Below are 115343 nucleotides of genomic sequence, written 5' to 3' on the forward strand. Positions count from 1 at the left end.
TCTTAGACTCTTATGGTCAAGAAAATTTTGTACTTTTAATAATTAAATTTAAAAAGTAACTTAGTTACTTTTTAAAAGAAAAGGATGCCATTTCTATCGCTAACGCAGGCACTTTTAGTGACAATTTGACCAAACCCAACTAATGGCACGTTTTTTAACGTATAGCTATTATAGTATAATAAGATAAAGATGAGTTTTTTTAAAAAAATATTTTCAAAAGAAAAAAAAGAAACCTTAGACAAGGGATTAGAAAAATCTAAAGAAAGTTTCTTTGGTAAATTAACAAAAGCAGTTGCTGGTAAATCTAAAGTAGATGATGCTGTTTTAGATAATTTAGAAGAAATTTTAGTTGCTTCTGATGTTGGTGTAGATACCACCCTTAAAATTATTAATAGAATAGAAGACAGAGTTGCTAAAGACAAGTATGTTGGTACAGACGAGTTAAATAGAATTCTGCGCGAAGAAATTGCAGGTTTACTTTCTGAAACCAATGTTGGTAACGAAACCGAATTTGTAATTCCGGAAATTCCTAGAGATAAAAATGGTAATAAAATGCCTTATGTCTTAATGGTTGTTGGTGTAAATGGAGTTGGTAAAACTACTACTATTGGTAAGTTAGCAGCGCAATTTAAAAAACAAGGATTAAAAGTTGTTTTAGGGGCTGCAGATACTTTTAGAGCGGCAGCTATAGATCAATTACAAGTTTGGGCAGACAGAACAGGTGTACCAATTGTTCGTCAAGAAATGGGATCAGACCCTGCTTCTGTAGCTTTTGATACTTTAAAATCGGCTGTTAATCAAGATGCAGATGTTGTAATTATTGATACTGCAGGTCGTTTACACAATAAGATAAACTTAATGAATGAGTTGACAAAGATAAAACGTGTAATGCAAAAAGTGGTAGACAATTCACCTCACGATGTGTTATTAGTTTTAGATGGTTCTACTGGTCAGAATGCTTTTGAACAAGCAAAACAATTTACGTTGGCAACAGAAGTTACTTCTTTAGCGGTTACTAAATTAGATGGTACGGCAAAAGGAGGAGTTGTTATTGGTATATCAGATCAATTTAAAATACCTGTAAAATATATTGGAGTAGGAGAGGCTATAGATGATTTACAAGTGTTTAATAAACACGAATTTGTAGATTCATTCTTCAAATAAAAAGGGTGTTGCTTAAAAGTATGTAACTTTTTCATACTGAACTTATTTTTGCTACTGAATGTCCTTAGACAAGCTCAGGAAGATATTTAGGTTTTCAATTGTTTTAACTATATAATAAAATTGGTTTAAGAATTTGAATTCAATTAAGATTGACAAAAAAGAAGCCTCACAAATTGTGAGGCTTTTTCTATGATTATACTTTTTGTAATTTATTATTCCGTTAAAAGACCTTCTACAGAAAGATAACGTTCTCCGGTATCATAATTCATGGTTAAAATCACCTCTTCACCTTTTAAGGTTGCTAACTGTTTTCTAACGGCAGCTAACGAGGCTCCTGTAGAAATACCTACTAAAATTCCTTCTGTTTTTGCAATGTTTCTAACTTCTTCAAAAGCTTCTTCATTGGTTATTTTAACAGCGCCATCAATTATGTCTTTATTGAATGTTTCAGGAAAGAATCCTGGTCCAATTCCTTGTAATTTATGAGGTCCTGGTTCTCCTCCAGAAATAATAGATGACCCACTAGGTTCTACTGCCAATACTTTTATTTTTGGAAATTTTTCTTTTAAAACTTCTGCCATACCCGTAATGTGTCCACCAGTTCCAACACCAGTAATTAAATAATCTAAACCTTCCGGAAAATCATTAACCACTTCTTGAGCAGTTGTTTCATGGTGTATTTTTGGGTTTGCTGGGTTTGTAAATTGAGAAGGCATCCATGCATTTTTATTTTCAGCAACCATTTCTTTAGCCTTAGCTATGGTACCTCCTAAACCTAATTCCTTTGGAGTAAGCACAAGGTTTGCTCCGTAAGCTTTCATTAAAGCACGTCTTTCTACAGACATAGACTCAGGCATTACCAAGGTAAGTTTTAAGTTTTTTACAGCAGCAACCATTGCCAATCCAACACCAGTGTTACCAGAGGTTGGTTCTATAATTTCTGTATCTTTTTTAATTAGGTTTTTGTTTTCAGCATCTTCAATCATTGCCAATGCAATTCTATCCTTAATACTTCCACCCGGATTTGCTTTTTCTAGTTTCATCCAAACATTTGCATTTGGGAATAATTTCGCCAATCGCACAACGGGTGTGTTACCGATACCTTCTAATATATTATTAATTTTCATAAGAACTTTATATTTAGTTTGTATTGTTATTTATAAGAGTACTAAGTTATAAAATTCAGTTAAAATAGCCTTAGAATAAATCCTAATTTAATGCTAAAAATAGCTTAACTAGCTTAAAAATTAGATGAAATAATACTTTTAAATTGTTTGAAAATTAGTTGTTTTTAAGTACCCAAAACGTGTTTAGGTGAAGCCTATTCTTAGAGGTAAAGTGTAATAATTATAAATATTTACTCTTAGATGTAGTTAAGATATTTGAGTTTAAAGAGTAACTATAATTGTATTACGATCAAAAAAAAAGCCTCACAAATGTGAGGCTTTTAGAGTAATATAAAACAATAAATTATTGATTTACTTTATTTTTAAATTTATCAAACTCATTGGTTTCTTTCTTAGGCCAGTTATTGTTAGAAGGATCTACATCTGCCGTTTCAAAATCTGGATCTATTGTTATGCTTATTATTTCTTGTGTTGATGAAAAAACTCTTTTAACACTAGTATCACTTTTCATCCAAATTTGTGCAGGGAATGTTTGTTTTTCAGTGGTGCCATCTGCATAGGTTAAGCCTACTATAATTGGCATTACTAATCCTCCTGGTTTTTCAAACTCTACAGCATACATATAAGAAGGTACTTCTTTTCCTTTTGCGTATGCATCCATCGCTTTAGCATTGGCATCTTCTTTTTTGTCTGTAATGTAGACTAAGTCTCCTAAACCGTCAAAATATTGCTTGTATTGTTCTTTTAACTTGGCAACTCTTTCGTTTGGTTTGTCTGTTAAGTATAAAGGTTTTACTTCCTTAATACCTATATCTGTTACATCTGTAGTGTAAAACCAACCTCTCCAAAACCAATCTAAATCCATTGCAGAAGCATCTTCCATTGTTCTAAAGAAATCAGAAGGTGTTGGGTGTTTAAACATCCATCTTTGCGAATAGGTTCTAAAAGCATGATCAAATAATTCTGGTCCCATTATAGTTGTACGTAATATGTATAATGCCGCTGCAGGTTTTGTATATGCGTTAGGTCCAAATTGTTTTACGTAATCTCCTTGAGACATAATAGGTGAGATGTTGCTTTGGTCTCCGCCCATATATCTTGTAATTTCTTTAGCAGGGTTTTTTGAAAATAAGTCATAATCATAAGAAAATTCTGCTAATATTTCTACAAAAGAGTTTAAACCTTCATCCATCCAAGTCCATTGTCTTTCATCCGAATTTACAATCATCGGAAAAAAGTTATGTCCTACTTCATGAATAATTACGCCTAACATACCTTTTTTAGTTCTGTCAGAATACGTTCCATCTGCCTCCGGACGACCAAAGTTGAAACAAATCATAGGGTATTCCATTCCTTGTCTTTCTGAGTGTACAGAAATTGCTTTAGAATAAGGATAATCGAATGTTAGTTTAGAGTATTCAATTAAAGTATGAGCAACTGCTCTTGTAGAATGTTCTTCCCATAAAGGGTTTCCTTCTTTAGGGTACAAAGAAACGGCCATAACTGTTTTACCATTTATGTTGGTAGCCATTGCATCCCAAATATATTTTCTAGAAGAAGCAAAAGCAAAATCTCTTACTTTTTCAGCTTTAAATGTCCAAGTTTTTGTATTGGTAGCGCGTCCTTTTTCTGCAGCTTCAGCTTCGGCTTGCGTAACAATCATTACTGGGTTATCAAAAGTTTTTCTTGCTTGTTCCCAACGATTACGTTGTGTCTTCGTTAAGACATTTTTTTCGTTTTGTAAATCTCCTGTCGCATCTACAATATGATCTGCAGGTACTGTTATGTTAACTTCATAGTCACCAAATTCTAAAGCAAATTCACTACGACCCCAGAACTGCATATTTTGCCATCCTTCTACATTATTATATACTGCTAACCTTGGAAAAAATTGTGCAATTGTATAGTTGTTGTTTCCGTCAGGAAAAGTTTCTAAACCAGAACGACCACCATCTTTATTAATGTCGTTAATTTTGTAATTCCATTTGATACTAAATTTAAAAGTATCTCCAGAAGCTAATGGTTTTGGTAAATTAATACGCATCATGGTTCTGTTGATAAAGTGAGATAAAGGTTTACCTGCACTTTCTACTTTTTCAATATTAAAACCAAAACCTTTCCCTTCTTTCATAAAGTCTTTTTGGAAATTTTCTGGAGTTATAAAAGGAGTTGCAGCGTTAGATTTAGCTAAAGGAGTTTTAGAATCATCTGCTCTCATGTTTTGATCTAATTGTACCCATAAATACTCTAATTGATCTTTAGAGTTATTATGATACGTAATTGTCTCGTCTCCATGAATTTTGTTAGCACTTTCGTCTAAACGAATGTCCATTACATAATCAACTTTTTGTTGCGTATATTGACTTCCTGGTGCTCCAGAAGCTGCATGTTGATCATTAGGTGTTGCCAAAACGTCTTTTAGTTGTCTAAATTTGTTTTGGTCTGTGTGCCCTTGTAGGGTTTTACTTTCTTCTTTTTTTTCTTGAGCAAAAGTACCTGCTGCAATAAAAAAGAAAGAAAATACGAATAAAGTAAATTTTTTCATTTGAGTTATTTGAATTTAAAGTGAGCTAAACTAAGGATATAGTTGGGAATCTGTTAAAAAAAGTTAAAACTTTAACAAATTTTTATAAAAAAAAGCGATATGTTGTTATATCGCTTTAATTATTGGGTTTTTGTTAACCTTTTATTTTACTTTTAAATTTATCGAAATTATTATTAGTTTCTTTTGGCCAGCTATTGTTGCTAGTATCTACATCTGCTGTTTCTAAATCTGGATCTATAGTAATTTTAGTAACCTCTTTAGTTGAAGAAAAAACCTTTGTAATTTCTTGATCATTAAGTCTCCAAATTTGTGCTGGATATACTTTTCTATCCGTTGTATCATCTTTATAAGTAAATTCTACAATAATAGGCATTACTAATCCGCCTGGTTTGTTGTAAGTAATTTCATAATGAAATTTAGATTTTTTGTTTTTATCAGCACCAAAACCTAGTCCTTTAGTAGTGTCTTCAATAAAATCTACATTTTCTCCATTTGCTTTTGTATAGTATTTTTTCACCTCTTTTATACCAATATCGGTAACATCTGTAGTGTAAAACCAACCTCTCCAAAACCAGTCTAAATCTACTCCAGAAGCATCTTCCATAGTTCTAAAGAAATCTGCAGGTGTTGGGTGCTTAAACATCCATCTTTGAGAATATGTTTTAAAAGCATGATCAAATAATTCATGACCCATTATGGTTTCTCTTAAAATCCATAAAGCAGTTGCAGGTTTACCGTAGGCATTGTTTCCAAATTCATAAACATTGTCTCCTTTAGACATAATTGGTGCAATTTTAGATTGATCTCCAGCCATATATTTTACTATATTTTTCGGATATCCTCTTACCACAGGGAAATCTTTGTCGTATGCTAATTCTGCTAACATTTCCATATAAGAATTTAAACCTTCATCCATCCAAGTCCATTGTCTTTCATCAGAATTTACAATCATCGGAAAAAAGTTATGTCCAACTTCATGTATGGTTACTTTTACCATTCTGTATTTTACTCTATCAGAATAACCGCCATCTGCTAAATCTGGTCTTCCTGGGTTGAAACAAATTTGTGGATATTCCATTCCCATTTGTCCGTCTACAGAAATTGCTTTGTGATACGGATAATCGAATGTGTATTCAGAATATGTTTTTAAAGTTTGTGCAACTGCTTTTGTAGAATGGTCACCATACAAAGGGTTTGCTTCTTTAGAATATAAAGAATGTGCCATTACTGTTTTGCCGTTAATATTTACTGCCATTGCATCCCAAATAAATTTTCTAGAACTAGCAAAAGCATAATCTCGTACGTTTTTGGCAACAAATTTCCAAGTCTTTGTTTCTTTAGATTTGCTTTTTTCTATTTTAGTAGCTTCTTTTTGAGTACGAATTACAACAGGCTTGTCAAAGGTTTTTTTAGCTTTAGCGTATCTTTCTAATTCTGTTTTTGTAAAAACATCATTTTCGTTTTGCAAAACACCTGTTGCACCTAACATATGATCTTTAGGCGTGGTAATGTTTACAGTAAAATCTCCAAATTCTAAAGCAAATTCACTTCTTCCCCAAAACTGACCATTTTGCCAACCTTCTACATTATCATACACGCACAATCTTGGATAAAATTGAGCAATTACATAATTGTTATTGTCGTTTTCTGTAAAATGTTCAAAACCAGATCTACCGCCTTGAGTTCTGTGATTATTGATGTTATACCACCAATCTATTTTAAATGAAAAAGTCTCTCCAGAAGCCAAAGGTTTTGCTAAATTAATACGCATCATTGTTTGGTTAATGGTATGCAATAATTTGCTGCCATCAGTATTTGTTACACTGGTAATTTTAAAACCACCATCAAAGGGAGCTGAATTATACGTACTTTCAAATGTACTTTTAGTAATGCTTTTTGAGATTTTATTAGGCTGAATATCTGGAGACTTAGAATCTTTAGCTCTTACATTTTGATCTAATTGAACCCATAAATACGCCAATTCATCTTTAGAGTTATTATGATACGTAATAGTCTCGTTACCTATTATTTTTTCATTTTTATCATCTAAAACAATATTCATTACATAATCTACCTTTTGCTGCGTGTAGTTTATGCCAGGAGCACCAGAAGCCGTTCTTTGACTATTTGGGGTGGCTAATTCATCTTTAAGTTGTTTAAACTTGTTCTGGTTGGTATGACCTTGTTTTGTGATTTTTTCTTGGGAGAATGTAGCTGTCCCAATAAAAAAAATGCTCAATAAGAGCAATGTGATTTTTTTCATTTGTACCTGAGTTTAATTAGCCTACAAATTAAGGATTAGTAGGGGGAAAAGTTAAAAAGAGTTAAAATTTTAACAAACCTTTATCATTTTTAGCATTTAACAGAATACTCTTGTGCTTTTTGCCAACTTTAGATTTAATTAAATTTTCTTGTTCTGGAAAGTGATTTGTTAATATTTTATTGATAATTTCTATAGTGTTAAGCTCTTTTATATCTTCAATTTCTAGATAAAAATAAACCAAATCACCATCATATTCTTTACCTATGTAATTAAAAGATTTAGGAGTACCATCAACTTTTAAATGTAGTTTTTTGTTTAAATATTTTATAAAATAAACATCGTTATCCTTTAATTCTTTCTTTGTTGTTAGTTGTAAATCAATGTTGTAATCTTTGTTTATGGCGAATTCAATATCATCCATAAAAACATTAATTGTTATTTGTACAGTTTGCAATTCACTTCTATATTCAATTTGAGTAAGGCTCAAATAGTACTTATGAGTAGAGAAGGAGAGAAGTGGTATTATTAGTAAAAGTAAAATAGATTTTTTAGTATTCATGCTGGTTTTAAAACAATTATTCTGCCAATTTACTCTTTTTTTATGATTTTTAAATAGGGCAGACTTTCTTTCTGAAAAATTTTGATGAGTTCTAAAACATTACCTTCTTTGTGAAGACGTTCTATACCTAAAGGATTACAGTAGTCTAGAAAATGAAAGTAATTGTCTTTTGGGATTTTTAATTCTTCAAAGAAAAATGGTTCACCAAGTTCTATGAGTATTTTATCTGGAACAGCTTTTTTACGATTCAACTCTTTACGTAATAGTAAATCTTTAAATTTAAAAGTAATTGAAGCGCTGCCGCCGGCACCACCAAATGAATTTGCAACTGTGTTAACAATTGGTGGTTTCATTCTTATGTTAGCATCAATTCTTGTGTCTACTAGTTTAAAATTGACATTAGAAAAATTTAAGGTCTTTTGTAACAAAGAATCTTTTCTATCTGTGGGTACGTCTTTTATATCGACACCTAATCGTCCTATTAAATGATGTTTTTTTAATTCAAATTCATCTAAAACAAACGTATTTGTTCCCAATATAATGGTCATAAATTTATTATTGATAACCTCTTTGCTTATTCTAAGTTTTCTGGTAATGTGCTGCACAGACGAAATTTGTAAAGAATCTCCTTCGGTAGCATAGATTCCAAACATTCCATCATCTGAAGAAAAAGTACCTTTATTTGTTTTTAGGTTGATGATATTTACATTTTTAACAAAGCCCAAAGAGTCTACAACTTTACCGGAAATTAAGGTTTGACTTTCTTGGGATAAAGAGGTGCATGTTACAAAAAATAATAAAAATTGAAGTAGATTTTTTTCCATGCACAGCTGTTTTATTCTTCTTTTATGATTTCTAAATACGGGATACTTTCTTTCTGAAATATTTCTATAAGTTTTAAAACTTTATTTTCGTTATATATTTTATCGAGATCTAAATAATCACAATAATCTAAAAAATGATAATACTTTTCCTTAGGTATTTTTAATTTTTCAAAGAAAAAATCTTCACCAAGTTCAAGTAATATTTTGTTTCCCAATGCTCTTTTACGATCTAACTTAGCATCTAATAATTGTGACTTTTCGAATTTTTTAGAAGAAAAAAGACCTCCAATAAGTCCTGCAGCATTAAGTCCTGAATAAGAATTAGCAACCGTATTTACTACTTTAGATTTTGCCCTATCATTTGCATCAATTCTATGATCTTTCAAGGAGAAGTCTACATTAGAGAAATCCATATTACTTTTTAATAAAGCATATTTTTCTTCAGTAGGTATGTTTTTAACATCTAAAGCCAATTTACCAGTTAAATTATTTCTTTTTAATTCAAACTCATCTAAAACATAGGTATTGGGTTTTAGTATAACAATTAGTGCCTTGTTTGCTGTAATGTTTTTGGTAATCTTTATTTTTTGGGTAATGTGTTGTATAGATGAAATACTTAAAGTATCTCCTGTTGAAACATAGATTTGAAAACGACCAGCATCCGAAGAAAATGTACCTTGATTGGTATTTAGATTGATAATATTTGCATTTTTTACAATGCCAAGAGAATCTAAAATTCTACTCGTTATTAACGTCCCATTATTTTGAGACAAAGAGGGGAGTGTTATAACAAATAAAAAAATAGTAAGTAGTTTTTTTTCCATTCAATAGGGTTATTGGTTTGTTAAATAAAGTTCTTCCTCAACTATTCGTTTAGGAAATAATTTGCTTTCTGTCATTAATAGTTTAATGACATCTAATTTGTTATCTCTCTTAAAAATTCGAATTATATTTTTATCAATACAGTCATTTAAAAACTGATTGATATAGATTTTTTCAATTTTTAAGTCTGTGATAAAAAAGTCATCCGTAAAATAGTCTCTTACCTTTTTAAGTTCCGTGTCTTCTAAAGCCATTTCCTTTAGTTGCTTTTCCCTTTTTGCATTTCCGTTTATAAGATTTATTAAACTTGCTAAATTTATGGCAGCACCAGAGCTAAATTTTAATAATGATTTATCTTCCTTTGTTATGATATTTGCATAGGGTAAATTTAAGGTTTTTGCATTTATAACAATACCATTATTTGGTAGTATTTCTGGATCTTGGTAAAAAATACTTTGTTGTTTTTCTAATACTATTTCTTTTAAAACAACTGTTTTTTCTTCTAACGGAATGTTTAGCTTTTTAGTCGAAATCACTTTGTCTGTAATAACAATATACTTGTCTATATATTTTAAATGAGAATAAAATAAAGTATCACCTACTTGAACAGGTATTTCAAAAAAACCATTGGTATTGGTAATCGTACCACTACTAGTATTCTGGTTAATGATATGAACATCTGGAATAGCCAAACTATCTAAGACAGTTTTACCAGTTAGGTTCGTTCTTTTTTCTTGAGCTTCTAAGGATAGAAAACTTATAAAAAAGGCAAGAAAAGTAATTGCTTTTGACATTAATACAAAGTAAAGAAGTACGTGTCTTAAAATTCTATTAAGAGAATTGTAAACTTGTGTTAAAATGAATAGTTAAATTCTTATTTTTGGATTATGAAAAAAATGATTATCGCAAGTACATCAACAGTGCATGGAAGTAGCTATTTAGAATATTTATTACCTACTTTAAAAACACATTTTAAGGGAGTAAAACAATTACTATTTATTCCGTATGCAAGACCCAGCGGAATTAGTTATGATGATTATACTACAATAGCAAAAAATGCTTTTTCTACTATTAATATTGATGTAAAAGGTATTCATGAATTTGAAAATGCTAAAGAAGCAATTCTGAATGCTGAGGCTATTTTTACAGGTGGAGGAAATACTTTTGAGTTGGTTAATCAATTATACAAAAATGATGTATTATCAACCTTAAAGCAGGTGTTAGATAATGGTACACCATATTTAGGCACAAGTGCCGGAAGTAATATTTGTGGGGTAGATATGAAAAACACCAATGATATGCCAATTGTATATCCGCCTAGTTTTACAACTTTAGGATGTATTCCATTTAATATAAATGCACATTATTTAGATCCTATAGAAGGTTCTACACACATGGGAGAAACAAGAGAAACCCGTATAAAAGAGTTTCATGTTTTTAATAAAACAGCGGTTTTAGGTTTGCGAGAAGGCAGTTGGCTTTCTGTATATGGTAATCAAATTAATTTAGAAGGTACATATACTGCCAGACTTTTTCAGCAAAATAAAGAAGCTTTAGAACTAGAAAGTGGAGTAGAGGTTAAGATTTAATTAACCGCAAAGTTTGCATAGTATTTTACAAAGAACATTGCTATAAATAAGGCTATGTTCTTTGTAAAATAAGACTTTTACTTCTGTTAAAGAAAATAAATAAAATTGGTGTACAAAAACCTTGTGTATTAATTAACGGCAAAGAAATGGTTAAGAATACAAAGAAAAACACCTATTGTAATAACTTAATAGCCTACATAATCTACAATTTCTAACCCATAACCAATAATACCAACACGTTTAGTTTGTTGTGTATTTGTAATTAGCTTTAATTGACGAATGTTTAAATCATGTAAAATCTGAGCTCCAATTCCAAAATCTTTATTATCCATTTTAATAGCAGGAGCTTTAATGTTTCCGTTCTTTTGGTTCTCTTTTAAAACAGCCAATCTACTTAATAAGTTTTGAGATTGGTTTTGTTGATTTACAAATATAATAGCCCCTTTACCTTCGTCATTTATCACCTGAAACATTTGGTCTAGTTTCTTATCGGCATTATTTGTTAAGGTTCCTAAAATATCATTATTTATTAAAGTAGAATTTACTCTAGTTAAGATTGCTTCGTCTTTAGACCAAGAACCTTTTGTTAAAGCAATATGAACTTGGTTATTAGTAGTTTGCTGATATGCTCTTAATCTAAAATCGCCAAATCTAGTTTGTAAATTAAAGTCTTCTTTTATTTCAATTAAAGAATCATGTTCCATTCTGTAAGCAACTAAATCTTCTATAGAAACAATTTTAATATCAAATTTTTTAGCCACCTCTAACAATTCAGGTAAACGTGCCATGCTACCATCTTCGTTCATTATCTCAACAATAACACCTGCTGGTTGTAAACCTGCTAAGCGAGCAAAATCTATAGCTGCTTCTGTATGTCCTGTTCTTCTTAAAACACCACCTTCTTTTGCTATTAATGGAAAAATATGACCTGGTCTTGCTAAATCAAAAGACTTTGTATCTTTATCTACTAATGCTTTTACCGTTAAAGCTCTATCTCCGGCAGAAATACCTGTTGTAACTCCTTTACCACGTAAATCTACAGAAACTGTAAAAGCGGTTTCCATTGGGTCTGTGTTGTTGTTAACCATAACGTGTAAGTCTAGTTCTTTACAACGTTTTTCTGTTAATGGAGCACAAATTAAACCTCTACCATGGGTTGCCATGAAATTAATTAATTCTGGGGTTGCTTTTTCTGCTGCTGCTAAAAAATCACCTTCGTTCTCCCTATTTTCATCATCTACAACAATAATAATTTTACCATTTCTAATATCTTCAATTGCTTCTGCAATTGAATTTAATTGTGTACTTTTTTTAGGGTTCTGGAGTGTCATATTATTTATGCTTCTTTTGTTGGAAATATTTTTTTAAAGAAATTGATAATGGGTTGCGTAATAGCATCCAGATTAAAAATTCCTTTGTCTTTTGTAGCCCTTCTTGTTAAGATAATACCTATTGGAATCATTATAAAAGCAGATGCCCAAGATCCTAAAAAGGAAGTAATAGAACTTTCTTCTGCTAAATTTTTACCAAACGTATTGCTAAAGAAGTAGGTTACGTAAATAGCAATAGCCAATATCATAGGTAAACCAAAACCACCTTTTCTAATAATTGACCCTAATGGTGCACCAATAAAGAAGAGTATTAAACAAGATAATGAAAATGAAATTCTATTATAATACTCTGTGTCGAAAAAGTTTAAGTTTTTTCTTTTAAATTTAATGGATGTTTGGTTGTTTTTTATAGAGCTTAAAGTACGTTCTATTTTTGTAGTAGCAGAGTTTAGAACATTAATTTTAGATTGTAAATCAAAATTTTCTAGAACATCAATATTAATATTTTCTGCCTTTAAAGAATCTGGATATTTGTATAAATCCCTTGCAACCGCAGTGGCATATAGGTTCTTAGATTTTAGTAATAACGCTTCATCATAACTTGCTTTTAAATCGGGTATGGTGTCACCTAATTGATTTAAACTAAGCATCATAAAGTTTTTGGTGTGGTCTGTTTTGTTTAAATCATCATCTCCGGTAACAGAAGAAATATCAATGTTAAACTCATATTCTTTAAAGGTGGCATTAGAAGCCGCCATCTTTTTTCTTTGTAAAACTGTTTTTGCAGATTTTACGTGTTCTTGGTAGTAATAACCATCGTATAAAATAAAAGTCATATATCGACTTCCTTCTTCTGAGATAATCTTACCACTTTCTGCTGTAATTACTTTTTGGTTTCCTTTTCCGGCAGTTAAATCGTAAATTAAAACTTTTTTTAATAAACTTACTTCTTTTCCATCTTTACCTTCTTCATCAAATTTTTCATCAAATTTAATTTGAAAACCAGGAAGGTCACTATTAAAACTACCAGGTACTAATGCTAAAGCAGGTTGTTTCTTTTTAATATTTAAATATAAATTCTTTTGCTTTAAAACGGCATAAGGATATACATTATTTAAAAATAAGAAGTTAATTCCACTAAGAAGCATTGTTAAGAAAACCAAAGGTCTTACCAAACGTTGTAAAGAAATACCTGCAGATTTTGCTGCTGCAAATTCGTAGTTTTCACCTAAAGTACCCAATGCCATTATAGAAGATAAAAGAACTCCAATAGGCAATGCTTGTGGTGTAATAATTAAGGTAGAGTAGTATAAAAATTTTAAGATAAAAGGCAAGCTAATTCCTTTACCTGCAATGTTTTCGAATGTTTGCCATAATACTTGCATCACCAAAACAAAAAGCACGATTAAAAACGTAGCTATAAAAGGAACTAAAAACGTTTTTAGTATGTATCTATCTAAAATTTTCATCTAGGCAAAAGTAGTTTCTTATGATGAAATAAGCTACTAAATATCTGTTAATTGGAAATTTATTAATCTATTGAGAAGTTTAGCTTTTTGTATTTTGCTTCATCAAATGAGAAATGATTACTAGGTAAGGTTTGGTTGCTTTTAAATTCATTAATAGTAAAGGTTGTTTTAGAGCTATTAGAACCTGTTTGAATTAACTTATAAATATGCTTTGTTTTTGCATCAATTGCTAATTCTACCTTTACAATATCAGAAGCGCTATCTATTGGGCTTAAGGTAACTAGTTGAATATTTCTACCGTTTAAATTTTTTAAATCTCCCATTTCAAAATTATAACCTTCTTTGTAAAAAGTTAATAATTTAGAAGGATAAATAAAGCCATCATCACCACTCATGTCTCCATCTGTAATTGTTACTTCTTTCTCGTCATTATTAATTACATACAGTTTTTTTCCGTCAAAAATAAATTGATTCCCTAAGTAGTTAAGGCTATATTTTTCTCCAGATAACGTAATTTTTCCTCTAATTGGTGGTTCGTCACCTTCCATTATACCTGCATCTTCGTTACTTAAGGTTTGACTAAAGCTAATAGACATGTTTTTATAAGCCCCCATTGTGGTAGAAACTTCATCTAAAAGAGCTTTTGCTTTTTCTGCATTTTGAGAAAAAGTGATCGTAGTTAAAAATAAACTTAAAAATAAGATGGTTACTTTTTTCATAATTTTAATTCTTATCATCTCGATAGTAATCGAGAGGCTATTGGTTCTTTTCGTTTTCTAATAATTGCTCTAGTGCTATAAAATCTGGAACTAATACTTGTCTTGCCTTACTTCCTTCAAAACCGCCTACAATACCGGCAGCTTCTAACTGATCTATTAATCTACCAGCTCTATTATAACCTAATTTTAATTTTCTTTGTAATAAAGAAGCAGATCCTTGTTGTGCCGTAACAATAATTTCTGCGGCATCTTTAAAGAGCTTATCTCTATCTGCAATATCTATATCAATACTCGTGCCACTTTCATCATCTACATATTCTGGTAATTGATAGGCTTCTGCATAGGCTTTTTGAGAACCAATAAAATCTGTAATTTTTTCTACTTCTGGCGTATCTACAAAGGCACATTGTATTCTGTTAAGATTGTTTCCTTCGGTATACAATAAATCTCCACGTCCAATTAATTGATCTGCACCACCAGCATCTAGAATGGTTCTAGAGTCAATTTTAGAAGTTACTCTAAACGCAATTCTTGCAGGGAAATTGGCTTTAATAATACCCGTAATTACGTTTACAGAAGGTCTTTGTGTTGCAACAATTAAATGAATACCAATTGCTCTTGCCAACTGTGCTAAACGTGCAATTGGTGTTTCTACTTCTTTACCGGCAGTCATAATTAAATCTGCAAATTCGTCAATAACCAAAACAATATAAGGTAAATATTGATGCCCGTCGTTAGGGTTTAATTTACGTTGTTTAAATTTAACGTTGTATTCTTTAATGTTACGCACCATTGCTGCTTTTAGCAAGTCGTAACGGTTGTCCATTTCTATACAAAGTGAGTTTAAGGTATGCACCACTTTTGTAGTATCTGTAATAATTGCATCTTCTACATCTGGCAGTTTTGCTAAATAATGACGCTCTATTTTATTAAACAACGTAAGTTCTACTTTCTTTGGATCTACCAAAATAAACTTTACTTCTGCAGGATGTTTTTTATATAAAAGAGATGTTAATACAGCATTTAATCCAACCGATTTTCCTTGACCAGTTGCACCAGCCATTAATAAGTGAGGCATTTTAGCTAAATCTACCACAAAAGTTTCGTTAGAAATGGTTTTACCTAATGCAATTGGTAGCTCCATTGTAGATTCTTGAAATTTCTTTGATGAAATTACAGAATGCATAGAAACAATGGTAGATTTTTTATTAGGTACTTCTATACCAATAGTTCCCTTACCAGGAATAGGAGCAATAATTCTAATTCCTAATGCAGATAAAGAAAGTGCAATATCGTCTTCTAAATTTTTAATTTTAGAAATTCTAATTCCTGCTTCGGGCACAATTTCATATAATGTAATTGTAGGTCCAACAGTTGCTTTAATTTCTGCAATACCAATTTTGTAGTTCTTTAAAGTTTCTACAATTCTATCTTTATTTGCTTCTAATTCTTCTGGATCTATAGAAATAGATTCATTGTATTGTTTTAAAAGGTTAAAAGTAGGAAACTTAAAATTCCCTAGTTCTAAGGTAGGATCAAACTCACCAAAGTCTTTTACCAATTGATTGGATAAATTTTCTGTAGAATGTTCTTCATCTCGACCGATGGCTACATCAATCTCAACGTCCATTTCTACTTCCATTTCAATTTCTTTTTCTTCTTCTTTAGGTATTTCTGTTGTTAATACAGGTCCCGATTTTTTATCAACATTTAAAGATATTTCTTCTTTTTTAGAAGGAACATCAGAATATTTAGTAATAGTTGGTTGTTGTTTTTCTAAAGATAATTCTACGACAGATTTTTCTTTTTGATCTGTTTTTAAAGTAACTGTTTCTGTTTCACTTAAAACTAATTCTTGTGCTTTTCTAGCCTCTCTTTCTTCTCTTTTTACTTTTAAGGTTTCTATGTGTTTATCAAAAGAAACTTTATAACGTAAAACTAAATAAGCAATAAAAAAGAAGGTTAAAAGTATTACTAAACCAGTTTTACCAATAAATGCTTGTAAAAATTCATTAATTTCAAAACCAATAACCCCAGATAGTAATGCGTATTTGTTATATGCAAAACCTAACGTTATAGAAATCCATATCATGGCCAAAAGAGACCAGTTCCATGAAATTATTAGTGCAGCGAATTTCTTTTTAAAAAGAATATACCAACCTGTTAAAAGTATCTGAAAAGCTATTATAAAGGCTGCTATTCCAACTCCCTCATAAATAAAAAAGTTACTTAAAGTTGCACCAATTTTACCCAGTAAATTTTTACTTCTAACTGTTTTATCTGCAAATTCTTTAAGTATGCTTTGATCTTCTTGCCAATTAAAGAAAAAAGAAATAAAGGCAATACAAAGAAAAACAGAGAATAAAATTAGGAAAGCCCCTAAAATAGTCTTTGCTTGTCTTGTTTTTAAATAGGCAAAAATACTCGGTTTATTTTCCGAAGAATTTAAGGGTGTTTTTGTACTTGTTCTTCTCTTGGCCATTAATAAATTTTGGTCGTTTTAGCAGTATATATAAAAATTCGCCTAAAATAATAAAGCTATTTTAGGGATGTATATAAAACCTGCAATAATTAATGAAATAAAAGCTGCAAAACTTGGTGCCCCTGCAGCTATATCTTTAATAAAACCTATTTTCTCATGATATTCTGGGTGTATAAAATCTGCCACTTTTTCTATAGCAGTGTTTAAAGCTTCTGCCACTAAAACGAGGCCAATAACTATAAACTGAAACATCCATTCTATATTAGAAAGATTAAAATAAAAACCTAAAATAGTAGCAAGTACCGCAATAAAAAGTTGTGCTTTTATGCTGTCTTCAGTAGTCATTAAAAGCCACATACCTCTTAAAGCAAACTTAAAACTACGAAGTCTTCCTCTTATAAAGCTATCATTAGGATTCTTCATAAATTAAATTGCGTTTAAAGCAGCTGTATAATTAGGTTCGTCAGCAATTTCAGAAACTTGTTCTGTGTAGATAACGTTTCCGTTTTCATCAATAATAACAATAGATCTAGAATGTAAATGTGCCAAAGGACCATCTGCAATTTCTAATTCGTAAGATTTTCCAAAGTTTCCATCAGCAAAATCAGATAACATTACTACATTATCAATCCCTTCTGCACCACAAAAACGAGCTTGTGCAAATGGTAAATCTTTAGAAACACATAAAACAACGGTGTTTTCTAAATCTGCAGCTTTTTTATTAAATTCTCTAACAGAAGTAGCACAAGTACCAGTATCTACACTAGGAAAAATATTTAAAATTACTTTTTTGCCAGAAAAATCTGATAAACTTTTTTGAGATAAATCTACTGCAGTTAGTTTAAAATCAGCTGCTTTAGTACCTGTTTTAGGTAACTTACCTATTGTGTTTATTGCATTTCCTTTTAATGTGATATTTGCCATTTTGGTATGTTTTTAGTATGTTTTTTAGAACTTCAAAAGTAATGATAATTAAATTATTTATGGAAATATTCTGGCGATTCATTTTATTTAAAATTTATTTTAAAACCGTAACTAAAAAAATCTCGTAGATATGTTGAACACAAATTATTATTAATTTTAAATATCAAATTATGAAAACCTTAAATTTTTTTAAAGTAACAGTTTTAATACTTAGTTTAGTAATTAGTCAAAATTTTAGTGCACAAGAAAAAACAAAAATGGTAGGTGGAGCAGAAATGTACCCTTCTAAAAATATTGTAGAAAATGCAGTAAACTCTAAAGACCATACTACGTTAGTTGCAGCCGTAAAAGCAGCAGATTTAGTAGATGTATTAACAAGTGATGGACCTTTTACTGTTTTTGCACCTACAAATAAAGCTTTTGAGATGTTGCCAGAAGGTACCGTAAGCACTTTATTAATGGCAGAAAATAAAACAAAATTACAAACAATTTTAAAGTACCATGTTGTTGCAGGTAAATGGAATGCAAAAGTAATTGTTGCTTTAATTAAAAAAGGAAATGGTAAAGCTGCTATTAAAACAGTAAGCGGAGGTACCATTACTGCTTGGATGAAAGGAAAAAACGTTTATATTTCTGATGAAAACGGAGGGAAAGCTAAAGTTACTATTGCAGATGTAAACCAATCTAACGGAGTTATACATGTTATTGATGCTGTTTTATTACCAAAACCAGCAATGTAATAAACTATAATTATTAGTATTAAAAATCCACTTTGAAAAAGGTGGATTTTTTGTGTTTTTATTTTATAGAATAGCTGCAAATTATTCTAATTACAAGTTGTATTTTTGCAAACCGTAAAAAGAACAATAGACGTGAATATTTCTCAATATACATCAGAATTTAAATACAATTGGAAGCTTGCAGCACCAGTAATGTTAGGTATGCTTGGGCATACATTTGTAAGTTTCGTAGATAATATTATGGTGGGCCAAATGGGAACAGCAGAATTAGCTGCGGTTTCTTTGGGAAACAGTTTTATGTTTATCGCCATGTCTATAGGTATTGGTTTTTCTACAGCGATTACACCTTTAATTGCAGAAGCAGATTCATCCGATAATCTAAAACAAGCAAAAGCAACTTATAAAAGTGGTTTGTTTTTATGTACTACCTTAGGTATTGTCTTATTTGCTGGCGTCTATTTCTCTAAGCCTTTAATGTATTTAATGAAACAACCCAAGGAAGTGGTCGAGTTGGCAATTCCGTATTTAGATTTGGTTGCTTTTTCATTAATTCCTTTGGTTATTTTTCAGGCAATTAAGCAGTTTAGTGATGGGCTGTCTATGACGAAATACCCAATGTATGCGGCGTTAATTGCAAATGTTATAAACATTGTTTTAAACTATTTATTAATTTTCGGAAAATTTGGTTTCCCAGAAATGGGAATTATTGGTGCAGCGTATGGTACGTTAATTTCTAGAGTAATCATGGTTATTTACTTATGGTTATTATTGCGTTATAAAGAAAGATCTGCACAAATAGTAAGAAATATAAAATTCTTTGTTTTAGATGTTCTAACGATAAAAAAAATTGTGAATATTGGTTCTTTAAGTGCTATGCAAATGTTTTTTGAAGTTGCTATTTTTACATCCGCAGTTTGGTTAAGTGGTTTGTTGGGGAAAAACCCACAAGCGGCAAATCAAATAGCATTAAACTTGTCTTCTATGACGTTTATGGTTGCAACGGGTTTAAGCGTTGCTGCTATGATTAGAGTAGGGAACCAAAAAGGATTACAAAATTATAAAGAATTGCGCAGAATTGCTTTTTCTATCTTTTTATTAGGAGTATTGTTAGCGATGTTTTTTGCATTACTTTTCTTTATTTTTCATAAAAGTTTACCAATGATTTATGTAGATTTAAGTGATACTGTAAATTATATAGACAATATGGAAGTGGTTTCTATTGCATCAAAATTATTATTAGCAGCAGCATTTTTTCAAATATCAGATAGTATACAAGTTGTGTTTCTAGGCGCATTGCGTGGTATACAAGATGTTAAAGTACCTACAGTTCTTACTTTTATATCTTATTGGGTTATCGGTTTTCCGGTTTCTTATTACTTAGGGAGCGAAGAAATGTATGGTAGTTTTGGTATTTGGTTAGGTTTACTTGCAGGCTTAACAACAGCTTCTATTTTATTATTTATAAGATTTAATTCGTTAACTTTAAAGTTGATAAAAGAGAAAAAATAAAGGTGTCCTCTCGAGTGCAGACGAGCGGATATTAAAATAAATAAATTAGTTCTCGACTGCGCTCGAACAGACAGCATCTATAATCAATAAAATATTATGACTTTACCTAAATTTTTATTAGCAGATAACAGTAAATTTCCTGAAGATATTTTTGTGTTACATACAGAATTCCCTCGTTTTTTAATCAACTTAAAAGATGATGAAGTAGAGTGGTTTGAAGATTTAACAGGAGAGAGTGAAGAAGATATTGCTACAGAATTAGCTGATTTAATGGATAAAGCAGGTGCTTTTTATGATTCTGAAATGAAGGAATTTGATTAAGACTCATTAACGTGTACGTAAGTTTTATTTTAATAAATACTTAAAAGCAGCAACTAGTCTTCTAAATACAATACTTATTAATAACGCTTAAAAAAAGGAAATCATATTTCTAATTTTTAAGCGTTTTTTTGTGACTAAAAGTAATTATATCTCTCTTTATTTATTCGTTTTGTATTTAAAAAATAAACTTTTTTTCTAATAAATATTAAAAATAATTTCACCAAATAAATTGATGAAAATATTTTTTAGACTTTAAAAAGAGAGAATAATAGCACGTTATCGCATTTAAAAAGATTCTAAATTTTAGTATTTTTATCTTCATATTTAAAACATGATAAAATGAAAAAAATACTGATTACATTTATTGTATTTATAATGTCGCTTCCGTCTGCAATGGCAAACGAAGGGATGTGGTTTTTAATGCATATAGAACGATTAAATCATCGTGATATGCAAAAAATGGGGTTACAGTTAACTTCCGAAGAAATTTATAGTGTTAATAATCAAAGTTTAAAAGATGCTATTGTACAGTTTAACGGAGGTTGTACTGCAAGTATCGTATCGGAAAGCGGATTGGTGTTAACAAACCATCATTGTGGGTACGATGCAATTGCAGAATTATCTACAGCAGAACAAAATCATTTAAAAAATGGTTTCTGGGCAGGTTCTAAAGAAGAAGAATTGAAACCAGAAAGTTTATATGTGCGCTTTTTTGTAAGAATGGATGATATTTCTAAACGTATTTTATCACTTGTAAATGATAAAATGAGTGAAAAAGAACGTGAAGCAATCATTAATAGAGAAATTGCTAAAATTGAAAAAGAAAATAACGAAGGTGGAAAATACACCGTTTCTGTTCGTTCTTTCTATGAAGGTAATGAGTTTTACTACTTTGTGTATGAGGATTATAATGATGTTCGTTTAGTAGGTACACCTCCAGAAAATGTTGGTAAATATGGTGGAGATACAGATAACTGGGAATGGCCAAGACATACAGGAGATTTTTCTTTATTTAGAGTCTATGCAGATGAAAATGGAGAACCAGCAGAATATTCTACGGCCAATGTGCCTTTAAAAGCAAAATATCATTTACCTGTTAATATTGATGGTGTAAAAGAAAATGATTTTGCCATGATTTTAGGATATCCAGGTAGAACAAACCGTTGGATGCCTGCACAAGGAGTAGAACAAAATGTAAAGTTTGCATATCCTGCTTGGGTAGAAGGTTCTAAATTAAGTATGGATGTTATGAAAAAATACATGGATGCAGACGAGTCTGTAAATCTAATGTACGCATCTGCTTACGCTGGTATTGCCAACTATTGGAAAAATAGAGGCGGAATGATTACCGCTTTAACAGAGCATAAAACGGTTGAAAAGAAGAGTAAAGTAGAAGCGAAGTTTGCAAGATGGGCTAAGAAAAAAGACAATAAAGAAGCTTACGGAAAAGTTATTGAGAATATCAATAATTACTATAGTTTAACCAACGAAAAAGCAAAACAAACCAACTACTTATTAGGGATGTTGCGTTCTAGTAAATTTGCTGTTTTACCATACAGAGTTGGTGGTGCTTTAAAGCAATATACAGCTGCAAATGAAGCAGAGCGTGCAAATATGTTACCAAGATTACAAGCGCTTATAGAGAGTTCTTATAAAGACTTTTACTTGCCTTTAGAGGAGGAGGTTTTTGCAAAACAATTAGGTTTGTTAGCATCTAAATCTAATTACTCATTGCCAGAATTGGTTGCAGAAGTAGGAGGAAAGAACGACAATGATTTTTCTGCGTATGTAAAAGCTATTTTTAAGTTGAGTATGTTTACTTCTAAAGAAGGAGTAGAGGCTTATTTACAATACCCAAATGAAGCCATCTTAAATAGTGATCCTTTATTGCAATTGTCTAATCAGTTATTAGATAAGTATAGAGAGAACCCAGAAAGTTTGGTACAAGCAGAAAATGATTTTAAAGCATCTTTTAGATTGTTAGTAAAAGGATTGCGTGAATCTGGATTGAGTAATATTAAATATCCTGATGCAAATTCTACATTAAGATTGTCTTACGGTAAAGTGAGAGCTTTACCAGCCGATAAGAGAAACGATGCCAATGAGAATAATTATACTACTTTTCAGGGGATGATTAAAAAGTACAAACCAAACGATCCTGAGTTTGATTTAGATCAAAGCATGTTAGATATTTACGAAAAGAAAGATTACGGGCGTTACGCAAATGAGCGTGGTCAGTTACCTGTAAACTTTTTAACAGATAACGATATTACTGGAGGTAACTCTGGTTCTCCTGTTGTAAATGGAAAAGGTGAATTAATTGGTTTGGCTTTTGACGGAAACATTGAAGCAATGGCTGGTGATGTTATTTTCGATTCAAACTTACAAAGAACTATTAATGTTGATATTAGATATGTACTTTGGTTGATAGATAAATACTCAAATGCAAAACATATTGTAGATGAGTTGACTATTATTAGTAAAAAATAGTAAAGTCTATTTGTAGATTTTATCTATAAAAAGAGGTTGTCTAAAAAGTGAATTTTTGTCAATCTGAATTTATTTCAGATTCTTTTGAACTGGAATTTCAGTAAGTAAGAAGCTGAAACAAGTTCAGCATGACAAGGTTTATTGCTTTTTAGACAGCCTTTTTTATGTTTTTGGAATTAAAGATTTTGGGGGTGCTAACGTTGTTGTGTATTGGAATTTGCGGTTTTATGAACGGCTATTTTCCGAAGGAAAACAGAAGTTTATAAAAAAGTAACTACTTTTAGTTAAGCACTAATTTAGCAATTTTTACTACACGTTGTTGGCTAAAGTACTTTTTTTGTTAAAATCGTATATAATTTTTCATTGACATAGTAATTTCCTGTTCCTAGTTTTTGTTTTTTTAGAATTCCATCTTTCGCCAGTCTATTTAAATAATTAGCAGCTGTAATTCTTGATACACCTAAATCTCTTTCTATAAACTCAATTTTTGTGTATGGATGTTGAAATAAATTATTCAATAAATCTTGACTATAAAATTTATAATTATCTCTAATTATGTGTTTATACTCAAGCATTAATTTCTGTATCTCTTTTATTAGAATTATAGTTTGTTTAGAAGTTTGCTCGACTGCTTTGATAATATAAATTAACCAATTCTCCCAATTGTCAGTAATTCTAATTTCTTGTAATAATTCATAATATTTAGCTTTATTTTCGATAATAAACCTACTCAAATATAGAATTGGTAAATCAAGTAAATCTTTCATTACTAAATAAAGCACATTAATAATTCTTCCTGTTCTACCATTACCGTCATAAAAAGGGTGGATACTTTCAAATTGATAATGTATGATAGCCATTTTTACTATTGGGTCAAAGTCAGATAAAGTATCGTCATTAATAAATTGTTCTAAATTAGACATTAAATTTTTTATAGTTTCAATGTCTTGTGGCGGAGTATAAACTGTTTCTCCAGTTTTAGCATTTTTTAATGCAGTTCCAGGAACTTTTCTAAAACCTGCATTATTTTTTTCTAATTCAGATTGTATTTGGATAATGTCATTATTTGTTAAAATGTTTCTTTTCGAAATTAAGGAATACCCAATTTTTAAAGCAGAAATATAATTTTGAACTTCTTTAGCATCTAACGATTTTACTCCATCTAAATTTAGTTCAGCTTTATAAAGATCATCGTGTGTTGTGATGATATTTTCAATTTCAGAACTATCTTTTGCTTCTTGCAATCCTAAAGTATTAATTAGGATATTTTCATTTGGAATACTAGATACTAAACCTTTTAATTCAGCTAATGCTCTATGAGCTTCATTTAATTTTTTCAGAACATTTTTTGTTTCAATGTCTTTTTTTAAAGGAAGTTTTTCAAGTTTAAAGTCATTCATAATGATAAGAAATTCTATTTTTCTTAACAAAGGTAATTTATAATGATAAGAAAATTCATTTTTCTTTACATTATAATTTTAAATGATAAGTTATTTTAGTTTTCTTTACATTATATTTTTCGAGCTCACTGAGGTATTTTTGCCAACTTCTTTATATGCTAACTTTAATTACGGATATGTATCATTTAAAAGGGGATATATCCAGCAATCAGTTTAATTTTTAGGGAAAATTCTTTCATAGGAAATGGGAAGAATTTGATGCTTTGAATTTACAATAAATATTGAGTTTATTCTATTTTTTTTGTAAAATATTGATTTTTAGTTGTCAACGGAAGCTGTATAGGGTGTCAACTATAGAAAAACAAGTTTCAGAAATTTCTCTTAAGATGCTTTATTAGTAGGTGCTATTTGTTTTAAAATTTTAGGAATCATTTTAAAAATCATTCCGTATTAGAGAAGCCTATTTTAAGTATTAAAACTTTTATACATAGAAAAAGCTCCCTGAAATCAGAGAGCTTTTTGTAATTATATAACTTGTAAAGAATATTATTCTTATTTTACAGCCATTAATTCTACATCAAAAATAAGTGTTGCATCTGGTGGAATAACTCCTCCTGCACCTGCAGAACCATATGCTAAATTAGAAGGGATTACAAAACGAGCTTTGTCTCCTACTTGTAATAATTGAATTCCTTCATCCCAACCAGAAATAACCTGACCTACACCAACATTAAAGTCGATTGGTTCTTTTCTCTTATAAGAAGAATCGAATACAGTACCGTCTAATAATTGACCTTTGTAGTGTACAGAAACTCCAGCACCTTTAGTTGCTTTTTTTCCTGTTCCTTTTTGTAAAATTTGGTAACGTAAACCACTTGCAGTTTCATCATAACCAGCAGCAACTGTATCTAACAATGCTTTTTGCTTTGCTATTTCTGCAGCTTCACGCTTTTCTCTAGATCCTTCAAAAGTTCTAAAAGCTTCAACAGCATTAAAAGCTTCTGCTTCTGCACCAACTTTAATAATTTCTACAGATGTTAATGCATCACCTTGTGCAATTGCATCAACTACATCCTGCCCTTCAATTACAGAACCAAAAACAGTATGTTTACCGTCTAACCACGGAGTAGGAACGTGGGTAATGTAAAACTGACTTCCGTTTGTTGCAGGACCAGAATTAGCCATTGCTAATTTTCCTGGAGCATCATGTTTTAAATCTGGGTGAAATTCATCATCAAATTTATAACCTGGGTTACCAGTTCCTGTTCCTTGTGGACAACCACCTTGTACCATAAATTCTGGAATTACTCTGTGGAATTTTAATCCATCGTAATAAGGAGTTCCTTGCTCTTTTACAGCATTTTCTAAATTTCCTTCTGTTAAAGCAACAAAATTACCAACAGTTCCAGGAGCTTTTTCGTGTTCTAATTTTACTAAAATCTCACCTTTTGGAGTGGTGAATTTTGCATAAATTCCGTTATTCATAATCTTTTAATTTACTTTTTTGTTCTCTCGAGCGCAGTCGAGATGTTTTATTCATTTAATAGTTCTCGACTGCGCTCGAACTGACATTAATTGTAACCTTGAAATACATCAAGATTTTATTGTTATTGTTAAGTTTCTGAATCAACTTCAGAATACATTATTTTTTAGCATTTAAAATTGATAAACCATAAGTAAAACCAATATTTAAATTTGTTGAGTTTACGTTACCATAAGGAGACCACATTTGTCCGCCCGAAGCTGTAAACGAAAAGTTATCGTTTAAATGATAATTAATACCTGCGGTTGGTCTTACTAAAACACCTTCGCCAGAATCTACACCACCACCACCTGCAACACCTGCTGCAGCTTCTGCAAATAATGAAAAGTTATCATTTAAAAATTTATTTGATTTTATTCCTAGACCAAAAATACCATGAGCATAGCCACCTGCACCACCTAAATAAGCAAAGGAAGCTTCTCCGGCTATATAAAAACGATGGTTTAGGTCGTAATTAATTTTTAATGCTATTAACTCTAAATCATGTTCTTTGTATTGTGGTTTATCAAGAATGGCAACATCAAAATAGGTTTGATTTTGCACACCAATTTGTATTCCTTGGGTATTTATATATTTAATTTTTTCTGCTGTGTAAGGATCTTTTATTCCGCCGCTTAAACCATAATATTTTAAACTAAAACCGGCTGTATATGCTTCAAAAGTACCACTAACAGATTTATGATAACCACCATGAAGACCTAATCCAAAATTTTTGGTAACTTTTACATCTGCACCAACACTTGGGTACATGGTTAAACCACCTTCAGGGAAAATTCTACCTCCTGCAGCACCAATTCCTGCCTTGGCAAAAAAGTTTACATATTCTGTTTCTACAAAGTTTTTACCAATACCGAAAAAAACATCCATAAAACCAGCTCTTAAACCACCATACATAGCGTCTACATGTGCGTAAACAAAGGTGTTTTTGTTTAAATAACGTTGGTACTCAAAACCTAAAAGGCTTAATGTTTGGGTAAGTGGAGTGGTATTATTAAAGTTTCCAATACCATCGTTTCTTGAAGATCCTATTGGAAAAAGATAATCAAAAGTAATTTGTTGTACACTTTTTACAGCAGGTTTGGTCCAAACTTTATCTTTCGTTTCATCGTTAACCGTAAAAGATTTTTGAGCATGTTTGTAAGATGCAGTTCTTAACGAGGTTGGTATTTCTACAAAAAAGGAAATATTATCTCCTTTTTGAATTCCTGTAAAAAAGTTTACATAACCATATTGCAAACCGATTGCATATCCGTTATTTTTATATTGTAAACCTACATTTGGGTAGATAATTCCACCGCCATCAACTAAGCTTCTAAAACCACCACCGCCTCCTACATGCACGTTGACATCGAAGTATAAGTTTTTATAAAGTTGAGTATTTACCCCTAAATTTACTCCTAAAGTAAATAAACCACCTTGATCTCCATATACTGCTCCGTGAAAACCAGCACCTGTATATAACCAATCATTTAAAGGAAAATTATAATTTAATCCAAATAAACCCATTCTTGGTTGAAGTGTGTAGGTACTACCATCTCCATAATCGTATGTTTTACTGGGTTGGTCTATTAAAATATAATTTAAACGAATAGAATTGTGTAATTCTTTAGGTTTAAAATCTGATAAATTATAAGTCTGTGAAACCCCGTTAAAACTGAGAGCTGCTAGCAGTATAAAAAGAAGTTTCTTCATCATAATTATTTTTTAAATTCACTTGTAAAATGCAACTTTACCGTTGGATATTTACTTTGTGTCATTTGTATGGTAAATTCAGAATCTGCTAAAAACACCAACTGACCTTGTTTGTCTTTTGCTAAATAACGTTGTTTAACACGTTTGAATTCTTTAAATTGTTCATTTTTGATGTCTTCTGGTTCTACCCAACATGCTTTGTGAACACTTAAATTTTCGTAAGAACATTTTGCTCCATATTCGTGTTCTAATCTATATTGAATAACTTCGTATTGTAGTGCACCAACTGTACCAATCACTTTACGACCGTTCATGTCTAACGTAAATAATTGCGCAACACCTTCGTCCATTAACTGGTCTAAACCTTTGTATAATTGTTTAGATTTCATTGGGTCTGCGTTATTTACATAACGGAAATGTTCTGGAGAAAAACTAGGAATTCCTTTAAAGTTCAACTCTTCTCCCTCTGTTAACGTATCTCCAATCTTAAAGTTACCGGTGTCATGAATTCCTACAATATCACCAGGAAAAGATTCTTCTACGATTTCTTTTTTCTCTGCAAAAAAAGCATTCGGACTAGAAAATTTTACTTTTTTACCATTTCTAACATGTAAATAAGGCGCATTTCTTTTAAAAGTACCCGATACAATTTTAATAAAAGCCAGTCTATCTCTGTGTTTTGGATCCATGTTTGCATGGATTTTAAACACAAAACCAGTCATTTTTTTCTCTTTAGAATCTACTAAACGCTCTTCTGCTTTTTTAGGTTGTGGAGAAGGCGCAATCTTAATAAATGCATCTAATAATTCTTTTACTCCGAAGTTGTTTAAAGCAGAACCAAAAAATACAGGTTGGAGCGAACCGCTCAGGTACTCTTCTCTGTCAAAATCGGGGTAAACCTCGCTTATCAATTCTATTTCTTCACGTAAAGTATCCGCGGCTTTTTTACCCACTATTTTGTCTAGTTCTGGGTTCGATAAATCATCAAACTCAACACCTTTAGAAATAGAGGTTTTATTATCACCAGAAAAAAGATTTAATTTCTTTTCCCAAATATTATAAATTCCTTTAAAGTCATATCCCATTCCTATTGGGAAACTCATTGGAGTAACGCGCAAACCTAATTTTTGCTCAACTTCATCCAATAAATCAAAGGCATCTTTTCCTTCTCTATCCAACTTGTTGATAAAAACCAACATTGGTATGCTTCTCATTCTACAAACTTCCACCAATTTCTCGGTTTGAGGCTCAACCCCTTTTGCAACATCAATTACCACAATAACGCTATCTACAGCAGTTAAAGTTCTAAAAGTATCCTCAGCAAAATCTTTGTGACCAGGAGTATCTAAAATGTTTATTTTTTTATCTTGATAAATGAAAGCTAAAACAGAAGTAGCAACAGAAATACCACGCTGACGTTCAATCTCCATAAAATCGGAAGTTGCTCCCTTTTTTATCTTATTATTTTTTACAGCACCAGCTTCTTGAATCGCTCCACCAAAAAGTAATAATTTTTCTGTTAATGTGGTTTTACCAGCATCCGGATGCGATATAATACCAAAAGTTCTTCTACGTGCTATTTCTTCTAAAAATGTCATCTACAAAATTTGAGGTGCAAAGATAGGGTTTATTCTATAATTTTTTTAGTGATTTTAATCGCAGATCGATAGCTAAGGATTCAATTCCCTGAGGTTTGTTTCTAAATGAAAAATATTTGTATTAGAAGCAAGTCTAGTATCTTAGATAAAAGGTTGTTGATTGGTGATAAAAAGAAAATAAAGACACCTATTTTACAGGCTTTTATTGAGTTTTTCTTTTAACGGACCAAACACTTAAAAATAGTTATTTGACAAAGTCTTGTTTCTTGTGTCTTTTAGTGCAGCGGTCTTAAGTCCTTTTTTGCTAGACACTAAATAGTATCATTTCTTAACAATTCTCTATGGAATAGCTCTTTATTCTATAATTTCTATGTGCATTTTTACATCATTAACGGGCCATTCATCTACGCCAACTTCTACTTTAGATATTTTTGTCATGGTATCAAATCCAGAAATAACTTCACCAAAAACAGTGTGTTCATTATCTAAATGATGAGCACCTCTCTTGCTCTGAACAATATAAAACTCAAAAGGGCTGGATAATTTATTAGGGTTGTGGTCCCATTGTCTTGCTGCTGCCAATGCACCATATTTATGTTTTCTGTTATTTCTAAATTCTGGTTCTAGCAGATAGTTTCCATATTTTCGGCGTTCTCTCTGGGTGTACATTTCATCAGAATTACCACCTTGTAGCACAAAGTTTTTAGCAATTCTATAAAAAACGGTGGTGTTAAAATATTTTATTTTGGTTAAGAAAATAAAATTAGCTCTATGAATTGGCACATCATCAAATAAACGCAATTTTATTTTACCAAAATCGGTTGTAATTTCTACAATGGTTTCTGGGTTTTGTTTGCCAAATTCGGTTAAAAAAGCTTCTGTGTTTTTACTATTTAAGCTATCCCATGCTTTTACAACTTTCTCTTCTAGTTTAGTTTTATTGGTTTGTTTTTCTACAGGTTTCTTTTCATCTTTACATTGATAAAATGCAATTATGGCAACTATAAAAAAGGCTTTTAAGAAAATTTTCATGAAACAAATTGGGCGTTAAGAATTACAAATATATGTTATCAAAATAAAAGAAAAGAAAACTCTGATGGCTTTTGTAATTATTTTATGATTTAATACTCATTGATTTTCTTATTTTTGCTAATATGGAAGAACAAGTAGTTTTAGTTGATGAAAAAGATACCCAGATTGGGTTAATGGCAAAAATGGAAGCGCACGAAAAAGCATTATTGCATAGAGCTTTCTCAGTTTTTGTTTTTAACGATAAAGGAGAATTAATGTTGCAACAAAGAGCAGCACATAAATACCATTCGCCTTTATTATGGACAAATACCTGTTGTTCTCATCAAAGAGATGGTGAAACAAATTTAGCTGCAGGTAAACGAAGATTAATGGAAGAAATGGGATTTGTTACGGAGATAAAGGAAGTTTTTTCGTTTATGTACAAAGCACCTTTTGATAACGGTTTAACAGAGCATGAATTCGATCATGTAATGGTTGGTTATTATAACGATGCTCCAAAAATAAATAAAGAAGAAGTAGAAGCTTATAAGTGGATGACTTTACTTGATGTTAAAAAAGACATGGAGAACAATCCAAATGAATATACAGAGTGGTTTAAAATTATTTTTGATAAATCTTTTGAAAAATTAAAAAATGCCTAAAGTAAAAGTTTATAGAAGAGCACATTTTAATGCTGCTCACAGGTTATTTCATCCGGACTGGTCTGATGAGAAAAACGCAGAAGTATTTGGTAAATGCAGCAACCCAAACTATCATGGTCATAATTATGAAATGATAGTGGCGTTGTTTGGCGAGGTAGATCCTATTACTGGTTTTGTGTATGATTTAGGCTTGTTAAGAGAATTGATTAAAGAAGAGGTAGAAGAGCCTTTTGATCATAAAAACTTAAATATTGAAGTTCCAGAATTTAAAAACTTAAATCCAACTGCAGAAAATATTTCGATAATTATTTATAATAAATTACGAGCTCACATACCAGCAAATTTAGAAATAGAAGTAACTTTATACGAAACACGAAGAAATTTTGTGCGTTATTCTGGAGAGTAATAATTTTTTACAGTACCCTTTTAAATATAATTTATGAAAATAATTGCCATGATTCCTGCACGATATAGTGCATCTCGTTTCCCTGGAAAGTTAATGAAAGATTTAGGAGGGAAACCTGTTATTTTAAGAACGTATGAAGCCGCTTTGCATACCAATTTATTTGATGATGTTTTTATTGTAACAGATTCTGATGTTATTTTTAAAACTATAGAAAACGCAGGCGGAAAAGCAATTATGAGTATCAAAGAACACGAGTGTGGTTCTGATAGAATTGCCGAAGCAGTAGAAAATATAGAAGCAGATATTGTAATTAATGTACAAGGAGATGAACCTTTTATAGATGAAGTTTCGCTTTCTAAATTAATTGATGTCTTTAAAAAAGACGATAAAAAAGAGATAGATTTAGCCTCTTTAAAAGTACAAATCACCAATAAAGAAGATATCGAAAATCCTAATAATGTGAAGGTTATTACGGATGTGGATAATTTGGCAATTTACTTCTCTAGAAGCGTAATTCCGTTTCATAGAGATAAAGATATTGCTGTTAAGTATTACAAACACAAAGGCGTATATGCTTTTAGAAAGCAAGCGCTAATAGATTTTTACAATACACCAATGACACCATTGGAAGCTGCAGAAAAAATAGAAGCCATTAGATACCAAGAAATTGGTAAAAAAATTAAAATGGTAGAAACAGATGTAGAAGCTGTAGGTATAGATACTCCGGAAGATTTAGAAAAAGCGATTCAATTTTTAAAATTATAAATCATGAAAATAAGTAACAACATAAAGGTAATTGCTTTTGACGCGGATGATACTTTGTGGGTAAACGAAACTTATTTTAGAGATGCAGAACATCAATTTGCAAAATTATTAGCAAAGTACGAGACCGAAAATAAAATAGACCAAGAACTTTTTAAGAAAGAGGTTAAAAACTTAGCCTATTATGGTTATGGTGTAAAAGGTTTTATTTTATCGATGGTAGAATGTGCTTTAGAGCTTTCTAATTATAACGTAAATCAAAAAACAATAGCCGCAATTTTAAACATCGGTAAAGAGATGTTAGATAAACCTATAGAATTGCTAGATGGAGTAGAAGAGGTGTTGCAATCGCTACAAGGAAAATATAAATTGATTGTTGCTACCAAAGGAGATTTGTTAGATCAAGAAAGAAAGCTAGAGAAATCTAATTTGCTAAAATATTTTCATCACATAGAGGTGATGAGTGATAAGAAGGCAAAAGATTACAAGAAGTTGTTAAAGCATTTAGATATTAAGCCATCAGAATTTTTAATGATTGGTAATTCGTTAAAATCAGATGTTTTACCATTAGTAGCTTTAGGTGCATCTGCCATTCATGTTCCGTTTCATACCACATGGGTTCATGAAGAGGTGAGTGATCAAGAAAAATCTGATTCAGACTATACAACAGTTGCTAACATTAAAGACATCCTTCCTTTTTTATGAAATATTTAGATATTGATATCTGGAATAGGAAACAACATTACGAACATTTTAAAAATTTAGAAGATCCTTTTTTTGGAGTGACGGTTAATGTTGATGTTAGTAAGATTTATAAAAAATCTAAAACAGCAAAAGAATCTTTCTTTGTTATGTATTTACATGCTTGTTTAGTGGCATTAAATAAAATAGAAAATTTTAAATATAGAATACAAGGAGATAAAATTTTTATCTGTGATACTATTCATGCTTCAGCAACCATTGCAAGAAAAGACCATACTTTTGGATTTTCTTTTATTCGTTTTTCTGAAGATTTTAAAATATTCAATAAGAATTTTTTAGACGAAAAAGAACGAATTTCGAATTCTACAGATTTATTTCCACCAACAGAATCGGATAGTTGTATTTATTGCTCTGCTTTACCATGGTTTACTTTTACAAGCCAAAAAGAACCCATTTCTGGACTTAAAAATGAAAGTATACCAAAGTTATCTTTTGGTAAAATTTTTGAAGAAAACGATAAAATAATGATGCCTGTAGCTATTGCTGCAAACCACGCATTAGTAGACGGATATCATATTGGTTTATTTTTTGAAGAATATAAGAAACAATTAGATAAAAACACCTAACTTTGCAAAATTAAATTTTAAATAAGTTATGGCAAGTATAAAAAACTTAAAAAAAGATATCAATTACGTTTTAGGTGATGTTATCGAATATGCATTAGATGTTTCAATCTTAAAAAATGCAACTGAAAAAGGAGAAGCAATTATTGATGAAGCTATCGAAACTTTTGACACTTTAGTATCTAAAGTAAACAACAGTAAGGTAGAAAACAAAAAAGCTCACTTTAAAGCAATCAACCTAGAATTAGAAGAAAAAGCAAAAGGTTTAGTAGAAAAGATTAACACTTTATAATCTTAACAAATTTTTAAGCAAAATTTAAGACCATCATTTCAATAATGATGGTTTTTTTTGTTAAATTTGGTAACGCTACTATAACGATTTAGTAGGTGTTTTATATTGTCTAATTTAATTAATAAAAATGGCTAGAGCAATGTTTGAGTACACTAAAACGGTACTAAAGAAGGTGAGTTTTAATTCAGATTTGTTTTGTAAAGAAGTCGAAAAGGCCTTAAGTCGATTGTTACCTTATGAAATAGATGAGCTAACAATTTGGTTAAAGCAGTTTACTTCTAATAAACCAGAATTATATTCTTGCATGGCATTAATTAAAGAATAAAAAAAAGGAAGCATTTAGCTTCCTTTTTTTTGTTTAATTTTTAGATTCTGATTTCCTATGTTTGTATTTACTCATTAATTTTCTGCCAAACTCCATTTCTGCTACCTGTAGTTGAACAATCTTTTTATAAGAAATTACTTTTTTAATGTTATTTATAAAGATTTTCTGAGATTCGTACGTTTTCTGATCTGTTGTTAATTTTAACAGGACTAATTTTTCTGCATCATTTTCGGTTAAACAGTTTGTTTCACCTTCCTTATCTTTCATTGCCGTTTTAATTTCGTGCCTAAGTGTATATCTTAAAGAATATTGTTCTTTAGAGTATGCGTTGTAAATAGGCCAAAATTTTTCAGCTTCACTTGGTGTTAAGTTTAGTTTTTCTGTTAAATAAGAAACTTTAAGTGCCTTAATTTTCTCTTTACTTCCTTTACTGTCTTGAGCAGACAGGGTAAGAGTACAAAAAAGGGTAATGCAAATAAGGGTTATAATTTTTTTCATATTCTTAATTTTTATTTTATTTCATTTAAAAATGAAGTGTTATCTATAGAATTTATATAATCTTCAATGTTTTCATCTTCTAAAGATGAAAAATAAAAATCACTTTCTTCTAATATGTCATTTTCTAATACAATAGCAATGTCATTAGTGTGTAGCGTGTTAGAGTTTATCCAAAATTCAATATCATCATCAGAAAGAGAGTCTATGGTAAGTTCTTCTGTTTTGTTAAATACATAAGAATTAAACCCGATAAATAAAATGATTGATGCTGCTGCTGCAAAAGGAATTATTTTTAAAATCTTTTCTTTTAAAGAAATAACTTTTGTTTCTTTTTTAGGTGCTGAAACTTGAGCTAAAATTTCATTTTCTAAATCTTTAAAGTAGTTATCTGGTGTTGTAAAACCATTTTCTTTTTTTAGATTTTCTTCTGCTAATTTTGTTTCAATAGCATTTTCAATGGTATCAAAATAGTTTTTAGGAAGAGAAAAACTAGTTTTCTTTCCTAATATTGAGTTTAAATACTCTTCGCTATTTTTAATATTGTTTTCCATGATATTCTTTAGACCTCTTATTTATAAAAAGGTTTAATTTGTTTCTTTTTTTATATAAAGTTCAATTTTTTTAACAGCATGATAATAAGAGGCTTTTAAAGCTCCTACAGATGTTTCTAAAACTTCAGACATTTCATCATACTTTAGTTCATCAAAATATTTCATATTAAAGACAAGTTGTTGTTTTTGCGGTAATGTTGCAATTGCTTTTTGTAAAATGAGTTGAATTTCATCACCTGTAAAAAAATCATCACTCGCTAGAGTAGAAGCTAATTCTTGTTGATAATCAGCAATATCTAAACTTCGTTTTTTTGCCCTTTTGTTTATAAAAGTAATAGCTTCATTGGTAGCAATTCTGTACATCCAAGAAAATAGCTTACTCCCTTGGTTAAACTTATCTATATTTTTAAAAACTTTAATAAAGGTGTTTTGTAAAACATCATCTGCATCATCATGAGAAATCACAATTTTACGGATATGCCAATACAAGCGTTGTTTATAGAGAGTTATAAGTTCTCTAAACGCTTTGTCTTTAGTCTGAACATTTTTTAGTTGTTCTATTAAAATAGTTTCATCAGTCAACTATAATAGTTTGTAAAGTTTAGACTCAAAAAGTAATAAAAGGTTTAATGCTTATTTTCTTACTCTTGTTCTAGAGTAACCAAAAAGTCTTTTTTGCTTTATAGTGTCAGAAATTCCTTCAGGCAACATTTCTTCCCATCCTTTTTCTCCGTTTAAAATCATTTTTAAGATAGTACGAGAAAAAATATCTAAGATGTCTTTGTCAAAATCATCTATGTTAACCAGTTTTCCGTTGTTTTTAAAGAACTTATACAGTTCTTTCATTCTTGGATGAACTTTTAAGTTTTCTATGGTAATATACTCATCAGATTTCGTGTCATGATAAGGGTAGGTGTATACCTTTAAATCTCTATAAAATAACTTACCAAAAGCCTCTAAGATTCCTCCACTTAAATTACGGTAATATTTTTCTTCAAAAAGCTCTATAAGATTTTGCCCTCCCATGGTTAAGCCCATTCTTTCTTTGGTAAATTCACTAAAATATTCTACCAATTTAAAGTATTGTTGAAAGCTTGTAATCATTACATTTTGTCCTAGAGAACAAAGTAATTCTGCTCTGTCTAAGAAATCTCTTTCATTAATTTTACCTTCTGATGTTAGGTTACTTAGGGTAATCTCGAAAATTACTTGCGTTTTACTTTCTTCTACTTTATTTTCTGCTAAAAATATTTTTTTAGATTTTTCATACATGTCCATATTTACCTTAGTAACAGGTCTAAAACTTCCACGTAAAGCTAAAATGTTTTTCTTATATAAAACTTGTGCTGGTAATAAATTGTTTCCGTCTGGGCCAAACATAACGGCATTTGTCATACCATTTTTTAGTAATTGTAAACTCATTAAACGGTTGTCTACATACATAAAACGAGGTCCCGCAAAATTAATCATATCAATTTCTAACTGGTCATTGCTTAAGTTATCATAAAAAGATTTTACTAAATCTTTAGGATTATCATTTAAATAAAAAGCGCCATAAATTAGATTTACACCCAAAATACCTAAGGTTTCTTGTTGTAAACGAGCATCCGTTTCTTTAAAACGCAAGTGTAAAACAATTTCATTATATCCTTCTAAAGGATCTAGTTGAAAACGAATACCTACCCAACCATGTCCTTTAAACTGTTTTGCAAAATCTATGGTAGTTACAGTGTTGGCGTAACTAAAAAATAATTTATCTGGATGTTTTTGTCTGCTTAATCGATCTTCCATTAAATCGATTTCGTGACCTAGCATCTTTTTTAAACGAGGCTGTGTTACATAACGATTGTCTTGTTCCATGCCATAAATAGCATCAGAGAAATCTTTATCATAAGCACTCATCGCTTTTGCTATTGTTCCTGAAGCAGCTCCAGATCTAAAAAAGTTACGAGCAGTTTCTTGTCCTGCACCAATCTCAGCAAAAGTTCCGTAAATATCTCTATTTAAATTAATTCTTAGCGCTTTGCTTTTAATTGTAGGAACACTACTAATCTCTTGATCTCCTTTTAAAGATATTGCCATATATAATGCTATTTATTAAGGTTGAAACAAATGTACTAAAATAGACGGCTATCAGTCAATTTTTATGTTATTTTTGTTGGAATGAACTTAACTAAGAAACAACTGAATATTACTTTTTTAGGAACAGGTACTTCACAAGGAATTCCGATGATTGCAAGTAACGACCCTGTTTGTTTGTCTAAAAGCTTAAAAGATAAGCGTTTAAGGTCTTCCGTTTTGGTGTCTTGGGACAATGTTTCTTATACCATAGATTGCGGTTTAGATTTTAGGCAGCAAATGCTAAGAGAGCATGTACAATCTTTAAATGGTGTTTTTTTTACACATGAACACGCAGATCATATAGGAGGTTTAGATGACTTAAGAGCTTTTTGTTACCAAATAGGAGAAATGCCTATTTATTTAAACGAGAGAACTTTAAGGAGTTTAGAGAAAAGGTTTGAGTATATTTTTAGTACAGAAAACAGGTATCCGGGTGCGCCAAGTGTGTTGCCAATAATTGTAGAGGGCACGAGCTTACTTATAGATGAATTAAAAGTAACTCCCATAAAAGTTTTACACGGAAGTTTACCAATAACTGCATATCGATTTGGAGATTTTGGTTATTTAACAGACGTAAAATCTATTTCTGATGAAGAAAAATTAAAATTGAAGGACTTAGATGTCTTAGTTGTTAACGCTTTAAGAATAGAAGAACATCCAACTCATTTTAATTTAAAAGAAGCCCTCGATTTTATTGCAGAAATGAAACCTAAAAAAGCGTACTTAACTCATATTAGCCATAAACTAGGTTTTCATGATGAAGTTTCTAAAATATTACCTAAAAACGTGTTTTTGGCCTATGATGGTTTAAAAATAACAGTTTAAGATTATATAAACTCTTTTTTGATGTATATTTGTTAGAAGTGCCTTTTTTTAACACTTATTAAGAATATAATAATTACTTATTGTAACCAACTTTTAGTATAAATGGAAAAAAATTCAGAAAATAAACAACCTGTTGTTGAAAATCATAAAATAGATGATAGAATTGCAGCGGTTAGAGATTTAATCTTTGGTGAAAACATGCAGCAATACAGCACAGAATTTGCTGATGTTTACGACCAGATTAAAACACTTAAAGACCAAACAAACAAAAATCTATCTGAGTCTGTTACTAACCTAGAGAATAAATTAGCAGATCTAGAAAGTTTAATGGAGCACAAGTTTCAAGACTTAAATGACGATTTAGATAAAAGATTGGCCGATTTAGATGATGAAAAAGCAGATAGAAAAAAACTAGGTAAAGCTTTAGAGAAAATTGCATTGATGTTGCAAGAATAGATGAAAAAAAAGCCTGCAGATAACAATAAAGACAATCGTTTTGAGTTGCTCAGAGACCTTTTATTAGCTGATGATAGAGAAAAATTTGATTCTCTTAGTGAAGAAATTATTCTTAGAGAAAAACTGTCTAAAAGAGTTGCGCCTCTAGTAGATGAAAAAATTGCGGACTTACGTAATAATTTTTCAAGAGATTTTGGAGACACCATTACAGAAACTATAAAAGTTCAAATTAGAGACTCTCAAGATGAAGTTGTAGAAGCCTTGTACCCAATTATGGGTAAAATGGTTAAGAAATTTATTGTTGCAGAAATTACTAAATTATCCGATAGTATTAATAAAACTATAAAAGAAAAATTTTCTATTCAACAAATACTTAAAAGATTTTTTAAAGGAAAAAGAAATGATTCCGGTATTGTTTTAGAAGGAGTTTTTGAGTTTGTAATTGAAGAAGTTTTTATCATAGAAAAAGAATCTGGTTTGCTTTCTGGAAACTATTCTAGAGGAAGTATAGCCGATAAAGATATGATTTCTGGCATGTTAACGGCTATTAAATCTTTTGCTGAAGACGCCTTTTCTAAGGAAGGACAGGATTTAGAAAATATAAAGTTCGAAACTTTTCAGCTTTCTATAAAAAACTTTAAAACTATTTATATTGCCATTGCAACTTCTGGGGTTATCACAGAAGAGCATGCAGAAGAATTGTCTGACAACATAAATAATTTATCAGAAATTATTTTAAGAGACCGTTCTTACTTATCAGATGAAGAACGTTTAAATGATTTAATTTTAAACGAATTGATTAAAGAGTAAATAATTATTTATAATTTATGATTGCAAAAAAGGTACTGCTTGTTGGTAATTTTGGTGTTGGTAAAACCTCCTTAATTAGACGATTTGTTTTAAATGAATTTTCTGAAGATTACATTAGTACTATTGGTGTTCGAGTAAGTAAAAAAATAGTGGAATACAAAAATGAAACTATTAAATTAATGATCTGGGATGTTGCTGGTACAAATGGCAATGAAAAAATACCTAAAGCTTATTTTCTAGGTTCTAATGCGGCAATGTTTGTTTTTGATGTAAGTAGAGAAGAAACGTATTTAACTATAAATGAAAATCTAAATATGGTTAAAGAACTATCTGGTTTACAGAACATAACAGTTATTGGTAATAAAAAAGATTTGCTTACTGCAGAAGAATTAGAAAGTGTAATACAGAAAATTTCTGTAAATATAGATTTAATTACCAGTGCTAAAGAAGATGAAAATGTTGAAGATGCCTTTATGAAATTAACCTCACTAGCTTTAAAATAAAAGTATTGATACCTGCAAAAATAGAGGATGTTTTTATACAATTAACTACTGATTATTCGGGGGTTATTACAAGTGTTATTGCTGGTAAATTTATCAAAACTACCTTTACACTTCAAGAATCTATCTATGATGCTTGTCCTTTTTTAGAAGGAACTTTAGAAGCGTTGCCTTTAAATGACCCATTTCTGTTAGAAGGTATGGTTATTGTTTCTGAAGGTATAGAATACAATATAGATTTAGAACTTTTTAAAAAAGAAGCTTCTGTTGTTATTTTAATACATAATAGAAGTAATGTTTACAAGTATGTAAGTCAACTAAATCAAAATAGAAATGATATCTTTTTTATAAAAAGAGAACTTGCAGAGAAAAATATAGAATTAGATAAACTACGTAAAATTGCTGACAAAGCAAACGAAGAAAAATCCCGTTTTTTAGCAATGATGAGTCATGAAATTAGAAATCCATTGAATTCTATTCTTGGGTATTCTGAAATGATTTCATCAGAAAAATTGAATAACAAAGCTACGGAATACATTAAAAACTTATCATCTGCAGGGAATAATTTAAAGGTTATAGTAGATGATATTTTAGATTTATCTCGTATTGAAGCGGGTAAATTAGTTTTAGTTAATGAAGAGATTTCTATTCTAGAAACTATTAAGAATTGTAAAAATGATTTTCAGCATATTCATACCAATAAAAATGTAGATCTCGTTTTTTTAACTTCAGAAAAACTACCAAAAATTGTTTTAGGAGATGCTGTAAGAATTCAACAAATACTATCAAATTTAATTAGTAACGCTATTAAATTTACCAGTAAAGGAGAAGTTGTTATAAGTGCAAAAGTAATTTTTGAGGTAGAAAATAAGGTTACCGTAATCTTTGAAGTTACAGATTCTGGTAGAGGAATGAGTGCGTCTCAATGTTTAAAAATATTTGAAGAATACCAACAAAACGAATTGAATGACCATCGTGTTTATGGAGGTGCAGGTTTAGGTTTGGCTATTGTAAAACGTTTGGTAGGAGCCATGAATGGTAGTATTTCTGTGAAAAGTGAATTGAATAAAGGAACTTCCTTTTTTGTTGAAATTCCTTTTGAAAAAAACTCAAAATTAAAGAAGCAGAGAATAATACCTAAAGAGGTTAAGACTAAAAAGATTGATTTAAAAGGAAAAAATATTTTAGTGGCAGATGATGATCTAATGAATCAAAGAATAGTGGCTTATATTTTAAAAAAAGAAAAAGTGAATTTAACCATTGTAAAAGATGGTTTAGAAGCACTTTCTAAGATTAAAGAAGAAGTTTTTGATGTTGTTTTATTAGATATCAATATGCCAAATATGACTGGTGAAGAATTGATAAAAAAGAGAGCTACTATTACAAACGTAAATTCTAAAACGCCTTTCTTGGCATTAACAGGAAATACTTCTACCCAAGATATTGAGCGGTATTTAACACTAGGTTTTTCTGGTTTTATATCTAAACCTTTTACGATTGCTAATTTTGTTGATAAAATTAAAAATGCTTTGATAAATTAATAATTGATCAAACAAAAAGATTTTTCACTAAATTTTATTAAACTTAATCACGATCTAGAAAATCTTGAAAAGCTTCTTGAGAAATAGATTTACCTAATGAGTCTAATTTTGCAGCTTCTGTACCTTCTTCTAAAATTGCTTTTTTACTTACATGATCAAATAAATAAAGTCCGTTTTTAGAGAGTGTACCAAAACCTTTGTTAAAGATATAATGTGCATATTGTTTCTCGGAAGTATTAAAGATATTTTTACTGAATTTAAAATCAGAATTATCTCCTTTTAATAAGTCAAGAAGCGTATAAGACAAATCTACCTGACTAGCAATATTGTCAATTTCAATTCCCTTTTTGTTTAAAGCACCACCTAACCATAACATAGGTATTTGAAACTTTATAGGTGCATTAAAAGCTCCTTTGTGCTCAGGAGAACGATGTCCATGATCTGCAATAATAACTATTAAGGTGTTTTTGTACCAAGGTTGCTGTTTTGCAAATTGAATAAATGTACCAATAGTTTTATCTGTGTAGGCATGTGCACTTCTAAATTTATTTTCTTCAGTATCTTTTCCAAATTTATAGGTATCTGGGAATTCGTATGGCTCGTGGCTTGTAAGTGTTAACGCTATTTTAAAAAATGGTTCGTCTTGTTTTTTAGACAAGTCATCTGCCAAACGTTTCATAAATACATGGTCGTGCGCTCCCCACTTAGAATTCCAATCTTTTACATCAAAATCATTTCCGTCTACAAAATCGGTAATTCCAGAATTTCGTAAATAAGTATTCATGTTTCCAAAGTTTAAATCACCACCATAATAAAAAGAAGTATGGTACCCTAAATCCATCATTTTTTTAGGTAACATTGGTAGGCTTCTAGCTTTGTTGGGCATTTTCATAATGCTTTGTGTTGGTTGTGGATAATAACCACTTAAAATAGCAGGAATCCCTTTGTCTGTTCTATCTCCGTTTGCATAGTAGTTAGTAAATAAAATACCTTCTTTAGACAGTTTGTTTAGATTTTCTGTTACATTAGATTCTCCACCTAAAGGGCCCACAACTTTTGCGGTTAAACTTTCCCATATAATAAATATTACGTTGGGTTTTGTTGTATTTAAAATACTATCTGTGTCTGCTTTTAAAAGTAGAGATCTTCTTTTGTTAATAGTATTTTTTGCTATTTCACTATCAAAAAAATTATAAGGATTTTTACCATCTGGTTTATGAGTAAGTGCGTTAAAAAAGTTCCAAGCATAATTTATAGATGCATGGTTTGCAAACATGTTATTAGAAAAATAGACATTACTTTGGTTAACAGGTATGGTTTGTATACCACCTCTTACTGGTATAATTAATGCCGCTGTTATTAAGAAAAATAGTACTGCTTGTAGCCAAAAACCTTCTTCTACCTTTGCTATTTTCTTTGAAATAATGTTGTTGAACCATTTTATAAAGACGAAAGAAGTTGCAATCCAAAATAGAGTTCCGGTTATCTTTTGAAAAGTAGAAACAGAAGCAATCATAATTTCTGGAGTATTTAAATACTTTAACAAAGCGGTATCTAAACGCGTTCCCCAAGATTGGTATAAGCTTGCGTCAATAATTAGTAATAAACTTAAAATAACAATCATAATACCCGAATACCATTTTATAATTGTTCCAATTATTTTAGAATTGATAAAAACAGAAAAAATGATAATTAAAAACGGAATAAAACATAAATATGCGGCAAAAGAACTGTCTAATCGCACACCATAAAGAAATGTTTTTAGTGTCGTTAAAAAGTCTAACTCTTTTGTTTTATCAACATAAAAAAGAAGGAAAAATAATCGTGCAAATGCAAAATATCCTATCCATAATAAAAAATAATAAATATTGAATAGAAATCTGTTTTTTAATGTTTTCAAGGAGTAGGAATTCAGTTTGTTAATTATATTTGTTTTTTCTGAAAATTTTCTAAGAATTCTCTGTAACTTTTAAACGTGCTTTTGCAGTTACAGAAACATCAGAATAATCGTTGTTTAAGTATTTTAAATAACCAGTAATAGCAATCATTGCAGCATTATCGGTTGTGTATTCAAATTTAGGTACGTAGGTAGTCCACCCAAAATGTTTTTCGGCTAATTGTAAACGGTGTCTAATTTCTGAATTAGCAGAAACTCCACCAGCAATAGCAATATGTTTAATGCCTGTTTGTTTTACTGCATTTTTTAATTTATCCATTAAAATTTCTACAATTGTATATTGTATGGAAGCACAAATGTCATCTAAATTTTCTTCAATAAAATTAGGATTTATTCTTACTTGTTTCTGAATAAAATATAAAATACCCGTTTTTAAACCGCTAAAACTAAAATCTAAATCGCCTACTTTAGGTTTTGTAAACTGATAAGCTTTTGGGTTTCCTAGTTTTGCATGTTTGTCTATTAAAGGGCCTCCAGGATAAGGAAGACCTAAAATTTTGGCAGATTTATCAAAAGCTTCACCAACAGCATCATCAATAGTTTCGCCTAAAACTTCCATTTCAAAATAATTGGTAACCTTTACAATTTGTGTATGTCCGCCACTAATAGTTAGGCAAATAAAAGGAAAAGGAGGCATTTTACTATTTTCTTCTTCAATAAAATGAGATAGAATATGAGCCTGCATATGGTTTACATCTATTAAAGGTACTTGTAACCCTAAGGCCAAAGATTTGGCAAAAGAAGTACCTACTAGTAAAGAACCCATTAAACCAGGGCCTCTTGTAAATGCAATTGCAGATACGTCTTCTTTAGTTATATTTGCTTGTTCTATAGCTTGTTGTACTACTGGAACAATGTTTTGTTGATGCGCCCTAGATGCTAATTCTGGAACAACACCACCATATTTAGAATGTATTTCTTGATTGGCAACAACATTACTCAGCACTTTTGCATTGCAAATTACGGAGGCACTTGTGTCATCACAAGAAGATTCTATCCCTAATATATAAACCTGTTTTTTCATTAAAAATGATAATTTAAAGCAAAATTAAGGATTATTTTATCTTGTCTTCCTTTTTTAAGAATAGAAATTTAATTCTTTGTTAAATTTGCACGTTCTTTGTAGTAATTGGCAACGTTTTTGATTCGTATTTATCATCTTTGTTACAATCATTTTAAATAGAAAAGATTATCAAAAAAGTAGGAAAAATAATACTGAAATGCCTTGGGTACTTTGTGCTCTTCTTGCTGTTCATTTTTATTTTTATTTCTATACCTGCGGTACAAACAAAGTTAGGTAGTTATGCCACTCAAAGACTTAATGAAGATTTTAATACACATATCTCTATAGAAAAAATAGATTTATCATTTTTAGGTAATATTCAATTAAAAGGAGTGGATATTAAAGACCATCATCAAGATACTTTAATATATGTAAAAAAATTATCGAGCTCCATTTTAAATGCCAAAAATTTTTTAGATAATAAAGTAAATCTTGGTAGTATTTCTCTAGATGGAGCTTACGTTTATATGAAAACCTATAAAGGAGAAAAAGACGATTCTATGTCTATTTTTATAGATAATTTTAATGATGGTTCTCCAAAAGATTCTCTCTCCAAACCTTTTATATTAAAATCTGATAACGTTTATGTAAGCGATTTAAATTATAAATTGATTAACGAAAATAGTAACAGTCCTGTTTTATTTTCTGCAAGTAATGGAGGCGGAAATTTACAGGATTTATTAGTGTATGGACCCGATTTTTCATCGAATATAAGAGGACTTTTTTTTGTAGATAATAGAGGTTTAGAAGTTACCAACTTAACCACCGATTTTTCGTATTCTAAAACGGAAATGCATTTTGTAAAAACAACATTACAAACTAGAAAATCTAAAATTAAGGCTACAATAGCTTTTAAGTATAAAAGAAAAGATTTAATTGACTTTAATAATAAGGTAGATATTACTGCGGCTTTTACTAAAAGTACTATTTCTATTCCAGATTTAAAGAAATATTATACGGAGTTATATGGAAACGACATTATTACTTTTACTGGAGATTTTAAAGGAAAGTTAAATAACTTTTCCTTAAATAATCTTTGGTTAACCTCTAATAAAGGAATTAAGGTAGTTGGTGATTTAGATTTTGTAAATGCGGTAGATTTTAAAAAAGGTTTTATTTTTAAAGGTAATTTAAGAGATGTAACAGCTACTTATAATGACTTAAAAAGTATTTTACCTAATGTTTTGGGTAAAACACTACCATCGGAATTTGTAAAATTTGGACAATTTACTTTAAAAGGAAAAGTACATGTTACATCAAAAGAAATTAAAGCCAATTTAGATTTAAAATCTGAAATAGGTAATGTTATATCAGATTTACAAATTTCTAATATAGACGATATTGATTATGCCGCCTACAGCGGAAAAATAGCCTTAAATAAGTTTGATATTGGTGCGTTATTCAATGATCCTTTATTTGGTAAAGTTTCTCTAAAAGGAGATGTAAAAGGGAGTGGTTTTAAGCTAGAAAATATTAATACTTCTTTTATAGGTACGGTTGCAGAGCTCAATTTTAAAAATTATACGTATAAAAATATTGAAGCAAATGGTCAATATCAAAATAATAAATTTGATGGAGATTTAAAGATAGATGACGTTAACTTTAAAATGAAGTTTAATGGGTTGGCAGATTTGTCTACAGATATAAATAAGTTCGATTTTAAATCTAATATAGAATACCTAAACTTAAAAGAAACAAAACTTTTTACAAGAGATAGTATAGCTGTTTTAAAAGGTAATATTGAATTAGATGTAGAAGGAAACACGTTTGATGATATTACCGGTAAAGCCACTTTTACAAACATTTTATACACAAACCAAAAAGAAGAATTTAATTTTAAAGAATTTAATGTTATATCTTCTTTAAAAGATAGTATTAAAACAATAGAGGTAGTGTCTAAAGATATTGCAGAAGGGTATTTGTCTGGTAAATTTTCATTTTCAGAATTGTTACCCGTTGCGCAAAATGCTTTAGGTAGTGTTTATACAAACTATAAACCTTTTACTGTAGCACCAAATCAGTTTTTAGATTTTAATTTTACAATCTATAATCAAATTGTTACGGTGTTTTTTCCTGAGATTTCTATTGATAATAATACAAAGATAAAAGGTAAAATAAAGGCAGATAAGAACCAATTAAGGTTAACGTTTTCTTCTCCAAAAATAGAAGCTTATGGCAATGAGGTAAAAGATATTTTGTTAAGAACAGACAATCAAAACCCACTTTATAACTCTCATTTAACGGCATCTGAAGTAAATACAAAATATTATAATATTTCTAAACTAAACTTATTAAGTTTAAACCAGAATGATACGTTATATTTTAAATCAGAATTTAAAGGAGGTATTAAAAAGAACGAAGATTTTAACCTCGATTTTTTCTACACCTATAATCCGGAAGGGAAATCTGTAGTTGGTTTCGAAAAATCATCTTTTATATTTAAAGAAAATACATGGGAGATTAATCCAGATTCATTAAATAAAAATAAAGTTACTTTCAATATCAAAGAAAATGACTTTGATTTTAGTCAGTTTAAATTTACCTCTGGCGAGCAAAAAATAGCGTTTTCAGGTAGTTTAAAAGGAGATTCAGAGAAAGTGCTTGTAGCAGATTTTACAAAGGTAGAATTAGAGAGTTTTTTACCTAAAATAGATAGCCTTGCATTAAAAGGAGTTTTATCTGGTCATGTAGATTTTGTACAAAGTAAAGGAGTTTACAACCCGGAAGCATTACTTTCTATAGCTAATTTTCAAGTTAATAATTTTAAGCAAGGAGATTTATCTTTAAATGTAAAAGGAGATAATTCTTACGAAAAATATCAAGTAGATTTAGCTATAAATAATGAAAAAGTAAAAAGTATTGCAGCTACTGGTTCTTTAGATTTTTCAGAAAAAAGGCCCTTAATAGATTTAGATGTTTATTTAGAAGAATTTGGATTAGATGCATTTAGTCCGCTAGGTCAAGACGTTTTATCCTCTATAAGAGGCACTGCCAATGGAGATTTTTCTTTAAGAGGTTTCTTAGGTAACCCCGAAATGGAAGGAACTCTAACGCTTAAAAATGCAGGTTTAAAGTTTCCGTATCTTAATGTAGATTATGATTTTGAAGGAGAGTCTATAATTAGTTTACAAGAACAGTCGTTTATTTTTGAAGAAGTAAGACTGGTAGACACCAAGCATAAAAGTCGTGGAAGACTTATTGGAGATATTACCCATTTAAATTTTAAAAAGTGGTTTTTAAATATCGAAATAGAGAGTAATAATTTATTAGTTTTAGACACCAAAAACACAGATGAATCACTCTATTATGGTTCTGCTTTTATTGATGGATCTGCTAGTATTACTGGTTTAACAGATCAATTAACCATAGATATTAATGCCAAAACAATGCCTGGAACCGCATTTGTTGTTCCTTTAAAAGATATAGAAACCGTAGATAGTTATAATTTAATCCATTTTAAAACGAAGGAAACCGGAATTCAGGAAAAACAAAAAGAGGTTGCCTTAGAAGCAATAAAAGGACTGTCTTTAAATATAGATTTAGACGTAACAAGTGATGCAACCGCACAAGTAGTTATAGATGAGGTAAATGGAAGTCAGTTAACCGGTAGTGGTAAAGGAAATTTAAGAATAGAGATAAATACACGCGGTAAATTTAACATGTTTGGCGATTATATGATAGATACTGGTGTTTACGATTTTAAATATGGAGGTATTGTAAGCAAACCATTCTTAATACAAAAAGGAGGTACGGTTTCTTGGAATGGAAACCCGTATGAAGCCAATTTAGATGTCACCGCAATTTATAAAGCAAAAGCGAATCCTGGGGTTTTATTGCAAAATTTTAATTCTAATAGAAAAATTGAAGTAGATTTAGTAACAAAAATTACAGGAGGTTTATTTAGTTCTAAACAAGATTTAGACATTCAATTAACAAATGTAGATCCATCGATTGCGAGTGAGTTAGAGTTTATTTTAAATGATAATAATGTAAACGAGAAAACAACCCAATTTATATCATTACTTGCTTTTGGTAGTTTTGCAAACCCAGATAGAGCAGATTTTAATGCAGGAGAAACTTTTTCTAATACAGCTTCTAGTGCAGTATCTGCTGCTTTTTCTAGCTTATTAAATAATCCTGATGGTAAATTTCAATTAGGAGTAGATTATCAACAAGGAAATAGTGGTACAGATATAGGAAGTTTATATACCGATAATCAGGTTGATGTTTCTGTAAGCACACAGTTAGGAGATAAAGTGGTTATTAACGGAAAAGTGGGAGTGCCTGTTGGTACACAAACGCAATCTAGTGTTGTTGGTGAGGTAAAAGTTGAAATTCTATTAAATAAAGAAGGTAATTTTAGAGGTGTTATTTTTAATAGACAAAACGAAATACAATATTCTACTGAAGAAGAAGGCTATACGCAAGGTGTAGGACTTTCTTATCAGGTTAATTTTAATACACTTTCTGGCTTGTTAAGAAAAATTAAAGGAAAGAAAAGAGTTGTTAGAGAAAACGAAACTTTCATAAAAAGAGATTCTACCTTAAGATTAAAGGATAAATTAATAAATTTTGAAGGAAACTAATAAACTTACAATTTATTAAAACAAAAGTGATTTTTATCATTTAATTTTTTTGAGTTCATGGTTATTTTTGCGTCTTAAAAAATAATAACAAAACAATAATGTAAACCATTAAAATATTTAGAAAAAATTAGCTACTTTTCACTTATAATAACGAAAATTAGCCTAAAACGATTTCGTAATTTTATTATTTTAAATGGTTATAAAGCAGTAAATTTACATCAGGATATGAAGAAAATTAAAAAAATAGCAGTTATGACTTCTGGAGGAGATGCTCCAGGAATGAACGCCGCAATTAGAGCAGTAGTAAGGTCTTGTGCCTATTATAGTTTAGGTTGTGTAGGTATATATAGAGGATATGAAGGCTTAATTGAAAATGATCTTGTAGATTTAAATGCAAGAAGCGTTCATAATATTATTAACAAAGGAGGAACAATCTTAAAATCTGCTAGATCTAAAGGATTTAGAACCAAAGAAGGTAGACAGAAAGCTTACGATAACTTAATAGAGCGTGAGGTAGATGCATTGGTTGTTATTGGTGGAGACGGTTCTTTTACAGGAGCAGTTTTGTTTAACGAAGAGTTTGATTTCCCTGTAATAGGTATTCCAGGTACTATCGATAATGATATCTTTGGAACATCCCATACTTTAGGATATGATACCGCTTTAAATACGGCAGTAGAAGCAATTGATAAAATTAGAGATACAGCATCTTCACATAATAGACTTTTCTTTGTTGAGGTTATGGGGCGTGATGCCGGTTTTATCGCTTTAAACGCAGGTGTTGGAGCAGGAGCAGAAGAAATCTTAATTCCTGAAGAAGATTTAGGATTAGATAGATTATTAGAATCTTTAGAAAGAAGTAGAAGAGCAGGTAAATCATCTAGTATTGTAGTCGTTGCAGAGGGAGATAAATCTGGTAGAAACGTATATGATCTTGCAAAATATGTAGAAGAAAACTTGCCAGAATATGACGTTAGAGTTAGTGTTCTTGGGCATATGCAAAGAGGTGGTTCACCTTCTTGTTTCGATAGAGTTTTAGCAAGTAGACTAGGCGTAAAATCAGTAGAGTTATTATTAGATGGCAAAACCAATTTAATGGTAGGTTTACAAGATAATAAAGTAATTTGTACAGATATAAAAATAGCAATTGCTGGTGGGCATTCTATAAACCACGAGTTGCTTAGAATTTCTGATATTATAACAACATAAAAAATAATTAATTAAAAACTAGTAAAATGATTAAAATAGGAATTAACGGATTTGGTAGAATTGGAAGATTAGCATTCAGATCTGCAGTAAATAGAAAAGACATACAGGTAGTAGGAATTAATGATTTACTAGATGTAGATTATTTAGCTTACATGTTAAAATACGATTCTGTTCACGGTGCATTTGATGGAACTGTTGATGTAAAAGACGGTAAATTAGTTGTAAACGGAAACGAAATTAGAATTACAGCAGAAAGAAACCCAGCAGATTTAAAATGGGGAGAAATTGGAGCTGAATATATTATTGAATCTACAGGGTTTTTCTTAACAGCAGAAACTGCAGGAAAACACTTAGAAGCTGGAGCTAAAAAAGTAGTTTTATCTGCACCATCTAAAGATGATACACCAATGTTTGTAATGGGTGTAAATAACAAAGAATTAAAAGCAGATACTAAGATTTTTTCTAACGCATCTTGTACTACAAACTGTTTATCTCCTATTGCTAAGGTATTAAATGACAACTGGGGAATCTCAGAAGGTTTAATGACAACTGTACACGCTGCAACTGCAACTCAAAAAACTGTTGATGGTCCTTCTATGAAAGACTGGAGAGGTGGACGTTCTGCTATTGGTAACGTAATTCCTTCTTCAACTGGAGCTGCAAAAGCTGTTGGAAAAGTAATTCCTGCTTTAAACGGAAAATTAACTGGTATGGCTTTTAGAGTTCCTACTATGGATGTTTCTGTTGTAGATTTAACTGTAAAGTTAGAAAAACCAGCAACGTATGCTGAGATTTGTGCTGCAATGAAAGCTGCTTCAGAAAGTGATGCAATGAAAGGTGTTTTAGGATACACTGAAGATATGGTAGTTTCTCAAGACTTTGTTGGAGATACTCGTACTTCTATCTTTGATGCTAAAGCTGGTATCGCTTTAAACGATAACTTTGTAAAAGTTGTTTCTTGGTATGATAACGAAATGGGTTACTCAACTAAGATTGTAGACTTAATAGAATATGCTGCTTCTTTGTAAGATAAAGTAGTTTATACATAAATAAAAAGCCTGATAGAATTAATTTTCTATCAGGCTTTTTTTTTATCTTTATAGTAAATAAATTTAATACTATTTTATGGAAATAGCAATTATAGCACATGATGGTAAAAAAGCAGAAATGGTTCAGTTTTTAAACGAACATAAAGAAGTTTTGCTTAAAAAAAATATAAAATTAGTTTCTACAGGAACTACAGGTTCCAAAGCAGAAAAAGCGGGTTTTGTAGTTACAAAATTCTTATCAGGTCCTATTGGAGGAGATGCACAAATTGCAGCAAGAGTTGCAGAAGGAAAATGTAATATGGTCTTGTTTTTTAGAGATCCTCATGCAAAACACCCTCATGAGCCAGATATTATAATGTTGTTAAGAATTTGTGATGTACACAATGTTCCGTTAGCAACAAACCCTGCATCTGCAGATTTATTAATGAAGGCAATTGCTATTTAATAGCAATTGCACTAATTTCTACATTTACAAACTTTGGTAAGTTTGCTACTTCTACAGTTTCTCTTGCAGGAGCTGTCTCTTCATTAAAATAGTTTCCGTAAATAGCATTTATTTCTCCAAAATTATTCATATCAGAAATAAAAATAGACGTTTTAATGACGTTTTCGAAAGTCATATCAGCAGCAGCTAAAACTTCTTTTAGGTTTTCCATAACTTGAGTTGTTTCTTCTTTTATGGAAGATAAAACCAATTCTCCTGTTTCTGGATTAATTGCAATTTGACCAGAAGTGTACAACGTATTTCCACTTAATACTGCCTGATTATATGGTCCTATTGGAGCTGGTGCTTTACTTGTTGTTATTATTTTTTTCATTGGGTTGTATGTTTCTAAATTATTGCATTCTAAAGCTACAAAGTTAATACGTTTTAACGATTGTTACTATAAGGTAGTCTAAGTTTTTTAGATTAGAACACTGAACACTAAGTAGTATTAAAACAGTCTTCTATCTGCAGGTTTGCTTTTATCCCATTTAAGATCTGATAATACAGAAGATTTTACACCAATAAAAAACGTGTAAGAAGAATTTGTACCAAAAGGAACCCAGTTAAAATTAAATTGCCAGCTATCTAAATCTCTAGTGAAATTAAATCTAGAAAATGTAAAAGCACCTCCTTTAACATCGTAACCAGAAGAATAGCCCATTTTCCATTTTGGAGAGAGTTCTAAGTTACCACTAAACATAATACTATGCACACCAATAGTACCACCGTCTATACCATTATTCGTATAATTAGTAGAGTAGGCTAAATTTATAGACCAAGGGATATCTGCTCTATATAACTTTGTCTCTTTCTTTGTGTTTTTTTCTTCTGTATTATTAGCGTTATTTCTATTATCTCTACCAGTAGGATTAATATCTGCTCCAATAATATCTACATTATTGTCACCTCCGTTACCGCTTTCTTTAGATTTGTCTTTTTTATCCTTGTCAAAATCGGTACTAGATATAGAATAATTTGCAGTTAAATTAGCATTTGTTAATCTTAAAATATTTGCATTATACTCATTAATTCTTACACCATCGCTATTTACTTTATAAGGATCCATAGAACCACTTAAATTAATAGATAACTTATCTTTAAATAAACGTGTTCCTGCAGAAAAACTAACAGGAGACCATCGTAAACTATCGGCAGCAATATTATAAGAACTGCTAAAGTTTAAATTATTTAAAAGAGTTATTTTTTCATCTTCCTCGTCACTATCTGGGTCTTTGGGAGCAACCTTTGCTTCTAAAACGTTGTTTAAAGTAATACCTATAGAATTACTTAAGCCAGAAGACGGAGCACCATAAATACCTTGGTCATAAGCAGTGTAATCTAATAAATCGGTGGCATCTGCACTTTGCTGTACTTGTTTTATGTATTTATCCTTAAAATCGGGTCTGTAAGAATAAGAAATAGATGGTCTAAAGGTATGTCTAATAGTTTTTAATCTTCCTTTCTTAAAATTAAAAGTACCATAGATGTTTGTAGATAAACTAACACCAGCATTGTATTCTCTATAGCTTTTAAAGCCCCTAAGAGTGTCTGTAACAACAACATTTTCTGTTACATCATAATCTTTCTGAATATAATCAAACTGCCAAGTTTCTTCATAATTAGCACTTGGTGATAATGTAAAGTATTTAAATGCTTTTATATTTGTACTAGTTCCTGTTTTATGCTGCATTCCAGATCTTGCTGTTTCAAACATTTTTGGTGTAAAAAACTCATCATCTGTAGTGTTAATTAAATACTGGCCTTGCATTGTGTAGTTAAAACCCATTTTTTGAATGGGTGTTTTCTGAATGCCATTTTTTCCCGCAAACGGATATATTCTACTCATATTTACAGTTAAGGATGGCAATGTCATTGTAATCGCTTCTGTATTTGTATTTTGTTGATGACTAGCAGTAAGGTTCATGTTAAATGGCGTACCAACAAAAGTTTTGCTATAATTTATTGAAGAGTTAAATGTGTTTGTTAACGTCTGTGCTATGTTATACTGGTTTTGAGATTCTCTAAAAAACTTACTACTACCTAAGTTTACAGAAGCAGAGAATCTAGAGTTAGGACTCGCCTTAGCATCTTGACTGTGAGACCATCTAATATTAAAGTTGTTAGATTTACTATAAGTATCGAAGCCTCTAATTCCGCTGATATTATTTTCGAAGTTTAAACTAAAAGAACCGTTAAAGCGATACCGCTGCCTGTAGTTAGAAGATATTCTAGAACCCCAACTTCCGTTTGAATAGACATCAGACAAAACTGTTAAATCCATATAATCACTAATCGCAAAATAATAACCACCATTCTGAAAACCAATACCTCTATTACTACTTCCAGTATCAAAAGACGGAATTAAAAATCCAGAAACACTTGTTTCTGTTATAGGAAAATAAGCAAAGGGTAAATAGATTGGGGTAGGTATGTCTGCTAAAACTAAATTACTAGTACCCACAATTATCTTTTTTCCAGGTACTAATTTAGCTTTGTCAGTTGCAATGTAATAATCTGGATTTTTCTTTTCTGAAGTAGTAAAACGTATATTTCTTACATATATAGTAGAATCATTTACACGCTTGGTTTTTTCTCCATACGTAAACATTTCTCCTTGTTTTGTTTTTAATCCATAAATTAAAGCTCTTTTACTCTTAAAATTATAGATAATAGAATCTTGTTCAGATTCTTGACTGCCTTGTTTAAAAATAGGACGTTGAACGTAACCAGTACTATCTATGATTCCTTTTGCAAAAAGAGTGTTTTTCTTATAATCAACAACAATTATACCTGCTTTTAAATCGATATCTGTATAGGTGATATTTGCTTCGTTATAAAGTGTAACCGTTTGGTCTTTTGCATTTTGTATGGTGTAGTCTGTAGCAACATGCACAATAATGTCTTCTATAGTTTCCTTAAGTTTTATAGAGTCTAAAGAAATTGAATCTGTTTTTTTTAATGCTAAAGAATCTCTCTTATTTTTAAAAAGAGAATCTTTCTGAACATTAGTAATTGCTGTTTTATCTTCAGATTCTAGTGCTTGTGAAAAGCCTATTTCTATAAAAAAGATACCGCAAAATAAAAGAATGTATGATAGGTTTGTTTGCAATGCTTTAAATGCTATTTTTGTATAAAGGTTAAAAGTATGGCTCAATATTTGAAACACCAAATTTACGATGCCAAAATTAGTTAAATTTTATTGATGCAAATTAAAGAAAATCACAAAATTAATATCAAAGTAAGAAATCTTTTATTTTTTCTCTTTGCGTTCTCATTTTTAATGAATCCATCATTACTATTTGGGCAAAAAGAATACGTAGTTGTTATTGATGCTGGTCATGGTGGTAAAGATCCTGGAAACCTAGGTAACGGTTACAAAGAGAAGAATATAGCGTTAAAAGTTGCGCTACTTGTAGGAGGAAAATTATCTAAGACTAAAGATATAAAAGTTGTTTACACTAGAAGTGACGATGTTTTTATCGATTTATGGAAAAGAGGAGAAATTGCAAATCATGCAAAGGCAGACTTGTTTCTATCTATTCATTGCGACTCTCATACGTCTAATGCATATGGTGCGGGTACTTTTGTTTTAGGTTTAAGAGGTAATAAAAAGAACTTAGAAATTGCTAAAAGAGAAAATGCTTCCATTTTTTATGAAGATAATTATGAAGAGAAGTATAAAGGATTCGATTCTAATTCTGCAGAATCTGTAATTGGCTTATCTCTATTACAAGAAGAAAACTTAGATAGAAGTTTAACTATTGCCAGTTTAATTCAACATAGTTTTACCTCTAAATTAAAAAGACATGATAGAAAAGTAAAGCAAGATAACTTTCAGGTTTTAAGAGAAACTATTATGCCAAGTGTTTTGGTAGAATTAGGTTTTTTAACCAATAAAACAGAAGGTAGATATCTAAATTCTAAAAAAGGTCAAGAACAAATGGGAACTGCCATTACAGCAGCTGTTTTAAAATATTTAGGTAATTTAAAACTAAATACAGTAAACAACAATGTGTCAGAAAGCAAAGTAGTAGGTAATGTTGAATACAAAGTGCAAGTTGCCTCTGGAAGAAATAAAATAGAAACAAAAGCATACAATTTTAAAGGTTTAAGAGAAGTAGAGCGAGTTGCTGTAGGTAGTTATTATAAATATTATTTTGGAAACACTTCTAACTATTCTAATGTAAAACAATCTTTAAAGGTTGCAAAAGGTAAAGGGTATACTTCTGCTTTTATTGTTGCTTTTAAGAATGGTGAAAAAATTTCTGTACAAGAAGCGCTTAAAATACAATAGATTTGATGGTCTCAACCAAAAATTATTAGTAGTTTTGTTATTAAACTTTTATGGATGTCTAAAGAATTAAAAACAGGAATTGTTGCTATTGTTATTATATTCATATTTATATGGGGATATAACTTTTTAAAAGGTCAAAACTTGTTTGATGGAAATACCCGTTATTTTAAAGTAGAATACACCAATATTGGTGGTTTAACGAAGTCTAGCTCAGTAACTATTAATGGGTTAAAAGTAGGTAAAGTTATAGATATTGCTTTTAATCAATCAGATGATAAAAAAGGGCAATTAGTCGTTAATTTTGCTATTGAAAAAGATTTTGAATTCTCTAAAACTAGTGTTGTAAAAATATATTCTCCTAGTCCTTTAGGTGGCTCTAATTTAGCTATAATACCAAATTATGATGGTGAAATGGCTATTTCGGGAGACTATCTTAAAGGTCAAATAGAATCTAGTTTATTTACTTCTATTGGAGAGCGTTTAGATCCTATACAAGCTAAGTTAGAAATGGTAATGGTAAGCGCAGATTCATTATTTAAAAATGTAAATAATGTGTTAGATACAAACACACAAAAGAGTTTAAAAAACTCTGTTACAAGTTTAGAAACGACTTTAGGTGAAGTTCAAAAAATGATGTTATCTGTAAATGGAATGATAGATGCTACTTCTTCAGACCTAAAAGAAAGTGTACAAAACACCAAGAAAATTACAGAAAATTTCGCAAAAGTGTCTGATACTTTAGCAAATGCAAATATTGGAGCTGTTATTAATAAAGCAGAAATAACATTAAATTCTGTTAATTTAATGTTAGCTGGTATTCATGCTGGTAAAGGTACCGTTGGTAAATTAATTACTGATGATGCGATGTATAATAACTTAACTTCTATGTCTAAAGAGTTAGAAAACTTATTAAGAGAAATGAAAATGAATCCTAAGAGGTTTGTACATTTTTCTTTATTCGGAAAAAAAGCAAAACCTTATACGCCTAAGAAAGAGACCGAATTACAAGAAGAAAACAACTAATTTTATATAAACTACTAACTAATATGCAATACCTACCCAACATAATTTTTGCTTTAGCCTTAGCTTTAGGACTTAGTTTTTTTGCGATGAACATTCGTAAACTATTAAGAAATATAAAATTAGGAAAAGAGGTTAATCGTACAGATAAAAAGCCTGAACGTTTAAAAAATATGTTGATGATTGCTCTTGGGCAATCTAAAATGGTAAAAAGACCTTTTTCAGGATTTCTTCATATTGTTGTGTACGTTGGTTTTATTATTATAAATATAGAAGTTTTAGAAATTATTATTGATGGGCTATTTGGAACTCATAGAGTTTTTAAAGGACTTATAGGTAATGGTTTATACGGTTTTTTAATTGGTGTTTTCGAGGTATTAGCAGTCTTAGTTTTTGTAGCTGTTATTGTTTTTTGGTTGCGTAGAAATATATCTAATATTAAACGTTTCTTAAGTAAGGAAATGAAAGGTTGGCCTAAAAACGATGGAAATTATATCCTTTATTTCGAAATGGTGTTAATGACCTTGTTTTTAGTGATGAATGCTACAGACGCTAGTTTTCAACAAGCAGGAATTGGAAATACAATCAGTCAGTTTATAGCGCCTTTATTTGATGGGTTTTCTCCAGAAGGGTTACACGCAATAGAAAGAACTTGTTGGTGGATTCATATTTTAGGGATTTTAGTTTTCTTAAACTATTTATATTACTCAAAACATTTACACATCTTATTAGCGTTTCCAAACACCTATTTTGCAAACTTAAATCCTAAAGGTCAGTTTACAAATTTAGAATCTGTTACTACAGAAGTAAAGTTAATGATGGATCCAGATGCAGATCCTTATGCTGCACCAGCTGAAGGAGCAGAAGATACAGTTCCAGAAAAGTTTGGCGCATCTGATGTTGCAGATTTAAATTGGGTACAATTATTAAATGCCTACACCTGTACAGAGTGCGGTAGATGTACATCATCTTGTCCTGCAAACCTTACCGGAAAAGAATTATCACCAAGAAAAATCATGATGGATACTCGTGATCGTTTAGAAGAGGTTGGTAGAAATATTGATGCTAATAAAGGCGTTTTTGTTGATGATGGTAAGCAATTATTAAACGATTATATTTCTCCAGAAGAACTTTGGGCTTGTACAAGTTGTAATGCTTGTGTAGAAGAATGTCCTGTAAATATAGATCCTCTTTCTATTATTATGGATATGAGAAGGTATTTGGTAATGGAAGAAAGTGCAGCGCCACAAGAGTTAAATATGATGATGACAAACATCGAAAATAATGGAGCGCCTTGGCAATACAATCAGCAAGACAGATTAAACTGGGCTAACGAAGAGTAAAAAATAGTTGGCAATTTACAGTTGTAGTTTTCAGCGAAAAGCTGTGGTTTTCAAAATTAGTATTCAGTAAACAGTCTCAGTTTTCAGTTCCTGTCAGTTCGAGTGAATTTAAGAGGAACGAATAAATTTGTATCGAGAACATACGATTAATCATTTAAACGAATAAACATCAAAGTTATGAACGTACCAACAATGGCAGATATGATGGCTCAAGGTAAGCAACCAGAAGTGTTGTTTTGGGTTGGCGCAGCAGGAAGTTATGATGATAGAGCTAAAAAAATATCGAGAGCATTTGTAAAAATATTACATCAAGCTAAAGTAGATTTTGCTGTTTTAGGAACGGAAGAATCTTCTACTGGAGATGCCGCAAAAAGAGCAGGAAATGAATTTTTGTTTCAGATGCAGGCAATGATGAATATTGAAGTGCTAAATGGTTACGAAGTAAAAAAAATAGTTACTTGCGATCCGCATTCATTTAATACTTTAAAAAATGAATATCCTTCTTTAGGAGGAAAATATGAAGTTTTCCATCACACACAATTCATACAAAATTTAATTGCAGAAGGGCGTTTAAAAATTGATGATACTACTTTAAAAGGGAAAAGAGTAACGTTTCACGATCCTTGTTATTTAGGTAGAGCTAATGAAGTGTATGAGTCTCCTAGAGAACTTATAAAAAGATTAGGCGTTAATTTAACAGAAATGAAACGCAATAAATCTACAGCATTGTGTTGTGGAGCTGGTGGAGCACAAATGTTTAAAGATGCAGAAAAAGGGGATAAGGAAATTAATGTTTTAAGAACAGAGGACGCTTTAGAAACCAAACCAAATATTATTGCTACAGGTTGCCCTTATTGTAATACCATGATGACAGACGGAATTAAATTTAAAGAAAAAGAAGCAGAAGTTGTTGTTAAAGATATTGCTGAGTTAATTGCAGAAGCTAATAATTTGTAGATAAAAACATTAAAATAATTTAAATGTTTGAAAACGAATTGGTTTCTAATTTACCAAATATTACCGAGATAGCCTTTAAACAGATTCATAAGAATTATTTAAAAGTTATTTTATTTAATGTATTATTAATTTTTACTGCTGCCTTATTAGGGATTTACTTAGCAAGTTATTATAATTTTCTTGAAGGAATTAGTCCTTATGTTTACCTTATCTATATCGCCTTTATAATTGTTTTTATTTTCACAGTACTTTTACTTTACTACGGATTTAAAAAAAGAAAATACGCGGTTAGACAAAAAGATATTTCTTATAAAAGTGGTCTGTTCTACAAAAAAATAACAACAGTACCGTTTTCTAGAATTCAGCATATAGAAGTAGATGAAAGTCCTTTTTCTAGGTTTTTTAAATTGGCTTCCTTAAGTGTTTTTACGGCAGGAGATAGTAGTGATGATTTAGAAATAAAAGGAATTACCAAAAAAGAAGCTATAGAAATAAAAGAATTTATCAGCCAAAAAATCAATGAATAACACGTTTGATTTTAGCCAATTCTCTAAGCAATCTAAAAAAGGAATACTTGTAATTTATCTTAAATTACTGTATAAAGTATTAAAAGCTTTTTGGGTTTTGCTATTCCTATTTATTCAGAAGTTTTCTGAGCTTAACGAGAGTACATTTTTCTATATCTATTTGGGACTCGGGTTTTTGTTCTTATTTTTTCTGATTAGAGCTTTTTTGATTTATGAAAACTTTCAGTTTAAGGTTCAAGATAATCACTTTATCTTAAAACAAGGAATTTTAAACAAGACAAATACTTCCATTTCTTTTGATCGAATTCAGAATATTAATTTTAAGCAAAATATTATTCAGCAAATTATTAATGTTCATGAAGTTAATATAGAAACTGCTGGGTCTAATAAAACAGAAATTTCTATAAAAGCATTGTCTTTTCAAAAAGCAAAAGCACTTAAAAGTGAACTTTCAAGTTACAATTCTACAGTAATAAATGAGGAAGAGGTTAAAGAGAAACCTTTTTTAAAAATAAGTTTATTAGAATTGTTAAAGGTTAGTTTAACAGAAAATCACCTGCAAAGTTTACTTATTTTTCTAGCATTATTATTAGGTCTTTATCAGCAGTTAGAGCAATTATTTAGCGGTATTGGAAAAGATTATTTGCTAAATGAATATATAGAGAAGAGTGGTAGTTCGTTTCATAAAAGCGTATTTGTATTTATTGTGCTCTTTATTTTACTCGTTTTTATAGCCATTTTAAGTTCTTTTGTAAGAGTGTTTTTATTTCATTTTAATTTAACTGTTTTTATAAAAGACCAGAATTTTGAAATCTATCAAGGATTGCTTACCAAGAAATCTATTATTTTAAAAAAGGATAAAATTCAAAGTATTACTGTTTCTACAAATCCAATAAAAAAGATTCTAGGCATTTCCTTTATCACATTTAAACAAGCTGTTAGTGGTGAAATTGGTAAAAAAAACAAAGATAAATTAATACGAATTGTTGGTTGTAAGAGAACTCAAGTTAATAAGATTAAAGAACTGCTTTTCAATTTTTCTGAAGTAGATCATTTAGAAAAAAAGCAGGTGCATGTTTATTTAAAAAAGAGAATGTATTTTTTGTCTTTTATACTTTTGTTGATATTAAACGGAGCTCTTTATCTTACTTTTTTAGACAAATTGGTTTTCTTAGGGAATGTTTTATTGGTTCCTTTGTTTATCCTTTTTGTCAATTTAATTTTCAATAAAAGATTCTATAAAATAAGCGATGATGTTTTGTTAGTTGGTTCTGGAAGTTTTGACACTCATTTAACATATTTACCGTTTTTTAAGGTTCAAAATATTAAAATGATGCAAACTTTTTTTCAAGAAAGAAATAAGGTTGTAGATTTGGTCTTTCAAACCGCTTCTGGAGAAATTAAACTTCCTTGTATAGAAAAAAGCGAGGCGATAAAAATTTACAATTATACTTTATTTAAAGTGGAAAGTAGTACAAATTTATGGATGTAAAAAGTTACGTAAAAGCAGCACGATTAAGAACCTTACCTTTATCGGTTTCAGGAATTATTGTTGGATGTTTTTTAGGGAGTGATCAATTAAATAATCAAGTTTCAATTTTAGAATCTCCTATTTTTTGGTTAGCAATTTTAACCACTATTGGTTTTCAAGTATTGTCTAATTTTGCAAACGATTATGGAGACGGAATTAAAGGATCCGATAAAAATAGAACAGGAGAAGCACGTATGGTTTCATCAGGAGCAATTACTCCGAAACAAATGAAATTAGCCATGATAATTACAACAATTATCACCTTAATAATTGCTTTAGTGCTTATTTACGTTTCTTTTGGTAAAGAAAATTTTGGGTATTCTATACTGTTTTTAGGTTTAGGAATTGCCTCAATAGCAGCAGCTATAAAATATACAGTTGGTAATTCAGCCTATGGATATAGTGGTTTTGGAGATATTTTTGTTTTTCTATTCTTTGGATTACTAAGTGTTGTAGGTAGTTATTTCTTATTTACAAAACAGATAGATTTTACTGTTTTTCTACCCGCAATATCTGTTGGGTTGCTAAGTACGGCGGTTCTAAATCTAAATAATTTACGAGATAGGGAAGAGGATCAAAAAAATAATAAAAATACGCTAGTGGTAAAATTAGGAATATTAAAAGCAAAAAAATACCATTATGGATTGATTTTTGGTGCTTTAATTACTGCTTGTGTGTATACTTTTTTAGATTTTAAAACTGTTTATCAACTTATTTTCTTAATGGCTTTTGTGCCGTTACTTAAAAACGTAAAAACTGTTGCAAACAACACGGTACCTTCGGAATTAGATAGTGAATTAAAGAAAGTAGCATTGAGTACTTTTTTGTTTGCAATTCTTTTTGGAATTGGACAAATATTGTAAATTAGAATTCAATTATAATTGTAAGATATGAAGATTAAATATTTAGGGCATTCTTGTTTTTCTATAGAAATTAATAAAGTAACTATTTTAATAGATCCGTTTATTTCGGGTAATGCATTGGCTTCTCATATAGATATTTCTAATTTGAAAGCAGATTTTATCTTATTAACCCATGCGCATCAAGACCATGTTTTAGATGTAGAAGTAATCGCAGAAAGAACAAAGGCGGTGATCGTTTCTAACTATGAAATAGCCATGTATTATGGCGCAAAAGATTTAAAGATACATCCATTAAATCATGGTGGAACTTTTAAAACGGAGCAATTTTCTGCCAAATACGTAAATGCAATTCATACTTCTTCTTTTGTAGACGGCACGTATGGCGGTGAGCCAGGTGGTTTTGTTATTTCATCTAAAGATAAAAACTTATATGTTGCAGGAGATACTGCTGTTACCATGGATATGAAATTAATCCCTTTAACAACAAAACTTGATGCGGCTATTTTTCCTATTGGAGATACGTTTACAATGGGAGTTGAAGATGCAATTATTGCAAGTGATTTAGTGGAGTGTACCAAAGTAATAGGCTGTCATTTTAATACTTTTCCACCAATAGAAATAGATGTTAATGAAGCAAAATCTAAATTTACAGCAAAGAATAAAGAGTTGGTTATATTAGAAATAGGAGGAAATATAAATTTATAAAATGAAAACAATAAAAGTAATATTAATAATTATCTCTACCTTCATAGTGATTTTTTTACTAACAGGTTTAATTGTAAAAGAAACAACGTATACCGCAGAAGTGTCTATAAATAAGTCTGTAGACGAGGTTTTTACAGCTTTTAATAATTCTGAGGATGTAAATAACTGGATTCCAGAAGTACAGTCTTTTGAGGTTGTTAATGAAAATCCTGGAAAAATAGGAAGTATCTATAAGCTAGTAGTTCTAAATCAAGGTCAAGAGATTACAATGACTGAAAAAGTATTGGCGTATGTACCCAATGAAAAAGTAACCTTGTTTTTTAATGCACAGGGTATGCTTAAAAAAGACGATTATATTTTTACAGAAAAAGACGGGGTTACAACCGTTACTTTAAATGCCAGTTGCCAAAGTGATACTTTTTTAATGGCTTGTATTTTTCCATATTTTAAAGGAACATTCATGGAGCAAGATCAATCTTATTTAGATAATTTTAAAGCTTTTGTAGAAGATAAAAAAGAAGATTAATTCTTCTTCTTTCGTTGAAAAGACCATTAATAGTATTTTATTGGCTGTTGTAAGGCACAAAAAAGTCGGTATTCATATAAATATTTTTATAAAAAATAAATTCTTTTGATACACGCTACTCACAAAAAATATACGCTCAATTTTAAAAATCCAAGTGGTACTTCTCGAGGAATTTTAAGAACCAAAGAAACGTGGTTTATTATTTTAGAACAAAATGGTAAAACAGGTATTGGAGAAACTGGTTTGTTTAGAGGTTTAAGTATAGATGATGTAGTTAATTATGAAGAAAAACTAATTTGGGCTTGTAGGAACATTAACAAAGGTTTGTCTTGTTTACTTAATGAGCTACGTGAGTTTCCGTCTATACAATTTGGATTAGAACAGGCTTTTTTATCACTTAAAAGTGACGATCAATTTAATTTATTTCCATCAGAATTTATAAAAGGAAATGAATCTATTGCTATAAACGGCCTTATCTGGATGGGAGAAAAAGCATTTATGAAAAAGCAAATCAAAGAAAAATTAGAAACTGGTTTTTCTTGCATCAAAATGAAAATTGGTGCTATTGATTTTGAAGCTGAAATTGCGTTATTAAAATCAATTAGAAAAGAATTTTCTTCCAAAGAAATAGAATTAAGAGTAGATGCAAATGGTGCTTTTAATCCTAAAAATGCATTAGAAAAATTAAAACGGTTATCCGAATTAGAAATTCATTCTATAGAACAACCCATTAAACAAGGGCAAGTGCAAGAAATGGCTGCATTGTGTGCTAAAACACCTTTGCCAATTGCATTGGATGAAGAGTTGATTGGTATATTTTCATCCGAAGAAAAAAAGCAGTTATTACAAACAATTCAACCTCAATTTATCATTTTAAAACCGAGTTTGATTGGTGGTTTTGCGGGGAGTTTAGAATGGATTAAATGTGCAGAAGCAATAAATGCTGATTGGTGGATTACCTCTGCGTTAGAAAGTAATATTGGATTGAATGCTATTGCGCAGTTTACACATACATTAAAAAGTAATTTACCACAAGGCTTAGGTACTGGCGGTTTATTTACAAATAATTTTACAAGTCCGTTAGTTGTTAAAAACGGAACGTTACAGTATAATCCAGCACAAAAGTGGAATTTTAATTTATAAACATGAATTACATACAACAAGCATATAAAGGAAAAAGTGAATGGTTTCATTGGGTGTTAACCATTATAGTTGTTTTTGTTGGCTGGCAAATTATTGGTGTATTGCCTTTAACAGCCATAGCTATTATGCATTCTGCAAATTTTTCTGAATTTATTGCCGCTGGAGAAAATAATTTTATGACATTAGATATCGATAAAAATCTCTTCCTTTTTTTTATGATTTTGATGTTCATATTTGGTCTTATTAGCCTTATTATTGGAGTCAAATATATACATAAAAGAACGGTTACATCTCTAGTAACGAGTAGGAAGAGAATAGATTGGAAACGTTTTTGGTTTGGTTTTATTCTTTGGGGAATTATCTCTTCTGTAGTAATTATGTTGGGTATTTATTTATCTCCGGATAATTATGTGTGGAATTTTAAAGCGATTCCTTTCTTTACCTTATTAGCTGTTTCTTTTTTGTTTTTACCTTTTCAAACTTCGTTTGAGGAATTACTTTTTAGAGGGTATTTTATGCAAGGTTTGGGTATTTTAACTAAAAATAGATGGTTCCCATTAATTTTTACTTCGGTTTGTTTTGGCTTGTTGCATGGAGCAAATCCGGAGGTGGAGAAACTAGGATACATTTCTATGGTTTTTTACATTGGTACGGGTTTCTTTTACGGAATAACTACTTTAATGGATGAAGGTACTGAGTTGTCGCTAGGTTTACATGCTATTAATAATATTGTAGCGGCATTTTTTGTAACGACCGATTGGACGGTTTTTCAAACAGATGCTTTGTACGTAGATACTTCAGAACCTTCTGTAGGATGGGAAATGTTTTTTCCTGTCTTGGTTTTATATCCAATACTATTATTCATTTTTTCAAAAAAATATGGATGGAAAAATTGGAAAGAAAAATTAACGGGTAAGATTACTAAACCGGTTAATTTAAAAGAAAATTATAGAATTTTAGAAGATTGAAAATAGATAAGTTTCATACCAGCTTTCAATTAAATGAGGTTTCATTTGCTTCTGTAAACGAAATTCTTTCGTATGCATCTCGTTTTTCAGTTGAAATTCACCATTTTTTAAAAACTTGGTTTTCTGAAGAAGCATATATTACGGTTAAAACTTCTGGCTCTACAGGTATTCCAAAAGATATAAAATTGGAAAAAAGTAAGATGATGAATTCTGCTTTAGCAACTGGTGCTTTTTTTGAGTTAAAAGAAAATACAACAGCATTATTATGCTTACCTACAGAGTATATTGCCGGTAAGATGATGTTGATACGTGCTTTAACTTTAGGCTGGCAATTAGATATTATATCTCCAACATCTTTTCCACTACGTGGGATGAAAAAACTGTATGATTTCTCTGCAATGGTTCCGTTACAGTTAGAGAATTCTATCAATTCATTACATCAAATTAAGAAATTAATTGTTGGTGGAGGCGTAGTTTCTAATCAATTACAAGATAAAATTCAGAGCTCTAGTTGTAGTGTTTTTGCTACTTACGGGATGACGGAAACCATTACTCATATTGCCGTTAAAAGGTTGAATAACTTTTCTTCATTACAAAACAATGGTCATAAAAAATCTTCACATAAGGACTTTTATCAAACACTACCAAATGTAGAAATTTATAAAGATGTTAGAAACTGTCTGGTAATTAAAGCACCAAAGGTTTCTAATGAAGTAATTTTTACAAATGATATTATTCAATTAGTTTCAGAGAATCAATTTGAATGGTTGGGGCGTTTTGACAATGTAATAAACTCTGGAGGTATAAAATTACATCCCGAAAAAATTGAAGAAAAATTATCAGAAATCATCAGTAAACGTTTTTTTGTTGCAGGGGTTTCAGACGAACAACTAGGACAAAAACTTGTATTAATTATAGAACATCCTTTTATTACAAATAAAATAAAAGGTGAATTAAAATTGAAAATACAGCAATTAGAATCATTTACTAAATTTGAATCTCCAAAAGAAATTTATTTTGTAGCTAAATTTATAGAAACAGAAACTAATAAAATTAGACGTAATAAAACCTTAGACTTGCTAAAAATGAACCCAGGTTCAGTAGTTCGTTTTTAATATTTAATAATTTTATACCATTGTATCTGAAAGCTAATTTTTATACAATTAAGATTCATATATTAATGCTAGAAGTTTCTTAACTATTTAATAATTTTATATTATTCTAATCATATTTTTAAATTTAATGTAATTAATAACTAAATGTGCTTGTTTTCTTAAAATATTGTTAAAATTTTTATATATTTGTTCTTATTCTGAAGATAAGATGTAATAATTAAATTGGGGGATTGAATTTATTATATTCGAAGAATAACCTAAGGTCGTAATTTTTTAATTACGGCTTTTTGTTTTTTACAAATCATTTTCTTCACCAGATTTCTTTTTCAAATTGAAAGATGAACCTTTTTTTAAGGCCTATTTAAGGTAAAATTTCTTTGGAGTTTTTTTTATGGTATTATTTTTGATATTTTTGATGAAATTAATATTCATGAAAAAAGTCATTTTAAGTTTTTCTATTTGTTTTTTATCAGCTACATATATTATAGCACAAGAAAAGCCAGTAGAAAAGCAAGAAGTTAAGATACAAGAATCATCTTCTATAAAGTGGGAGCCTTCTTTTAATGAGGCTTTAAAGAAGTCTAAAAAAGAAAATAAGCCAGTACTTATTTATTTTACAGGATCAGATTGGTGTGGCCCCTGTAAGGTTTTAGATAAGAATCTTTTTCATTCAGAAAAATTTAAGGCTATAGCAGATAAAGATTTAGTTTTATATGAAGCAGATAGTCCTAGAAATATAGATTTAATTTCTGCGGAGATGTTAGAGGTAAATAATGATTTAAAAAGAAAATTTAAAATAAGATCATTTCCTACGTTAGTATTTGTAAATCATAAAGGAAAAATGATTGGTTATAAAAAAGGTTTAATTCTTACAGATTATTATTATCCTTTTATTCAGTCTGTTATAGAGAATTATTAAAGCAAAAAAAAACCGAAGCAATTTGCTTCGGTTTTTTTTATATCTTTTTTAAAGAAGATAATTATTTTTCATTCACTACTCTAAACGTAGTTCTTCTATTTGCTCTGTGTTGTGCTTCTGTACAAGAAACACCATCTGCACATCTGTTTGTTAATTTAGCTTCACCGTAACCATTACCAGTTAATTTACTTGGGTTTACACCTTTAGAAATTAAATAGTTAGTTACTGCTTGTGCTCTTCTTTCAGATAAGTCTTGGTTAGATGCTTTGGTTCCTCTTGAGTCTGTATGAGATTCTAAAGCTACAGATACACCTGTTTTTAATACAGGTAATAATCTTGTATCGATAATTCCTTTAGCAGCAGAAGTTAAAGTAGCGCTTCCTAAATTCCAGTTAATTGGTAAAATAGTGTTGTTAACTAATGCACATTCAACTTCTTTCCAAGTTGTTAATCCACCTTTATTAACTAAGATTTCTTTAGTTACAGTTTGGTACTTCGCAGCAACAGTAACTTCTTCTTGCCATGCATCTTTAACTAAAACTGTTTTGTTGATGCTTCCATATTCTGCAGGAATTTCAATAGATTTAGTAGTAGGTGGCGTTACCATTACTTTAGTTGTATATGTTTTATCATATCCAGGAACTTTGTTAGATACAGTACTAGCGTCTTTATCTAATTTAGTTAAAGGTACAGTTACAAATTGAGCAGGAACCGGCACAAAACACCAGTATCTACAATCGTTAGGATCGCTAGACTCACAATCAGGTGCTTTTTCACTCATTTCCCAATTTGCAGAAGCAGCTTTTGTTTCTATCGTTTGAGAATCTGGGTTAAAAGTAGCATTAATTACACTTAATTTGTTTGCGTCTACTTTAGCAGTATAGTTTACTGTTTTGTCTTCCCAAACTGCAGGTACAACAACTAAACGTTGTCCAGCTTCTTTAATTAAAACTCTTTCTGTAACAGTATTGTATTCTGCAGGATGTGTAACAATTTTCTTATAAGCCGGAGCCACTTCAATAGTTACATCTTCGTTTTTCCAAACTTCTGGAGTTTTACAACGTACGTAACATTTTCCTGGTTCTGGATTTGTTGGTAAGTCTTGAGCAAATGCTGCTGCTCCAAACATTAATAGTGTAGCACTTAGTAAAATTTTTTTCATAATATACTTGTTTTTGATTTTTGAATTCATGTATATGACACACAATTTTTTAGCAAGTCACAATTTTGCCTAACAAAAATACAAATTATGTTAAAGAAATCATAAAAAAATCACAACTTATTGTAAAATAGGCTTTTAATTATTCCATCAGAAAGTCCAATTTTAGGAACATAAATTTTTCGAGCACCACTCCATTTCATTGCAGACAGGTAAATTTTGGTTGCTGGTATAATAACATCTGCTCTATCTGGGTTTAAACTTAACTCAGAGATACGTTCGTCATAAGTCATTTGTTTTAAGAATTGATATTGAGCATTTAGATAAATATAAGAAATAGGTTTTCCTTCTGCACGTCCAGACATTTTAAATAACTTATTAATGTTACCGCCAGAGCCAATTAAAGAGACTTTCTTTAAATCTTTCGTATTTTTCTTTATCCATTTCTCTACGTTTGTAAAAATTTCTTTGTTTACAGATTTTTTGTTGCTTAACAAACGCACCGTACCCATTTTAAAAGATTTAGAAGTAAGAATTTTACCTTCAGAAAAAAGGGTGAATTCTGTGCTACCACCACCAACATCTACATAAAGATAAGAGCTATCTCCTTGTATTAATTGATTTAGATCTGTAGATGATATTATGGCTGCTTCTTCTTTACCACCTATAATATCAATTTTTACACCAGTTTGATTAAAAATTTTTTCAGCAATTTCTTTTCCATTTTCAGCTTCTCTCATTGCAGAAGTTGCACAAGCTTTATATCTTTCTACACCATTTACATCCATTAATAATTTAAATGCTTCCATAGCATTAATCATTCTGGTAGTGTTTTTTTCGCTAATAATTCCGCCAACAAAAGCATCTGCTCCTAAACGTATGGGCACACGTACTAGAGAAGATTTTTTAAACTGAGGCTCTTTGTCTTCAGATACTATAACGTTGGATATAAGTAATCTAATAGCATTTGATCCAATATCTATAGCACCATATTTTTTAATTTCTAACAAATTATTTTATTTATGGTTTTTAGGGAATTCTATCATAAACGTTTTCCCTTTTTTAATATTTTTCCAATGTTTATCTTCGAACTGAATACCTACAACACCACAAGTTGATACATGCGAAATAGGCTTGTTACCAAACTTATTTACAAAGCTATTGATACCGTGATCATGACTAAAAATGATGGCAGAATTAAAACCATCGTCTAAAGCATTTACTGTTTTTACCAAATAACCATCACTAAAGCTATATAACTGTCTTTTTACTTGAAGGTTAGATAAAGGAAATTCGAAGTTTTCACAAAAAATTACAGATGTATGTAGTGCTCTATTGGCACTACTTGATACAAAAACATCTGGTCTGCCTATTTCTTTTGCTAAGAATTTAGACATTAAATGTGCGTCTTTTATTCCGCGTTTTTTTAAAGGCCTGTCAATATCTTCTATTCCTGAGTATTCCCAAGAAGATTTTGCATGTCTAACAATGTATAAAGTTTTCATTCAATTCTAATTGTTGAGTTGTAAATATAAAAATTTATGGTGCTAATCTTTCTTTTTTCCAAGAAAAATCTTCTTCTAAGGTATATCTTATTCTATCGTGCATTCTATTTGGTCTCCCTTGCCAAAATTCTATAGAAATTGGTTTTACCAAATAACCTCCCCAATGCTTGGGTCTAACTATTTCTTTTCCTTCAAATTTATCTTCTAATCGTTTTAAATTGCCATCTAATTCTTCTCTAGAAGCAACAACAGCACTTTGGTTAGATGCCCAAGCACCTAATTTACTTCCGTCTGGTCTAGATTCAAAATAACCATCAGATAAATTCTCTGCTAATATTTCTGCATTCCCTTTTATAATAATTTGTTGTTCTAAGGCAGGCCAGAAGAAAGACAAGCAAATATTATTATTCGCTGCAATTGCTTTTCCTTTTTCCGAATTGTAATTGGTATAAAATATAAAACCTTCCCAAGTGAATTTTTTTAATAAAACAACTCTACTTTTAGGAAAACCATCTAAACCAATGGAAGATACAGTCATGGCGTTACTTTCATCTACCATGTTTGATGTATCGGCTTTTAGAAACCAAGTTTGAAAAAATTCCATGGGATTTTCTGGACAAGTACTTTCTAAAAGTTCTTGTTTTTCGTAGGATTTTCTGTAATTACTTAAATCTTTAGACATTATATATAAATTCTATACAGTAAAAATACAGAATATTTTAAGAGTATTAACACTCTAAAACAGCCTTTTTAAAGATTTTTGTTGATATACTTTGCTAAGTAAACACCAGAACTTGCACAACCCTGAATTAAATATCCTCCAGTTGGAGCATCCCAATTTAACATTTCTCCAATACAAAATTGATTCGGAATTTTATGTAACTGAAAATGAGTGTCTACAGCGTTTAATGCTATTCCGCCAACGGTAGAAATTGCAGTGTTTAATTTCCCTAAACCTGTAATTTCTAAAGGAAATTTTTTAATATATTTTGATAAAATTACTGTATCTAAATACGCTTCTTTAGAAAGATGAATTTTAAGTAACTCTATTTGAGAAGTGCTTAATTTTAATCCTTTCTTTAAAATTTGTGTGGTGTTTTTAAAGTTTGAATTTACCATTTTATTGCTCACTTCTTCTTGTGAAAAAGTAGGTTTAAAATCGATGTAAACTATTGCCTTTTCTTCGGATTTTAGTTGTGCTCTAATCTGCGGACTCAAGGCGTAAATAGCATTTCCTTCGATTCCGAATTTGGTAATTACAGCTTCTCCTTTTTGTGTTTTATCAGCACAAGAAATAGCAATATTTTTTAAAGGATTTCCTTCATTTTGTTTGATGAAATCTAGATTCCAATCAATTTTAAAAGCACAGTTAGAAGCTTCAAACGGAGCTGTGTTTACACCTTTTTCTTGAAACGTTTCTAACCAGCTTCCATCAGAACCAGTAATTTTCCAACTAGCGCCACCTAAAGAGAAAGCCGTATAATCAGAATGAATAATCTTGTCATTGATGATTAAATTATTTTCAGCATCCCAACCAGAAAAAATGTGTTCATATTTAAAAATGATTCCTTTTTCTTTTAAATGATTTAAGATAGTATTTAAAACAGTGATTGGTTTTATACCTTCTTCGGGGTAAATTCTCTTGCTACTGCCAATATACGTCGGAATTCCTATGGATTGTAACCAATTTCTAAAATCATCATTGGTGAAATTTAATAAAGCATCTTTTAAAACATCAGTAGGCGTATAGCGTTCAATAAAATCTAGAATAGGTTCTGAATGTGTCAAATTAAAACCACCTTTTCCGGCAACTAATAGTTTTCTTCCTGCTGTTTTATTTTTTTCATAAATAGTAACCTCAAACTTTTCAGTATCTAAAAATGCCGCTAAAAGTAGGGCAGAAGGTCCGGAGCCAATGATTGAAATTGATTTTTTCATGTTATTTATTTATAAAATGATATATGCTTGTTTTTTTAAGGTTTAAGTGGTTTTTTTATTGAATTTGCTAACGGTTTGTATATGGAAAGTAGGGCAGATGATAAGCACTATATTTCGGATTTAACACTTAGCTAAATATAAATATTTTGTTTTTAACTTTCGTTTAAATGCTAAATTTTATATTTAGCGAACTTTGTAAATAAACACAGACCTTTGGAGTTAGCACAAAAGCCCTATTTTTATATACATTGTTAGCGGCAGCCTTTATTTCGTAGGTATAAAGCCATTTTCTCTTGTGTATTTTATATGATTTATGTTTTCTTTTATATCTGTTGGTGGTACTTCATTTTCAATTATAATTATTTGTTCTAAATCACTTTGATTACAGATATATCTATAGAAATCCATTGCTAAATCATCACTAATCCTTTCCGCTCCAATATTTTCTGGCTTCTTATAAGAGACTAATGGAGAATCTATTATTGGTACACCTATTGAATATTCTTTTTTTAATATTAGTTCTTGTAATGCTACAATGAAAGCGGAATAAATAATTGCTCTAACCCCTTTCCCAGATAGATTTCTGTCTTCACCTGAAATTACAAAATCATTTTGCTCCTCACTATAACTGACATCAGTTAGATTTGGGTAATTATAACCTTTAAGAACAGATTTTATCGCTTCTGAAAGTGGTGTTAATGATGCAGTTGATATATGCTCAAATGTTTCTTTAGAACTAGATTTAGGTATAGAGTTTTCTAGTTTTTCTTTTTCTGCTTTAAATTTTTCAAGTTGCTCAAATTTATATAAAGCTCCAAGAGCTATACTTTTCTTTTCATTTTGTTGGTTGATTTGTTCAATTATCAACCCCATTTCCAAGCCAACTCCTTTATCAATTTCTAAAGTGTATTTATTTATATTTTCCTCTAAGTCAAAAACTTCTGTAGACACATCCTTAAATTCTTCTTTTAATATTTTTTCTGATTCAAGTAATTCTTGAATCAATGATTCAATTTTTTGTATTTCTTTACTGCAAGAATCTATTATTTTATTAATGTCTGCAATTGAGCATTTTTCTTCTATTTCTCCATTACAAAGTGGGCAATTACCATTGGTAGAATGATTTTCTTCATTTAATAAAACACTTGTTTCAATAGTCGATTTTAAGCGTGATACATCTGAATAATAATGAGATTTTAATAAGTCTGTTCTTTTATATAACTCTTCGATTACTCTTTTACGTGATTTTCTTTTATGAAGAATGTTTAAAGTTTTTACTCTTTCACTTTCTATTTCATTGAATTTATTCTGAAGATTAGAATGGTTTTCTGTTAATTTTTCAATTAAAGAATTAGTCTCGCTCAGCATCAATGATGGTTCAACTTTAAGAGCTTTTAAATCCTTAGTATTGTCATTTATAAACTCTTTTAATATTTCTAATTTTCCTTTTCTATTTGATATTTGGTTTTGAGAAAGGGATTCAATTATAGTGCTATCATCATTTCCTGTAACAATTAATTTTAAAACATTTGATTCTTCGGTAGCTTTTGTATAATGACTAACGATCAATGATTCTTCTGTAGTGATTTTGGATTCATTAACCATTGAGAATTTTACAATATCACGATATGAAATTGGTCTAGTTTTTCCCTTTTGGTTTGTTCTGATTTTTTTGCCTGTAAGATTATTTAGTTTAAGTAAAAAAGCGGAAACAGTTTGTTCATTATAGGGACTATGTTTTCTATCAAGAATTTCGAATTCATCAGTTTCTTTAATTTTATCTATAGATGAATTATAAAGTTTAAAACTGCCACCTTTTAAATCGCTTAATAAAGTATAAGTGGTGTTTGTTGAATCAATTAATTCTAAATAGATGAAATCGTAATTTCTTGATTCTTTAATAGATTTTGGCGGTTTTGAACCACCAAACATATAATTGAAGCATTGGAAAATATATGATTTACCTACGTTTGAAGGACCAGTAATGATATTAACGCCTTTTTCAAAAACGATACTTGCATTTTCAACTGATTTACCTATCAGTCGTAACTCTTTTATTATGAATCCCGTTTTCATTATTGTAAAATTTCAATATTAAACTCATTGTCTATCTCTGATAATTTTGGAGTCATAATTTTTTTTAATTCTTCTTTGGTGTGTTTTGAGTATTTATTAATAGCCCAATTTGCTTTTTCCTGAAGCTTGATTGAGTATAGTTCTTCAAGTGATTCAAGAAATGGCATTGCGTTTTCAGTTGCTTTATATTCTATACCATTAAAATTATATTGCTTTTCTATTAAATTCTTTGTGATAAAAAGATTTAATCCTTTTTCAATGATAGAACTTCTAACCATTATTTCACCTGAACGATAGGGGACTGCTGGATGAAGACTTTGTGTAGTTTTGTCAATATCTGCTGAATGTATAGTTAGATAGTCAAGATAAACAAGGTTTTGTAAATCAAAAGATTGAGGAAATGATTCATTTAAAATTGTTAAGATTCGAAGACCAGCTTCAACACTATTGTTAAATGGATTTATATTTTTTTTAGTTTCCATTATGTCCATTTGATTTTATTATCATTCACTAATTGATGACAAATTCCTTTTTTATCATAAATAAGACTAACCTCTTTTAGTGGGTTTGAAGAGATTATTGCTTTTCCTGCTTCTCTTTCTACTTCTTTTACTTTTATAAAATTATTCGAATGGATTTCTTCAACAATATCAATAATCCCTTCTAATATTTCATTTTGAAAATCTTCAAAGGTGTCAATAGGTAGGTTATCTCTAGTAAAATTCCTTAACTGTTCTGCGTGATGAAAACTTATTCTAGCTCTTGTAAAATGGTTTTTATAAAGTTCTTTTGAATCTAAATCTATTACATTTTTGTAATCTTCTTTGCTTTCAGAACCGTATGCAGATAAAAGTTGATTAACGTATGTAGTTTCCGAACTTTGTATTGAACTTGGTATATTAGCGGTATCTAATTTTTCACGTTCAGGTAACCCACCACCAAACCTTATTAGATGATTAGGATGTGAAATATGTTCTTTTAAAATATTCTTAGTGTGAATTTTTGAGAAAATTGAAAAATCAAAATTATTTACCCATTTTAAAAATTCTCCTTCTAATTTTATTCCACCTACAGTAGTGTCAATTTCACAATGTTTATCCCAATTATTTACTATTGCATTTTTTAGTTCGGTTGGATTTTGAAGTAATTTGGAAAGTGAAGTTCCACAACCTTTTGGTGCAATAAAATAAAATTTCCTAGGTATTGGGTATTCTAATTTAAAAGTATAGTATAATATTTTAATAAATTCTTTATATACTTGAGCAGGTGTTAATGCATTTTTATAATGTTTGCACTGAAAACAATCCCAAGTATAGTTTTGTTTGTTTTTATCAGTTACATAGCCTACAACATCTCTTCCTTTATCTCCAGCACCTCCGAATCTTTCAGCCTCTATATATACAGTCTTTTTTATGTCAACCCACTCTTCAATAAAATCTTCCCAGTCATCAAATGACATATGTTCAATCATCTTAAGAGGTATTATCCTCTTACCAAAATTGACTTGATGTGATGTTTTGTAGTATGTCATTCGTTTTTTTTTAGCTTACAGCAACTAAATTGTTATCTAACGTTTTAATCTTTAACATCACAAGTTAATGAATTTATCTGAAAATAAGCTTAGAAACAACCCAAATTACTTCTTCGCTAAATACAATCCAACAAACGTTAAAAAGCCATTTAAAACCAACACAAAAAAGCCAAAATCGAAACCAAGTTTTTCTTTAGAATAATAACTAATTACATACGTAAAAATTGGAGCAATAATACAAATAGCTGGTACCAATTTATCTTTTACTTTCATTTTGGTAAACATACCAAAAGCATATAAACCTAATAAAGGTCCGTATGTATAACCTGCAAACGTAAATATTTTTGCAATAACACTAGCATCCGCAATAAAATATTTAAAGATTAGAATGGTTGCAATCAACACAAAAGAAAATATAATATGAATCTTCTTTCTAATTTTTTCTTGTTCGTTTTTGTCTTTCTTTTTATCAATTTCTAAAATATCAATACTAAAAGAAGTAGTTAAAGAAGTTAGGGCAGAATCTGCACTAGAATAGGCCGCAGCAATTAAACCTAATATAAAGAAAAGGGCAGTGGCCAAACCTAAGTTTCCTTGGGTAGCAATATATGGAAAAAGTTGGTCCTTGTGCGTGTCTATTCCTTTTCGTTGTGCGTAATCTGTTAATAAAATACCTAAAGCTAAAAAGAAAAAGTTTACAATAACTAACACAATTGTAAACCAGAACATATTTTTTTGTGCATCTTTTAAATTTCTACACGTCAGGTTTTTTTGCATCATATCTTGGTCTAAACCTGTCATTACAACAGCAATAAATGCACCAGATAAAAATTGTTTCCAGAAATAATTCCCTGCATTAATATCCTCAAAAAAGAAGGTTTTAGACATTTTACTATCTGCAACATACGTAAAGAGATTGTCTATTTTCATTTCACTAGAAATATTGTAAATACAAACGCCTACTGCAATCAGCATAAATAAAGTCTGTAATGTATCTGTCCAAACAATAGTTTTAATACCACCTTTAAAAGTGTATAACCAAATTAATAAAATAGTAATAGACACGGTTACCCAAAATGGAACGCCATAAGCACCAAATAAAATAGCTTGTAGCACATTTGCTACTAAAAAGAGTCTAAATGCAGCACCAACTACTCTAGAAAGTAGAAAAAAACTAGCACCTGTTTTATAAGAATAGTTTCCGAAACGATCTTGTAAATAGGTGTAGATAGATGTTAAGTTTAGTTTGTAATAGAGTGGTAGTAAAACCAAACCAATAACAGCGTAACCGACTACATACCCTAAAACCATTTGAAAATAGCTCATAGAATCTGTTTCTACCCAACCAGGAACAGAGATAAATGTAACGCCAGAAAGGGAGGCACCAATCATACCAAAGGCAACTAAATACCAGGGGGAAGAATTGTTTGCTTTAAAAAATGTTTTGTTGTCTGCAGATTTTCCGGTGAGGTAAGAAATAAAGATTAAAACTGTAAAATAAGCGACTATTAAAACTAGGATATAAAGTGGATGCATGTGAAATTACGAATATTCAATTATGAATTACGAATATAGGATTTTTAGCGATTAGAGAATAGATATTTGAGCAAAGAAAATAGACAAGTATTTCAATGATAAAAGAATGTTTTTCCTGATAACTTTCTCTTTATTGAGTTAAATTTGCAGTTATGGATTTTTCATCAAAACTTTTAGAAAACGCAGTAAATGAGATGTCTCGTTTGCCTGGTATTGGTAAGAGAACTGCATTGCGTTTGGTATTGCATTTATTAAAACAACCTTCGGATAATACAAAATTCTTAACGGAGTCTTTGTTGCATTTAAGAAATGATGTAAAAAACTGTGAGAAATGTCACAATATTTCTGATACGGAGTTGTGTGATATTTGCAATAATGTAAAAAGAAATCCAGAAATTGTTTGTGTAGTAGAAGATATTAGAGATGTAATGGCTATAGAAAGTACATCTCAATTTAATGGGTTGTACCATGTTTTGGGTGGAAAAATTTCTCCTATTGAAGGTATTGGTCCTCAGAATTTAAAAATAGAAAGCCTAATAAAAAAAGTAGAAAGCGGAGAAGTAAAAGAATTGATATTTGCGTTAAGTTCTACCATGGAAGGGGATACAACGAACTTTTATATTTTTAAACAAATAGAAAAATTTGAAATTACTACAAGTACAATTGCACGTGGAATTTCTGTAGGTGACGAATTAGAATACGCAGATGAAGTTACTTTAGGAAGGTCTATTGTAAATAGAATTCCGTTTGAGCAGAGTATTAGAGGGTAATTTAGTTTACAGTTTTCAGTAGCAGTTTACAGTGAGCAGCTGAGACTGAAAACTGTGACTGCTTACTCTTTTTCCAAAACCTCTCTCTCGGCTTTTTCCCAAGATTTCTTTTCTCTAATTTTTTTGTAGAGTCTAATACCTAACATTAGTAAAACTCCAAAAAGAAAGATTCCGGCAACGCCCCAAATCCAGTTAATGGCAGATTTTAAGGTTACTAAAAAAACTACTGCAAAAAGTATAATTGTAGCAACTTCGTTCCATATTCTTAATTTAAAAGCAGAGTATTTTATAACATCGTTTTGCAGTTGCTTGTATATTTTCTGACAAGAATAGTGGTAAAAATATAAAGCTAAAACAAAAGTTAATTTTACATGCATCCAAGGCATTTCTAAATACACTGGGTTTTTATATAGCATCCAAAAGGCAAAAAAACTTGCTAAAATAGCAGAAGGCCAAGTAATCATGTACCACAACCTTTTACTCATTAATTTGTATTGGGTTTGTAAAATTTCTTTGGCAGGTTCTGGTTTTTTTTCTGCTTCTACGTGGTAAATAAATAAGCGGATAATGTAAAATAAACCTGCAAACCAAGTGACTACAAAGATAATGTGTAATGCTTTTACGTAAAGGAAATCCATTTTTTATAAATTTAGTTTCAAAAAAACTTCTCGCAAAGTCGCCGAGGCGCAAAGTTTTTATTTTGCTTACTGAGACTGAGACTGAGACTGAGACTGAGACTGACTACTGTTTACTTCTTTCTCCAGTCGTTAATCCATTTTACCATCACATCTACCCAATCGTCATTATCGTTCATACAAGGTATGTGTTTATAATCTGTACCACCAAATTTTAAGAATTCGTCTTTTCCTTCCATTGCAATTTCCTCTAAAGTTTCTAAACAATCTGCAACAAATGCAGGAGTAATTACGGCTAGTTTCTTTTTACCTTCTCCTGGAAATTTCTCAATTTCAAAATCGGTATATGGTTTTAACCAAGGATCTTTTAATAAACGAGATTGAAAAGAATTGCTGTACGTACCTTCTTTTAAATTTAATGTTTTCGCAATTTCTTTGGTCGTTTCAAAACACTGATGTCTGTAACATGTGTGGTGTGCAACCGAATTACGCTCACAACAAGAACCGTCTATTTTACAGTGGTTTTTGGTAACATCAGATTTCATGATATGACGCTCTGGAATACCGTGATAAGAAAACAAAATATGATCGTAATCAAAACCTTCTAAATGATTGGCAATGTTGTTACTCATTGCTTTTATGTAATCTGGCTCGTTATAAAAAGCAGGTAAAAGGTCTAGTTTTACATTTGGATATTTTTCTGCCAAAATTTCTTCTGCCTTAACAACAACAGTTTCATAAGAAGACATGGCGTAATGAGGGTATAAGGGCGCTAAAAAGATTTCTGTAACCCCTTTATCTACCAATTCTTTAATTCCTTTTTCCATGGTCATAGAACCATAACGCATTGCCAAAGCAACTGGTAGGTCTACTTTTTTAATTACTTTATCTGTAAATCTTTGAGATATTACTACTAACGGAGAGCCTTCTTTCCACCAGATTTTCTTATAAGCAGCACCTGCTTTTTTAGGTCTTGTTTGTAGTATAATTCCGTTAATAAGTAACCAACGTTTCCAATACGGAATGTCAATTACACGTTCATCCATTAAAAATTCACCTAAATAATTTTTAACGTCTTGTGTTTCTGTAGAATCTGGTGATCCTAAATTGTTAAGTAATATTCCCTTCATTTAAAAAAGTTTCAAAGCTTCAAAGTTTCAAGTTTTTAGGTTGAAAAAATAGACTTTTGTTATTTTGTTTTTTGTTCTGAACTTGTTTCAGAATTTAATTTTTGCTTACTGCTTACTGCTTACTGCTTACTGCCAACTGATTTGTAACTTCATACAACGTAATAGCCAAACTATGTATTACATTCATGCTAGAATTTCTACCATACATTGGTATTGCAATTGTTTCGTCTAGTAAATTTATGTTTTCAATTCCGTTTCTTTCGCTGCCCAAAAGTAATACGATTTTTTCATGATTTTTAAAATTAAAATCTTGAATATCGATGCTTTTATCAGTAATTTCTATACCAATAATTGTGTTTCCTTCTAGCTTTAATTGCTGTATTAAGGTATCAAAATTTGTATAAACATCATGCTGAATTTGATTTACCGTATTTCTTGCCGTCTTTTTTACAATTCTATTTTCTGTGGAAGGTGAATTCTCATGAAAATAAATTTTTTGCACTCCAAAACTTTCAGAAATTCTAAAACACATTCCTATGTTTTCTGGTGTTCTAATAGCATCACAAACAATTGTTATAGGAAATTGCTTTTGATTATTTTCTATGTCGTAATGTGTAAGTTGTTCCAATTTTTTAATTTTGATTACTGATTACTGATTACTGATTACTGATTACTCTTTTAAGCTCATTACATATTTCTTAGGCGTCGTGCCAAATTTCTTTTTAAAGGCTGCAATAAAATGGCTAGAGGTACTATAACCTACTTTTATACCAACTTCATTTACATTAAATTGATTGCTTTCTAGTAATTTTCTTGCGTATTCCATTTTATAATCAAATAGAAAACTATACACGGTATCTCCGTAAATTTGTTTAAAACCTTCTTTTAATTTTTTAATATTTAAACCAATTTCATTAGCTAGTTCTTGCAAACTTGGTGGCTCTGCCATTCTTGCAATAATAATTTCTTTGGCTTTTCTAATTTTTAAAACATTTTGTTCATCTATTAAAAACGGACAAAATTCACCCTCTAGGTTTTCTTCTTTCTGAAAATGAATGCTTAATAATTCGTAAATTTTACCTCTAACATATAAATCTCTAATAGAGCTATTTGTTTTAGAATTTATAATTTGTTGTAAAATAATAGAAACAGTAGGTTTTATTTCTGTGTCATCATAATATTTCTTGTTACTGTTTTCATTACTTAAAAAAGGAATGTAACCAGATTCTTTAGAGAACAATGAGTGAAATTTTTCGATAGAAATTAATAATGAAACCAATGTTGTTTTTGGTTGAATTTCTAAATTGATAGGTAAAACTCCTTGAGGATTGTACAATAAAATGGCTCTATTGTCTAGTACATCAAAAGAGTAGGTGCCATTATTAAATAAAAATTTAGATTTACCTCTTAAACAAAAGTGAATTTGTATAAATGCGTTATTTATGTTTCTTTCAAAGTTTTCTATTTCTTTACTTTCGTTCTGAAAATGAAGCACATAAAAACCTTTTTCTAAAGTAATTTCTTCAAAAGTACTTTCTCCGACATTTTTGAACATAATTATTCTTTTTGGTTTCAAGGTTTTTATTTAGAATCATTCTATATAAAAAGAAGTAAAAACTCAATTACATAGCAAAAGTAATGCTTTTCGGATGTTTTATGGAAAAAAAATAATTAAAAAACATATAACGATACAAATAGTCCTTTAAGCGACATTTTTTTCTAATTGAAGTTTATACTTTTGTCCAACTTTTAGAATAATATGCAAGAGCACAGGCAAGAGCACTTTTATAATATTGGCGTTAGTTACAAAAAAGCGGATGCTAACACGCGTGGAAAATTTTCTTTATCAAAAGAAAATCAAATCTCGTTGTTAAAACTTTCAAAAGAGAGAGGGTATAAAGGGGTCTTTATAATCTCTACCTGCAACAGAACAGAAATAAGCGGTTTTGCAGAAAGACCATGTCAATTAATAGAATTGTTATGTGAATTTTCTGAAGGAACCATTCAAGAATTCTCTAAAGTTTCTAACGTTTATAAAAACCAAGAAGCAATACATCAGTTATTTAGAATTGGTACTGGTTTAGAAAGTCAGATTTTAGGAGATTACGAAATTGTAGGTCAGTTAAGACAGTCGTTTAAATTGGCTAAATCTTTAAAGACTACCAATGCGTATTCAGAAAGGCTGATAAATTCTGTTTTACAAGCAAGTAAACGCGTTAAGAATGAAACCAGATTAAGCTCTGGTACTACTTCGGTTTCTTATGCTGCTATTCAATATCTTATTAAAAATTTACCAAATTACAATTCTAAAAATATTTTAGTTTTTGGTTTAGGTAAAATGGGAAAACATACTTGTAAAAACTTAGCCGAATACACGCAAAATAAATCTGTTTGTTTAATTAATAGAACTGAAGAAAAAACAACAGAATTTGTTAAAGAACATGCTACTATTAGAAAAGCAGTTATAGAAAACTTGTCTGATGAAATAGAAAAAGCAGATGTTTTAATTGTTTCTACAGGCGCAGATAAACCTACCATTACAAAAGAACATATTTCTAAAAATAGAGATTTATTAATTTTAGATTTATCGATGCCAGAAAATGTGGCAAAAGATGTTACTGATTTTAATGGAGTTTCTATTGTAAATATAGATGAACTTTCTAAGATTACAGACGAAACTTTAGCAGTTCGTCAACAAGAAGTACCATTTGCAGAGGCAATTATAGAGACCCACAAAGCAGAGTTTAATGAATGGTTAAATCATAGAAGGTTTACACCAGCAATTGCTGCATTAAAGAAATCATTAGAAAATATTACAAACGACGAAATTAATTTTCAGAAGAAAAAAATTGCAGGTTTTGATGAAATTCAGGCAGAAATCTTAACTTCACGTTTTATACAGAAAATAACCACCCAATTTGTGAAACATTTAAAAGATGAAGAAACATCTGTTACACAAAGCCTACAAGTAATTAATAAGGTTTTTAAATCTTAATCAAAAACTCCATGCAGAAAATAATAAAAATAGGAACTCGTGATAGCGAATTAGCGCTTTGGCAAGCTAATAAAGTGCGCAAAGAATTAAAGGAATTAGGCTATGAGTCTGTAATTGTTCCTATAAAATCTTTGGGAGATATTGTTTTAGACAAACCCTTATATGAATTAGGGGTTACAGGTGTCTTTACTAAAAATTTAGATGTTGCTATGTTAAATGGTGATATTGATATTGCAGTACATTCTCTTAAAGATGTACCTACCGTTTTACCAGAAGGAATTATACAAGCTGCAGTTTTAAGACGTGATGATTATTCTGATGTTTTATTACTTAAAGGAACAGAAGAGTTTTTTGGACAACCAGAAGGAATTATTGCAACCGGAAGTTTGCGTAGAAAAGCAATGTGGTTAGATAGATATCCAACACATAAAGTAGAAGGTTTAAGAGGAAATGTAAATACTCGTTTACAGAAGTTAGAAGAAAGTGAAACTTGGGATGGAGCTATTTTTGCAGCTGCAGGTTTATATCGTATTGGAAAAAAACCAGAAGACGCAATTAGTCTTTCTTGGATGACTCCTGCACCAGGACAAGGTGCAATGATGGTTACTTGTTTACAAAAAGATGAGTATTCTTTAGATGCTTGTGAACAATTAAACCATAAAGAAACAGAAATTTGTACCACAATAGAACGTGAGTTCTTACATCTTTTAGAAGGTGGTTGTACGGCACCTATAGGAGCTGTTGCTTACATAGATGGAAAAACAGAAGAGATAAATTTTAGAGGTGTTTTATTAAAAAAAGATGGTTCTAAAAAGATTTCTGTTGCTAAAACTGCAAAAGTTGGTAGCCATAAATTTTTGGCTAAAGATTGTGCAGACTATGTAATTAATAGAGGAGGAAAAGAGTTAATGGCAGAAGATGAAGAAACGGTTGCTCCTTTGCAAAATATCTTTTCTACTAAAAAGCTTTCAGAACTTCAAAAGGAAACAATATCAGAAACTATTGGAGTAAAAGATAGCGATTTTATTAAAATCCGTTTTAATAGAATTCCGGCTAAAGTGATTAAAAACGAAATAGAAAACGTTATTATCACTAGTCAGAATGGAGTAGAAGCACTTTTAAATTCTTTCACAAGAGATGAAATGAATTTTAAAAACATTTACTGTGTAGGTAGAAGAACTAAAAAACTAATTGAAAACAGAATTGGTAAAGTTGCGCACGCTGCAAAAAATGCTAAGAAATTAGCAGCGTATTTAGCAGAAGAATTAGATACTAAAAAAGTAACTTATTTTTGTAGTAACTTAAGATTAGATGTTTTACCAGCTTCTTTAAAAGCGAACGATATTTCTGTAACAGAAGTAGAAGCATACAAAACAATGCTAAGTTCAGAAAAAATTGAAGATGAAGTTTCTGGAGTTTTATTTTATAGCCCATCAGGAATTGAAAGCTATTTAGAAGAAAATAACCCAGATAGAGTTGCTTTTTGTATTGGAGAAACAACAGCGGTAGAAGCTAGAAAATATTTTGAAAAAGTAGAAGTAGCAAACATGCCAAGTGTAGATAGTTTGTTAGAATTAGTAAACTTATATTATTCAAGATAAAGAGATCTTTCCTATAAGGAATATACCTTTTTAGATACTAAAAAAGATAATTATTTAAGCGTTTTAAAGGGCTTTCCACGATATCTTTTTCTAGAAAAGAAAAAAAGTTAAGAATATCAGCAGATGTTAGAACGGAAGAAGTTCTTAACGCATATTGCAAGTTCACAAACATTCTGCAACGATCCTGCAAGGTTTTTAGAACCTTGTAGGTATAAATTACAAAAGTTAATCACCTACAAGGTTTTGGAAACCTTGCAGGAAAAGAAAAACACCTACAAGGTTTTTTGAAGCTTTGTAGGAGAAAAAATAGAGAAATGTTTCGTACAAGAAGACTTAGAAAAACAGAAGGAATTAGAAGATTAGTTAGAGAAACTAAAGTGTCTGTAGACGATTTTATTTATCCACTTTTTATAGAAGAAGGAGAAAATATAGAAACAGAAATTGTTTCTATGCCAGGAATAAAACGTTTTTCTTTAGACAGAATTTCTAAAGAATTAGATGAGGTTATGGAATTAGATATCCCAGCTGTTTTGTTATTCGGAATTCCATCAACAAAAGATGATGAGGGAACAGAAACTTGGAACGATAACGGAATTATGCAAAAAGCAATTCGTTTTATCAAGAAAAACTACCCCAGTTTATATGTAATTACAGACGTTTGTTTTTGTGAATATACTTCTCATGGGCATTGTGGAATTATTCATGACAATGATGTAGACAATGATGCTACGTTAGTCAATATAGCAAAACAAGTTGTTTCGCATGCAAAAGCAGGTGTAGATATGGTTGCACCATCGGGAATGATGGACGGAACGATTGATATGATTCGTCAGTCTTTAGACAATACCGGTTTTGTAAACTTACCAATTATGGCGTATGCTGTAAAATATTCATCAGCATTTTATGGCCCTTTTAGAGACGCTGCCGATTCTGCTCCCACTTTCGGAGACAGAAGAACCTATCAAATGGATCCCGCAAATAGAGACGAAGGAATGCGTGAAGCAACTTTTGACGATCAAGAAGGAGCCGATATTTTAATGGTAAAACCAGCATTGTCTTATTTAGATATTATTAGAGATTTAAAAAACAATTTCGACCGCCCGATTGCATGTTATAATGTAAGTGGAGAATATGCAATGGTAAAAGCTGCTGCAGAAAAAGGTTGGATTGATGGTGAAAAAGTAATGATGGAAAGCTTATTGTCTATGAAAAGAGCAGGAGCAGATATTATTATTACGTATTTTGCAAAAGAAGCAGCGAGAGTTCTGTTGAGAAAATAAAGTTACAATGTCACCTCGAGCGCAGTCGAGAGGTTTTATAAAGGTCTCGACTGCGCTCGACCAGACAAAAATCTATAAACATGGAATTTAAGAAATCAGAAAAATTATATAAAAAAGGATTAAAACATCTAGTAGGAGCAGTAAATTCTCCTGTTAGAGCCTTTTCATCAGTTGGAGGAAATCCTTTGTTTATTAAAAAAGCAAAAGGAACTAAAATTACCGATGTTGATGGTAATAAATATGTAGATTTAGTACTTTCTTACGGACCAATGATTTTAGGTCACAGACATAAAAAAGTACAAAAAGCTGTTGAAAAAGCATTAAAAAAGGGATATTCTTTTGGAGCATCAACAGAAAATGAAATAAAATTAGCAAAAATAGTTTGTGATGCTTTTCCTGGAATGGATAAAGTCCGTTTTGTGAATTCGGGAACAGAAGCTGTTTTAAGCGGAATCCGTTTAGCAAGAGCATTTACCGGAAAAGATAAAATTATAAAATTTGCAGGGTGTTACCATGGGCATCAAGATGCTTTATTGGTTGCTGCTGGTTCTGGTTTAATAACATTAAGTTTACCAGGTTCTAAAGGAGTACCAGAAGGAGCTGTAAAGAACACATTAATTTCTAACTTTAATGATTTAGATAGTGTAAAAAAACACTTTGAAAATGACGATAATATTGCCGGTGTAATTATAGAACCAATTGCGGGTAATATGGGAGTTGTAATTCCTGAAAATAATTTTTTGGTAGAATTAAAAGCCTATTTAGAAACAAAAGGAGCCTTGTTAATTGCAGATGAAGTAATGACAGGTTTTCGTTCTAAATTTGGTGGAGCGCAAGAATTATTAGGTGTAGAAGCAGATATTACGTGTTTAGGTAAAGTAATAGGTGGAGGTTTCCCTGTGGGAGCTTACGGAGCAAGAGAAGAAATTATGCAAGAAGTTGCACCTTTAGGCGGAATGTATCAAGCAGGCACGTTAAGTGGAAATCCAATTGCTATGGCAGGCGGAATTGCAACTTTAACAGAACTTAAAAAGCAAAATCCGTATAAACAATTTGAAGAAACGGGTAGTATTATAGAAGTTATTTTATTAGAAACGGCTAAGAAATATAATGTTGCTTTAACTGTAAATAGATTTGGTTCTATGTTAAATCCTTTCTTTGTAAATAGTGAGGTTACTAACTTTGTAGAAGCACAATTATCAGACACTAAAAAGTTTGCAGTATTTTTCTGGGAAATGATTAGAAACGGAGTTTTCTTACCGCCAAGTCAGTTTGAAGCATGGTTTTTATCATCAGCTTTGTCAGACAAGGATATTAAGACTATTGCCAATGCAGTTGATAAAGCAATGAAAAAAGTTTCAGAAATATAATATATAAAAATATCAGACCTCACAGGTTTTTAAAACCTGTGAGGTCTTTAAAAAGCTAAATCATGATTAAAAACGATTTATTTTTAAGAGCATTAAAAGGAGAAACGGTAGATAGACCGCCAGTTTGGATGATGCGTCAGGCAGGAAGATATTTACCAGAGTTTCAAGAAATCAAGAAAAAGTACGATTTCTTTACACGTTGCCAAACACCAGAGTTAGCATCAGAAATTACGGTACAACCTATTCGTAGATACGGAATGGACGCTGCAATTCTGTTTTCAGATATTTTGGTCATTCCACAAGCAATGAACATTCATGTGGAAATGAAACCAGATTTCGGACCTTATTTACCGAATCCAATTCGTACTCAAAAAGACTTAGATTCAGTAATTGTTCCAGATATTCAAGATACTTTAGGGTATGTAATGGAAGCTATTAAGGCTACTAAAGAAAAATTAAATGACGAAGTTCCGTTAATTGGTTTTGCAGGTTCACCATGGACAATTCTTTGCTATTGTGTACAAGGACAAGGTTCTAAAAACTTTGATAAAGCAAAAGAATTATGTTTCACAAACCCTGTGGTAGCACATTCTTTATTACAAAAAATAACAGACACAACAATTGCGTATTTAAAAGCAAAAGTTGAGGCAGGAGTAGATGCTGTACAAGTTTTTGATTCTTGGGGAGGCATGTTATCTCCAGTAGATTATCAAGAATTTTCTTGGCAATATATGCAACAAATTATCGATGCTTTAAAAGAGATTACTCCGGTAATTGCTTTTGGTAAAGGTTGTTGGTTTGCCTTAAACGAGATGTCTAAATCGGGAGCTTCTGCTTTAGGTGTAGATTGGACGTGTTCTCCAAGAAATGCACGTTATTTATCTGGAGGTAAAATTACTTTACAAGGTAATTTCGATCCTACAAGATTATTTTCTCCACCGGCAGTCATCAAAAAAATGGTTCACCAAATGATTAATGAATTTGGTAAAGACAGATTAGTTGTAAATCTTGGTCATGGTATTTTACCTAACATTCCGTTAGAAAATGCCAAAGCATTTATAGATGCTGTAAAAGAATACAAAGCAAATTAAAATGCCACATTTTATTTTAGATTGTTCAGAAAATATATTAAAAATTCAAAATCCTAAAAAGGTATTAGAAGCTGTTTTTGAAACAGCTTTTTCTACTGGGTTATTTGACAGAAATGATATTAAAGTCCGATTAAACCCTTTTAAATATTCTTTAGTTGAAGGAGCAGAATCAGATTTTATTCATGTTTTTGGTAATATTATGGAAGGTAGAGTTGAGCAAGAAAAAGCAGAACTTTCTTACGCAATAGTAACAACGTTAACAACCTTGTTCCCAAAAGTACCAATTATTTCTATGAATATTAGAGGTTTTGAAGAGAGTACCTACTGTAATAAATCTATGATTTAAGTACATCATTTGGGCGTTACTTTATCTTGAAAAAAATCAAGATAAAGTCGCGCTTTTCGTTATATCTTTTTGCAAAAAAGCAAAAAGGATGCCACTACAATCGCTAACGCAAACCAACGCTAATGATTAAAAATATACTTTCAGCAATTAAAGCTTACGCTGGTTCTTTTGGTTTAATATCAAAATTAAAACTTTGGAAATACTTTATTGTTCCGGTTGTAATTAGTCTAATAACAGCAACAATTATTGGGTTTACATCGTATGGCTTATCTGATAATATAGGTGTATTTATCGCTAAATTATGGATTTGGGATTGGGGAAAAGAAACCGTTACTACTATTGCTTCTTTTATTGGAGCTGTTTTTGTTTTAGTTATTGGCTTTTTATTATATAAGCATATAGTAATGGCTTTATCAGCACCATTTATGAGTCCGGTATCAGAAAAAATAGAAACTTATATCAACAGAGATTTAAATCACAATCACAGAAAAACGAGCTTTCAAGAACAATTAATTAGAGGAGTTAGAATAAGTTTAAGAAATTTATCCAAAGAAATATTATTTACAATACCATTATTACTACTAAGTTTTATACCAATAATAGGTTTATTTTTTACTGTTTTGTTATTTTTAGTACAAGCATATTACGCAGGTTTTGGTAATATGGATTATACGTTAGAAAGACATTTAAACTATAAAAACAGCATCAACTTTGTTGGCAAAAATAAAGGATATGCTATTGGAAACGGAATTGTTTTTATGCTTTGTTTATTAATACCCGTTTTAGGAATAATTATTGTTTTACCACTTTCTGTAACTGCTGCATCTGTAAAAACAGTAGCTTTATTAAATAAAGAAAGTAATTAAACACCTTGAAAGGTTTCCAGAACATCTTGCAAGGTTTTCAGAATATCCTGCAAGGTTTTCAGAACATCCTGCAAGGTTTTCAGAACCTTGTAGGTATATATATTCAACCAACCACCAATAACAGTTTAAAACCTTGTTGGTGTAAAATAGCAAATCAGACCTATAAGTTTTTTTTAACCTTGCAGGAGAAATAAAATAATTATGAAGTTAGAAGTTTTAGAAAAAGATAAATTTTATCATATATATAATAGAGGAATTAACGGTGCAATTATTTTTGAGAATGATGAAAACATGCGTTATTTTCTTACATTAGTAAAAAAACACCTTTCTAAACAAGTTACTATACTATCCTACTGTTTGCTTAATAATCATTATCATTTTTTAGTTAGAATTGATGTTGATGGAGAAAAGGCAACTCAATCTTTTTCAAACTTATTAAATGCGTATGCTAAAGCATTTAATAATCAGCAATATAGAACAGGTAGTTTATTCGAAAAACACTTTAAAAGGAAACAGATTTCTTCAGAAGAATATTTAAAAAATACGATTGTTTATATTCATAAAAATCCAGAAAATCACAAGTTGGTAAATGATTTTTCTAAATATAATTTTTCATCTTATAAAGATATAATTGCTGAAAATTCGGATATTATTAATATTGAAAAGGTTGTTACAATCTTTGATGATTTAGAGAATTTTGTTTTTGTGCACAAGAATATAGACTTACAAGGTTTTGAAAACCTTGTAAGTCTAGAAGAAGAAAGTTTGGAAAGTAATAACACCTACAAGGTTTTAGAAACCTTGCAGGAAGTGAAAGTCAGTTTTAAAGATAAATTCTACAGTTATATAGAAAAATTACAAGATACTATTACCTCTAAATTAGAAGAGGTAGACGGTGTTGCTACCTTTCAAGAAGATCTTTGGAAGCGGGAAGAAGGTGGAGGAGGAAGAACTCGTGTGATTGAAAACGGAAAGGTTTTTGAAAAAGGTGGTGTAAATATTTCTAAAGTTTTTGGAGAATTGCCAGAAGCCTTAAGAAAGCAGTTTAAGGTAAAAGAAGGGAATTTCTTTGCTTGTGGTTTAAGTTTGGTTTTGCATCCTATAAATCCATTTATACCAACGGTGCATGCGAATTGGCGCTACTTTGAAATGTATGACGAAGAAGGGAATATTGTTACGCAATGGTTTGGAGGCGGACAAGATTTAACACCGTATTATTTATTTGATGAAGATGCAACACACTTTCACCAAACGTGTAAAACTGCTTGCGACAAACATAATGCTGATTTTTATCCTAAGTTTAAAAAAGTGTGTGATGAATATTTTTGGAATGCTCACAGAAATGAAGCACGCGGAATTGGAGGTTTGTTTTTCGATTATCAAAAAGAAACAGAAGAATTTTCTATAGAAGACAGGTTTAATTTTGTTACCGAAGTTGGTAATAGTTTTTTAGAAAGCTATGTGCCTATTGTAGAAAAAAGAAAAGAGTTAACTTTTACCAGAGCACAAAAAGATTGGCAAGAAATTAGAAGAGGACGTTATGTAGAGTTTAATTTAGTGCACGATAGAGGTACTTTGTTCGGCTTAAAAACCAACGGAAGAATAGAAAGCATTTTAATGAGTTTGCCTCCAATTGTACAATGGAAATACAATCATCTACCAGAAGAAAACACGGAAGAAGAAAGGTTGATTAAAGTATTAGAAACCCCGAAAGACTGGGTTTAGTTTTTATTTTTATTAGCATAGTATAAAAAATATCAGCTTTATTAAAAGCTGATATTTTTTTATGGCACTGTCTCATAAAGTGTGTGAGTTTTATCTATTCCTGTTTCTTTTTATTTCCAAAAAGACCTCCTAATACATCTTTCACTTTATCGGTTACCTTATCTTTTGCTGTTTCAGTATTGGTAGAATCTTTTTTAGTATTAACACCAATTAAATCCTTCAATTTATCTTTTCCTTGATCTATTAATTGATTCTTTTGTTTTTCAACTAAATCTTTTACCAAGTTAGCAGTAGCATCTTTAATATTAGAAGTAAATTTAGGACTATTAAAGCTACCTGTTAATGTTCCGTTTACAGGAATACTTTTAATACTAGCTGCGTCTTTAGGAGTTAGTTTTGCAATAATATTGGTTACATCAGAACCCAAATATTTTACAGGAACATCAAATACCAGATTGTAGTTCATAGACTGATCAAAACCATGTGTTCCACCAACTTCTATATTAATATCGTTGTATTTTAAAGGAATTGGTTTTACAGTAACTCTACCATCTTTAAAAGAAAAATTACCTGTTATTTTATCTAAATTTAGTTTATTAGCATCTAAAAAACTCACATTACTACTTAATGCAAACAGTACTTTAGAGTTACTTGTATTTAGTTTTGTGTTTAATAACTGACCTAATAAATCTCCAGTAATTGTTTTTAAATTCGGCGTCATGTCTTCATTTAAATCTCCAGAAATGGTAATGGTAGAGTTCATTTTACCTTCTATAGCTTTTGCAATTGGAGCAATAGATTTTAACATATCTAAGCTACCAAAAGATTCGCCAATATTTAATTTAGAAAGATTTAAATCCATCTTAAATTTAGGTGTTGTTCCTTTAGTAGAAACATTTCCTTCAAATGCAATATTACCGCCAAATACATCTGTTTTTAGGTTTTTTAAATCAATGGTTTCATCATGTATATAAAGATCTCCAGAAACATTGGCTAGGTTTATATTATCATACGCTACTTTTTTAGCATTTGCCGTAAACCTAACATCTAAAAAAGCAGGAATTTTTAAAGGAGAAGTACTTGCTTCTTTGGTTTGTGCATTGTTTTGTGGAGTAGCATCATCAGCAATAAAATCTGCTACTTTAAGGTTGTTAGAATTTAAAGTAAAGTTTCCTTTTAGTACATCGTTTTTAAATATAAAACCATAAAAATTGTCTAGGTTTCCTTTTATAGATAAATCTGAAGTTCCTGTTTTTGCTTCAAACTCATTTAGTGTAATTGTATTGGTGTTAAAAGTAACTTTGGTTTTGTTGATAAAAAAAGGATTTGCAACATCAGTTCCTTCATATTTAAAACCAGAAATAGTCATTTCTCCCGCGTTTTTAATATTCTGATAATTGGCTTTTTCAACCGAATTCATATCGAAGTTAGTAGTAATATCTGCCTTTAAAATACCTGCTAATGGCTTTTCTAAAGGAGCAGGATACACTTTGCCTATATTGGCTAAATTAATAGTTCCTTTAGCAGCTAATTTAATTAGTGGATTGGTAGTAAGGTTTTTTAAATTTCCATTGGCAGAAAAAATATCTTCATCAATTTTAAAGTTAAATTGATCAATGTTTACATACGTGTCCTTAACAAAACCTGTATTATTTACAATCTTAGTATCTATGTTTATGTTGGTTACAGATTTTGGTAAATCGGCATACTTAAACAACGCATTTTTAGAGATAATTTCTATATTAAAAGTAGGTATTGTAGTTTCAGATAAAGTTCCTTTTACCACACCATTTACTTCAAAATTACCTTCTGTTTTAATAGATTCTAAATTACCAGCATATTGTTTTGGTAATAAAGCCAATGCATTTTTAAATGATGAAGTTGGAGTTTTAAATTTAAGATCATATACTTGGTTTTCATCAACCAATTGAACAAAACCATCAAATTCTAAAGGCAATCGATTTATATAACCTGTATTTTCTTTAAAGGTGTATTTACTGTTTTTTAAATCGATACCAAGAATTGCGTCTAAAGTAATTTTGACGTTGCTTAAATAGTTTGTTTGGTCTAGATCTAAAGATAAATAACCGGTTGTTTGGGTATTTAAATTAAAAATATCTTCAGCAAAATTTCCTTCACCAGAATGGTAAATACTATCTAAACTCATTTTTGTGTTGCTACTTCTGTCTATGTAATTAAAATTGATGTCTTCTAATTCATAATCTTCTATATTTAAAGAAAAAGAACTATCGGTACTTGCTGTAGCAGTTTCTTCTGATGCTTTTGCAATATCAAAATTTCCATTTCCTTCATTATCAAATATAATATTGATATCTCCTTCTTTTGTTGCAATACTTTTTATAGAAAGCGTTTCTTTAGCGTTTTTAAAAAGTTCTGTTATTTTTAAAGATAAACTTAATTCTTTTGTATTAAATAAAGTATCACCAACAAATGGTGCTTTATTAGCTACAACCACATCGTTTACCGTTAAACTTATTAATGGAAAGTTTTTAAGTAAACTAAGGTCTGCTTCTTTAAAAGTTACCGTAGCATTTATATTGTTATTAATGGTATTTGTTACCATAACTACAATTTTATCTTTAAACAAAAAGGGAATTGAAATTACTGCTATTATCAATACAAGAGCAGTTATAGAACCCCATTTAAGGATTTTTGAAACTAAAGATTTCTTCTTTTTTTCGGTATTTGTCATTTTTTTTACTTGATTAAATATCAACTGCAAAAATACAACTTAGACACGCTTTATTGTGTTTATATAACGTTAAATATAAATGAATTGAAAAAAAAATACTGCAACTCTTAGAAAGAATTACAGTATTGGTAATTTAATATTTGTTGGGTTTATTGCCCAAATATTTCATTTATTCTTTGTTCTAACAACGCTGGGTCTTGTAAAGTTTCTAAACCTATTTGGTAAAAGAACCATACAATTAATAATATAAAAATTGTGTTTAATATAATACCAATAAGTCCTGTTATTTTACCTGCAGTGGCGTTACCAACACTATTATAGTTCTCTGGGTTAAGGTTGTATTCTTTTATAGCTTTGTTACCTAAAACAAAAGCAATAATACCTAAAGGCAATCCTAAAACTCCATAGCAAATACAAGTTACTAAAGATAAAATACCAAGTACTAAAGAAGTGGTTGCATTGGGTAAATTTTGTTTTTCCATGTTCAATTTTTAAAGTGTAAATAAAGGTTTCATTTTAATGCAGTAACTAATTACAATAACAAGCACGTTTATGGTTGTAAATGATATAATTATTTTCTGTTTGTTCTTAAATCTAAATTTAAAGGTTATCAATACAAATAGACCAAATAATAGTAACGTGTAAATTGCAGGGTACATTTTAAAAGCAGCTACAAAGTCTCCTTTTATAAGCAGCATAAATGCTCTTTGAATTCCACAACCTGGACAATCTATTCCAAAAAGAGATTTATTTAAACAAGGTAGTAAATAGTCATTTGTACTTAAAAACATCTGTAATTATTTAAACATGTCCATTCCTGGTATGTTTGGCATTCCGCTTTTAGCGGCAACAGCCATTTCTGCATCATTAATTTTGGTTGCTTTTTCGATGGCTTTATTTAAAGCTAGAATTAAATAATCTTCTAATTCTTCGGCATCTTCTAGCAAAGAATTATCTATAGAAATAGATTTAATTTCTCTGTTTGCTGTTAAAGTTATTTTTAGTTTACCATCTGCGGCTACTTCATCTACTAAAACAGAATTTAATCTTGTTTTTGTTTCTTCTACTTTTTGCTGAGCTTCTTTAAGCTTATTCATCATTCCTGATAAGTCTCCTAACATATTTTTTTATTAAAATTTAAGTTTGCTACAAATTTAGTATTTTTATAAGAATTTAAATCAACCAAAAATGAGAAAAATAGTTATTCCTTTCGTTGTATTAAGCCTTACATTTGCAACCGCTTGTAAAAATAAGACCATGAAAAGTACAGATGCAAAAACTCCAGTAGCGGAAAAACAGCCTACAAAGTTAGAGAAACACGGAGATGTTAGAATAGATAATTATTTTTGGATGCGTTTGTCTGATGAGCAAAAAAATGCCGTAGACAAAGATGCTCAAACAGAAAAAGTAGTCAACTATTTAGAAGAGGAAAACACCTATTATAATGAGGTAACGGCATATACAAAACCCTTTCAAGAAGAATTATTCGAAGAAATGAAAGGTAGAATAAAAGAAGATGATTCCTCTGTACCTTATAAAGACAACGGTTATTTTTATATTACTAGATATGAGATTGGCAATCAATACCCAATTTACAGCCGTAAAAAAGAAAATTTAGAAGCAGCAGAAGAAGTGCTTTTTAATGTAAACGAAATGGCTAAAGATTTCGATTATTATCAATTAGGAGGTTTAAATATTTCTTCTGATAATAAATTGATGGTTTTTGCTACAGATACAGTAAGTAGAAGACAATATTTTTTAAGAATCAAAAACTTAGAAACTGGCGAAATTTATAAAGATATTATAGAAAATACAACAGGTGGCTCTGTTTGGGCAAATGATAATAAAACTATTTTTTATACCAAAAAGAATCCAGAAACGTTAAGAAGTGAAAAGGTTTTTAGACATGTTTTAGGTACACCAACCTCTGAGGATGTAGAAGTTTTTCATGAAGATGACGATACATTTGGTACGTATGTAACCAAATCTAAATCTGATAAATACATTATTATTGGTTCTTACAATACCGTTTCTACAGAAGCACAATATTTAGATGCAGATAATCCAACAGGAGCATTTACAATGTTGCAACCAAGAGAAAGAGATTTAGAATATAGTGTAGCACATTTTGGAGATTATTTTTACTTGCTAACAAATAAAGATAATGCTATCAATTTTAAATTGATGAAAACACCAATTACAAATACTACAAAAGACAATTGGGTAGATGTAATTCCGCATAGAGATGATACTTTATTAGAAGATTTTTCAATATTTAAAGACTATTTAGTTTTAGAAGAGCGTACTAATGGCTTAAATAAAATACGTATTAAACGTTGGGATGAAACTAAAGATTACTATTTACCTTTTAATGAAGAAACCTATTCTGTAGGGGTATATGCAAATCCAGATTTTGATACAGACGTTATTCGTTATTCATACAATTCTTTTACAACACCTAGTTCTGTGATTGATTTTAATATGAAAGATCAATCTAAGGAAATTAAAAAAGAACAAGAAGTTTTAGGAGGAAAATTTATCAAAGAAAACTACCTAAGCAGACGTGTTTGGGCAACTACTAGAGATGGAAAAAAAGTAGCTATTTCTTTGGTTTATCATAAAGATACAGAACTAAATAATAACACGCCTATATTACAATATGCGTATGGTTCTTATGGATATACCATTCCAGATAGTTTTTCTACCACTCGTTTAAGTTTGTTAGATAGAGGTTTTGTCTATGCTTTGGCGCACATCCGCGGTAGCGAATACTTAGGTAGAGAATGGTATGAAGACGGTAAAATGTTGAATAAGAAAAATACCTTTAATGATTTTATCGATTGTTCTCAGTATTTAATTGATAACAACTACACATCACCAGAGCATTTATACGCTATGGGAGGTTCTGCAGGAGGTTTGTTAATGGGCGCTATTGTAAATATGAACCCAGAACTGTATAACGGAATTATTGCTTCTGTACCTTTTGTAGATGTAATTTCTACCATGTTAGATGACAGCATTCCGCTTACTACTGGAGAATATGACGAATGGGGAAACCCTAATGATAAAGAATATTACGATTATATAAAATCGTATTCACCTTACGATCAGGTTAAAGAAAAAGACTACCCTAATATTTTAGTAACTACTGGTTTTCATGACTCTCAAGTGCAATATTGGGAGCCTGCAAAATGGGTAGCAAAATTACGTGAGTTAAAAACAGATAATAATTTACTGTTGTTAGAAACAAATATGGAAGCAGGTCATGGAGGAGCTTCTGGGCGTTTTGATGCACTTAAAGAAACTGCAAAAATGTACACTTTCTTTTTAGCTTTAGAAGATAAATTAGAGACTAAATAAATTAAGTATTAAAAACAGTTTCAGTATTTAAGGATTAACCGTACTTTTGCTGCAAGAATCAAAGATTAAATAAGTGTCATTGCGAGCGTAACGAAGCTATTTTTAGCAATAAAAGATAAAATCGTAATGCAGTATCGTAATGACATTTACTTTGAGAATAGTGAGAGAATGACGAGAAACAAAGGAATTACCAATTCAATATTAGATTTAGTAGGTGAAACCCCGCTAATTAAACTTCATAAGATTACTAAAAATCTACCTGGAGCCTATTACGCAAAGTTCGAAGCTTTTAATCCGGGTCATTCAGCAAAAGATAGAATTGCTTTACACATTGTACAAAACGCAGAAAAAAAAGGCATCCTTAAAAAGGGAGCTACCATTGTAGAAACTACTTCGGGTAATACCGGTTTTAGTTTGGCAATGATAAGTATTGTTAAAGGGTACAAATGTATATTAGCAGTAAGTGATAAATCTTCTAAAGATAAAATAGATTTACTAAAATCTATGGGAGCAGAGGTACATGTTTGTCCTGCAAATGTAGCACCAGAAGACCCAAGATCTTATTATGAAGTTGCCAAAGCAATCCATAGAAAAACAAAAAATTCAGTTTATATAAATCAGTACTTTAATGAGCTAAATATAGAAGCACATTACAGAAGTACAGGCCCAGAAATTTGGGAACAAACAGACGGTAAAATTACACATTTAGTAGTTGCAAGTGGTACAGGAGGTACTATTTCGGGTACTGGAAAATACTTGAAAGAACAAAACCCAAATATTAAAATTTTAGGAGTTGATGCTATAGGTTCTGTATTAAAAAAATACCATGAAACTAAAGAGCTAGATTTAAACGAGGTAAGTCCTTATAAAATTGAAGGATTGGGTAAAAATTTAATTCCTACTGCTACCGATTTTGATGTAATAGATATCTATGAAAAAGTCTCAGATAAAGAGGCAGCCTTAGAAGCTAGAAATATTGTAAGGAAAGAAGGTATTTTTCCGGGCTATACAAGTGGGGCAGTAATGCAAGCTACAAAACAATATGCAGCTAAAGATATGTTTACAGAAGATAGTTTTGTAGTGTTGGTTTTTGCAGATCACGGTTCTCGTTATATGAACAAAATTTATAGCGATGATTGGATGAAAGAAAACAAATTTTTGTAAAAAGAATAGAAACAAACACAATTTGATTAACTGCAAAAAAAGCAGTTTCTTTGCGTTTCGAATAACAATAATAAAATAGAGCACATGGCGAAAGATTTATTTGAAAGAATAGAAGCAGATAAAGGTCCCTTAGGTAAATGGGCAAAACAAGCAGAAGGCTATTATGTTTTTCCTAAGTTAGAAGGACCAATCTCTAATAGAATGTCTTTTAATGGTAAGAAAGTTGTTACTTGGAGTATCAACGATTATTTAGGTTTAGCTAATCATCCTGAAGTTTTAAAGGTAGATGGTGCTGCAGCTGCAGAATATGGAATGGCTTACCCAATGGGAGCTAGAATGATGTCTGGGCATACAGAATTTCACGAACAATTAGAAAAAGAGTGTGCAGAGTTTGTAGAAAAAGATGCTGCTTATTTAGTAAACTTCGGATACCAAGGTATGGTATCTGCAATTGATGCTTTAGTAACTAAGCACGATGTTATTGTTTATGACATGGATACACATGCATGTATTATAGATGGTGTTCGATTACACGCTGGTAAACGTTTTGTTTATAAGCATAATGACATGGCGAGTTTTGAGAAAAATATTAAACGAGCTCAAAAAATGGCAGAAAAAACAGGCGGAGGAATCTTAGTGATTTCTGAAGGTGTTTTTGGAATGCGTGGAGAGCAAGGTCGTTTAAAAGAAATTGTTGCCTTTAAAAAAGAATATAATTTTAGACTTTTAGTAGATGATGCTCATGGTTTTGGTACCTTGGGTAAAGACGGTAAAGGAACAGGAGTAGAGCAAGGTGTACAAGATGAAATAGATGTTTATTTTGCTACTTTTGCAAAATCTATGGCAGGTATTGGAGCTTTCTTTGCAGGTAATAAAGAAGTAATACAGTATTTACAATACAATATGCGTTCTCAAATGTTTGCTAAATCGTTGCCAATGGCAATGGTAAAAGGAGCATTAAAACGTTTAGATATGTTGCGCACAATGCCGGAGTTAAAAGAAACTTTGTGGAGAAATACGAATGCTTTACAATCTGGTTTACGTGCTGCTGGTTTCGATTTAGGAACTACACAAACATGTATTACGCCAGTATTCTTAAAGGGAGATATACCTGAAGCAATGGCTATGGTAAATGATTTACGTGAAAACCACGGAATTTTCTGTTCTATTGTTGTGTATCCTGTAATACCAAAAGGGTTAATTATTTTAAGATTAATACCAACAACAACACATACCCAAGAAGATATAGACGAAACAATTACTGCTTTCTCTGCAATTAGAGAATTGTTAGAAAACGGTACTTATAAAAAGATTGCAGCTTCTATGATGTAATTTTTTATCTTTTTAGATATTAAAAAAAAAACCGAGCTATTTAGCTCGGTTTTTTTGTGCTTATATATTATGGCTTCATAATTTATAGTTTCTTTAATTCTTATGCTTATTAAACGTTTTAAAAAAATAGTTTCTATTTAGGAATAGAATAAAATATGAAACTTGATGTTTATAAAATAAAAAAAGTGCAGCAATCTCAAATGATTTAGGGATCATATCTAATAGAGATTGTTGCACTTTAATCAACAAAGAATTTTAAAAGTATTCTTTATCTAATTTATTTTTTAAGAAATTACTTATAACAATACCAAATTTATAAATTATTTAGAAAGGTGTAAATGATATTTATCAGCTTTATAAAATTTAGAAACTAGTTATAGCTATTTAAATATACTACTCTATTGTTTAGAGCTTGTTCGTTTCTAAAGTTATCTATAGGCATGTTACTTTTTAATTTTAATACTTCATCAACAGAAATTATAATGGGGTCTTTAAAAACAATCCAATTTACATTTTCTGTACATGGAGGTGTTGTTAAGGAACCACCATAAGTATAAAAGTTTTTGTTTTCTGGAAATAAGGTTGCTAAGTCAGATGATTGATGTATTTCTTTTTTTGTATTTACTTTTATAGGTAAAAAGCTTTCAAAAAACTCAAATAACTGACTTTTTACACCTTCTTTAGCTAAAATGCTCATTACAGTATAAGTATCAAATTTACTTTTGTGTACCATGTGAATTTCTAAAGGGTAACGAATTCCATCAATGGTGTGTTCAGACGGTTCATGAAAATGCAATTGTGATAAATAATAAGTATTTCCATGATATTGTTTTGAGTCTCCAGCTTCAAAATCAAACTGAATTGAATGTCCGTTATTAATAACTTGTTTTAACTCTGTACTAGGAGTGTATAAAATGTTTAATGGATTAACTTTTTGTTGCGTAGGTTTTGCATCAATATCTATAATATTAATAGGAGATTGCTTGTTACCATTACAATCTGAATTTTTCTCTATTTCTACCCAATGTACTGGGGCAGTTTCTCCATTGTAACTCCAATGAGTTGCATGTTCTTTTGTGTGTGTTTCTGTTTTATCTTTTGGTGTTTTACAAGAGTTAAAAGCTATAAATGTAAAAACAATGAATACTGTAATTATCTTTTTCATATTTGTTATTAGTTCTTATTTTGAGAAACAAAAGTAGACCTAGAAGTAAGATGTATTTTATAACATTAGTTATGTTTTTAAGAAAAGTAAGGAATCGGTTTCGTAATGATAAAAAAGAATATTTGATACATGAAAAAGCCACTTCATTATTAAATGAAGTGGCTTTATAAAAGAAAATTTAGAATTTTACTAATTCCAGCCTCCTCCTAACGATTTGTAAATATGAATATTTGCTATTAATTGATTTTTTTTAGTTTCTACCAATTCAATTTTAGCATCTAATGCTTCTCTTTGTGTTAATAAAACTTCTAAATAATCTGCTCTAGCAGCTTTAAATAAACGAGTAGAAAGATCTATAGACTTTGTTAAGACATCTACTTGTTCTGCTTTTAAACTATAAATTGTTTTAAGGTTTTTAATATTAGAAAGTTCATTAGCCACTTCTATGTATGCATTTAAAATGGTTTTTTCATACTCGAAAATTACTTGTAACTGTTGGTCACTAGCATTTTTATAAGCTGCCTTTATTGCATTTCTATTAATTAAAGGTCCTACAATATCACCAACTAAAGAATATGCAAGAGATTCTGGCGTACTTGTTAAAAACTTTGGTTTAAAAGATTCTAAACCTAGACCAGCTCTAATACCAACCGAAGGATAAAAATTAGCTCTTGCTACTTTTGTATTTAATTTAGAAGCTGCTAACTCTAATTCTGCCTGTCTAATATCAGGTCTGTTTTGTAACAACTGAGCAGGAATACCAGCGTATGTGGTATCTATTTTAGTAGTTAAAAATTCTTTAGATTTTCTATTTACTTGCTGAGGTGTTTTACCAATTAAAAAATTGATTTTATTCTCTGTAACAACAATTTTTTGCTCAATTTCGTGTTTTTCACTAAGGTTTTTAAGCACTTCTGCTTTAAATCTGCTAACCGCTAATTCAGTTGTTTTTGCAGCTTCCTTTTGTAATTTTACAATTCTTAAAGCATTTCTCTGAATATCCAAATTCTGATTTACAATGTCTAATTGATTGTCTAAAGCCATCAACTCATAATAAGTATCCGCAATTTCTGAAACTAGATTCGTAATCATAAAGTTTTTACCTTCTACAGAAGATAAATACTCGTAGACTGCTGCTTTTTTCTCGTTTCTTAGTTTTTTCCAGATATCTAATTCCCAAGAAGCAGAAAGACCTACTGAATAATTAGCAAGAGGATCAGGAAATTCTTTTCCATCTAACTCTAATTGCTCTTCTACCGCACCATTTCTGGTATGTTCTCCTACTTTTTCTAGTTCAGCACCAGCGTAAAGATTAACAAAAGGAAGGTATTCTCCTTTTTTAGCTTGAATCTGATTTTTAAACATATCTACATTTTGTAGCATAATATTTAATTCTTGATTATGTACCAAAGCAGTATCAATCAAAGAAACCAAGTTAGGGTCAGAGAAAAAAGATCTCCATGCTGTTTTGGCAGTATTTAAAGTGTCTATATTTTTATTTAAATATGTTTCTGGAACAGCAGTATTCTCTTTTCGTATTTCTCTAGTAGGTACGCAGGAATGCAAAAGCATTACCGCGCAAATACCTACTAAAAAGAGTCTGCTGTTTTTTATATTATTTTTCATTTTCTTTTCTTTTGGTTAATTTTTTCAAAAGTTTTGAAACCTCTTGAAGTTTAAGCTTTAGTTTACTGGTGCTATCATCTTGTATGTCGTGCATCAATCCTTCTGATAAAGGTTGGCTTTCTTCATCTTTTATAAGCGTTTTACCATCTGCCATTTTAGCAAAAACATAGTAAAGACCAGGTATTAATAATACCCCAAACACAGTACCAATTAACATACCTCCAAGTGCAGAACCACCAATAGTTCTATTACCTATTGCACCAGCTCCTGTAGCAACAACCAACGGAATTAAACCAGCAACAAAGGCAAAAGACGTCATTAAAATGGGTCTAAACCTTGCTTTAGAACCTTCTATAGCAGCTTCTAAAATGGTGGCTCCTTGGCGCCTTTTTTGAACGGCAAATTCAACAATCAATACGGCATTTTTACCCAGTAAACCAACCAACATAATAATACCAATTTGGGCGTACACATCATTCGCTAAGCCCATTACTTTCAGTAGTGCTAATGACCCAAAAATACCAACAGGTAAAGAAAGAATAACGGCTAATGGAAGTAAGAAACTTTCATATTGTGCAGCTAAAACAAAGTATACAAATATCAATACAACAATAAAAATATATATAGATTCATTACCCCTTTGCGCTTCATCAAACGTTAAGCCTTCCCAAGCAACATCATATCCATTTGGTAATTCTTTTGCCGCAACTTCTTTAATTGCTTTAATAGCATCTCCACTTGTAAATCCTTTTGCAGGAAGTCCTCTAATGGCAGCAGAATTATATAAATTATAACGTGTAATTTCATTAGGACCTAGTTCTTTTGTGATGGTCATAAATGCAGAATAAGGAACCATTTTACCAGATTCACTTTTTACATATAATTTTTCTAAATCTGTTGGTAACCTTCTATATTCAGGAGCAGCTTGTGTATACACTTTAAAGAATCTACCAAAACGGATAAACCCTTGCTCGTATGTACTACCAATTAGTATGTTTAGGTTTTCCATTGCTTTACCAATGCTTACCCCTTTTTGCATGGCAATTTTGTTGTTTATCTTTAATTTATACTGCGGATAATTAGCGGAAAAGAAAGTAAACAACCCTGTAAGTTCTTTGCGTTCAGATAATTTCTGCATAAACTCGTTATTAATTCTTTCAAACTCATGATAATCTGTAGAGTTTGTTTTGTCTAATAAACGCATAGAAAATCCTCCAGATGAACCAAAACCAGGAACTGCGGGTGGTTCAAAGTACTCTATAACTGCACCTAAATCTTTGGTTGCTTCTTCTAACTCTTCCATGATTTCATGTACAGAATGTTCACGATCTCCCCAAGATTTTAGGTTGATGATACATGTACCTGCATTAGAACCTCTTCCTTCAGTCATAATTTCATAACCGGCTAAAGAAGAAACGGATGCAACTCCTTCTGTTTCCTCACAAATTTGTTGTAATTTCTTTGCAACTTCATTTGTTCTTTCTAGCGTTGCACCAGGTGGAGTTTGAATAATTGCATAAATCATTCCTTGATCTTCATTAGGAATAAATCCTGCGGGTAACACACTATTTGTATAGAAAATACCTGCACAAAAGGCAATTAAAATTCCGAATGTTACAATTCTTCTGGCAACAATTTTATTTAAAACTTGTACATATTTTCCGGTAAGTTTTTCGAAACCACCATTAAACCAACGAATAAATCTATCTATTGGCGATTTACTTTTTGGTTTACCATGGTTGTTTTTTAACATCATAGCACAAAGTACAGGCGTTAATGTTAAGGCTACAATTGCAGAAATTACAATAGAACCAGCCATGGTAATTGAAAATTGTCTATAGAAAACTCCAACCGGCCCTGTCATAAAAGAAGTAGGAATAAATACAGAAACCATAACCAAGGTAATGGCAATAATTGCACCTCCAATTTCATTTAAAACTTCATAAGACGCTTTGTATGGAGTAAGATTGTCCTCTTCCATTTTAACGTGAACAGCTTCTACCACAACAATGGCATTATCTACTACAATACCAATTGCCAATACTAAGGCAAAAAGAGTAATTAAGTTAATTGAAAGTCCAAATAACTGCATTACAAAAAAGGCTCCAATTAAAGAAACGGGTACTGCAATAATAGGAATTAAAGTAGATCGCCAATCTCCTAAGAATAAGAAAACCACAATACCTACCAATATAAATGCATCTCTAAGAGTATGTAAAACCTGCTCTACAGAAGCATCAAGAAAGTTAGAAACATCATAACTAATTTTAAAATCAATTCCCGGAGGTAAATCAACTTCTAATTCTTTTAATTTTTCCTTTACACTTTTAATTACATCACTACCATTACTACCAAAAGTTTGTTTTAATACGATAGAGGCAGAGGGCTTACCGTCTAAATTAGAGTAGATGTCAAAAAACTCACTACCTAATTCTACATCAGCAATGTCAGATAGTTTTACTATTTGTCCATCTTCATTTGCTTTAACAATAATCTCTTTGTATTGGTCTGCTTTGTTGTACCTATTTTCATAAGTTAATACATATTCTAATGATTGTGCTGTTTTACCAGAACTTCTACCTAAACGACCAGGTCTTGCCAAAATACTTTGGTCTTCCATAGCCTCTAAAACTTCTTCGGCAGAAATATTATATGCTCTCATTCTGTCTGGTTTTAGCCAAACTCTCATTGCATATTTTCTACTTCCTAAAATTTTTGCACTTGCAATACCGTTAATACGTTGTATTTCTGGAATAATTTTAGTGTATGCATAATTGTATAAAAACTTTTCATCATTCTTTTTTTCTTTGCTGAAAAGATTCACATACATTAACATACTGGGTTGAACCGGTGTAATAACAACTCCTTCTCGCTGTACCAATTCTGGTAGCAAAGGCATTACTTGATCTACTCTGGTTTTTATCCGAACAACTGCCTGGTTTGGATCTGTACCAGGTTCAAAAATTACACGTAAGGTTCCTTCACCAGCACTAGTTGCATCCGAAGCTATATAACGCATTCCTTGTACACCGTTAATGGCAGTTTCTAAAGGAATTAACGTAGAGTTTACCAATACATCTGCACTAGAACCTGGGTATGCAATAAAGATGTTTACGGTTGTAGGTGCAATTGGTGGAAATTGTGATATGGGTAATTGCTTAATAGCAAGTGACCCTATAAATACGATCATCACCGAAATGACAATTGCCAAAACGGGTCTTTTTATAAATTTACTAAACATGTCTTTGTTATTTAAATTCTAGTTATTCTGCGTAAAGTGCTAAGTGAGATATAACCGAATTTGGTGCTACAAATTCACTATGTATCTTTTCATTATTTTTAACCTTTCTAATTCCTTCCAATAAAATTTTATCATCTTTAGAAAGTCCTTTACTTACTACAAATAGGTTTTCTAATTCTGCTTCTACTTCAATTTCTTGTTGTCTAACAGTATTGTCTTCACCAACTACATACACGTATTTTTTATCTAAGATTTCAAAAGTTACTTTTTGAGGAATAATAAGTGCATCTATTAAAGGGATTGTCATAATTATGCTACCTGTTTCACCATGTCTTAAAATGCCATCAGGATTCGGAAAAGTTGCTCTAAATGCAATGTTTCCAGTTTCATTATTAAATTCACCCTCAATAGTTTCTACAATTCCTTTTTGATTAAAAGGTTTGTTATTTGCCATTAATAAAGTAACTTCTTCTTTTTGTTCTTTTTTAGCGCTTATGATATAATCTAAATATTCTGCTTCCGGAACATTAAAATAGACCCACATTTTACTATTGTCAGACAATGTAGTTAGCAATTCTCCTTCGTCTAATAAGCTACCTTCTCTTGCGTGAAGATGATCCATAATTCCATCAAAAGGGGCTCTAATGTCTGTAAAACCTAAATGTGTTTGTGCTAAAGAAACTTCGGCTTTGGCTTTGTCAAAATTAGCTTTTGCCATGGCAAGTTCATTTTTAGAGACTACATTTTCGTCTGCTAATAATTTAGTGTTTTTGTATTCTATTTCTGCAACATTTTCTTCTGCTTTAGATTTCTGAAGCTCTGCTTGATATACATTAGGCATAATGTTAAACATTTTTTGCCCTTTTTTAAGATGCTGACCTTCATCTACAGATATCTTTTTTAAATACCCTCTTTCTATGGCTCTAATTTCGATATGTCTAATAGAATGAATTTGACTCACATAGTCTTTGGTAATTATAGTGTCTCTTTTAATAGGACTAGTTACGAGGTATTTTGCAGCTTCGTGTATTTCTTCAGTTTTGTGTTTACAGCTTGTGTAAATTGATACAATGAATAAGACAATGAAAATTTTTTTCATAGGTTTCATAATATAAATGGTGATTTTTTAAAAATGAGTTGTTATACCAAATGAATTTAAAAATGATTGATTATAAATTTTAATTATTTTTTCTTAATATCAAATGGAATCATAGCCTTAGTTATGGAGCTATTTTACATTAAAATAGTAAGGAAAAAGAAACGAACTTAATCGATCATTTTGATGTTATTTGGTCTTATAGAAAGTCTCTTCATAAAAAAATGATGGAGTATACCTTTCTAAATTGAATTTTAAATGATATTAAGATGTGTATTAATACAGACGGAAGTGTATATTGGTCTGTTTTAATGTATTATCAAAGTATAAAAACCTCAAATTTCTTATGCAAGCTTAAAGAAATAGTTCTTGTATTAAAACACTGAGAAACTAGATTCTCTTTAGTTTTTACAGAATTACTTTCAATTAAAAGTTTAAAAAGAATAGCACAAGCATTATTACCAAAAAGAGAGGTATGATTGTAAATGGTTGCACTGTGTTCGCTTTCTTCAAAATCTTCAATACTTATGTTTTTATTAATAAATCCTCCCTTTTTAGAGTTAGAATTAGGTTTAAATAAAGTATTGTTAAGATTTTGTTGTTGGTACTGATAAGCGCTTTTTGTAATAGAGTTTACTGGTTTAAAATGAGAAGTATTTTGCGTATTAGCACACAAGTTAGTAATACTACTTAATAGTATTACGAGCGCTAAAAACAAATATCTAAGTATTTTTTTTCTCATTTGGTTGCAAAATTATATTAATAGATTTTTTTTAGCAAGAAAAGAGCAGGCTAAATTTTAGTGTATTTGGGGTTTTACGAATAACAATTATTTTTAATAGTATAATTTTATATTTAATAAAAAAAGACAAAAAATTTTTATAATTAATGATAAAAGTCATGTTTTAATAATTTTATTAACACTAAATATGTTTTATATTTCAATGTTTTACCTTATTTCATCTTTGTTTCTTCAGCTTTATATTCTGAATAACAAATAACAAGTCTAATTTGTTTATTTAATTTTTGAATAATATGAATAAACTATAAAAATGTATTAGTACTATTTTATCTATTTAAAGTTAATAATTAGGCTGTATTTAATAATTTTTATGCATTGTTTAGGCATAAAAAAACCTCATCATTTTAAAATGATGAGGTTTGTATATATAGTTTAATACTATTTAGCTTTCTCTACGTTTTCTTCCAAAACCACCAGAAGATCTTCTTTCTCCAGAAGCACCTCCAGAAGTTCTGTCTGATCTATCTGGTCTATCAGAAGAGCGTCTATCAGATCTTCCTCTACTAGAAGAAGAACCTTCAGAACCTTTACGTCTTCCAAAACCACCACCTTCTTTTTTACCAAAAGGTTTTTTACCACCTCTTCGTCCACCACCAGAACGTTCTTTCTTAGTAATCTCTATGTTTACAGAGCGTCCGTCAAAATCTGGTTGATTGCTAGCAAAAGCTTCTAATGTTTGGTCCTCGAAATTTTTATCAAGTTCAAAGAAAGAAAAAGTATCTAAAATATCTATAGAACCAATTTCAATCTTATCTCCAATATTTTGGTCGTTAATTAAACCAATTAATTTACCTGGGTTTAAGTTGTCTTTTCTACCAATATTGATAAAGAAACGGGTCATGTTTTCATTCTCCATTCTAGCTCTAGAGTTGTCTCTAGAAGATAGATCGTTTAAATCTTTAGAGTTTTCATAATACTTTAACATTGTATTAAATTCTAAAGAAACAAATTTCTTTATTAACTCTTCTCTATCTAGAGATTCTAGTTTTTCATAAATACTTGGTAAAAATTCCTCCATTTCAGATTCATTTACTTCCGTATTTTGAACTTTATCAATTAAATTCATTAATTGATTCTGAACAATTTCTTTTCCAGATGGAACTTTACCTTCTAAGAATTTCTTCTTAATTATTCTTTCAATCTGGCGTAATTTCCCTTTTTCTTTACCGTTAACTAAAACAATAGAAATACCTTTATTACCAGCTCTACCAGTTCTACCACTTCTGTGTGTGTAGTTTTCTATTTGGTCTGGTAATTTATGGTTTATTACGTGTGTTAATTCCGTTACATCTAATCCACGAGCAGCAACATCTGTAGCTACCAATATTTGAATTGTTTTCTTACGGAATTTACCCATTACAGAATCTCTTTGCGCTTGAGATAAATCTCCATGTAAAGCATCTGCACTGTAACCATCTTTTATTAAATTGTCTGCAACCTCTTGTGTCTCTCTACGAGTTCTACAAAAAATAATTGCATAAATGTCAGGGTTTAAATCTGCTATTCTTTTTAATGCTGGGTAACGTGTTCTTTCTGTTACACCATAAAACTCGTGACTTACATTGTCTGAACCTGCGTTCTTTTCACCAGAAGTAATTTCTACTGGTTTAGTCATGTAGTTTTTTGCAATTGCCTCTACTTCTCTTGGAAAAGTTGCAGAAAACAATAACGTTTGTTTAGTTTCTGGAGTAGCTTCTAAAACTTTATCTAATTCGTCTTTAAAACCCATGTTTAACATTTCATCAGCTTCGTCTAAGACTAACCATTGAACGTTTCCTAATTTTAAAGCTCTTCGGTTAATTAAATCTACGGTTCTACCCGGAGTTCCAACAACTATTTGTGCTCCTCTTTTTAAAGATCTAATTTGATCTTCCATACTAGAACCACCATATACGGTAGCTACTTTAACATCCGGTAAATATTTACAAAAGTCTTTAATGTTATTACCAATTTGAACGGCAAGTTCTCTTGTTGGTGATAAAATTATTGCTTGTACGTTTTTACTATTCGTATCTAAAAGCTCTAGTATTGGCAAACTAAAAGCAGCAGTTTTACCTGTACCTGTTTGTGCAAATGCTTTTAAATCGTCTGTAGATGAAATAATTTGTGGAATTGCTTTTTCCTGAATTACGGTAGGTTTTTCGTAACCTAAATCCGTCAATGCTCTGTTAATCGGTTCTTTTAAACCTAATTCTAAAAATGTTGACATTACTGTGTTTTTTTGGATTCACAGAACGCCCACCTGCAAACCCGATTATAAATTCGACCTGATTATTAATGAGTTAGACTCAGAATAAAAATCGTGCAAATTTACAACTAATTTTTAGATTATAGAAATAAATTTACGATTACTTAAGTTTTTTTAAGTCTGAATACAGTTTTTTAGAAGAAATAGATGCAAAACCATTTGTAATAATGCCTTCTTTATTAATAATAATAGATCTTGTCATTTTGCTGGTTAAGAAGTTATTAGCTTCGCTTTCTGCTGATATAAAAAATTGATTTTTTATATCTAACTGCTCTATTCTATCTTTTGTGCTTCCATCAATTTTTATTTCAATAAATTGTACATCAGGAAATTGTTTACTTAAATAATTAATTCTAGAAGAGATATACATTGGGGTGGTATTCTCTGGGTTCCAGAACAATAGAAAGGTATTTTTGTTTTTTGTTAGTTCTTTTATAGAAAAGGTTGCGTTTGTTAAATCTGTAATGGTAAAGTCTACCATTTCTTGTCCTTTTTGTAAGGCTTTACTATCTAAAAGTAAAAGTCTTACATGATCTTTGTCTTTTTTATTTGTACTTAAATTAAAATAAGTATCAAAAGCTTCTTTATTAACGTTGCAGCTAGATTTTTTGTAAAAATGACTAATTACAGTTTGTTTTAGAAAAGCATTTTTAGAAGCATCAGAGGTGATGTTCTTGTCTATCGTTTTTAATAAGTCTACCGTAAATTCAGATGAATACTCGTTAGTCATTGGTTTATGACCTAAAGAATACGTACTATTATATAAAAAGTTTCTTATGTACTTAGAGTAGGGTTGGTAATACATTAAAGAATCATTATTTACTCCGGCAGATGCTCTATGCTTGTAAAAGGACTTGTTAACCTTATCAAAGTTTTTTTTATGATTATATCTTACATGAGTAATTGGGTACTTTTCTATTCTAGAATATATAGGATATGTAAGTGCTACTTTTAAAACATGATTAAACCCTTTGGTTTCACCTGGGTGATTTTTAGCATATTCTTTGTACGTTTTATCTTTTAAGAGGAGCAAGGAGTCTGTTTTTTTAATAAATTTATCAGGTTTTAATTGATTTAATTTATAAAACATTTTATTGTCTTTTTCTTCTTGTAAAAAGCAATCTATTAAAATGTTATTTCTTTCTGCTCCTTTACCAGCATAGACAATAGATTCATCAAAATCCCACGTGTTTAAACGTAACATTAAACTGTCTTGTGGCTCTAGGTAGATAAATTGATTTTCATTTCCATGGGCAAAATAGTACAAACCTTCATTGGCATTTTCTAATTTGCCTAAAAACCTATTATCTTTATTAAGATACATTGTATCTATCACTTTTTCCATAGAAAATAGCACAACATATTTAGATTTTGGATTTATAATCTTACCACCAAAATAAGTTGCTGTATTTTTAGAATTAGAATCACAACCTACAAAAGCAGTAATTGTAATTAATAAAATTATATGAACTAGATTTTTATTCATGAACAATAGGGATCTATTCTTTATAACAAAGTTAGGTATTCATGCGAGCTATTGTTGTTAATTCATTGTTAAAATAGTTCTTAAATTGGTTATAAAAATGAAATGATAATTTATTAAAAACCGTTTTAAATCAAGGGGTAAAAGATAAATCAAATTTGTACTTTTGCACAAAATTAAAAATAATAGAGTATGTTATCAGTTTCTAATTTATCTGTTCAATTCGGAAAACGAATTTTGTTTGATGATGTTAATACTAAATTTCAAACAGGAAACTGTTATGGAATTATTGGCGCAAACGGAGCAGGAAAATCCACTTTCTTAAAAATTATTTCAGGTGTTCAAGAACCTACTTCAGGTCAGGTACACTTAGAAAAAGGTAAAAGAATGTCTGTGCTAACCCAAGATCATTATGCTTTTGATGAATTCCCGGTTTTAGAAACAGTGGTTATGGGTAATAAAGAGCTGTTTAAAATTAAAAAGCAAATAGATGATTTGTATGCAGATTATACAGATGAAAATGCAGAAAAAATAGGTGAACTTCAAATAATTTTTGAAGAAATGAACGGTTGGAATGCAGATTCTGATGCTGCAGCTATGTTATCTAACTTAGGTATTTCTGAAGAATTGCATTATTCATTAATGAAAGATTTAGATGGTAAACAAAAGGTACGTGTGTTAATTGCACAAGCACTTTTTGGAAATCCAGATGTTTTAATAATGGATGAGCCTACCAATGATTTAGATTTTGAAACCATTGCTTGGTTAGAAAACTTTATTGCAAATTTTGACAACTGTGTAATTGTAGTTTCGCATGATAGACACTTTTTAGATGCAGTTTGTACGCATATTTCTGATATTGATTATAGCAAAATAAATAATTATTCTGGTAATTATACATTTTGGTATGAATCTAGCCAATTAGCAACAAGACAAAGAGCACAACAAAATAAAAAGGCGGAAGAAAAGAAAAAGGAATTGGAAGAGTTTATCCGTCGTTTTTCTGCGAATATGGCAAAATCGAAGCAAGCTACTTCTCGTAAAAAAATGATCGAGAAATTAAATGTAGATGAAATTAAACCTTCAAGTAGACGTTACCCTGCTATTATTTTTGACAGAGATAGAGAAGCTGGAGATCAAATTTTAAATGTAGAAGGTTTATCTAAAAACTTTGAAGGAGATAAATTATTTGATGATGTACATATCAACTTAAATAAAGGAGATAAAATTGCAGTAATTTCTAGAAACTCTAGAGCAGTAACTGCTTTTTATCAAATTATTACTGATAATGAAACGCCAGATGCAGGTAAATTTGATTGGGGAGTTACAACAACACAATCTTACTTACCTTTAGATAATTCTTCTTTTTTCCAAGACGGAGAATTAAATTTGGTAGATTGGTTAAGACAATATGCGCAAACGGAAGAAGAACGTGAAGAAGTTTTTTTAAGAGGTTTCTTAGGGAAAATGATTTTTTCTGGAGAAGAAGCTTTAAAGAAAAGTAATGTGCTTTCTGGGGGTGAAAAAGTACGTTGTATGCTTTCTAGAATGATGATGAAGAGAGGAAATGTGTTAGTTTTAGATGAACCAACAAATCACTTAGATTTAGAATCAATACAAGCTTTAAATAATTCATTAATTAATTTTAAAGGAACTATTTTGTTTACAACGCATGATCATGAGTTTGCACAAACGGTTGCCAACAGAGTTATAGAGTTAACGCCAAAAGGTGTAATTGATAGATATTCTACTTTTGATGATTATTTATCAGATCCAAAAATTAAAGAATTAAGAGATAAAATGTATTCTTAAGATTCAAATAAATATTTTAACATAAAAAAAAGGAAGCTATTTTAGCTTCCTTTTTTTTATGATTTAAAAATAGTTTTAATACTGTTTATTTTTTCTGCAAAGGACTAATAATTTTTACATCAGAAAAAGAAATAGCACCTCTAACAACACCATCTATCGTTTTCTTTAAGGCTTCAATCAATTGCATTTTTAATTGTGATTTATGGTAAATTAAACTCACTTCTCTTGCAGGAGGAGGTGTTGTAAATTCACGTAAATGACTTTTATCAATCTCATTTAAGTCTAAAGTATGTAAATAAGGTAGCAATGTCATACCTAAACCTTCTTTAGATAGTTTAATTAAGGTATCAAAACTTCCGCTTTCTAATTGAAACCCTTTTTTGTTATCAATTTTATGTGTTCTACATAAATTAATAACGCTGTCTTTAAAACAGTGCCCATCTTCTAGTAATAAAATATCTTCCATTTCTAACTCTTCGGCAGTAATGGTTTTATTTTTATATAAACGATGGTTTTGTGGTATTAAGCCAACAAAAGGCTCGTAGTATAGAGGCCTCTCTTTTATAGCCTCATTTTCTAAAGGTGTGGCAGCAAGACCTGCATCTATATGTCCATCAGTTAATTTTCTTATAATTTCTTCCGTAGTTAGTTCTTCTATAATTAACTTTACTTTCGGGTATTTTTTTGTAAAATTTTGCAAAAACATAGGCAATAATGTAGGCATAACTGTAGGGATAATTCCCAATCTAAATTCGCCTCCTATATATCCTTTTTGTTGATGAACAATATCTAATATTCTGTTACTTTCGTCTACAATTACTTTTGCTTGTTCTACAATTTTTTTACCTACTTCTGTTAATTCAATTGGTTTTTTAGATCTATTAAATATCTTAACACCTAATTCATCCTCCAATTTTTGAATTTGCATACTCAGTGTAGGTTGAGTTACGAAACTATGTTCTGCAGCAACCGTAAAATTCTGGTATTCTGCAACAGACAAAACGTATTTTAATTGGGTAATAGTCATTTTGTATAAAAATTTTTGATAAAGATATTAAAACTATCAATTATAATTATTCTTTATCTGGTTAAATTTCTCATAAATTTGATGTATCAATAAAAAAAAAGATAAAATGAACAAATCAATTTTAGGATTAGACAAAAAAGAAACTGCAAATTTAGTAGATGAATTAAACGGTTTGTTAGCGAATTTTCAAATTTATTATCAAAGTTTAAGAGGTTTACACTGGAATATTAAAGGGAAAAACTTCTTTGAATTGCATGTAAAGTTTGAAGAATTTTATACAGATTCTCAAGTAAAAATAGATGACATTGCAGAACGTATTTTAACTTTACAAGGCAAGCCTTTACATACTTTTACAGATTATATTAATTTAGCAATAGTACCTGTAGGAAAAAATATTTCTAATGATGTAGAAGCAGTGGAGTTGGTTGTAAACTCGCTTTCTGAATTATTAAAAGTTGAAAGAACTATATTAGACTCTTCAGATGAAGCAAATGATGAAGGTACAAACTCTATGATGAGTGATTTTATTGCAGAACAAGAAAAAACAATTTGGATGTTAAACTCTTGGTTAGGTAAATAATTTTAAAAAGATAGAAACGTATTATACTAAATTAGTTTCAGTATCTTATTACATTAAAAATTAATTCCTATTAGAACTAAAGTAAATCTTAGTTCTAATAGGAATTTTATTTTAAGGATAGTCTTTATTTTAGAGCATAAGAAACACCAACTTCCAAACCTAAAAAAGTATATCCATTATTTGGAGACTTAAAATCTAGGTTAGAAACGTGCCCAATATTACTTCCAATATACAAAGCTATTTTTTTTGTAGTTTTATAAGAAAGTCCTAAAGAGGCATTTTCTAAAAATGTAAAACCTTTTGCTAAACGCTCTGTTCTTGTGTCTATGGTTGCTATACCTAAACCTGCTGTAAACTGAAAATCTAAATTTTTAATAACTTCTTTTTTTATCACAAAGCCCAATTCAAAAGCATATAAATGCATTGTTTTAGGCGTTGTAAATTCAATTATTTTATCTTCAAAATTTTCTTCGGAAGGTAATATAAAATAAGAGTTCAGTAATTGATGTTTTATAACCTGTATTTGTGGTTGAATAATCAATTCAAAATCAAAAGATCTCCATTTTCCTAAGTTATAAAAAGCTTGTAACTTTAATGTATTTGAGGTGTATTTGTAATCTTCATCTTCAAATATAAAGTTTTTAGCATTTACATTATTATACCAAATTCCAACCTTTTTAAT

101 protein-coding genes (1 of these 101 only partly in view) are annotated in these 115343 nt (G+C 30.3%); 49 read left to right on the forward strand and 52 right to left on the reverse strand.

Going from position 1 to position 115343, the window contains the following annotated elements; translation table 11 throughout:
* The first annotated feature begins 189 nt into the window (after window positions 1-189).
* A complete protein-coding gene (gene ftsY / locus GQS58_RS00525; protein WP_166381810.1) occupies window positions 190-1164 on the forward strand; it encodes a signal recognition particle-docking protein FtsY in 975 nt (324 codons plus the stop codon).
* A 212-nt stretch (window positions 1165-1376) separates the two neighbouring features.
* On the opposite strand, the gene cysK is transcribed toward ftsY, so the two are convergent.
* From cysK to GQS58_RS00560, 7 genes are all read right to left on the reverse strand, one after another.
* The gene (gene cysK, locus GQS58_RS00530) at window positions 1377-2291 is read right to left on the reverse strand and encodes a cysteine synthase A (RefSeq protein ID WP_166381812.1); all 915 of its coding nucleotides are present in this window, start codon (window positions 2289-2291) and stop codon (window positions 1377-1379) included.
* Between the two features lie 343 nt (window positions 2292-2634).
* Window positions 2635-4836, reverse strand: a complete 2202-nt coding sequence (locus GQS58_RS00535) for a M1 family metallopeptidase (protein ID WP_166381814.1) — start codon at window positions 4834-4836, stop codon at window positions 2635-2637.
* Window positions 4837-4969: 133 nt separating this feature from the next.
* A complete protein-coding gene (locus GQS58_RS00540) occupies window positions 4970-7099 on the reverse strand; it encodes a M1 family metallopeptidase (RefSeq protein WP_166381815.1) in 2130 nt (709 codons plus the stop codon).
* Between the two features lie 61 nt (window positions 7100-7160).
* Entirely contained in the window at window positions 7161-7658 is a 498-nt protein-coding gene (locus GQS58_RS00545) for a DUF6702 family protein (RefSeq protein ID WP_240914538.1), read from the reverse strand.
* A gap of 29 nt (window positions 7659-7687) precedes the next feature.
* Window positions 7688-8482: a hypothetical protein gene (locus tag GQS58_RS00550; RefSeq protein ID WP_166381817.1), complete on the reverse strand. Its 795-nt coding sequence runs from the start codon at window positions 8480-8482 to the stop codon at window positions 7688-7690.
* An 11-nt stretch (window positions 8483-8493) separates the two neighbouring features.
* Window positions 8494-9306, reverse strand: coding sequence for a hypothetical protein (locus GQS58_RS00555; protein WP_166381819.1), 813 nt, complete (start codon window positions 9304-9306; stop codon window positions 8494-8496).
* A 9-nt stretch (window positions 9307-9315) separates the two neighbouring features.
* Window positions 9316-10098 (reverse strand): carboxypeptidase-like regulatory domain-containing protein, encoded by a 783-nt coding sequence (locus tag GQS58_RS00560; protein ID WP_166381821.1) that lies wholly within the window; start codon window positions 10096-10098, stop codon window positions 9316-9318.
* A gap of 93 nt (window positions 10099-10191) precedes the next feature.
* On the opposite strand from GQS58_RS00560, the gene pepE reads away from it, so the two are divergent.
* Complete coding sequence (pepE, locus tag GQS58_RS00565; RefSeq protein ID WP_166381823.1) at window positions 10192-10893, forward strand: dipeptidase PepE; 702 nt, start codon at window positions 10192-10194, stop codon at window positions 10891-10893.
* Window positions 10894-11078: 185 nt separating this feature from the next.
* Here the strand turns inward: pepE and ribB are convergent, their stop codons facing one another.
* From ribB to tpx, 6 genes are all read right to left on the reverse strand, one after another.
* Window positions 11079-12224, reverse strand: coding sequence for a 3,4-dihydroxy-2-butanone-4-phosphate synthase (gene ribB, locus GQS58_RS00570; RefSeq protein WP_166381825.1), 1146 nt, complete (start codon window positions 12222-12224; stop codon window positions 11079-11081).
* Window positions 12225-12229: 5 nt separating this feature from the next.
* Window positions 12230-13693: an LptF/LptG family permease gene (locus tag GQS58_RS00575; RefSeq protein ID WP_166381827.1), complete on the reverse strand. Its 1464-nt coding sequence runs from the start codon at window positions 13691-13693 to the stop codon at window positions 12230-12232.
* 62 nt (window positions 13694-13755) lie between these two features.
* Window positions 13756-14412, reverse strand: coding sequence for a LolA family protein (locus GQS58_RS00580; protein WP_166381829.1), 657 nt, complete (start codon window positions 14410-14412; stop codon window positions 13756-13758).
* Window positions 14413-14449: 37 nt separating this feature from the next.
* Window positions 14450-16894, reverse strand: a complete 2445-nt coding sequence (locus GQS58_RS00585) for a DNA translocase FtsK (protein WP_166381831.1) — start codon at window positions 16892-16894, stop codon at window positions 14450-14452.
* Window positions 16895-16936: 42 nt separating this feature from the next.
* Window positions 16937-17317, reverse strand: coding sequence for a diacylglycerol kinase family protein (locus tag GQS58_RS00590; protein ID WP_166381833.1), 381 nt, complete (start codon window positions 17315-17317; stop codon window positions 16937-16939).
* A gap of 3 nt (window positions 17318-17320) precedes the next feature.
* Window positions 17321-17818 (reverse strand): thiol peroxidase, encoded by a 498-nt coding sequence (tpx, locus tag GQS58_RS00595; RefSeq protein ID WP_166381835.1) that lies wholly within the window; start codon window positions 17816-17818, stop codon window positions 17321-17323.
* A 170-nt stretch (window positions 17819-17988) separates the two neighbouring features.
* Here tpx and GQS58_RS00600 point away from each other — a divergent pair, with 170 nt between their 5' ends.
* The 4 genes from GQS58_RS00600 to GQS58_RS00615 all read left to right on the forward strand — a co-directional run bounded on the left by GQS58_RS00600 (window position 17989) and on the right by GQS58_RS00615 (window position 22878).
* Window positions 17989-18558 carry a fasciclin domain-containing protein gene (locus GQS58_RS00600; protein ID WP_166381837.1) on the forward strand — a complete coding sequence of 190 codons (570 nt, stop codon included), beginning with the start codon at window positions 17989-17991 and terminating at the stop codon, window positions 18556-18558.
* 132 nt (window positions 18559-18690) lie between these two features.
* Window positions 18691-20067 (forward strand): MATE family efflux transporter, encoded by a 1377-nt coding sequence (locus GQS58_RS00605; protein ID WP_317168359.1) that lies wholly within the window; start codon window positions 18691-18693, stop codon window positions 20065-20067.
* 96 nt (window positions 20068-20163) lie between these two features.
* Window positions 20164-20388 (forward strand): hypothetical protein, encoded by a 225-nt coding sequence (locus GQS58_RS00610; protein WP_166381839.1) that lies wholly within the window; start codon window positions 20164-20166, stop codon window positions 20386-20388.
* A 339-nt stretch (window positions 20389-20727) separates the two neighbouring features.
* Window positions 20728-22878 (forward strand): S46 family peptidase, encoded by a 2151-nt coding sequence (locus tag GQS58_RS00615; RefSeq protein ID WP_166381841.1) that lies wholly within the window; start codon window positions 20728-20730, stop codon window positions 22876-22878.
* Between the two features lie 323 nt (window positions 22879-23201).
* Here the strand turns inward: GQS58_RS00615 and GQS58_RS00620 are convergent, their stop codons facing one another.
* From GQS58_RS00620 to GQS58_RS00640, 5 genes are all read right to left on the reverse strand, one after another.
* On the reverse strand, window positions 23202-24278 hold the full coding sequence (locus tag GQS58_RS00620; protein WP_166381843.1) for a Fic family protein: 1077 nt from the start codon (window positions 24276-24278) through the stop codon (window positions 23202-23204).
* Between the two features lie 552 nt (window positions 24279-24830).
* Window positions 24831-25763, reverse strand: a complete 933-nt coding sequence (locus GQS58_RS00625; protein ID WP_166381845.1) for a peptidylprolyl isomerase — start codon at window positions 25761-25763, stop codon at window positions 24831-24833.
* Window positions 25764-25920: 157 nt separating this feature from the next.
* Window positions 25921-27516, reverse strand: coding sequence for a hypothetical protein (locus tag GQS58_RS00630; protein WP_240914539.1), 1596 nt, complete (start codon window positions 27514-27516; stop codon window positions 25921-25923).
* A gap of 2 nt (window positions 27517-27518) precedes the next feature.
* Complete coding sequence (locus tag GQS58_RS00635; RefSeq protein ID WP_166381847.1) at window positions 27519-29111, reverse strand: peptide chain release factor 3; 1593 nt, start codon at window positions 29109-29111, stop codon at window positions 27519-27521.
* Between the two features lie 354 nt (window positions 29112-29465).
* Window positions 29466-30143, reverse strand: coding sequence for a peptidylprolyl isomerase (locus tag GQS58_RS00640; RefSeq protein WP_166381849.1), 678 nt, complete (start codon window positions 30141-30143; stop codon window positions 29466-29468).
* A gap of 122 nt (window positions 30144-30265) precedes the next feature.
* Between GQS58_RS00640 and idi the strand changes: the two genes are divergently transcribed.
* The 7 genes from idi (at window position 30266) to GQS58_RS00675 (ending at window position 33894) form a co-directional block, all read left to right on the forward strand.
* Entirely contained in the window at window positions 30266-30784 is a 519-nt protein-coding gene (gene idi, locus GQS58_RS00645; protein WP_166381851.1) for an isopentenyl-diphosphate Delta-isomerase, read from the forward strand.
* Complete coding sequence (locus tag GQS58_RS00650) at window positions 30777-31190, forward strand: 6-pyruvoyl trahydropterin synthase family protein (protein WP_166381853.1); 414 nt, start codon at window positions 30777-30779, stop codon at window positions 31188-31190. Before idi ends, GQS58_RS00650 begins: the two co-directional genes overlap by 8 nt.
* A gap of 33 nt (window positions 31191-31223) precedes the next feature.
* Entirely contained in the window at window positions 31224-31955 is a 732-nt protein-coding gene (gene kdsB / locus GQS58_RS00655; protein ID WP_166381855.1) for a 3-deoxy-manno-octulosonate cytidylyltransferase, read from the forward strand.
* Between the two features lie 3 nt (window positions 31956-31958).
* The gene (locus GQS58_RS00660; RefSeq protein ID WP_166381857.1) at window positions 31959-32657 is read left to right on the forward strand and encodes an HAD family hydrolase; all 699 of its coding nucleotides are present in this window, start codon (window positions 31959-31961) and stop codon (window positions 32655-32657) included.
* Window positions 32654-33280 (forward strand): chloramphenicol acetyltransferase, encoded by a 627-nt coding sequence (locus tag GQS58_RS00665; protein WP_166381859.1) that lies wholly within the window; start codon window positions 32654-32656, stop codon window positions 33278-33280. The genes GQS58_RS00660 and GQS58_RS00665 overlap by 4 nt, the downstream gene beginning before the upstream one ends.
* 28 nt (window positions 33281-33308) lie before the next feature.
* On the forward strand, window positions 33309-33569 hold the full coding sequence (locus GQS58_RS00670; protein WP_166381861.1) for a hypothetical protein: 261 nt from the start codon (window positions 33309-33311) through the stop codon (window positions 33567-33569).
* A gap of 127 nt (window positions 33570-33696) precedes the next feature.
* Window positions 33697-33894 (forward strand): hypothetical protein, encoded by a 198-nt coding sequence (locus tag GQS58_RS00675; RefSeq protein WP_166381863.1) that lies wholly within the window; start codon window positions 33697-33699, stop codon window positions 33892-33894.
* Between the two features lie 33 nt (window positions 33895-33927).
* Here GQS58_RS00675 and GQS58_RS00680 read toward each other — a convergent pair whose 3' ends face one another.
* Genes GQS58_RS00680 through GQS58_RS00695 form a run of 4 tightly spaced genes read right to left on the reverse strand, consistent with a single transcriptional unit; the run spans window position 33928 to window position 37025 of the window.
* Window positions 33928-34392 carry a sensor of ECF-type sigma factor gene (locus GQS58_RS00680; RefSeq protein ID WP_166381865.1) on the reverse strand — a complete coding sequence of 155 codons (465 nt, stop codon included), beginning with the start codon at window positions 34390-34392 and terminating at the stop codon, window positions 33928-33930.
* An 11-nt stretch (window positions 34393-34403) separates the two neighbouring features.
* The gene (locus tag GQS58_RS00685; RefSeq protein WP_166381867.1) at window positions 34404-34943 is read right to left on the reverse strand and encodes a hypothetical protein; all 540 of its coding nucleotides are present in this window, start codon (window positions 34941-34943) and stop codon (window positions 34404-34406) included.
* Between the two features lie 33 nt (window positions 34944-34976).
* On the reverse strand, window positions 34977-35525 hold the full coding sequence (locus tag GQS58_RS00690) for an RNA polymerase sigma factor (protein ID WP_166381869.1): 549 nt from the start codon (window positions 35523-35525) through the stop codon (window positions 34977-34979).
* Between the two features lie 51 nt (window positions 35526-35576).
* Window positions 35577-37025: a TonB-dependent receptor gene (locus tag GQS58_RS00695; RefSeq protein WP_166381871.1), complete on the reverse strand. Its 1449-nt coding sequence runs from the start codon at window positions 37023-37025 to the stop codon at window positions 35577-35579.
* An 81-nt stretch (window positions 37026-37106) separates the two neighbouring features.
* Here GQS58_RS00695 and GQS58_RS00700 point away from each other — a divergent pair, with 81 nt between their 5' ends.
* The 5 genes from GQS58_RS00700 to GQS58_RS00720 all read left to right on the forward strand — a co-directional run bounded on the left by GQS58_RS00700 (window position 37107) and on the right by GQS58_RS00720 (window position 41196).
* Window positions 37107-37889, forward strand: coding sequence for an MBL fold metallo-hydrolase (locus tag GQS58_RS00700; protein ID WP_166381873.1), 783 nt, complete (start codon window positions 37107-37109; stop codon window positions 37887-37889).
* A 102-nt stretch (window positions 37890-37991) separates the two neighbouring features.
* Window positions 37992-38345 (forward strand): hypothetical protein, encoded by a 354-nt coding sequence (locus GQS58_RS00705; protein ID WP_068449955.1) that lies wholly within the window; start codon window positions 37992-37994, stop codon window positions 38343-38345.
* Window positions 38346-39155, forward strand: coding sequence for a cell envelope biogenesis protein OmpA (locus tag GQS58_RS00710; protein ID WP_166381875.1), 810 nt, complete (start codon window positions 38346-38348; stop codon window positions 39153-39155).
* 17 nt (window positions 39156-39172) lie between these two features.
* The gene (locus tag GQS58_RS00715; protein ID WP_166381877.1) at window positions 39173-39658 is read left to right on the forward strand and encodes a Rab family GTPase; all 486 of its coding nucleotides are present in this window, start codon (window positions 39173-39175) and stop codon (window positions 39656-39658) included.
* 5 nt (window positions 39659-39663) lie between these two features.
* Window positions 39664-41196, forward strand: coding sequence for a hybrid sensor histidine kinase/response regulator (locus GQS58_RS00720; RefSeq protein WP_166381879.1), 1533 nt, complete (start codon window positions 39664-39666; stop codon window positions 41194-41196).
* Window positions 41197-41239: 43 nt separating this feature from the next.
* On the opposite strand, the gene GQS58_RS00725 is transcribed toward GQS58_RS00720, so the two are convergent.
* Entirely contained in the window at window positions 41240-43096 is a 1857-nt protein-coding gene (locus GQS58_RS00725) for an LTA synthase family protein (protein WP_240914540.1), read from the reverse strand.
* Between the two features lie 49 nt (window positions 43097-43145).
* Entirely contained in the window at window positions 43146-44177 is a 1032-nt protein-coding gene (tsaD, locus tag GQS58_RS00730) for a tRNA (adenosine(37)-N6)-threonylcarbamoyltransferase complex transferase subunit TsaD (protein ID WP_166381881.1), read from the reverse strand.
* A 212-nt stretch (window positions 44178-44389) separates the two neighbouring features.
* On the opposite strand from tsaD, the gene GQS58_RS00735 reads away from it, so the two are divergent.
* The 4 genes from GQS58_RS00735 (at window position 44390) to GQS58_RS00750 (ending at window position 51505) form a co-directional block, all read left to right on the forward strand.
* The gene (locus tag GQS58_RS00735) at window positions 44390-48802 is read left to right on the forward strand and encodes a translocation/assembly module TamB domain-containing protein (protein ID WP_166381883.1); all 4413 of its coding nucleotides are present in this window, start codon (window positions 44390-44392) and stop codon (window positions 48800-48802) included.
* Between the two features lie 225 nt (window positions 48803-49027).
* A complete protein-coding gene (gene pfkA / locus GQS58_RS00740) occupies window positions 49028-50011 on the forward strand; it encodes a 6-phosphofructokinase (RefSeq protein ID WP_166381885.1) in 984 nt (327 codons plus the stop codon).
* A 26-nt stretch (window positions 50012-50037) separates the two neighbouring features.
* Window positions 50038-51039, forward strand: a complete 1002-nt coding sequence (gap, locus tag GQS58_RS00745) for a type I glyceraldehyde-3-phosphate dehydrogenase (RefSeq protein ID WP_166381887.1) — start codon at window positions 50038-50040, stop codon at window positions 51037-51039.
* A 97-nt stretch (window positions 51040-51136) separates the two neighbouring features.
* On the forward strand, window positions 51137-51505 hold the full coding sequence (locus GQS58_RS00750; RefSeq protein ID WP_166381889.1) for a methylglyoxal synthase: 369 nt from the start codon (window positions 51137-51139) through the stop codon (window positions 51503-51505).
* Here the strand turns inward: GQS58_RS00750 and GQS58_RS00755 are convergent.
* Window positions 51498-51878: a RidA family protein gene (locus GQS58_RS00755; RefSeq protein WP_166381891.1), complete on the reverse strand. Its 381-nt coding sequence runs from the start codon at window positions 51876-51878 to the stop codon at window positions 51498-51500. The two genes, GQS58_RS00750 and GQS58_RS00755, sit on opposite strands and share 8 nt — an antisense overlap.
* Window positions 51879-51995: 117 nt before the next feature.
* The gene (locus GQS58_RS00760) at window positions 51996-54656 is read right to left on the reverse strand and encodes a putative LPS assembly protein LptD (RefSeq protein ID WP_205860346.1); all 2661 of its coding nucleotides are present in this window, start codon (window positions 54654-54656) and stop codon (window positions 51996-51998) included.
* A gap of 93 nt (window positions 54657-54749) precedes the next feature.
* Here GQS58_RS00760 and GQS58_RS00765 point away from each other — a divergent pair, with 93 nt between their 5' ends.
* The 13 genes from GQS58_RS00765 to GQS58_RS00825 all read left to right on the forward strand — a co-directional run bounded on the left by GQS58_RS00765 (window position 54750) and on the right by GQS58_RS00825 (window position 67458).
* A complete protein-coding gene (locus GQS58_RS00765) occupies window positions 54750-55841 on the forward strand; it encodes an N-acetylmuramoyl-L-alanine amidase (RefSeq protein ID WP_166381893.1) in 1092 nt (363 codons plus the stop codon).
* Between the two features lie 54 nt (window positions 55842-55895).
* Window positions 55896-56864, forward strand: coding sequence for an MlaD family protein (locus GQS58_RS00770; protein ID WP_166381895.1), 969 nt, complete (start codon window positions 55896-55898; stop codon window positions 56862-56864).
* Window positions 56865-56887: 23 nt separating this feature from the next.
* Window positions 56888-58204, forward strand: a complete 1317-nt coding sequence (locus tag GQS58_RS00775; RefSeq protein WP_166381897.1) for a (Fe-S)-binding protein — start codon at window positions 56888-56890, stop codon at window positions 58202-58204.
* A gap of 177 nt (window positions 58205-58381) precedes the next feature.
* Window positions 58382-59161 carry a (Fe-S)-binding protein gene (locus GQS58_RS00780; RefSeq protein WP_166381899.1) on the forward strand — a complete coding sequence of 260 codons (780 nt, stop codon included), beginning with the start codon at window positions 58382-58384 and terminating at the stop codon, window positions 59159-59161.
* Window positions 59162-59184: 23 nt separating this feature from the next.
* Window positions 59185-59688, forward strand: coding sequence for a PH domain-containing protein (locus tag GQS58_RS00785; RefSeq protein WP_205860347.1), 504 nt, complete (start codon window positions 59185-59187; stop codon window positions 59686-59688).
* A complete protein-coding gene (locus tag GQS58_RS00790; RefSeq protein WP_166381901.1) occupies window positions 59681-61180 on the forward strand; it encodes a PH domain-containing protein in 1500 nt (499 codons plus the stop codon). The genes GQS58_RS00785 and GQS58_RS00790 overlap by 8 nt, the downstream gene beginning before the upstream one ends.
* A complete protein-coding gene (gene menA, locus GQS58_RS00795) occupies window positions 61171-62082 on the forward strand; it encodes a 1,4-dihydroxy-2-naphthoate octaprenyltransferase (protein WP_166381903.1) in 912 nt (303 codons plus the stop codon). The genes GQS58_RS00790 and menA overlap by 10 nt, the downstream gene beginning before the upstream one ends.
* A gap of 27 nt (window positions 62083-62109) precedes the next feature.
* A complete protein-coding gene (locus GQS58_RS00800) occupies window positions 62110-62787 on the forward strand; it encodes a metal-dependent hydrolase (protein WP_166381905.1) in 678 nt (225 codons plus the stop codon).
* Window position 62788: 1 nt separating this feature from the next.
* On the forward strand, window positions 62789-63313 hold the full coding sequence (locus GQS58_RS00805) for an SRPBCC family protein (RefSeq protein ID WP_166381907.1): 525 nt from the start codon (window positions 62789-62791) through the stop codon (window positions 63311-63313).
* A 105-nt stretch (window positions 63314-63418) separates the two neighbouring features.
* On the forward strand, window positions 63419-64456 hold the full coding sequence (locus GQS58_RS00810) for an o-succinylbenzoate synthase (protein ID WP_166381909.1): 1038 nt from the start codon (window positions 63419-63421) through the stop codon (window positions 64454-64456).
* Window positions 64457-64458: 2 nt separating this feature from the next.
* Window positions 64459-65424: a CPBP family intramembrane glutamic endopeptidase gene (locus GQS58_RS00815; protein WP_166381911.1), complete on the forward strand. Its 966-nt coding sequence runs from the start codon at window positions 64459-64461 to the stop codon at window positions 65422-65424.
* Complete coding sequence (locus GQS58_RS00820; protein WP_166381913.1) at window positions 65421-66539, forward strand: AMP-binding protein; 1119 nt, start codon at window positions 65421-65423, stop codon at window positions 66537-66539. Before GQS58_RS00815 ends, GQS58_RS00820 begins: the two co-directional genes overlap by 4 nt.
* A 430-nt stretch (window positions 66540-66969) precedes the next feature.
* Window positions 66970-67458, forward strand: coding sequence for a thioredoxin family protein (locus tag GQS58_RS00825; protein WP_166381915.1), 489 nt, complete (start codon window positions 66970-66972; stop codon window positions 67456-67458).
* Window positions 67459-67519: 61 nt separating this feature from the next.
* Here the strand turns inward: GQS58_RS00825 and GQS58_RS00830 are convergent, their stop codons facing one another.
* The 9 genes from GQS58_RS00830 to GQS58_RS00870 all read right to left on the reverse strand — a co-directional run bounded on the left by GQS58_RS00830 (window position 67520) and on the right by GQS58_RS00870 (window position 77203).
* A complete protein-coding gene (locus GQS58_RS00830) occupies window positions 67520-68620 on the reverse strand; it encodes an OmpA family protein (RefSeq protein WP_166381917.1) in 1101 nt (366 codons plus the stop codon).
* Window positions 68621-68730: 110 nt separating this feature from the next.
* Window positions 68731-69627 carry a Ppx/GppA phosphatase family protein gene (locus tag GQS58_RS00835; RefSeq protein ID WP_166381919.1) on the reverse strand — a complete coding sequence of 299 codons (897 nt, stop codon included), beginning with the start codon at window positions 69625-69627 and terminating at the stop codon, window positions 68731-68733.
* 6 nt (window positions 69628-69633) lie between these two features.
* On the reverse strand, window positions 69634-70122 hold the full coding sequence (locus tag GQS58_RS00840) for a SixA phosphatase family protein (protein WP_166381921.1): 489 nt from the start codon (window positions 70120-70122) through the stop codon (window positions 69634-69636).
* 34 nt (window positions 70123-70156) lie between these two features.
* Window positions 70157-70804: a pyridoxamine 5'-phosphate oxidase gene (gene pdxH, locus GQS58_RS00845; protein ID WP_166381923.1), complete on the reverse strand. Its 648-nt coding sequence runs from the start codon at window positions 70802-70804 to the stop codon at window positions 70157-70159.
* Window positions 70805-70872: 68 nt separating this feature from the next.
* The gene (locus GQS58_RS00850; protein WP_166381925.1) at window positions 70873-72060 is read right to left on the reverse strand and encodes an NAD(P)/FAD-dependent oxidoreductase; all 1188 of its coding nucleotides are present in this window, start codon (window positions 72058-72060) and stop codon (window positions 70873-70875) included.
* Window positions 72061-72324: 264 nt separating this feature from the next.
* Window positions 72325-74136, reverse strand: a complete 1812-nt coding sequence (locus tag GQS58_RS00855; protein ID WP_166381927.1) for an AAA family ATPase — start codon at window positions 74134-74136, stop codon at window positions 72325-72327.
* Window positions 74136-74618: an ABC-three component system middle component 2 gene (locus GQS58_RS00860; protein WP_166381929.1), complete on the reverse strand. Its 483-nt coding sequence runs from the start codon at window positions 74616-74618 to the stop codon at window positions 74136-74138. The genes GQS58_RS00855 and GQS58_RS00860 overlap by 1 nt, the downstream gene beginning before the upstream one ends.
* Window positions 74618-75667, reverse strand: a complete 1050-nt coding sequence (locus GQS58_RS00865; RefSeq protein ID WP_166381931.1) for an ABC-three component system protein — start codon at window positions 75665-75667, stop codon at window positions 74618-74620. The genes GQS58_RS00860 and GQS58_RS00865 overlap by 1 nt, the downstream gene beginning before the upstream one ends.
* A 105-nt stretch (window positions 75668-75772) precedes the next feature.
* Window positions 75773-77203: a sodium:solute symporter gene (locus GQS58_RS00870; RefSeq protein WP_166381933.1), complete on the reverse strand. Its 1431-nt coding sequence runs from the start codon at window positions 77201-77203 to the stop codon at window positions 75773-75775.
* Window positions 77204-77355: 152 nt separating this feature from the next.
* On the opposite strand from GQS58_RS00870, the gene recR reads away from it, so the two are divergent.
* On the forward strand, window positions 77356-77973 hold the full coding sequence (gene recR / locus GQS58_RS00875) for a recombination mediator RecR (RefSeq protein WP_166381935.1): 618 nt from the start codon (window positions 77356-77358) through the stop codon (window positions 77971-77973).
* 62 nt (window positions 77974-78035) lie between these two features.
* Here recR and GQS58_RS00880 read toward each other — a convergent pair whose 3' ends face one another.
* The 4 genes from GQS58_RS00880 to GQS58_RS00895 all read right to left on the reverse strand — a co-directional run bounded on the left by GQS58_RS00880 (window position 78036) and on the right by GQS58_RS00895 (window position 81293).
* Window positions 78036-78611 (reverse strand): CopD family protein, encoded by a 576-nt coding sequence (locus tag GQS58_RS00880; protein WP_166381937.1) that lies wholly within the window; start codon window positions 78609-78611, stop codon window positions 78036-78038.
* A gap of 110 nt (window positions 78612-78721) precedes the next feature.
* Complete coding sequence (gene hemH, locus GQS58_RS00885) at window positions 78722-79738, reverse strand: ferrochelatase (protein WP_166381939.1); 1017 nt, start codon at window positions 79736-79738, stop codon at window positions 78722-78724.
* Window positions 79739-79850: 112 nt separating this feature from the next.
* The gene (locus GQS58_RS00890; RefSeq protein ID WP_166381941.1) at window positions 79851-80366 is read right to left on the reverse strand and encodes a TrmH family RNA methyltransferase; all 516 of its coding nucleotides are present in this window, start codon (window positions 80364-80366) and stop codon (window positions 79851-79853) included.
* Window positions 80367-80408: 42 nt separating this feature from the next.
* Complete coding sequence (locus tag GQS58_RS00895; RefSeq protein ID WP_166381943.1) at window positions 80409-81293, reverse strand: helix-turn-helix domain-containing protein; 885 nt, start codon at window positions 81291-81293, stop codon at window positions 80409-80411.
* A gap of 204 nt (window positions 81294-81497) precedes the next feature.
* Here GQS58_RS00895 and hemA point away from each other — a divergent pair, with 204 nt between their 5' ends.
* From hemA to hemF, 8 genes are all read left to right on the forward strand, one after another.
* Complete coding sequence (gene hemA, locus GQS58_RS00900) at window positions 81498-82733, forward strand: glutamyl-tRNA reductase (RefSeq protein WP_166381945.1); 1236 nt, start codon at window positions 81498-81500, stop codon at window positions 82731-82733.
* Window positions 82734-82744: 11 nt separating this feature from the next.
* On the forward strand, window positions 82745-84334 hold the full coding sequence (hemC, locus tag GQS58_RS00905) for a hydroxymethylbilane synthase (protein WP_166381947.1): 1590 nt from the start codon (window positions 82745-82747) through the stop codon (window positions 84332-84334).
* Window positions 84335-84648: 314 nt separating this feature from the next.
* The gene (gene hemB, locus GQS58_RS00910; protein ID WP_166381949.1) at window positions 84649-85614 is read left to right on the forward strand and encodes a porphobilinogen synthase; all 966 of its coding nucleotides are present in this window, start codon (window positions 84649-84651) and stop codon (window positions 85612-85614) included.
* Between the two features lie 80 nt (window positions 85615-85694).
* The gene (gene hemL / locus GQS58_RS00915; protein WP_166381951.1) at window positions 85695-86984 is read left to right on the forward strand and encodes a glutamate-1-semialdehyde 2,1-aminomutase; all 1290 of its coding nucleotides are present in this window, start codon (window positions 85695-85697) and stop codon (window positions 86982-86984) included.
* Between the two features lie 62 nt (window positions 86985-87046).
* Entirely contained in the window at window positions 87047-88075 is a 1029-nt protein-coding gene (hemE, locus tag GQS58_RS00920; protein WP_166381953.1) for a uroporphyrinogen decarboxylase, read from the forward strand.
* Between the two features lies 1 nt (window position 88076).
* Window positions 88077-88421: a 5-carboxymethyl-2-hydroxymuconate Delta-isomerase gene (locus tag GQS58_RS00925; protein WP_166381955.1), complete on the forward strand. Its 345-nt coding sequence runs from the start codon at window positions 88077-88079 to the stop codon at window positions 88419-88421.
* Between the two features lie 122 nt (window positions 88422-88543).
* The gene (locus tag GQS58_RS00930; RefSeq protein WP_166381958.1) at window positions 88544-89287 is read left to right on the forward strand and encodes an EI24 domain-containing protein; all 744 of its coding nucleotides are present in this window, start codon (window positions 88544-88546) and stop codon (window positions 89285-89287) included.
* Window positions 89288-90097: 810 nt separating this feature from the next.
* Window positions 90098-91012, forward strand: a complete 915-nt coding sequence (gene hemF, locus GQS58_RS17095) for an oxygen-dependent coproporphyrinogen oxidase (RefSeq protein ID WP_166382508.1) — start codon at window positions 90098-90100, stop codon at window positions 91010-91012.
* 94 nt (window positions 91013-91106) lie between these two features.
* On the opposite strand, the gene GQS58_RS00945 is transcribed toward hemF, so the two are convergent.
* The 4 genes from GQS58_RS00945 to GQS58_RS00960 all read right to left on the reverse strand — a co-directional run bounded on the left by GQS58_RS00945 (window position 91107) and on the right by GQS58_RS00960 (window position 94846).
* A complete protein-coding gene (locus GQS58_RS00945; protein WP_166381960.1) occupies window positions 91107-93725 on the reverse strand; it encodes an AsmA-like C-terminal region-containing protein in 2619 nt (872 codons plus the stop codon).
* Window positions 93726-93874: 149 nt separating this feature from the next.
* The gene (locus tag GQS58_RS00950; protein WP_166381962.1) at window positions 93875-94207 is read right to left on the reverse strand and encodes a CCC motif membrane protein; all 333 of its coding nucleotides are present in this window, start codon (window positions 94205-94207) and stop codon (window positions 93875-93877) included.
* 9 nt (window positions 94208-94216) lie between these two features.
* Window positions 94217-94516: a DUF2752 domain-containing protein gene (locus GQS58_RS00955; protein ID WP_166381964.1), complete on the reverse strand. Its 300-nt coding sequence runs from the start codon at window positions 94514-94516 to the stop codon at window positions 94217-94219.
* A gap of 6 nt (window positions 94517-94522) precedes the next feature.
* Entirely contained in the window at window positions 94523-94846 is a 324-nt protein-coding gene (locus GQS58_RS00960; protein ID WP_165730382.1) for a YbaB/EbfC family nucleoid-associated protein, read from the reverse strand.
* Window positions 94847-94982: 136 nt separating this feature from the next.
* On the opposite strand from GQS58_RS00960, the gene GQS58_RS00965 reads away from it, so the two are divergent.
* The 3 genes from GQS58_RS00965 (at window position 94983) to GQS58_RS00975 (ending at window position 99581) form a co-directional block, all read left to right on the forward strand.
* Window positions 94983-97085 carry a S9 family peptidase gene (locus GQS58_RS00965; RefSeq protein WP_166382510.1) on the forward strand — a complete coding sequence of 701 codons (2103 nt, stop codon included), beginning with the start codon at window positions 94983-94985 and terminating at the stop codon, window positions 97083-97085.
* A gap of 168 nt (window positions 97086-97253) precedes the next feature.
* Entirely contained in the window at window positions 97254-98249 is a 996-nt protein-coding gene (locus GQS58_RS00970) for a PLP-dependent cysteine synthase family protein (RefSeq protein ID WP_166381966.1), read from the forward strand.
* Between the two features lie 84 nt (window positions 98250-98333).
* Window positions 98334-99581, forward strand: a complete 1248-nt coding sequence (locus tag GQS58_RS00975; RefSeq protein WP_166381968.1) for an aminotransferase class I/II-fold pyridoxal phosphate-dependent enzyme — start codon at window positions 98334-98336, stop codon at window positions 99579-99581.
* Window positions 99582-99951: 370 nt separating this feature from the next.
* Here GQS58_RS00975 and GQS58_RS00980 read toward each other — a convergent pair whose 3' ends face one another.
* From GQS58_RS00980 to GQS58_RS01010, 7 genes are all read right to left on the reverse strand, one after another.
* On the reverse strand, window positions 99952-100746 hold the full coding sequence (locus GQS58_RS00980) for a carbonic anhydrase (protein ID WP_166381970.1): 795 nt from the start codon (window positions 100744-100746) through the stop codon (window positions 99952-99954).
* Window positions 100747-100935: 189 nt separating this feature from the next.
* A complete protein-coding gene (locus tag GQS58_RS00985) occupies window positions 100936-102372 on the reverse strand; it encodes a TolC family protein (RefSeq protein WP_166381972.1) in 1437 nt (478 codons plus the stop codon).
* Window positions 102362-105613 (reverse strand): efflux RND transporter permease subunit, encoded by a 3252-nt coding sequence (locus GQS58_RS00990; RefSeq protein ID WP_166381974.1) that lies wholly within the window; start codon window positions 105611-105613, stop codon window positions 102362-102364. Before GQS58_RS00990 ends, GQS58_RS00985 begins: the two co-directional genes overlap by 11 nt.
* 22 nt (window positions 105614-105635) lie before the next feature.
* On the reverse strand, window positions 105636-106712 hold the full coding sequence (locus GQS58_RS00995) for an efflux RND transporter periplasmic adaptor subunit (protein WP_166381976.1): 1077 nt from the start codon (window positions 106710-106712) through the stop codon (window positions 105636-105638).
* 316 nt (window positions 106713-107028) lie between these two features.
* Window positions 107029-107451, reverse strand: coding sequence for a hypothetical protein (locus tag GQS58_RS01000; RefSeq protein ID WP_166381978.1), 423 nt, complete (start codon window positions 107449-107451; stop codon window positions 107029-107031).
* Window positions 107452-107893: 442 nt separating this feature from the next.
* Window positions 107894-109720: a DEAD/DEAH box helicase gene (locus tag GQS58_RS01005; RefSeq protein WP_166381980.1), complete on the reverse strand. Its 1827-nt coding sequence runs from the start codon at window positions 109718-109720 to the stop codon at window positions 107894-107896.
* 139 nt (window positions 109721-109859) lie between these two features.
* On the reverse strand, window positions 109860-111245 hold the full coding sequence (locus GQS58_RS01010) for a hypothetical protein (protein WP_166381982.1): 1386 nt from the start codon (window positions 111243-111245) through the stop codon (window positions 109860-109862).
* A gap of 189 nt (window positions 111246-111434) precedes the next feature.
* Between GQS58_RS01010 and GQS58_RS01015 the strand changes: the two genes are divergently transcribed.
* Window positions 111435-113054 carry an ABC-F family ATP-binding cassette domain-containing protein gene (locus GQS58_RS01015; protein ID WP_166381984.1) on the forward strand — a complete coding sequence of 540 codons (1620 nt, stop codon included), beginning with the start codon at window positions 111435-111437 and terminating at the stop codon, window positions 113052-113054.
* 85 nt (window positions 113055-113139) lie between these two features.
* Here GQS58_RS01015 and GQS58_RS01020 read toward each other — a convergent pair whose 3' ends face one another.
* Window positions 113140-114081, reverse strand: coding sequence for a hydrogen peroxide-inducible genes activator (locus GQS58_RS01020; RefSeq protein ID WP_166381986.1), 942 nt, complete (start codon window positions 114079-114081; stop codon window positions 113140-113142).
* A 106-nt stretch (window positions 114082-114187) separates the two neighbouring features.
* On the opposite strand from GQS58_RS01020, the gene GQS58_RS01025 reads away from it, so the two are divergent.
* Window positions 114188-114661, forward strand: coding sequence for a Dps family protein (locus GQS58_RS01025; RefSeq protein WP_166381988.1), 474 nt, complete (start codon window positions 114188-114190; stop codon window positions 114659-114661).
* A 124-nt stretch (window positions 114662-114785) separates the two neighbouring features.
* Here the strand turns inward: GQS58_RS01025 and GQS58_RS17100 are convergent, their stop codons facing one another.
* Window positions 114786-115343: the 3' portion of an acyloxyacyl hydrolase gene (locus GQS58_RS17100; RefSeq protein ID WP_240914541.1), read on the reverse strand. 87 nt of this gene lie beyond the right edge of the window; 558 of the gene's 645 nt are visible here — the last part of the coding sequence; its start codon lies beyond the right edge, outside the window — the gene reads right to left on this strand; the stop codon is at window positions 114786-114788.

This window comes from Polaribacter sp. 11A2H, assembly GCF_011379025.1.
Classification (GTDB): Bacteria; Bacteroidota; Bacteroidia; order Flavobacteriales; family Flavobacteriaceae; genus Polaribacter.

What these genes read in the sequence shown, in the direction of transcription:
- GQS58_RS00555 (WP_166381819.1), bottom strand. Translation starts at nt 9,306, where the DNA reads ATGGAAAAAAAACTACTTACTATTTTTTTATTTGTTATAACACTCCCC.
- pepE (WP_166381823.1), top strand. Translation starts at nt 10,192, where the DNA reads ATGAAAAAAATGATTATCGCAAGTACATCAACAGTGCATGGAAGTAGC.
- GQS58_RS00985 (WP_166381972.1), bottom strand. Translation starts at nt 102,372, where the DNA reads ATGAAAAATAATATAAAAAACAGCAGACTCTTTTTAGTAGGTATTTGC.
- GQS58_RS00805 (WP_166381907.1), top strand. Translation starts at nt 62,789, where the DNA reads ATGAAAACAATAAAAGTAATATTAATAATTATCTCTACCTTCATAGTG.
- GQS58_RS00710 (WP_166381875.1), top strand. Translation starts at nt 38,346, where the DNA reads ATGAAAAAAAAGCCTGCAGATAACAATAAAGACAATCGTTTTGAGTTG.
- GQS58_RS00780 (WP_166381899.1), top strand. Translation starts at nt 58,382, where the DNA reads ATGAACGTACCAACAATGGCAGATATGATGGCTCAAGGTAAGCAACCA.
- GQS58_RS00675 (WP_166381863.1), top strand. Translation starts at nt 33,697, where the DNA reads ATGGCTAGAGCAATGTTTGAGTACACTAAAACGGTACTAAAGAAGGTG.
- ribB (WP_166381825.1), bottom strand. Translation starts at nt 12,224, where the DNA reads ATGACACTCCAGAACCCTAAAAAAAGTACACAATTAAATTCAATTGCA.
- GQS58_RS00610 (WP_166381839.1), top strand. Translation starts at nt 20,164, where the DNA reads ATGACTTTACCTAAATTTTTATTAGCAGATAACAGTAAATTTCCTGAA.
- gap (WP_166381887.1), top strand. Translation starts at nt 50,038, where the DNA reads ATGATTAAAATAGGAATTAACGGATTTGGTAGAATTGGAAGATTAGCA.
- GQS58_RS00705 (WP_068449955.1), top strand. Translation starts at nt 37,992, where the DNA reads ATGGAAAAAAATTCAGAAAATAAACAACCTGTTGTTGAAAATCATAAA.
- GQS58_RS00590 (WP_166381833.1), bottom strand. Translation starts at nt 17,317, where the DNA reads ATGAAGAATCCTAATGATAGCTTTATAAGAGGAAGACTTCGTAGTTTT.
- GQS58_RS00550 (WP_166381817.1), bottom strand. Translation starts at nt 8,482, where the DNA reads ATGGAAAAAAATCTACTTCAATTTTTATTATTTTTTGTAACATGCACC.
- GQS58_RS00640 (WP_166381849.1), bottom strand. Translation starts at nt 30,143, where the DNA reads ATGAAAATTTTCTTAAAAGCCTTTTTTATAGTTGCCATAATTGCATTT.
- GQS58_RS01010 (WP_166381982.1), bottom strand. Translation starts at nt 111,245, where the DNA reads ATGAATAAAAATCTAGTTCATATAATTTTATTAATTACAATTACTGCT.
- GQS58_RS00970 (WP_166381966.1), top strand. Translation starts at nt 97,254, where the DNA reads ATGACGAGAAACAAAGGAATTACCAATTCAATATTAGATTTAGTAGGT.
- GQS58_RS00840 (WP_166381921.1), bottom strand. Translation starts at nt 70,122, where the DNA reads ATGAAAACTTTATACATTGTTAGACATGCAAAATCTTCTTGGGAATAC.
- GQS58_RS00895 (WP_166381943.1), bottom strand. Translation starts at nt 81,293, where the DNA reads ATGTTCAAAAATGTCGGAGAAAGTACTTTTGAAGAAATTACTTTAGAA.
- GQS58_RS00855 (WP_166381927.1), bottom strand. Translation starts at nt 74,136, where the DNA reads ATGAAAACGGGATTCATAATAAAAGAGTTACGACTGATAGGTAAATCA.
- GQS58_RS00700 (WP_166381873.1), top strand. Translation starts at nt 37,107, where the DNA reads ATGAACTTAACTAAGAAACAACTGAATATTACTTTTTTAGGAACAGGT.
- GQS58_RS00830 (WP_166381917.1), bottom strand. Translation starts at nt 68,620, where the DNA reads ATGAAAAAAATTTTACTAAGTGCTACACTATTAATGTTTGGAGCAGCA.
- GQS58_RS00680 (WP_166381865.1), bottom strand. Translation starts at nt 34,392, where the DNA reads ATGAAAAAAATTATAACCCTTATTTGCATTACCCTTTTTTGTACTCTT.
- GQS58_RS00870 (WP_166381933.1), bottom strand. Translation starts at nt 77,203, where the DNA reads ATGCATCCACTTTATATCCTAGTTTTAATAGTCGCTTATTTTACAGTT.
- idi (WP_166381851.1), top strand. Translation starts at nt 30,266, where the DNA reads ATGGAAGAACAAGTAGTTTTAGTTGATGAAAAAGATACCCAGATTGGG.
- GQS58_RS00625 (WP_166381845.1), bottom strand. Translation starts at nt 25,763, where the DNA reads ATGAATAACGGAATTTATGCAAAATTCACCACTCCAAAAGGTGAGATT.
- GQS58_RS00785 (WP_205860347.1), top strand. Translation starts at nt 59,185, where the DNA reads ATGTTTGAAAACGAATTGGTTTCTAATTTACCAAATATTACCGAGATA.
- GQS58_RS00715 (WP_166381877.1), top strand. Translation starts at nt 39,173, where the DNA reads ATGATTGCAAAAAAGGTACTGCTTGTTGGTAATTTTGGTGTTGGTAAA.
- menA (WP_166381903.1), top strand. Translation starts at nt 61,171, where the DNA reads ATGGATGTAAAAAGTTACGTAAAAGCAGCACGATTAAGAACCTTACCT.
- GQS58_RS00615 (WP_166381841.1), top strand. Translation starts at nt 20,728, where the DNA reads ATGAAAAAAATACTGATTACATTTATTGTATTTATAATGTCGCTTCCG.
- GQS58_RS01015 (WP_166381984.1), top strand. Translation starts at nt 111,435, where the DNA reads ATGTTATCAGTTTCTAATTTATCTGTTCAATTCGGAAAACGAATTTTG.
- GQS58_RS00560 (WP_166381821.1), bottom strand. Translation starts at nt 10,098, where the DNA reads ATGTCAAAAGCAATTACTTTTCTTGCCTTTTTTATAAGTTTTCTATCC.
- kdsB (WP_166381855.1), top strand. Translation starts at nt 31,224, where the DNA reads ATGAAAATAATTGCCATGATTCCTGCACGATATAGTGCATCTCGTTTC.
- tpx (WP_166381835.1), bottom strand. Translation starts at nt 17,818, where the DNA reads ATGGCAAATATCACATTAAAAGGAAATGCAATAAACACAATAGGTAAG.
- GQS58_RS00685 (WP_166381867.1), bottom strand. Translation starts at nt 34,943, where the DNA reads ATGGAAAACAATATTAAAAATAGCGAAGAGTATTTAAACTCAATATTA.
- GQS58_RS00990 (WP_166381974.1), bottom strand. Translation starts at nt 105,613, where the DNA reads ATGTTTAGTAAATTTATAAAAAGACCCGTTTTGGCAATTGTCATTTCG.
- cysK (WP_166381812.1), bottom strand. Translation starts at nt 2,291, where the DNA reads ATGAAAATTAATAATATATTAGAAGGTATCGGTAACACACCCGTTGTG.
- hemL (WP_166381951.1), top strand. Translation starts at nt 85,695, where the DNA reads ATGGAATTTAAGAAATCAGAAAAATTATATAAAAAAGGATTAAAACAT.
- GQS58_RS00535 (WP_166381814.1), bottom strand. Translation starts at nt 4,836, where the DNA reads ATGAAAAAATTTACTTTATTCGTATTTTCTTTCTTTTTTATTGCAGCA.
- hemC (WP_166381947.1), top strand. Translation starts at nt 82,745, where the DNA reads ATGCAGAAAATAATAAAAATAGGAACTCGTGATAGCGAATTAGCGCTT.
- GQS58_RS00585 (WP_166381831.1), bottom strand. Translation starts at nt 16,894, where the DNA reads ATGGCCAAGAGAAGAACAAGTACAAAAACACCCTTAAATTCTTCGGAA.
- recR (WP_166381935.1), top strand. Translation starts at nt 77,356, where the DNA reads ATGGATTTTTCATCAAAACTTTTAGAAAACGCAGTAAATGAGATGTCT.
- ftsY (WP_166381810.1), top strand. Translation starts at nt 190, where the DNA reads ATGAGTTTTTTTAAAAAAATATTTTCAAAAGAAAAAAAAGAAACCTTA.
- GQS58_RS00755 (WP_166381891.1), bottom strand. Translation starts at nt 51,878, where the DNA reads ATGAAAAAAATAATAACAACAAGTAAAGCACCAGCTCCAATAGGACCA.
- GQS58_RS00660 (WP_166381857.1), top strand. Translation starts at nt 31,959, where the DNA reads ATGAAAATAAGTAACAACATAAAGGTAATTGCTTTTGACGCGGATGAT.
- GQS58_RS01020 (WP_166381986.1), bottom strand. Translation starts at nt 114,081, where the DNA reads ATGACTATTACCCAATTAAAATACGTTTTGTCTGTTGCAGAATACCAG.
- GQS58_RS00860 (WP_166381929.1), bottom strand. Translation starts at nt 74,618, where the DNA reads ATGGAAACTAAAAAAAATATAAATCCATTTAACAATAGTGTTGAAGCT.
- GQS58_RS00620 (WP_166381843.1), bottom strand. Translation starts at nt 24,278, where the DNA reads ATGAATGACTTTAAACTTGAAAAACTTCCTTTAAAAAAAGACATTGAA.
- GQS58_RS00765 (WP_166381893.1), top strand. Translation starts at nt 54,750, where the DNA reads ATGCAAATTAAAGAAAATCACAAAATTAATATCAAAGTAAGAAATCTT.
- GQS58_RS00815 (WP_166381911.1), top strand. Translation starts at nt 64,459, where the DNA reads ATGAATTACATACAACAAGCATATAAAGGAAAAAGTGAATGGTTTCAT.
- GQS58_RS00950 (WP_166381962.1), bottom strand. Translation starts at nt 94,207, where the DNA reads ATGGAAAAACAAAATTTACCCAATGCAACCACTTCTTTAGTACTTGGT.
- GQS58_RS00790 (WP_166381901.1), top strand. Translation starts at nt 59,681, where the DNA reads ATGAATAACACGTTTGATTTTAGCCAATTCTCTAAGCAATCTAAAAAA.
- hemA (WP_166381945.1), top strand. Translation starts at nt 81,498, where the DNA reads ATGCAAGAGCACAGGCAAGAGCACTTTTATAATATTGGCGTTAGTTAC.
- pdxH (WP_166381923.1), bottom strand. Translation starts at nt 70,804, where the DNA reads ATGTCTAAAGATTTAAGTAATTACAGAAAATCCTACGAAAAACAAGAA.
- GQS58_RS00670 (WP_166381861.1), top strand. Translation starts at nt 33,309, where the DNA reads ATGGCAAGTATAAAAAACTTAAAAAAAGATATCAATTACGTTTTAGGT.
- tsaD (WP_166381881.1), bottom strand. Translation starts at nt 44,177, where the DNA reads ATGAAAAAACAGGTTTATATATTAGGGATAGAATCTTCTTGTGATGAC.
- GQS58_RS00600 (WP_166381837.1), top strand. Translation starts at nt 17,989, where the DNA reads ATGAAAACCTTAAATTTTTTTAAAGTAACAGTTTTAATACTTAGTTTA.
- GQS58_RS00945 (WP_166381960.1), bottom strand. Translation starts at nt 93,725, where the DNA reads ATGACAAATACCGAAAAAAAGAAGAAATCTTTAGTTTCAAAAATCCTT.
- GQS58_RS00825 (WP_166381915.1), top strand. Translation starts at nt 66,970, where the DNA reads ATGAAAAAAGTCATTTTAAGTTTTTCTATTTGTTTTTTATCAGCTACA.
- GQS58_RS01000 (WP_166381978.1), bottom strand. Translation starts at nt 107,451, where the DNA reads ATGAGAAAAAAAATACTTAGATATTTGTTTTTAGCGCTCGTAATACTA.
- GQS58_RS00850 (WP_166381925.1), bottom strand. Translation starts at nt 72,060, where the DNA reads ATGAAAAAATCAATTTCAATCATTGGCTCCGGACCTTCTGCCCTACTT.
- GQS58_RS00980 (WP_166381970.1), bottom strand. Translation starts at nt 100,746, where the DNA reads ATGAAAAAGATAATTACAGTATTCATTGTTTTTACATTTATAGCTTTT.
- GQS58_RS00930 (WP_166381958.1), top strand. Translation starts at nt 88,544, where the DNA reads ATGATTAAAAATATACTTTCAGCAATTAAAGCTTACGCTGGTTCTTTT.
- GQS58_RS00865 (WP_166381931.1), bottom strand. Translation starts at nt 75,667, where the DNA reads ATGACATACTACAAAACATCACATCAAGTCAATTTTGGTAAGAGGATA.
- GQS58_RS00630 (WP_240914539.1), bottom strand. Translation starts at nt 27,516, where the DNA reads ATGATGAAGAAACTTCTTTTTATACTGCTAGCAGCTCTCAGTTTTAAC.
- GQS58_RS00975 (WP_166381968.1), top strand. Translation starts at nt 98,334, where the DNA reads ATGGCGAAAGATTTATTTGAAAGAATAGAAGCAGATAAAGGTCCCTTA.
- GQS58_RS00995 (WP_166381976.1), bottom strand. Translation starts at nt 106,712, where the DNA reads ATGAAAAAAATTTTCATTGTCTTATTCATTGTATCAATTTACACAAGC.
- GQS58_RS00770 (WP_166381895.1), top strand. Translation starts at nt 55,896, where the DNA reads ATGTCTAAAGAATTAAAAACAGGAATTGTTGCTATTGTTATTATATTC.
- GQS58_RS00965 (WP_166382510.1), top strand. Translation starts at nt 94,983, where the DNA reads ATGAAAAGTACAGATGCAAAAACTCCAGTAGCGGAAAAACAGCCTACA.
- GQS58_RS00695 (WP_166381871.1), bottom strand. Translation starts at nt 37,025, where the DNA reads ATGGCAATATCTTTAAAAGGAGATCAAGAGATTAGTAGTGTTCCTACA.
- GQS58_RS00925 (WP_166381955.1), top strand. Translation starts at nt 88,077, where the DNA reads ATGCCACATTTTATTTTAGATTGTTCAGAAAATATATTAAAAATTCAA.
- GQS58_RS00575 (WP_166381827.1), bottom strand. Translation starts at nt 13,693, where the DNA reads ATGAAAATTTTAGATAGATACATACTAAAAACGTTTTTAGTTCCTTTT.
- GQS58_RS00960 (WP_165730382.1), bottom strand. Translation starts at nt 94,846, where the DNA reads ATGTTAGGAGACTTATCAGGAATGATGAATAAGCTTAAAGAAGCTCAG.
- GQS58_RS01005 (WP_166381980.1), bottom strand. Translation starts at nt 109,720, where the DNA reads ATGTCAACATTTTTAGAATTAGGTTTAAAAGAACCGATTAACAGAGCA.
- GQS58_RS00955 (WP_166381964.1), bottom strand. Translation starts at nt 94,516, where the DNA reads ATGTTTTTAAGTACAAATGACTATTTACTACCTTGTTTAAATAAATCT.
- GQS58_RS00800 (WP_166381905.1), top strand. Translation starts at nt 62,110, where the DNA reads ATGAAGATTAAATATTTAGGGCATTCTTGTTTTTCTATAGAAATTAAT.
- GQS58_RS00650 (WP_166381853.1), top strand. Translation starts at nt 30,777, where the DNA reads ATGCCTAAAGTAAAAGTTTATAGAAGAGCACATTTTAATGCTGCTCAC.
- GQS58_RS01025 (WP_166381988.1), top strand. Translation starts at nt 114,188, where the DNA reads ATGAACAAATCAATTTTAGGATTAGACAAAAAAGAAACTGCAAATTTA.
- GQS58_RS00635 (WP_166381847.1), bottom strand. Translation starts at nt 29,111, where the DNA reads ATGACATTTTTAGAAGAAATAGCACGTAGAAGAACTTTTGGTATTATA.
- GQS58_RS00775 (WP_166381897.1), top strand. Translation starts at nt 56,888, where the DNA reads ATGCAATACCTACCCAACATAATTTTTGCTTTAGCCTTAGCTTTAGGA.
- GQS58_RS00580 (WP_166381829.1), bottom strand. Translation starts at nt 14,412, where the DNA reads ATGAAAAAAGTAACCATCTTATTTTTAAGTTTATTTTTAACTACGATC.
- GQS58_RS00750 (WP_166381889.1), top strand. Translation starts at nt 51,137, where the DNA reads ATGGAAATAGCAATTATAGCACATGATGGTAAAAAAGCAGAAATGGTT.
- hemB (WP_166381949.1), top strand. Translation starts at nt 84,649, where the DNA reads ATGTTTCGTACAAGAAGACTTAGAAAAACAGAAGGAATTAGAAGATTA.
- pfkA (WP_166381885.1), top strand. Translation starts at nt 49,028, where the DNA reads ATGAAGAAAATTAAAAAAATAGCAGTTATGACTTCTGGAGGAGATGCT.
- hemE (WP_166381953.1), top strand. Translation starts at nt 87,047, where the DNA reads ATGATTAAAAACGATTTATTTTTAAGAGCATTAAAAGGAGAAACGGTA.
- GQS58_RS00665 (WP_166381859.1), top strand. Translation starts at nt 32,654, where the DNA reads ATGAAATATTTAGATATTGATATCTGGAATAGGAAACAACATTACGAA.
- hemH (WP_166381939.1), bottom strand. Translation starts at nt 79,738, where the DNA reads ATGAAGGGAATATTACTTAACAATTTAGGATCACCAGATTCTACAGAA.
- GQS58_RS00545 (WP_240914538.1), bottom strand. Translation starts at nt 7,658, where the DNA reads ATGAATACTAAAAAATCTATTTTACTTTTACTAATAATACCACTTCTC.
- GQS58_RS00540 (WP_166381815.1), bottom strand. Translation starts at nt 7,099, where the DNA reads ATGAAAAAAATCACATTGCTCTTATTGAGCATTTTTTTTATTGGGACA.
- GQS58_RS00880 (WP_166381937.1), bottom strand. Translation starts at nt 78,611, where the DNA reads ATGGATTTCCTTTACGTAAAAGCATTACACATTATCTTTGTAGTCACT.